The organism is Bacillus sp. 41-22, assembly GCF_025809295.1.
Classification (GTDB): Bacteria; Bacillota; Bacilli; order Bacillales; family Bacillaceae_G; genus Bacillus_A; species Bacillus_A mycoides.
This window is the reverse complement of the sequence record NZ_CP084035.1, coordinates 2,915,200-3,030,542: the sequence shown is the minus strand read 5'-3', so window position 1 is coordinate 3,030,542 and position 115,343 is coordinate 2,915,200. Positions and strand designations below refer to the sequence as shown.

The window sequence follows — 115,343 nt, the reverse complement described above, 5'->3', positions numbered from 1 at the left end:
AGGGAAAATGAAATTAATGCTAATTTATTCCATGGTTCAGTTACGGATATGCCTTTTGATAACAAACTGTATGATGGCATATTTTCTTATGCACTTATTCATTTGTTGAATAAGGATGAGAGAGAGAAGTTTATTAAAGATTGTTATAGTCAGTTAAAACCAAACGGATATATGATTTTTACTACTATTTCTAAAGATGCCCCAATGTTTGGGAAGGGGAAACAACTTGGTAAAGACTACTTCGAGATAATGGAAGGGGTAAAAATGTATTTTTATGATGTTGACTCGGTACAACAAGACTTTGGAAAATATGGACTGATAGAAACTACGGAAATTTTGGAGCCGCATAAAAATATGGAAAGTAAACCTCCATTTAAATTTATAATGATCAAATGTCAAAAAACACTATAATTACAATTGTGTAAAAAATAGTGAAAGGTTACTTAATAAGCTTGATGTGTAAGCTACTCACTAATTATTCTTTAAAGGCGAAGTAAGGGAAGTCAAATGGCATCCCTTACTTCGCTTAATTTAGTTTAAAACATGTTTTAAACTTCCAATGAATTATTTGTTATATAATGGAATTGTTGAAGCGTGAGAGGGGTGATTATATGAGTACAACATTAAGAGGGATCATATACACAATACTCAGTATTTCTATAATATTAATAATTTTTTTAGGTTACGGATTATATTTGTATTTTAAGTGAAATGATAACTGAACCAAAGGAAAGATAAAATAATTGCTGTGTTAAATAGAGTAAAACACAAACCGCTAATATAATTGCTATAACCGCAAAAGTTACTATGAAATATGCGAAAGGAACTACGTAATCTACTCCAACTCTTTCTAAAATAGGGAGAAAGAGATTAATATTTTGTTTGCTTCACTTTTTTTCGGCACTCTACAGCTAGATGGTATTACTGACACGTACAAGTTATCAACAATCTTTATGTTGAAAGAATCTTAGCCTACGAAATTCGCGTTTTGTTGGTGCGACCACATCTCTATTAAGCTAACAGATGCAATCACCTTCAACTATCCCTTATCAGATAGAAGGTAACAGATGTTTTTATAATTTGAAAGACGAGGAAACGAACTTGGAGGGAGTATTGGAAGCATACAATAAATACATTGAGGGGGCATGTTTGAGAAGATTAAATCAATGGAAAAGGAAATGATTCTTAAGTCTGGGCTATGGACCTATCCTCCCGTTCTAATTAACTAAAAGAAGAACTTCCCCATACCGATTAGACTACTAAGCATTCCTATTCCATTCATGGTGCCTTTTCCTACTGTAAGTAAGTTTCCAAGCATTCCTGCCTGACCGTTACCTCCATTATTCCCCCATCCCATGGGACTTACCTGTCCTCCCCACCCTGGAGGGTTTCCAAAAACACCCCAGTTATTGGTATTAAAATTAAAAGGCTTGGCTGGCGGCGATAGTAAAGCGGCAAGATGACCTTGTGCGAACATCCCTGTATGATTGAATGGTTGGGCCCAGGGGAAGGGATGTTTTTGAAAATTAAAACCTGCATGGCCTGGTAATGGAATCCAATTAGCAGGATGTCCTTGGGGCATCATCCCTGCATAATGGATTGGCTGACCCCAAGAGAAGGGAGGGGGTTGGGGATTGAAACCCGTATAATTGGTTGGTGAATCCCAACCAAATGGATAGACTCGACAACTCCAATTCTCAGGAATCTTCAGACCATTCATTTCCTCAGCTTTAGTTATTTGGGGCTGTGAATATAATGATGACATTGAAATTTGGTTATTATATTGCCCACCGTTTCCCTTTGAATCCAAATACCAATATTGGTGCATAAGCTTATTCCCCTCACTTTAAAAATGTAATGTTAGACTTAGCCTATGTAATATTCCTTTTTATGGATGGTTACATAACTAGATTTACAAGCCCGTATTTAAAAGAATGGGTGTGTGGTCTTGTTGATTTATCCCGCTATTTGTGGGCAGTAAGACACCGCCACCTCAAAATTCAGCGAAAGCAAAGAAGTTTGAGGGGGGGGGGACTGCCTGTAAAAGTCCCACTGAGTAAAGTTTCACTTTATTTTAGAAGGGTATTTTCAGTTGCTCCTTTTGTTTATTTCAGCCTAATTTAATTTCGGTTAAAAAACGTGTTTAAATATTCATTCAAAATCTTATTTAAATGTTTATAAAGGTTTAATCAATAAAAAAGATTTTAAAATGTTATGTTGAGCAAGTAGAATTGCTAAAAAGAGAATATCCATTCGAAGAGTTTGGCAAAATACTGCAAGGATAATGTATTCTTGTGCAGATATGCAAACGATTTAAACTAATCAATGAAATTTATAATGAAGGGGCAAATAAATATATGAGTGAAACATTACATAAAAGAAAACCACCATATTTAATGCTTGTAATCCTTTTTATTGGGGCATTTGTTTCATTTCTAAACAACTCGCTTTTAAATGTAGCCTTGCCATCAATAATGAAGGATTTAGACATTAAAGATTATTCAACGATCCAGTGGCTTTCTACAGGGTATATGCTTGTAAGTGGTATATTAATTCCGGCATCAGCATTTTTAATAACCCGCTTCTCCAATAGGAGCTTATTTATTACATCTATGGTGATTTTTATTCTTGGTACGGCCTTAGCGGCTTTAGCACCGAACTTTGGTTTATTACTTACTGGCCGGATGGTTCAAGCAGCAGGTTCTTCAGTCATGGGGCCTTTGTTAATGAATATTATGCTAGTAAGCTTCCCAAGAGAAAAACGGGGAACAGCAATGGGGATTTTTGGATTGGTTATGATTACAGCTCCAGCAATTGGACCGACACTATCAGGTTATATTGTAGAGTATTATGACTGGCGTTTGCTTTTTGAAATGATTTTACCGTTAGCAATCATTAGTTTACTGTTAGGGATTTGGAAATCTGAGAACGTCATGAGACAAAACAAAAATGCAAAACTTGATTATCTCTCATTACTATTATCTTCTGTCGGTTTTGGCGGTTTGTTATATGGATTCAGTGCTGCAAGCTCCGATGGTTGGACGAATAAAGTTGTCTTAACAACCTTAATCATAGGCGCTATTGCCCTAATTACTTTCATTATCCGTCAATTAAAAATGAATGAGCCGTTATTGGATTTACGTGTTTACAAGTACCCAATGTTTGCACTTGCGTCTGTAATTGCAATTGTCAACGCGGTGGCCATGTTTTCGGGTATGATTTTAACACCAGCTTATGTACAAAACGTCCGTGGCATTTCGCCGCTGAACTCTGGGCTGATGATGCTTCCAGGTGCGGTAATAATGGGGGTTATGTCACCAATTACAGGTAAACTATTTGATAAATATGGCCCTCGGATTCTTGGCATAGTAGGACTTTCCATTACAGCTGTTTCAACTTATATGTTGGCAAACCTGCAAATTGACTCTAGTCACACACATATTATTCTTATTTACACACTGCGGATGTTTGGGATGGCAATGGTGATGATGCCACTTATGACAAATGGCCTTAATCAATTGCCAACTCGCTTAAATCCGCACGGTACGGCTGTTAATAATACAGCTCAACAAGTGTCCGGTTCGATTGGTACTGCTATTCTTGTTACGATTATGAATTCTGTAACAACAACAAAAGCTGAAAGTCTAATGTCGGATGTAGATCCAACAACCTTCACAGAAGCTACGAAGGTAGTATTAACTCAGAAGGCTTTATTATCGGGAATTCAATATTCATTCTATGTAGCGCTTGGCATGAATGTTGTTGCACTGCTATTAGTTTTTTTCGTTAAACGTGTAGATACAAGCGCGGAAGCTGTCGAGAGGTTAAATCGATAGAGAAAAATAAAACTCTAGATAATGATTCCTACAAGTTTTTTTGCTGATTAGTTAGACAAGGAAGCTTTTATCTGGTAGTTATCAAATCAAAGAAACTTCCAGTGAAATTTGCATTGGAAAATATTGAAAATAGGAGTAAGTGAAAAACGTAGGGGATTCCTCTACGTTTTTTTATGTGAACATTAATAAGGTGTTCAACACTAGCCAGGATAATGATCTTTTCACCTTATTACGGGTAGTGGCAGCTTCGCTGGTACTACCCGTAATATTGAATTTGAAAATAAAAAGTGAAACAAACTATCTCATAACTTGAATCGGAGCAAACACTCTAACCACGGGTTGCTTTTATTATATACCAAACCTTAACATATGCCCTTTAGATATTTGGAAATTATGTGAATTTTAAAAAAGAGAACAAATAACTGTTTTAAGTCCCTAAAAATTCCAATTGAACATTTTGAACAAAATATTTTAAATCAATATATATTTCATAATAAATTATAAAAAATGTAGATATAGGTAAATAGAGAAGAATGTCCTTTATTGGTAAATCAAAGAGGGAATTTTTATAATCCAAAAACGTTATCAAATCAAGTAACAGACATGATAAAAAAGACAAATCTAGATTTTCTACAGTATCGTGAAAATCCTGTAACGGCACATACATTCCGTCATGCATTTGCAATCATGGCAGTTGAACAAGGAAATGCGGATCTATATCATTTAATGCAAACGCTGGGCCACGAAAATATCCAAACAACAAAAATCTATTTAGAGAAGCATATGAAACGGGAGAATAATGTAGGTACTTCATGCGGATGCGATGCGGATATGTTGATGTGAATTTGAAACACTCCAAACCTTATTTAATTATGTATTTTTTATATAATTAAATAAGGTTTTATTCATGCGGTAATATAAATGGATAATTATTGGTAAAGAAATAAAATTATAATTTCACCTGTTATTGGGTAGATAAGTATAGAGACAGCTAGTGAATTAGGAGACATTTGGATTAGAGGGATTCTCACATGTAAATAGTTCTGTAGGTGGAGAAATTACGAGATATTTATTTTGAATTAGAAAGGAATAATTATCAGATGAAAAGACTTGAAACTGTCTTCTGTATAGTGATAATAAAGACGTGTAATTCCAATATAGACAACAATAGCGTTATTACATATTGAATGTAGTAACGCTATTTAAAGTTTATTAAAACAGAATTTATCTTTCTAAAATTATCTATCAAAAATGATATTCAATAAAATTCGTAGTTTTATCCTTTACGGCATCTTGTAACTACAGCTTACTTAGCTCTAAAGAAACAACAAACATTTTTCTTATTCAATAACTCCAATTTCTAGAGCCTTCTGGACAGCTTCTTCCTTGTTACGCACCCCTAACTTTGTGTAAGCCGAGGAAGCATAGTTCCTGACTGTACCACTCGACAAATATAACCTTGAAGCTATTGTAGTGTATCGGAGTCCTTTTGCTACTAGCTGCAATATTTCTATCTCTCTGGTTGTTAGCTCATAAGCAGTAGCTTTTGATTGTGGTGTCTCGATTTGCTCATCAAACTTCTCAAATATTTTGTGAGACATTCCCTGATCAATTAGTGTCCCACCTCTGTGAATAAGTCGGATCGTATTAGCTAGCTCCAATGTTTCAATAGATTTAAGTAAAAAACCATCCGCACCGTTACGAAGCGAGTCCAGCGCCTGTTCCGTATCCTGAAACGTTGTAAAAATCAATACGCGGATATGTGGCCATTGTTGCTTTATCTTTTTGGTTGCTTCGACTCCATCCATGTGCTGCATATCTAAATCCATAAGTACAACGTGGGGTTGAAGGCGCCCACACAAATCGATGGCTTGATTGCCATCCTCAGCCAAACCGACTACATTTAAATCTTCATATCTATCGAGTAGTGTCCTCAAACTTTCCCGAACAAATGGCTGGTCGTCTACAATTAACAAACGAATAAGTCCATCTCTTATTTCAGTTTGTCGCGGTATGGTACATGTAACAAGCATTCCTTCCTCTGGCTTTGTATATACAGACAATTGACCTTGTAAATTCATTGCCCGCTCTTTCATAGCATTCATACCGAAGCCTTCCTGCCATTCTACATTTCCCTTTCCATTATCTTGAACTTCCAGCCTCGTATATTGTTGTTCAAACTGCAATGAAACTATAATTTCAGTCCCCTGACCATGACGTACTGCATTCGTAAGGGACTCTTGTAAGCAACGAATAAACGCTATCTTCGCTTGCCGAGACAGTTGGTATTCTTCTCCGAATGCTCGAAAGCTTACATTCACCCGAGCGTGCTCCTGAAATTCGGCTCCAAGATTTTGTAGAGATTGAATCAAGGAAGGCGATTGACACGGAGACTCCATTTGATGTAGGTAACCTCTCACGTCCTCGATGCTTTTACGTCCCATTTCAAGCAGAGAATCTAGCCTTTGAATACCCATTTCGGTAGCAAGCTCGGTGCGCAACGTTTCCATCCCCATAATAATAGAAGTATAAGCGTGACCAACTGTATCATGAAGCTCGCTCGACAGCCTGTTTCGTTCCTCTGCCAGTGTAATGCGTTCGATTTGAGACATATATTGCTCAAGTACCGCGTTTTGTTTACGAATCGCTTCATTTTGTTTATGATTGACGATTAATAAATGAAAAGCAAACCCCATTACATAAGAGAGTCCGTAGTAGGTGACCATAATCCAATAGTTATTACTTGGCGCAACTGCACAAAAAATTCCAGTTGTTATAAAAACTGTTGTTGGAGCTGTCCAATAATAGGACGAATGCTTACTATTCGCAGCGATAAGAAATACCGATATAAGAAATGTGTTGTAAGCTTCCGGAAATAAAGAGGTTAAATATATAGACAGTCCACCATATAGCAGTATTTCTGTGAACAAGTAATATTTATAATTGAACAGTAAGGCTACCCATGGAATAGAGAAGGCAACAACCTCCCAAAGAATAATAATCCAAAGTGGCAATGTTAAACCATCCTGAAAATTTAATGTAGCTAGGATGATAGACACACTAGCAATTAGACGGACCCCTAACATAATCCAATCATACCAAAACCAATACTTAACCATATCTAACAAGTTATTTACCCCCTAAGTAGCCTACCTTTTTACTTCTTATATTATAAATTAATCCTTTATGCATTGTTATACTTTTTAATTTTACACTGCGATCCTCTCACAGACTGCCAACTTCTATCGATTTAGTTGCCGAATCATACTACGTGTATAACCACCAAATTTCTTTGTCAAACCATCTACTATTCTAATACTTATGGCGATAGACACTATACCCATAGACATGACAAAGAGTGACTTGGAAAAAGTATCTATCTGTATGAAAATAATATTCATATCGATGTATCGATACAGTAGTGGTGCCAACAGGAACATAAGTGGCATTATATAAAAAATGATTACACTAATGAGACTGAAAATGCCAATCACAAATTTCTGCATTAACCAAAAGACAGCAGACCAGGTGCGACGATCCGTAAGTCCTAATTTCACCTGAGCCCAGTTTGATGTATCCGTTGTTATACTTCTATCGTAAGAGTCAGTCGAAATATCGGTATAAATTTTCGTCTGTATACGCTCGAATTGGATAAAAGGTGTGGTAGTCTGTAGTACTCGTATAACTAATGGAATCCCAACTACCGTAAATGAAAGGGTGAAACTGAATAGCAAAGCAATTAGGTAAAAACAAAAATAAAACAATCCTGTAACGAAAGTTAGCAATAAAAAATAACCATTCTGGATGAATCTTGATTTCATAAAGTTCATCGCTCCTCTCTGTGTAATAACCGCATCATACTGCTTTTTTTGTCAAATTCACCAGTGTAAAAATGTCATATGACATTTTTAAATGATGCTAAAAAGGGGAGAGTAACCTACTTCTGGTTAAAAAAGATGCTTATATTAATCTCCATAAAACAATCCCGTTCTTGCAGATGCAAGAACGGGATTGTTTTGTACTTTTATTTAATATGAGATGGACTTGTTTTTCGAATGTGAAAAATAATATCAAATTGCTCACGCAATGAAGTATCAAAGTATAACGAACCGTTCGGGAGGAGTTGTCCCCCAATACTCAGTAATGGCCTTTTTTCTCTAACCCATTTATCTGCTTGCCCTTTAAGGTGACGGTTATCTAACAAAAACATTTGATACGGGACTTTTCCAAGGGTATAATTGAAACTATTTACATCTTGTGGAATAGTATCCGTTGCAATCTTACCTCCGGTGGAAGGATTATATTCGCTGTATAATGTGAATTTCCCCTCCGTAGTTGTACTACCAATTGTGACATAATTATTCTCTAAACGTTCCTTCAAAAACTGCCCCGCAGCATAAGGATATAATTTCTCATCGATAATTCCTTTAGCTATATGAATATTGTGTCCCCATACCATAGTTTTACCACCCAATGTCTCTTGTGCCCACATTGCTTGATCGGCCATGTATTGCTCATGTAGCTTTATCATACTTGGATAGTCATTAGGAAGCAGCATTGTGGTGAATTTCTCTATTGCATTCGCTGTTGCTTTTACCCAGATGTACTCGGATGAAACTATTTCTGTGTTTGCCTGCCCATTATCATCTTTAAGTAATTGGGCTACTTTCTCAGCGTTTGCCTTGAACTTTTTTTTCATTTCAGGAGCAAGCGTCATGTATTCCTGTACACTTCCAGTGAAAGATGACAGTTCTTTATAATTTTCTTCTACTTCTGCCAGCAAATCTGGTCGATGCAGCTTTACATAATCAATTACTTTATTAAAGACACTTTGGTCCAGTGTCTTTAAGTCTAGTCCAATAAATTGGATCTTTTTTTTATTGGAAGGATTAGCATTATAATCCTTCATCCATTCAATCATGGCAATAATTTCATCAGTAGGATATAACAATTTTAAAAATTCCCTAGGGTTTCCTTTTCCTGTTTGGATATATTCATTTAGTTTTAAGCCGTTTCCCCAATCTTCTTCCATTCCAAAATTCGTAAAACCCATCTCAGTAACCAAATATTTCACAAGGCGAAATTTCATGGTGAAAATTTCAGAGCTTCCATGAGTATTCTCTCCTAATCCTACATATTGTGCGCTCCCAATCATGTTCTTAAGTGGTTTTAAATCCTCAAATGGTTTTGACGGTTCTATCGTTCTTAATGGGTTAGCCTGTGATTGTATTGATTTAACTATATTTTTTTGGATTGATTGGCCTGAATTTTCGACTGCTACTGTTTGAGCCTTTCCTACTTCTCCACATCCTGTGACTAATAAAGCTGTACTAACCATTGCAACCATTCTTTTCTTATTCATTTTTTCCACCTCAATTGAATTATTTTTAAAAGCAAGATTGATCCATGTACTTGCACGAATCAATCGCCTTAATTCAATTTTCATCTATTCCATATCATATTTTCTAGTTACATATTGTCATAAGATTTTTTGACACAGGTCATTGGCTAATCATTACACTTTCGTACTATCGGTTATGACAACTTATGAATAATAATTACATTATTGAATCGCAAGTAAGACGAGATTATGAATTTGAGAGGGGTTTTAAAGATGGATTAATCTATATGCCAAAATATTTTCATTCTAAGTTAAATTTGTTGAAATGACAGGAAGTCGGTTCGATAAACAAATTAATAAAAGGGGAAGGGCGGATTACAATGATATTACATGCAGAATCATGCCGCAATAAAGATAAAGTCCAACGTGCAAAAAGAGGACTTCGACTCTTTTTAACTATCTTGTTCATTACTTCTATTATTCTAAATTTAGTAGTAATGATTACTAAAAGTATGCCGCTTATTGTGGTATATATGTTTACCCCAGCATTTTCTTCTATTTTGACTCGCATAATACTGAAAGAAGGGTTTAAAGATGTATCTTTTAGTCTCGGTAACTTAAAGATATGGAAGGGAATTGGTCTTGCTCTGCTAATACCTATGATTATTTGTGGAATTACTTATTCTATCGCCTGGTTGAGCGGAATTGCGAAGTTTCAGCATCCCGAAGGTGGTATGTTAGAACCAATCTACAATATACTTGGACTTCAGTATCTATCGGCACCATTCAGTTTCATTTATCTAGTAATATTGAGCGGCATTTTAGGAAGTTTGCTTAACTTAATCCCAGTTTTGGGAGAAGAAATGGGCTGGCGAGGTTATATGCTCACAAGGCTAGTCGATGCAGAGTTTTCACGGCCCATCCTTATTAGTGGATTGATTTGGGCAACGTGGCATGTTCCAATTGTTATTGCTGGTCTATATGTAGAGGGACCATCTGTCTTTCTTTCAGTACTTGGCATCTATTTTTGTATTGTGCCATTCAGTTATATTACAGCTTATTTACGACTTATCACAGGTAGCATTTGGCCTTCGGTTATCATCCATACTACTTGGAATGCCATTATTCAAGGACCTTTCGCACGTGCAAGTACAGGATATCAAACTGAGATTTGGATTGGAGAATCTGGATTGATAACCGCCCTTATTATCTTGATTACGGCAATAATTGTGTCTCGGATAATAAGATTTACTAAATATTGATTTTTCACATAAATTTTAAAAAAATGATTGTGAATCAGAAAAACGGACTCTCAGATTGCTTTTTAAGGGTTTTTAGTGGTCATGTGAATGTCGTACGTATCGATAAGGATTAAATTCCACACGATTAAAAACAGGGTGTTTAAACGATATTTTGTTTTTATTCGTAATTTTAAATCTGAAATACTGAAGCCAATGTAATACAATTTCATTGGCTTCAGTATTTTGATTCTTAACTAAAAACAGAGTGGGAAATTAAGGGTGTCATATATATTAATTAAAAGTAGCATACAAAGAATGCTTAAGTGACATTTCTTTTGTTATAGAATAAACAAATCCTGATATTGCAGTAACTATTATTTTGAGGTCAATTTACAGTGAAATAAGTGTCTAATGTCTACTATTACTTTGGATTTATGTTACTGCACCTCTTAATTAGAGGTGTTGTTTTTGTTAATTAATAGCCATTGTACTTAGAAAATAAATAATATGTTTATGTGATGGAGTAATAAAGCTAGGTAGCATAAAGACTGATACTACAAAGATTAACAACATATAAAAAAATTATTTATATGTTGTGTCACCGCTGCTATTCCTAATAATTTTGGAATCTATTTATTTCGTCCGCTTTTGCGGAAACTAAAACTAATGTTGCGACCAGTAATATAGTGCCAATTAGATAAAAATAGTTGGACCTATATCGTCAGTATTTTTAATATTCCATTCGCTTTTTGTGTTTTCTATTTTTATTTTTGTACTGATGATAAGACCTTTCCCTCAATTAGATCTTTAAATAACGTAGACCTATTTGGTGCTTGAATTTCTTCCAACGTGAATTTTCCGAAGCATAGTGGTTCAGAAATAGCTTTATCATTTTCATCTGCTGTTAAATTTTCGACTTCTTTATTATCTTTGTCAAAAATTTGGAATACAGTAGTTTATCAGTTTTATATTCGAATTTGCAGCATCCACTTTTTTAATCTCAGTTTGTCCAAGTGATTGAATTTTTGGCTGTTAGTTCTTACGGTGATACAGTATCTCCTTGGACTTTCACTGTATTTTTAATCTTTTTTCCAGCTTGTCCCTCGCATGGAGTACCATTGTATGCCACTCTGTATGTGTCACATCCCAAAATTCTTCGTTTTCTTTTCCTACATTAAATTTACTTTTGTCTGTATCGAATGTATCTGTCACTGTTTAGCCTACTATTTGTAATGTACCTGGGGCATATTCTAGTTCGTCTGGCAATGTATCCGCAAAGGCTAGATTTTTCGCAGGATTAGCAAGAAGCTATTACTTACTAGAGTTGTATACTCCAATCATCCCTTGTTTCTGTATTTTGTAGGTTCTTCACTGTTTTCTCAAGTTCTATGATTAGATCTTGGAGAATTAAGAAACGACCCCCGCTCATTTCATTGTCGTTTAAAAACTTATAAGAAAAGAATCTATTTCTTTCACACTTTTCCTAACTTCTCCGATATGTAGATGCTAATTACAAATAAATAATATATGATTTTCATAAAAAAAATATAGTAATATTTTGTCGTGAATTGTACTATTTTGATATTTTATAGTAATATTTTGTCGTGAGTTATACCTGACGGAAAATAATTTATGAATTTATACAGTAACGATGTAAAAATTTATCATTTAATCTAATTAAGAGGAGAAGGTAATGAATAATTCTATCGATATACAACACTTGTGTGATCTCGCACATAAAGTCTTTAATGTACCTGTTCACATTTTATCCACAGACAAAAAAATCTTATATCATTCTACTTCTGATGATATTTGTAGTCCTTTTTATTCTTCTAAAGAAGAACATCTTAGTGACATTTATCAAGAAAATGATCCCAATAACTTGCCACTTTTCAGATGTAACAGTTATCTTGAAAATTTCGTCCTAATTCATATAGCAAATCATGATTACATAAAAGGGACTATTATAATCGGTCCCACTATACATCCAAAGGGCTCAGATGATATAACCTTTAAACTTCGGAAAGAATTTAACTTAAATAATAATATTCAAGAAAGACTAGCCTATTATCAGTGCCTACCTGAGATTAAAAAAACTACTTTAATTGATATGGGAGTTTTATTACATTACATGATTTTCAATGAAAAGTTAGATGTAGATATTGTTTTAGAAAAAAATAAAGTGCTAGAGGAAGTTCCCTATAAAATTGTGAAACCTGATCTATATATTTTAAAACGCCAACAAAATAAACCTAAAACTCACAACATGGCATTAGTACATAATTATTTTTCAGCAATCAAAGAAGGAGATAAAAAGAAGTTATTGCAATATATGTATGCAGTTTCGCAGGAAGATACTGAATTAATTTTAACAGCGGATCCACTCAGAAACCAAAAAAACCATGGGATTATTGCGATTACTTTAGCTACTCGATATGCGATAGAAGGTAATCTCCCACCAGACATTGCTTTTGCTCTTAGTATTTTGTATATCCAAACCATGGAACAACTAGATAACGTGGACTCTGTAAGGCGATTGTCGGGAGATGCTTTACGTACTTTTGCAGATCGGGTGAAAGAATTCAATGCGCAAAAATTTTCAAATGCGGTTACTACATGTATGAACCATATTAGTAAAAATGTTTACGATGGAATATCTCTCAATGAACTCGCTAATCATTTGGATATTACGCCTACTTATTTATCTAAATTATTTAAAAAAGAAGTGGGAATTCCTTTAAGTGAATTTATTCAAAGGGAACGAGTGGAAGAAGCAAAAAAATTATTAACACTCACTACATATCCATTATCAGATATTTGTGCTTGGCTTAATTTTAACGACCAAAGTTATTTTACAAGGGTTTTCAAAAAATCAACTAACATGACCCCTAGACAGTATCGTGAAAAATATACCGTAATATAAGCTTAGTATCAGTTTCTTGTGCAAAAACTTTAATATATGCCCAAGTAACTCTAAAACTTGAGCATACTGTTTCTTTTACTCTAGAAAGGGTATGTGATTGATCTAGAAAAGGAATATGTATTCAAATATATCTTGAAGAGTCCATGAAACATATAGCCAAGCTAAAGGACAATGGAAAGATTTATACCGTGTTGTTAATTTTAAAGAGTACACTAACCATCATTTTTCTAAGGAAACAAAAAACAGAAGGCTGCAAAGGTTCTTTTCGAGAAAGCTTTGCGGCTTTTTTTAATTTTAAAACCTATAGTAATAACGATGGATAAGTTTATAGATTAATATCTTCATGTTAAGTATTTATTAATGGTGATATTAGGGGCTATTATATAAAATTTAACAAGATAACATATATCACTTGATATATCTATATTATATGCAATTATACATAACCAAATAAAGGAAATGAAGTATAAAAAAACCTATTAAATTATTCTATAAGTATTTTTAAAAAAATAAAACTGCACGGTTAAGCTAAAATAGTTATTAATTAACCGTATACACTTTAATTTGTAATCATTACAATTACAGAGATAAAACTCCTAATTGATTATATTGGTATAATATTTTCAGCTCGATTTTTTACTTGACAGTTAAATTATCGGGCGCAATCGACAAAATTTTGCTATTTACGCATCGAAAATTTAATGTTTTAATGAACAACATAACTGGTATGACCAGACAGAAAGGAGAAGATTACGCTAATAGGAGTATAGTGAAGTTGCAAGTAACATCATGTTAAGTTTAATTTTCTTAATAATCAGTTAATTTATCAGGAGGTCTAGAGTCTCAAAAGGATCAAGTTTGTAATAAAAGTGTTTTAAGTTACTGCATAACAAAAGTGAATTTATTCCGCAATAAAAGTATAAGCAATGTACAGTATAATTTCATCTTTTGTAGTCTTGTAAGGCTATTGCTGACAAAACTAAAAACCATATTATGAAATTGATATTAAAAAAAGGTCATGACAGGATTAACTCTAGAAGCAATAGTTTATCTATCTTCACGGCTCTGTAAGTTAGCAGCTCTAGGGGAGAAATAATATTTTCCTACTCATTGGGCAGCTAATTCAAATATAGCTGATGAATTTTTATCGTTTCCTATTTGAAAAATAGAGTATCTAAATGAGAGGGAAGTAAAATCTTTAGATCCTATTAGAAGTAAATAATAACGATAACACCCTATCCGAAAGACTTCCCCTTCCTCATGCGTGTGCAAGGAGAGAGCCTAGCGCTAGGGCGTACAAGTTATATGAATCGAGTTATAAAAAACAATGGTAAAGGAGTGTACGGAATGAAAAATAAAATAATGACAGGATTTTTAATAACATCCATTGTAACTGGAGCAACTATTCCTATCAATACTCTCGCAACACCAATCGTTCAAGCAGAAACTCAACAGGAAAGCATGGATATTTCTTCATCATTACGAAAATTAGGTGCGCAATCTAAATTAATCCAAACGTATATTGATCAATCTTTAATGAGTCCTAATGTACAGCTAGAGGAAGTCCCAGCTTTAAATACCAATCAATTCCTAATCAAACAAGATATGAAGGAATGGTCATCAGAACTCTATCCACAGTTAATTCTATTAAATTCAAAAAGTAAAGGATTTGTAACGAAATTTAATAGCTATTACCCGACATTAAAATCGTATGTAGACAATAAAGAAGATAGTGAAGGGTTTTTGGATAGACTTGAAGTTCTTCAAGAAATGGCTATGACGAATCAAGAAAATGCGCAACGACAAATTAATGAATTAACAGAACTTAAATTACAGCTTGATAAAAAATTGAAAGATTTCGATACTGATGTGGCAACAGCACAAGGCATACTAAGTACAGATGGAACAGGGAAAATAGATCAGTTAAAAAATGAATTATTAAATACCAAGAAAGCAATTCAAAATGATTTACAACAAATTGCATTAATACCAGGAGCTTTAAATGAGCAGGGATTTGCTATATTCAAAGAAGTTTATAGTCTTTCAAAAGAAATTATTGAACCGGCTGCTCAAGCAGGGATGGCAGCGTATAACAAAGGAAAAGAAATTAACAACTCTATTCTAGAAGCAGAGAAAAAAGCAGCGCAAGAAGCGAAAGAGCAAGGTAAAACTGCTCTAGAAATTGAATCAGCCAAAAAAGCAGCTCGTGAAGCAATTGAGCGAAGCAAACAAGGTGAAATAGCTGCAGCTGCAGCCACAAAAACGCAAGAATATGACCTGATGAAAGCCATTGATACTGAAAAGATTAAGAAAACACTTGGTGTCTTCGCTGAAGTAAATAAACTAACAGCAGAACAGCGAGCATATTTAGATGATTTAGAGAAACAAAATCAAAAAATATATGATTTAACAACGAAACTATCAATAGCAGATTTACAAAAATCAATGCTTCTTCTTACACAAAATGATGTGCATACGTTTGCAAATCAAGTAGATGTAGAACTTGACCTACTAAAGCGCTATAAAGAAGATTTGGATCTAATAAAAAATAACATTACAAAATTATCTACTAATGTTGATGCAACTAACGAGCAGTCTCAAAAAGATACATTAAGACAATTAAAAAATGTAATAAGTTACCTTGAAGAACAGGTATATAAATTTTGATATTACGTTTTTGAAAAAACTATAAAGATTATAAGAATCTAGCGAAAGAAGGAGAATAGTTATGAAAAAATTCCCATTCAAAGTGCTAACTTTAGCCACTCTGGCAACGGTTATAACTGCTACTACTGGTAACACTATTCATGCATTTGCACAAGAAACGACCGCTCAAGAACAAAAAGTAGGCAATTATGCTTTAGGTCCCGAGGGACTGAAGAAAGCATTGGCTGAAACAGGGTCTCATATTCTTGTAATGGATTTGTACGCAAAAACAATGATTAAGCAACCGAATGTAAATTTATCTAATATCGATTTAGGATCAGAAGGAGGGGAGTTGCTCAAAAATATTCACCTTAATCAAGAACTGTCACGAATCAATGCGAATTATTGGTTAGATAAAGCGAAGCCACAGATTCAAAAAACAGCTCGTAATATTGTAAATTACGATGAACAATTTCAAAATTATTACGACACTTTAGTAGATACTGTACAAAAGAAAGATAAGGCAGGTCTAAAAGAGGGCATAAGTGATTTAATTACTACAATTAATACAAATTCAAAAGAGGTTACAGATGTAATTAAGATGCTACAAGACTTCAAAGGGAAACTATATCAAAATTCTACAGATTTTAAAAATAATGTTGGTGGTCCAGATGGGAAAGGTGGATTAACTGCAATATTAGCAGGTCAACAGGCAACGATTCCGCAACTTCAAGCTGAAATTGAGCAACTTCGTTCTACTCAGAAAAAACATTTTGATGATGTATTAGCATGGTCAATTGGTGGTGGATTGGGAGCAGCTATTTTAGTTATTGCAGCTATTGGAGGAGCAGTTGTAATTGTTGTAACTGGTGGTACAGCAACACCAGCTGTTGTTGGTGGACTTTCAGCTCTTGGAGCAGCTGGTATCGGTCTAGGAACTGCGGCGGGTGTCACGGCATCTAAGCATATGGACTCCTATAACGAAATTTCTAACAAAATCGGAGAATTAAGTATGAAAGCAGATCGTGCTAATCAAGCAGTTCTTTCGCTTACTAACGCGAAAGAAACATTGGCATATCTATATCAAACTGTAGATCAAGCGATATTATCTCTAACAAATATTCAAAAGCAATGGAATACAATGGGCGCAAATTATACAGATTTACTGGATAATATCGATTCTATGCAAGACCACAAATTCTCTTTAATACCGGATGATTTAAAAGCTGCTAAAGAAAGTTGGAATGATATTCATAAAGATGCAGAATTCATTTCAAAAGATATTGCTTTTAAACAGGAATAGAACTGAAAATTAAAACCTAAATTGGAGGAAAATGAAATGATAAAAAAAATCCCTTACAAATTACTCGCTGTATCGACGTTATTAACTATTACAACCGCTAATGTAGTTTCACCAGTAACAACTTTTGCAAGTGAAATTGAACAAACGAACAATGGAGATACGGCTCTTTCTGCAAATGAAGCAAGAATGAAAGAGACCTTGCAAAAAGCCGGGTTATTTGCAAAATCTATGAATGCCTATTCTTATATGTTAATTAAAAATCCAGATGTGAACTTTGAAGGAATTACTATTAATGGATATGTGGATTTACCTGGTAGAATTGTACAAGATCAAAAGAATGCAAGAGCACATGCTGTTACTTGGGATACAAAAGTAAAAAAACAGCTTTTAGATACATTGACTGGTATTGTTGAATATGATACAACATTTGACAATTATTATGAAACAATGGTAGAGGCGATTAATACAGGGGATGGAGAAACTTTAAAAGAAGGGATTACAGATTTACGAGGTGAAATTCAACAAAATCAAAAGGTTGCACAACAACTAATAGAAGAATTAACTAAATTAAGAGACTCTATTGGACAAGATGTTAGAGCATTTGGAAGCAATAAAGATCTCTTGCAGTCGATTTTAAAAAACCAAGGTGCAGATGTTGAAGCCGATCAAAAGCGTCTAGAAGAAGTATTAGGATCAGTAAACTATTATAAACAATTAGAATCTGATGGGTTTAATGTAATGAAGGGTGCTATTTTGGGTCTACCGATAATTGGCGGTATTATAGTGGGAGTAGCAAGAGATAATTTAGGTAAGTTAGAGCCTTTATTAGCAGAATTACGTCAGACCGTGGATTATAAAGTAACATTAAATCGCGTAGTTGGAGTTGCTTATAGTAATATTAATGAAATGCACAAGGCACTTGATGATGCTATTAACGCTCTTACTTATATGTCCACGCAGTGGCATGATTTAGATTCTCAATATTCGGGCGTTCTAGGGCATATTGAGAATGCAGCTCAAAAAGCGGATCAAAATAAATTTAAATTCTTAAAACCTAATTTAAATGCAGCGAAAGACAGTTGGAAAACATTAAGAACAGATGCTGTTACATTAAAAGAAGGGATAAAGGAATTAAAAGTGGAAACTGTTACTCCACAAAAATAGGGAAATATTAATTCTGTTGCAAAGTGAACCATAACATAGAGAGTCTATGATTACACTGTTAAACAGTAAAGCGATAATTAATAAATCCTTATATATTAAAAAGGCGGAGTCTCATTAAAGACTTCGCCTTTCACTTATATATAAGTTTTATCCAAATAAAAAGATAGCCATGTAGTTTACTTGTTTTTAAAAATTTGTAACAGAATCGATTAATAGGGGACAGTTTATATAGATTCGCTTAATAATATCGAATCTATGCAACTACATCGTCTTTTAATAAGAATAGGACTTGAAATCATACTCTATACAGGAGGAATAAGAAAAGATGAAAAAAAAACCTTATAAAATACTGGCTGTATCAGCATTTTTAATTATGACAACTACCTATGCAGTCACACCAGTAGCAACCTTTGCAATTGAAACTGAACAAACGAACACTGGAGATATGTCTCTTTCAGCAAATGAAGAAAAGATGAAAAAAACTGTACAAGATGCTGGGTTATTTGCAAAAGCTATGAATGAATATTCTTATTTGCTAATTAATAATCCGGATGTGAGTTTTGAAGGAATTTCTATTAATGGGTATGCAGATTTACCTAGTAAAATTGTACTGGATCAAAAGAATGCAAGAGCACATGCTGTTACATGGAATACAAAAGTAAAAAAACAGCTTTTAGATACATTGACCGGCATTATTGAATACGATACAAAGTTTGAAAATTATTATGAAACATTAGTAGAGGCGATCAATAATGGAAATGGGGATACTTTAAAAAAGGGGATTACTGATTTAAGGGGGGGAATTCAACGAAACCAAAAGTCTGCAAAAGCATTAATAGAAGAATTAACTAAATTTAAAAACGCTATTGGAGAAGATGTTAGAGTATTTGGAAGCCATAAAGAGACCTTGCAATCGATTTTAAAAAACCAAGGAGCTGATGTGGAGACTGATCAAAAGCGTTTAGATGAAGTTTTAGGACAAGTAAACTATTATAAGAAATTAGAATCTGATGGATTAATAATGGTGAAAATACCTTTTATCCCCACGCTTATTTCTGGTGGCATAATGATAGGTACTGCTAGAGATAATTTAGGTCGATTAGAGCCTGCTTTAGCAGAATTACGTAAAAATGTAGATTATAAAATTACATTAAATCGTGTAGTCGGAGTTGCATTTCATAATATTAGTGATATGCATAGTACGATTGATAGTGCTATTACTGCTCTTACTTATATGTCCACACAATGGGATGATTTAGACTCTCAATATTCGGGCGTACTGGGGCATATTGATAAAGCTGATGAAAAAGCTGATCAAAATAGATATAAATTTTTAAAGCCTAACTTGAATTCAGCTAAAGATAGTTGGAAAACATTAAGAACAGATGTTGTCACATTACTAGAAGGCATAAAAATTGCAGAGAAGAAAGAACAGGATTTTATGAATCTACTTCGTCCATCAAACGTTTTTTACTTTTATAAAAAAATCCATAACGCATACACTTTTGAAATAAAGACTGGAACAAATGCACCAAATGCGTCTTATAAAGTTATGAATTTAACTAAAAACACTGTTCATCATATGTGGAGTGGAGGTGCTAATACAAGCATGTGGGCTGACTGGCTTTCATTCAATCCAAATGATGAATTTGCGGTGGTAGCAGTAGTGGATGGGAAAGAATATGTTGTGTATAAAGACAAAGTAGAAAATATAATGAACTGAACCCAAAAAAATGCATTAATTAGGGATGGTACACATCGCTATCAAGCTAAGAAAAACAAATACCCCCAGAACGAAATTTTGTGCTAACTTTTAACAGAAAAGCTCATTTTTTCGTTTTGGGGTGAATCTATTTTCTTAAGTTGATGGGCATGGGGGGGATCTCAAAATCTTAGCTTGATGGGCATGTGGCGGTACCCCACATCCATCAACTTAAGGATTTACACTATTCTTGAAGTTAAAAGCAGGTTACTATTTTCTTATGTTAATGAGAATTGCAACCTGCCTTTATGAAATATGCACCAAAAACTTTATAGTAATAAGTCTGGCGTTATCTCTCTAATTATTAGGATATTTTTTCTTCATATATGCATACTAAACATACTATAGAAGGTGCATAGAAGGTGAGGAAGCCATGACTAAATTTCTGAAATGGTTAAAATATAGAGAAAATCCTAAATCATGTTCAATACGAGACGATACTCCTGTTCCCCAAAAAAATATAGAAGACTCTCTCTTAGAAGCTAGTTTATCGAAGAATATAGCTGAGCTTCAGAATGTATTTCATCAATCACCTGATCTAGTGATTCGACGGTTTCAAATGACAGAAGCTGGACTAGAAGCCGCTTTAGTATATTTGTCTGGATTAACAGATAAAGAATTGATTCAAAATCATGTTCTAAGTCCTTTGATGAATAGTGATTTTGATACCAATACAGAACTTCCCATTACATTAGGACAAATTAAAATTATTAATACGTGGAGTCAGAGTGAAAATGCTATTTTAGAAGGAGATAGTGTTTTATTAATTCACGGTCGAACTACAGCGTATCAATTGGACACAAAAGGATGGCCGCAAAGAAGTATTGAAGATGCTCATAACGAAATATCTCTAAAAGGTGGGCATCAAGGATTTGTAGAAACCGGAGCTCAAAATATCACAATGATTCGAAGGTATATTCCACATCGCCAATTAATGATAAAAGAGATAACAATTGGTTTACGAAGCAAAACAAAGATTTCTATTTTATATTTAAAAGATGTAACTTCTGAGGATGTGCTAAAGGAATTAGAAACACGGATTCAAAGTATAACAGTTGATGCTGTTACTAGTACAGGTGAACTTATTGAATTCATTGAAGATAACCCGTACTCACCATTTCCACAATTTATGTTAACAGAAAGACCTGATTTAGCCGTATCGCACATTCTACAGGGCAGATTTGTGACTGTAGTGGATCATTCGCCAAATGTATTAATTGCTCCAACAAATTTCATCTCTTTTTTTCAAGGGGTGGATGATTACGGTACAAGATGGCTAGTTGCTTCGTTTATTCGTATACTTCGTTTTATCGCCTTTTTGGTTGCTCTATTTTTGCCAGCGAGTTATGTTGCGTTTATTTCCTTTAATTTCGAAGTTATTCCTGTAGAGCTTTATTTATCTATTGCAGAGTCAAGAACAAGCGTACCTTTTGCTCCAGTAATGGAAGCATTACTTATGGAAATAACGCTGGAAATGATGAGAGAAGGGGCCTTACGCCTGCCTACCCCGATTGGTCAGACAGTTGGAATGGTAGGAGGTATTATCATTGGACAAGCAGCTGTTCAGGCCGGAATTGTAAGTAACATTATGATTATTGTTGTTGCTGTTACAGCCATCTCTTCTTTTATTATCCCTAACTATGATATGGGATCTGCAGTTAGACTTTTACGATTCCCCATGATGATCTTAGCTGCATTATTTGGAATTGTAGGACTGGTTATCGGGTGGATGACATTAATTGGACATCTTATCAGTCTTGAATCACTAGGAACTCCTTATGGAACACCGTTAGCACCGTTTCGTTTTGCAGATATGAAAGATACTTTTATACGCTTTCCTTTATGGGCAATCAGAAGGCGTCCTAAGGGTACAGGAGCTATTCAATCTATTCGACAAGGTAAGAATCATAACAAAAGGTGAAATTATGAAAAAATATGCCTATAATGACATCACTCTTATGCAGTATATTGTTTTAATCAATGGAATGCAGGTCGGCACTGGCGTTCTATCTCTTCCACGTGTGCTTGCAGAAAAAGCTGGAACAGATGGATGGATAGCTATATTCATTGGCTGGATATTCTCCACAATATCAGGTGTTTTTATTGTGAAAACAGCTGCAAAATATCCCGAGGACACACTTTACGAAATTCTTATACGATTTTTCGGGAAAATAATAGGGAAAACACTTGTTGTTATTTACATGATGTACTTCGCTTTTTATTCTTGTACTGTTCTTGTGAACGCTATGCTTTATCTTAAGGGATGGCTTCTTCCAAAAACGCCTGATTATCTAGTTATCTTTTTGTTTTCGATTCCTACCTTTCTTGTCGCACGTAACGGCCCTCGTATTATAGGGCGGTACTCCGAACTTACTTTTTATATGTTGCTTTGGATTCCGTTATTTTTTTTGGTACCTCTTAAAGAGAACGGAAGTTGGATGCCATTCTTTCCGCTCTTAAAAGAGGGGTGGAAGCCTATATTAACGGCTGTGCCGACCACTATCTATGCTTATTTAGGATTTGACATTGCGTTCTTTTTATATCCCTTTTTACGAAAAAAACAGTATGCAGTCCATGGAATGGTTATTGCAAACACTTTAACGATGTTATTTTATTTATTCGCTACTATTGTTTGCTTTGCCTATTTTAGCCCTGATAGCATTACGCAATTTAACCAACCGGTACTAAATTTACTTAAAGTAATTGAATTTCGGTTTTTAGAACGTTTTGACATGATTTTATTGGCTACTTACTTGCCCGTTGTTTCTACATGCTGGATTCCTGCCATATTCTGTTCTGTATTTTGTTCAAGCCGATTACTTGGGAAACAAGATCACAGCTCTCATGTAGTTATTCTCTTATTACTCATTATCGGCTTCGTATTCTGGATTAGTCCTAGTTGGAATCAAGCCGAAACGGGACTACAGGTGTTATCGAATGCTGGGATCGGGTTAACCTATATATTACCTATCATTTTATGGATGTATGGCTGGCTATATCAGAAGTCTCATTGGGGGAAGATACATTGAAAAGAAAAGTACTATGTTGTATTTTGTTATCGGTGTTCATGATGACTGGATGCTTTGATCAAACAAATATTGAAGATGTTTCCCTTACTCTTGTACTTGGTATGGATTTAGATCGTAATAATAATCTATTGGTGTACATGTCAAGTCCTGTTTTTAATAAAGAGGCCAAGGTAAAAGAAGAGGTTACGGGTGTGAAATCTGCTACGATTCGAAATTCTAGAGACAAATTTGATGCTGCTGTTATGGCACTTACCTCGGGAAGTAAAACACAGGTGATTTTAGTTGGAAAACGGCTATTGAAACAAAAAAATTGGATGAAATATCTCGATCCATTTCAACGAGACCCCAAAAATACAGTTACTACAAGGGTTGTTGCTGTTGATGGACCTGTTTCGGACGTCATCTTTTATAACCCAAAAGATAAGCCACGTCTTCCTCTATATTTAACAAAACTAGTTGATACAGCCTCTTTAAGAAATATCACAGTAAAAACAAATCTTCAAGAACTACATGAACAAATAGCAGACAAAGGGGTAACACCGAATATTACTGAAATGAAAAAAACGAATAAAGTATTTGTGGCAGGTACAGCTTTGTTAGATGAAAAAGGAAGGCATAAATTAACGCTAAAACCTGATGAAAACAAACTATTACGCATTTTGCAGCAAGGAACTACAGGTGATTTTTCATTTACAATCCCAATTAAACTAAAGTCGGATAGCCAGGATAAAGATTGGATAAGCTTTGCTGCCTATAACATTAAAGTAAAGACAAAGGCAAGATATGATAATAAATTTATATTTAATACAGATATAAAGATGAAGGTCGGCATTACAGAACGGCTTTTTTCGTTCAATACAAGAAAGGATGCAGTAAAATTACAAAAGGCGATTGAAACTAAGCTGGAAGCTGATTTCAAGCAATTAATAAAGAAAATACAAACTGCCAATATTGATCCTATTGGGCTTGGGAGATATGCAAGAACTTACACATATCCAGAATGGAAAAAAGTCCAAAATAAATGGAATAATGAATTAGCAAAGGGCGATGTAAACGTCAAGGTAAATGTGAAAATTGGTGGGATGGGGACAATTAAGTAACAGGAGTTCAACTGAGATTCGTACTAAATTTACAAGTATCTTCAATTTTAGAATGGGAATTTTCTTTAATAGGAGTACCCCCCCGTACCCATCAACTTAAGGATTTAGACTATTCTTAAACTTAAAAGCACGTTACTATTCTCTTATGTTAATGAGAAAGGGTGACGTGCTTTTTATGAATATGCATCAAAAACAAGAGCGATTAGAATGCCACCTTTATGGACAACTCATTAGTATCCTATTATGTTCTTCTACTATGTTTAAAATGAGAGAACTCCTGTTACGTAAGAAACAGAAAGAACTAAGTGAATATAAAGCGATGTACATAATTAAAGATTATTTCTTACTTTTTCATCAAGCACTACATAAAAACACCCTAAGCAAAAAATACAATAGGGGCTGCCCATATGGACAGCTCATTTACATAATTCTCGTTATTAATAGACAACAATGGATAGAATTTTCGTTTTGGGGTGAATCTATTTTCTTAAGTTGATGGGCATGGGGATGGTACACTAAACTAGACACCAAGTTAAGTGAAAAATTGAACGGCATAAGGCTCCTTATTTCCTAGAACACCTAGCTAAAGCAAAAGAATTTGTACAGTAAAAAAGTGAATATTGAATCAAGGTGCTGGTTGCTTTATGTGTATGGCTTAACCAAAAGATTGCGAATACATTAAAAGAGCAACTTGTAATAAAGATATTGCAATATTTTTAAAGCGAAAAGCCGAAATTGAGGAATTTGAAGAATTGTAATAGTGAAGGAATTGATTAATTTATAAAAAACATAGGAATTAAATATTCCTACGTTTTTTTGTACATAACATTTAAATAAAAAGAGAGAATAAACACCTTATTTTTGGGGTGTTTGAAGGTTCAAATGGAAGATTCCCTGGTTTTCGATTTGAATCAATATGATACTATTTACATGTACTGTCATGTAGGGAATTATATTTTTTACACCTGAACTGTTTGTACTATTTGTAGGATTTTCTGTTTTTTTGTCGAATATATCTTTAATGCAAGGAGGGACATTACATGATTATTAAAGACTATTTCATCAATCTTTCTATTTTTTCTTTATTAGTTAGCGCAGCGATATTTATTCAAGTGTTTTTGATTCATTCCAGGCGATATTTCGAAAAATTCTATGGAGGGATTATTGCAGTTACTTTGATGCTCTTTTCTTTTCCATACATGGGATTTTCCTACGATCTTCGAGTTGTTCCTCTTATTTTATCTTTTATTTACTTTGGTCGCATTGCTGGTTGGATTACATTAATTAGCATTATTATCATGCGTATCTTTTACATTGGAGGTTACTGGGAACCTCCTGTGATTGCTTATTTAGGTTTGGGTATCCTATTTGTTACTTTTAAAACATATTTTAAAAACCTTCATCCTTTTAAAAGTGCATCTTTATATTTTTCTGTTTTTGTTGGAATAAAGTGGTTAGTTGGTGTATTCTTTAATACTAAGTTACTTTACACTGGAGGCTTATTATATATAGCTTTAGGGCTTTTAATTGGGCTATTTCTTATGGAAGCCTACCAGAGATTATATTATTTAACACAGGACTTATCTAAAATGAATCGGGAATTAAAAAAATCCAAGCAAGAACTCACAGATACCGTACATGAGCTTCAAGGAGGGATTTTTAAATTTAAAAAAGTGGGTAAGCACTTTATACACACTTTATGTGATGGACAGTTTTATTATCAAAAAGGATTTTATTCTGAACAGGTGGTAGGGAAAAGCTTACGGACTATTGATGCTTCTATTGTTCCACCACATTTAGTTCCACAATTGATGAAGTATTATCTTCAGGCATGGGAAGGGAAAGAAATTATATTCGAATTACCCTGGCCAGATGATAAAACGATTATTCTTATTGCACTTAGGCCGATTAAACGAAATGGACAAGTTATGGAAGTTGTTGGTTCTATAGTCGATATAACCGAAAGGAAAAAGGTAGAATCAGAATTAAGAGCTACCAAAGAATTACTAGAATCATTTATAAAGCATAATGTAGATGCTATTACCATTTCTGATCGAGAAGGGCATATTTTACAAGCAAATAAAGCTTATGAAAAGATATTTGGATGGTCATTACAAGAAATCATAGGTAAGAGATTACCCTGTGTACCAGATTTCTTAATGGAAGAATCACTTGAAAATATTCAGAAAATTCTAACTAGAGAATCCGTAGTTACTAGATTAGAAACTGTTAGACGACGTAACGATGGAAGTCTTCTTGATGTCAGTCTGACAGTTTCTCCTATACTAGACGTAAGAGGAAATGTGATAGCTTTATCTGCAATATGTAGAGACATCTCTGAAAGAAAACAAGCAGAAAGAGAACGACATCGATTACACCAACAATTAAAAGATAGTGAAATGAAGTACCGTGCACTAATCGAACAAGCAACTGATGCAGTATATGTAGTAGAGCTGAATGAAAATCATGTTCCAAGTCGATTCATTGAGGTAAACCCTGTTGGTTGTAAAAGATTTGGATATAGTAGAGAAGAGCTGCTCTCGTTACCATTTCCAAATGTAGTACCACAAGATTCTAAAATGATTGTAAGGTTGTTAAAAAGAATTAGAGAGGGACAAACTTCCTTCACTTTGCAAGATGAATATGTTTTTCCAACAGGAAAAATAATAACAACTGAGTTTAGTGTCCGTGTTTTTAACTTAAATGGTAAAAAAGTTTTCCTAAGTATTTCTCGTGATATCACTGAACGGCTAAAAACAGAAGAATTACTACGGAAATCTGAAAAACTTGCTGTCGTAGGACAATTAGCGACTGCAATGGCTCATGAAATTAATAATCCATTAACCGCAATGAAAGGGTTTATGCAATTACTAAAATCAACGGAAACTGAGAATAATCGGGGTTATATAAATATAGTATCATCAGAGATTGAGCGTATAGAAAGTATTACTAATGAATTTATGGCGGTAGCCAAACCACAGGTGGTAAAGATACAACCTAATGATATTAGTGTGCTAATGGATCAAGTTTTAATGCTACTGCAACCTCAAGCAATGATGAATAATATAAAAATTAGAATTGATTTTACACCTGGTATTCCACTGATTCCATGTGAAGGAAATCAATTAAAACAAGTATTTGTTAATATTATAAAAAATGCAATTGAATCCATGCCAACAGGAGGAGAAATTTTGATTCAATTTGATAAACTTGATAATAATCAAATAAGGATTCGCTTTATCGATCAAGGATGTGGGATTCCAAAAGAACGTATACCATATTTAGGAGAACCTTTTTACAGTATTAAGGAAGAGGGAATCGGCTTAGGATTAATGGTCTGTTATAAAATTATTGAAACACACCAGGGGAAGGTATTTATTGAGAGTGAAGTGAATAAGGGGACTATAGTTGAAGTCACTCTCCCAATTTGCACACTTCAAAATTAATACATTCTTTTACTGAAATTTTATAAGTTAGTGAGCAGTTAGCTTTGGCTAGCTGCTTTTTTGTATATATTGTAATCGATTCTTCATATTACGGCTTTTTGATGTTTCATATATAGATTTTATGGCTTTTAAAAACTCTGTAAGTGTTTTGTAATATTTACGAGAGACTTTTTTAACAGTTATGAGAGAGAAAAGAAAGATTTGTTATATATGATGAAATTAATCTTACTAGTAGGTGTTCTAATGGACCTAGAAACCAAGGAGGAAAAATAACAATGAAACAATTGAAGCCAGCAATTAGTGTATTAGGTAGTGTATCGATGGCACTGACTTTAGCATCTCCTGCTTTAGCAGATGTAAAACAACCGAATCCAGGAGGTACAGTTGAAATATTCAAAGAGAATGCAAATGTAAAAAAAGAAGATAAGAATTTCACGCTCGGATCTGATGGGGAAATAGGTTCACTCATTACACAAAACATTGAAATGGCAAACAACGATTGGGATAAAGATGGTATTTCCAACGACTTAGAGATTAATGGATATAAAATTGAATTCAATTCACAAACTGGAAAAAATGAAGCGAAAGCATGGGATCCCGAGAAGGATAAAGGGAAACCAAAATTTATATCGAATCCTATGAATGCAAATACGGATGGTGATCCTTTTACTGATATGTATGAGGTTGAGAATTATAACAACGATTCTGATACTAATTTCAATCCGATAGTTGCCAACATGCCGAATTTGCAAATTGGTGTCAAACGAATTGAAGTAATTCCTATTGCAACCATTACGGATAATAATGGTGGATCAGTTAGTAGAGGATGGGAAAAAAGTGTATCTACACAACATTCGTTTAATGTAGGTTTAAGTGGTTCAGGTGGTGTAGAAGGCTCAGCAGCCGGTCCTGTTCCTTCCGGAAGTGTTTCAGCAAATGTGGGATACGGATATTCAAAAACAACTACAGAAACGGAGAGTTATACAAATAATTTTGATTGGTCTACTGCAACAACTGTGGATACAGCGAACGCAGCAAAATTACGGGTACATTTGGAATATAAGAATGTAGGAACAGCATCCGCTGAAAATGTTTCGCCTCATTTTAATATTCGTTTAGGAAACAAAATTATTAATACTGTAAAGGCAACACAAGATCGTTATAAAGCAAACTATTTAAGTACAGAAAAAGGTGGACGGAATAAAACAGAAGTAGTAATTGACAGTTTAGAAGGACAAGCAGATGCGAATATTGTCTTATCTTTGGATGAATTGAAAGCTGTTGAACAAGGGGAACTTCTTTCGATTGAAGTTTTACCTACAAGTACAATGGATTTATCTATTGAAAAAGGTGAAGAAATTATGCATTTGGGGGATTCAGGGAGATATGAGTCTAGAGTAAATGCAGCTACTGAACAATTAGAAACAGATATAGGAAATATACCAAAGTTTAGGGTATATACTCCTAAAGACAAATCTCTTGCTGATAAGCCAGTTTTATCCTATAACGAAGTTTTTCAACAGGTAAATATAGATACGAAAAAAGTAAATCATATTGTAAACAAGGCTAAAAGTACTAATAACGTATCAGTGGTTTCAGCTAATAATGGAACTGATGCATTGAACGATTTAAAAGCGGGACAGGGAGATCGCGGTTATTTACATAAAGACTCTGTACACGGAGCTTTTGCAAAGCTACAGCAACCAACATTAGTAGAAGGTAGTTATGATTCTGTGACGCAAAAGATTAGGGCAACAATTTTACCTGGTTTATTTGGAGTGAGTAAAGATATTCCTACTACTTATAGTAAGAAATGGAATGCTCCGTCACAAACAGTAACACTGGTTAAACGTGAAAATGGATTTACATATGAGTCTAGAGAAAATATACACCCTATTAAATCTGAAATTGCTGCGCACAGAAAAGTTACATTTGAAATCAATGACGCACACAATCTAACGCCTACACAAAAGATTGATACTGAAATTAAAGCTAATAAAGAATTTGAAGATTATGTAGTAGATAATTCAGGTGAATTTGTTACAGAAGGAGTTCCTTATACCGTGGCTTCATATGGAAATACAGCTTATTTGGGAAGTCATCATGCAGGGAATAAATGGGAGTATCTTTGGGCTGAAAAATCTAGCGATGAAAAAGTGAATGTAATTATTGAAAGAGTAGGTCAACCTAAACCTGGAAAACCAATTAAAAAGGATGAAGAGGTATTAATTAAATTTCAAAATCCTATTTATTCAGATTATGCATATTTAAAACTTCAAGATAGTTATATCCATTTAGATCAAAAACAGAACGCAAGTACTTTTAAATTTAATCATGCATATCCAAAGAATTTCACTGGACACCATAAGCAATGGAACATACTATCTAATGGTAATAAGTTAAAGGTAGGATATTTAATCGATTATATGAAATATGGTAATGGAGAGAATGGGACTGATACTATAGCATGGAATCTATCAAGAGTTCAGTAATAGGTAACAGTTCTGTTGCTAAGTTTGGAAAGAGAACTGGAAATGAATTGAATCCGAAAAGTTAGATACAATAATTTAGGTTACTAATAAGGAATGAGTTCGATGTTGAATCGGACTCATTCCTTTTAATTTATATAATTTAGAAACTACTATTTTAAATACTTATCTAGTCATATAAGTAATCAAATGTTAAGATTACTATCTGTATTACATGATTTATTTTCCGAATTTTCATTCGTTTCGAGGGTGAAATGTGGAATTCTGATTTATTTATGTGATTAGTTTTTATATCTTTACCTATAAAGATATTTTTATTGGATAATAGAAAAAATAAATTTTTTGTTATTGGTGAAAAAGAAGTGAGGATAGTATATGAAGAAAAGAATTTTAATCGTAGAAGATGAAGAAAATATTCGAGAAGTATGCAAACGGTATTTAGAAAGAGAAGAATATGAAGTTTATACCGCTGTAAATGGTAAAGAAGGTTGGGATTTATTTCTTACACATCAACCAGATTTAATTATATTAGATTTGATGATGCCAAAAAAAGATGGATGGGAATTATGCGAGGAAATTCGTCAACAATCAAATGTCCCTATTATTATGTTAACTGCTAAGGGAGAGGAAAGGGATCGAATTTTAGGCTTAACAATGGGGGCAGATGATTATTTAACAAAGCCATTTTCCCCTCGTGAATTAGTATTAAGGGTTCAAATTATACTAAGAAGAGGAAGCCATGTACAAATACAAGCGAAAGAATCCTTATTGGAAGTGATAGAGTTTCCAGATTTAAAAATATATCCAAAGACAAGATATGTACTTGTTTGTAATAAGGAAGTGGAGTTAACGGTGAAAGAGTTTGAGGTACTTTATCTCATGGCAAAGCATCCAAAACAAGTATTTTCTCGCTCGCAGCTTCTTGAATTAATTTGGGATTTTGGACATGAAGGAGCATCAAACACAGTTACCGTGTTAGTGAGTCGTTTACGTGAAAAGCTCGAGAAGCATACGATAAAGAATCGTTGGATTCATACGGTTTGGGGTATAGGATATCGCTTTGAGCCAAATGGAGGAAATGAAACATGAGATTACGTATTCAATTGTTACTCATGAATCTATTAAGTACTAGTATTATGGTAATTGCTATATGGTATAGTGATACGAAAATGTTACTTGAACCGGAACAAACGCGGTTATTAACAGTAATTGCATTTGTGGCATTCATTATTTCAACGTTTATTTATTGGTTAATGACACGTCCTATCATGAGATCTATACAAAATTTAATAAAATTGACGAAACAATTTAGTGATAGACACTTTGAAACGATGTATATAATTGGGCAAGAACCACGTGAGTTTAAAGAATTGGCAACAGCCTTTCAACAGATGGCAAAAAAATTAGAAGAAGGGTTTACTAAGTTAGAGGAACAGGAAAACTCTCGTAAGGAGCTAATTACCAATATCTCACACGACTTACGAACACCTATGACTAGCATGCAAATGATGATAGAAGCATTACAAGATAACCTGATTGAAGATCCTGAAATGAAAAAGCAATACTTAGCAACGGTTTTAAAAGAAATAGAAAGATTAAATGGATTAATTAACGACTTATTTGATCTTTCAAAGTTAGAGTTTGAGCAAGTAGATTTTCACCCAAGTTTCACACATTTAGATAAAGTTCTATTAGATGTATTAGAGTCACATTCTGTCTTATTAGGAGACAAACAAATCCATGTGCAATTGGATGTCCCTGATACATTACCTCGACTTTTGATTATGCCTTGTAAAATAGAAAGGGTCATAGGTAATTTATTACATAATGCAATTCGATATTCTCCTATCTCTGGAACAATTGAATTGACTGTAGTGGAAAATAAACCAACTCAACAGGTCCAATTCACTTTGCGGGATGAAGGAATGGGAATTTCTCCAAATGATCAATTACGCGTATTTGAACGTTTTTTTAGAACAGATCGATCAAGAAGTTCACAATCTGGAGGTTCCGGACTTGGATTAGCTATTGCAAAATCATTGATTGAAATGCACAAAGGGGAAATTGGTGTAAGGAATCGCGCAGATGGTAAGCAGGGAAGTGAATTTTGGTTCACTCTTCCCATCACATCAGTAAAAAAATAAGACGGCTGAAAGACTTTTGTAACATTTACGTTAGAAAAATGAAAGACCTTCTTGTTAACATACTACTACACAGTATGTTACAGGAGGTTTTTTACTTTATGAAAAGAAAATATGTATGGCTTATAGGTGGTTTGATAATTGTATTGGGGATTTTATGGTCATTGTTCCGACCAGAGAAATTATTTATTGATAAGCACGTAAATGAATCATTGCCACAAGCAGAGATACAATCAACTGAAGTAAGGCAACAAAGTGATCGAGTAATAAGGGAAGGTCAGTTTCAAAACGGTGTCCATGAAACAACTGGAACGGCAAAAATTTACCAATTAGCGGATGGAAAACGTGTTTTACGACTTTCTGATTTTGCAACATCTAATGGGCCAGATGTACGAGTTGTATTAGTTCCTACAAATCGTTTGAAAAATAATGAAGACGTGAAAAACTATCAGTATATTGAATTAGGAAAATTAAAGGGAAATAAAGGAGACCAAAACTACGAAATTCCTGAAGGGATAGATGTAAGTGAATATGGTTCGGTTTCTGTTTGGTGTAAAAGATTTAATGAAAACTTTGGTGCGGTTTATTTTAATAATTAAATATGAACTTAAAATTTCCTCTTACAGGCAAAATTCATCGGGGTAATGATAATAGTTGCAGCGGACTTAGTTGCTAAGAAGGGCACTCATAAGAGTGTTTTTTTCATATTCTTCAATATTTGTATATTTTAGAGCTATTGGACGTTTACGGAGAGATTTTATTTAGTGTGGAAGCGTACTTTCTGTGAATAGAAGGATGAATAATATGTTACAGGAAAACAGAACTCTTTTATAACTTAATTTTGAAGGAACATATACTTTTTTCATTTATCGGCTTGTAAAGAAGTATGGAAATTAAAGTTTATAATTTAAAAGTCAGCTTAAAGATGCAATAAGCAATTTGAATAGTAATCTTAAGTAAATAAAAAAGAGAGAGGAGCATCGATGAGCTCTTCTCTCTTTTTAAATCTAATTAGGGTTTCCATAACTGTAAAGGGGATGGTGTAAATTGTTGGATATTACCAAAATATTACTTTAAATTAAGATTATAAAAAAAGAAGTTCCTTTTTTCCGAAAAATGAATGTTAATGCAAAATTAATGATTAATATTCAAAAATGATTTTATAGTTCATTAATTTATTACTTGCTATCTATATTAATCATTTATTGCAACAGCTTTCATGTCCAAAATTAAATGTTTCAACAAAGGATAATATAAGTATCATTATAATGATTTTCCAATATAATCAATGTGTTAATGAAAGGAACTCTGTGTTATTTTTGCTTTTCTACTAACTAATACAGCTTCAAACAAAGGACACAATTGCTACATGCTAAGTGTAATCTATTACCCATTCAAGATTCTGTTTATTCAATCTTTCTAAAAATAAAAAAATATTGTACTCATAAATATACAAGCTATAATGAGGGCGTCGAGAAAGAATTTATTACCTCTAGAGAAAGTATCAAACCTAGTTTTTTTGCAAAAATCCTAATGACATTGTAAATAACCTTTTAAATTTGGACATACTGACATGATTACTCTAAGAAAGGTATGTGATCAAAAGGAAAAGTGTATTTGACACGAGAATGAAAGCGTCTTCAATAAGGTCTTGTTTTGAATCAGTCATTTTAGTAACTTAGATTCAACTGCAATTAAAAATAATAAATTATGGGGGTGCTTATATGAACATGAATGTAGCATCTATTAAAGAAAAAAAGGTTGTTAAATACAAAAGTTGTTTTGATGTGATTGGGCCCATAATGATAGGTCCTTCAAGTTCACATACTGCAGGTGCTTTGGCTATTGGAACAGTAGCCAATAAATTATTTCAAGGTCTTCCAAAAAAAGTCGTGGTAAGGTATTATGAATCATTTGCTGAAACCCATAAAGGACATGGAACTGATTTTGCGATTATTGCTGGGATACTAGGATTTGCAGCCGATGACAGCGAAGTGCCAGATGCTATTAAAATAGCAGAATCTAAAGGAATCGACATTACCTTTATTGAAAAAGCGGGTGATAGTCCTGCTGATCATCCAAATACGGCAGATGTATATTTAGAGGATGAAAGTCGAAGTATTAGAACGATGGGTATTTCTGTCGGCGGTGGATTAATTGAAATCAAACATGTTGAAATTGACGGATTTAGTTTAGATCTGCAGGGGCCATTGCCAGTCATTATTGCAATTTCCGAAAGAGCTGACTTTGAATTTGTTTTACGCAGGATCTTTAAACAATATGATGTAGAAATTAATAACTTTCATAGTTTAGAAGGAAATAGGGAATATTTATATGCATTCGCATTGGATTCGCTATTGCCTGGTAATCTCCAGGAGGAATTAGGAAATTTAAGCAATATAGCTAAGCTCATTATTCTTTAGTTACATTAGGGAGTGAAAAAATATGTATATGGCCATAAAAGAAATTGTGGATGCAGCTAATAAAAGCCAAAAGACAATTTATGAATTAGCAATTGAACAGGAAATTGAACAAACTAAATCTACTTATGAAGAAGTTTGGAGTAAAATGGAACGAAATTTAGCGACTATGCAAAATGCTATAAATAAAAGTATCGAGGGCGACGGTGTATTTTCTCCAACTGGTTTAACCGGAGGTGATGCTGTTAAAATTAAAAACTATCGAGAAAATAGGAAAACCCTTTCTGGAGATTTGATGGTGTTAGGGATCCAAAGTGCTATCGGTGTTAATGAAGTAAATGCTGCATTAGGAGCTATTTGTGCAACTCCAACAGCAGGTGCGAGTGGGACGATTCCGGGAGTCCTATTTAGTATTAAAGATACGTTGCAGTTAAGTCATGAAGATATGATTCATTTTCTATTTACTTCAGCGTTATTTGGAACGATAGTCGCAAACAACGCTTGTATTTCAGGAGCGTACGGAGGATGTCAAGCTGAAGTAGGCAGTGCCTCAGCGATGGCGGCTGCAGCTGCGGTAGAAGCTGCAGGTGGAACGCCACAGCAATCTTCTGTAGCTTTTTCGATTGCATTACAAAATTTACTCGGTTTAGTTTGTGATCCGGTCGCTGGTTTGGTAGAAATTCCTTGTGTAAAGAGAAACGCCATTGGAACGGCAAATGCTTTAGCAGCAGCGGACATCGCATTAGCCGGCGTAAACAATATCATCAATGCTGACGAAGTTATTGAAGCGATGTATAGAGTTGGAAGACAGATGCCTCGCGAATTAAGAGAGACAGGTTTAGGTGGAATTGCAGCAACACCTACAGGGATTGCCATTAAAAATAAAATTTTTGGAGAGAAACAATCAAATCAATGAACAATCATCGGGTATATTGTGAAATAGTTAACAATCTATTCTCTATTGTTCGCCTAAGGATGTCTGTATATTGGGGGAATTACTAATAAAATATACTACTATACAATTGGAATATTTTGCAAGTTGTAACAACCCCGTCAGATTGATGCTTCGCTAATTTTTTGATTTTGATTAACTTAGAAGAAGGATATACGATGTGGCGCACTTTATAAGCAATTCATTTTTCAAGAACGGTCTATATTCCGATGCCTTAAATAGAGAAGTAAGAATAGGAAACTAGGAGGAATTATTATATGAATGGGAATACTGCAAAAAACATAGAATTTCAAGCTGATAATACTGCAGTAAAAAATGAGAAATATCCAGACCCTAAAAAGTGGCATAAACAGGATACTACCTGGGCATTGAGTCTTTTTGGAACAGCAATTGGAGCAGGAGTACTCTTCTTACCTATTAATGCAGGTTCAGGTGGTTTATTATCATTACTGTTAATTACCATACTTGCATATCCAGTTATGTATTACTCACATAGGGCGCTTGCTAAAATGATATACGCTTCTAATTCTGCTGATGAGGGGATTACGGGTACTATAAGAGAGTATTTCGGAAATAAGGCAAGTATCATTTTTAACATAGTATATTTCGTCTCAATTTATACGATCGTGCTGATGTATTCGGTTGCACTTACAAATACTGCAAGTAGTTTTATCGTGCATCAATTGCACATGCAGGAGCCTCCAAGGGCCATTTTATCGCTTGTATTAGTACTCGGTCTTATCGCTATACTAAATTTTGGTCAAGATATTACTGTAAAGATAATGAGCATGCTAGTATATCCTTTCATTGTTTCTCTACTTTTTATCGCAATATCTTTAATTCCACAGTGGAATACGTCAATGCTAAGTTTTTCAAGTGTTTCTACTGCTTCAACTGGAACGGGATATTTTGGAACAATATGGATGATACTACCAATCATAGTATTCTCGTTTAATCATTCTCCTATGATTTCGTCATTCGTTATGAAACAGAGAGCTACGTATGGAATAGATGCTACTGATGCCAAGTGTGCTCAAATACAAAAAGTTTGTTATATCATGACATTCGCTGTTGTTATGTTCTTTGTTTGGAGCAGTACTTTAAGTTTGACTCCAGATGATCTTAAGGTGGCAAAAGAACAGAACTTGTCAATCTTATCATATCTTGCTAATGAGCTTAATTCACCAGTAATCACTATTGCGGCTCCTATCATTGCATTTGTGGCTATTACAAAGTCTTTCCTTGGCCATTATATAGGGGCGTATGAGGTAATGCGTGACATGATTATCAAGTCCGGTAAAAAACGTGGGAAAGATATAGGAGAAAAAACAGTTAAGACAATGATTCTTACTTTTGTCGTATTAACATGCTGGTATGTTGCTTATACAAATCCAAGTATTCTTGGAATCATTGATGCCCTTAGCGGTCCGTTAGTTGCTGCTATCTTATGTCTATTACCAATGTATGCAATTCGTAAAGTGCCTGTACTAGCTAAATATAGAGGGAAGATGAGCAATGTATTTGTTATTGTTATAGGTATCCTTACTGTCCTAGCGAGTATTAAGTCGTTATTCTAATTTACTATTGTTAGTTCTGATGCAAAAATAGTGGGATATGAAAAAAGAATGAAAAATTCCTAGCGGAACTGAATTAAATATTATTAAACCAGAGCGATTATGGTATTGGACAAACTTTTCCCCTTGGGGAGTTTGTCCTTTTTTGATTATAAGCATAACTTCTATTCCAGCAATCACTTTCTTAGCTGTTTGTAATGAGTTTAATTCGATCATATTATGGTGCCAATTAATGTACATCAAGCTAGTATTTTGAAAGAAACCTTCTTATTTTTCGTTCTGGAGAATATCCGTTTCTTAAGTTAATGGTTTTGAAGTCACCCTTAAATGAAAATTTTTTGTCTCTACATTTAGTTATTTTGAGAAGTCAGCTCATTTTTTGTTTTGAGGCGTTTCTTTTTCTTAAACTGTTGGATATGAGTACCCTCTAGTATAAATTTTACTATTGAAACAAGTGATTTTAACAACGTTAGGAGTGTTCCAGACAGCACAATGTAATTTGTGTTACATAGCAAGAAAAATAATCAAAATTTAAAGCGAGAAAAAGAAGCACCAAAGCAAATAACATCGGTGTTTCTTTTTTTGCGCTTTCGGGCACAGAGGTTCCTACAGCACTATTATAAAAGCGATTCTGGATGTAAGGGATTTGTAAGGAATAGGTAAGGAAAAAGAGATTTTCATTGTATATGATAAAAATATAAAGTAGCGCGAAGGGGGAAACAGGTACGACTTATATATGAAAAACAAACCAGTAAAAAGAGTGTTTTAAAGAAAAGAAGTAATTTCTAGAGTTAACATACATGTGGAAAAAGAGGGAGAAGGTATTTTATATTAAAGTTTGTTTATAATAGCTTTTTAACCTGTTAGGGGGGATCGTAAAGTAAATTATTAATTACCTTGAAAATTTCTATTTCCTTATAGTACTAGGCATGCTGTATTAAAAATTTTAATTGTGAAGGGAGAATTAATAAATATGAGCACGAAAAAAAGAATAGGGAGTAAGTTATTACTTGTCAGTGCAATTTGTGCGATAACTATTCCTTCGGTTTCATATGCGGAGGAAGTAATTTCACCTAAAAATTTCGAGGATTATTCAAACTTGTTCGAGGGACGGAATAAGGACGTGTTGAAAACAAGTTTATATCCAAATACATATAATACCCCCTTCAGCCACCCATTTAAATCGACATTAAAGGAAACAAACACAAATATAAAAAAAATAGACAATATTGAAGATGAAAATCCTGTTATATCTACTACTCTTTCATTTATCCGTTCTATGCATGCTGAAGATTATAAATCTGCATTTGGTTTAACTTCTCGATCATTACAGAAAATAATATCCGAAAAATGGCTGAAGAACTATTGGGAGGAACTTCCTACGCAATTACAAAAAGGTTCTTTTATAGAAATTGGAGAGGTTACACAAAAAGAGACAAATTCTGTTCATACAAATGTAGAGATTAAATTAGTTTTTGAACAAATTACTGTACCTTTACTAATAAAACTAGATCCATCTGGAAAAATAGATGATTTTCAACTCAGTATGTCGTTTAGTCCTGTTGCAGATCGGCCATCATATAGTAAGCCTGAATCATTTATTGATAAAGAAGTAGTAGTTGGAAGTGGTGCATTTCCATTACCAGGAACATTATCTATTCCAAAGGGAAAGGGTCCTTTTCCAGCGGTTATTCTTGTTCATGGAGCTGGAGCAGTCGATCAGGATTCAGCAACGTATGCTTTAAAACCATTTCGCGATCTAGCTGAAGGTCTTGCTTCGAAAGGAATTGCTGTCCTTCGCTATAATAAACGAACCTATGAACATGGATTGAAAACAGAACTTAGTCCTTTTTATACAGTTGATAAAGAGACAACAGATGATGCTCTTTTGGTGACTCATTTTCTTCAAAATGAACCTATGATAGATAAGAATCAAATTTATATTCTTGGTCATAGTCAAGGTGGAATGATGATTCCGAGGATAATTGAAAAAAATCAAAATCAAAATATTGCTGGGGCAATTGTGATGGGAGGGGCGGCCAAGGCATTCATAGACAATGTTTTAGATCAATTTGAGTATCGTCTTTCTATTGGAGAAATGAAACCAGAAGAATATAAATTTTACAAATCGCAATTTGAATTATTAAAGGATCCTAATTTCTCTAGTCAGAATCCTCCAAAGGATTTTTCTTTAGGACCACCAGTATATTGGGATTCAATCCGTAAAATTAAAGCAGCAGAAATGTCAAAAGAACAAAAAACACCGCTTCTTATTCTTCAAGGAGAAAGAGACTATCGAGTTCCTTCAAAAATTGAAATTCCCTTTTGGAAAGAACAATTAAAAGAGCGAGATAACGTTGATTATCGACTATATCCAAAGTTAAATCACTTCTTTACAGAAGAAGATGGAGAATTAAGTAAATCGGATGAATATTATAGTCCTGCTAATATCCCTGAGTATGTTATAAATGATATTGCTACTTGGGTGCAAGGAAGATTGAAATAAAATTAGCAACTATATTTTTAAATAGCTATTTTCAGTCCTTAAGATAGAAATATATATAATTATATTATGATGTAAATAACTATAACGAACGGAGTAAAGTTTCTTATTCAAATACTTTAGATTCTCATACCTGGGGGCATCATCCATGCTAGCGTCTTAATATTTGGAAGTATATACAAATACTCTAAACGAAAAAACGGTATTCTTTCTATCTAAGATGTAGAAGGATTATCGTTTATTTTTTTGAAATGTAAAAAAAATTAACATTAATAACAGAATTATATAAACTAATAATGTAAAAGTTTTTGGCAAAATTAGGGGTGATGTTCATAAAAATGGAGAACATACTTCGTATTTTACGTAAAGAGAAAAAGCTTTCACAAGAGATTTAGCTAAATCCCTTGGTGTAACAGTTGATTAAAGTTTCAGTTTATTACTTGTAAAGGGTTATTCAATGTATCGTACTATTGAAAAACCCGAATTTAATTAATTAAATGCGATAAAATCTTTTTAAAAATAATGAAATTTTAGGAAAAATAAGGTACACTAGTCAATGGTTTTAGTTTAAAATCGATTGACGTTAATGTATACGGGGGAAAGATTGATGAACAATAATCCAATAAATGAATCAGTTGAAGAAGTTGAGAGAAAACGAGTAAGATCAAGCAAACGTTTTACAAATTGGAAGCTTATTGCAGCGGGTGTTGGTGTAATTGTACTTCTCATTGGAGGAATGAGTTATTATCAGACAACTCACTTCAATTCAAATGTTACGATTAATGACACAAAAGTCGGTGGTCTGAACGCTGATCAGGCAATACAGAAATTAAAAACATCTGGACTAGAAAACAAAGTCTATGTTGATCAACAACAAATTTTAGATGAAAAAGATACAAAAACGGAACTTACGGAAAAAGATTTGCCTCAAGTTAAGAAACTATTAAAAAGCCAGTGGACATTTTTCCCTTCCTCAAAGGAAAAAAAATATTCAGTGCTACCGGAAAAGGCGGATCAGTATCGTAGTGAAACGATGAAAAAACTTGTAGAAGAAAAGCTCATCTCTATGAATGAAAAATTAAAAGCGCCTCAAGATGCTATGGCGAAGCTTGAACAAGGAAAAGTTGTTATTTCGAAGAGCGTTGATGGAAAACAGTATGACGTTACTAGTCTACTGAAAGATTACGACAAGCAGAAGTATAAAAGTGAAATTCATCTGAAGTCTACATACATACAGCCTATTAAAGAAGACGATCCGATTGTCAAAAAAGAGGAGAAAGCACTACAGAATCTTCTTGGGCAGTCTGTTGAGTATAAAGTGCAGAATGAAGTGTATCCTTTAAAAGCGAAAGATTTAATTCAGAATGCCTCTATGTCAAAGGATATGAAAGTTACAATCGATGCGAGCGACATTAAAAATAAGATTGCTGAAATTAATAATGCTAAATCAACATTAAATAAAAATTTCAGCTTTAAAACCCATTCCGGTTCGGTCATATCAGTAAAAGGACAAGGCTACGGCTGGGCACTAGATGTTGAAAAAGAAACAAAACAAGTTCAACAAGCTTTTGAAAAGGGTGAAAAATCGCTATCTGCTTCTAATATCCATGGAAATGGTTGGGAGAAGGAAGGTATCGGTTATGAAACAACATCGAATAATGGCATCGGAGACACGTATGCGGAAGTTTCAATTGCAGATCAACAAATTTGGATTTATAAAGATGGGAAATTAGTCGTCACAACAAATGTAGTAACTGGTAAACATAGCACGAGTGAAGATACATCACCAGGTGTGTGGTACGTCTTATATAAACGAACACCATACACGCTCAAAGGCAGCGCAGTAGGTAAAGCTGATTATGCAGTTAAGGTAGATTACTGGGTTCCATTCACAAATAGCGGCCAAGGATTCCATGATGCAGGCTGGCGAAAAGACTGGGCAAATAATGCTTATTTAACAGGGGGATCAGGCGGGTGTGTAAACCTTCTTCCTAATGTTGCAAAAACTGTATATGATAGTTTGAACACTAATGATCCAGTTATTGTGTACTAGAAAATAGCTACGTATCAAGAAATAAATAAAGCAGGAAATCTTATCTGATGGTACATGAAAAAACACCTCTTGAATTCGCATATTTAGTGTGCAAATTCAATGGAGGTGTTTTTGTTTGAAAACAAGAGTTCATTGCCTATAAGAAACGAAGTAGAAAGAGATTGAGATGATAAATAGATATTCAAATAGTCAATAAAATTGACACTGAATATCATTTTCATTTATTATGAAATCGTCGCATGTAATTGGACATGATTTTTGTGAAAAAGTTTACTTTTTTATTAATATAATAGATTTCTATTAAGGTGTCCCATTTAAGAATTTAAGCGTAGGAAAGGGTAAAATAAAAATGAACTGGAAAAAAGGCGGATTATGGATTATTATTTTTTTCATTGTAAAAGGTACGATTTCTACACTTTTAATAGTTACAGGTGCCAAATATTTTGATTTATCATTTATGCAACTTTTCGTACTAATACTGATCTTATTACTGATTTCTCTCATAAGTCGAAAATTGCTGCATAGACACAAACAAAACAAAAAGCAAAAAGAGCTAAATATATAATGAAGCCCCAGAGACCTTTGGATTTCTGGGGTTTTACTTATTCAATAGTGAGTTTTAGGTCCGCGATACGAATGATACACTCCATCAATTTTATTGGTTGTAAATTAAAAAAACATTAATTTTATTGAATAAATAGAAAACACTTTTCTTTTTCTTTTATTTAATTTAATATCAATAAGGGCACCAAAAAAATAGATAGGGGTGCTAGAATGTACGGTATTATTAATTACGAAGTGTTTTTACTAACAGGGATTTTATTAAATCTAATTCCTGGCGCAGACACCATGTATATTGTGGGAAGAAGTATTTCACAAGGTAGAAAAGCAGGTGTGTATTCTGTTTTTGGTATTATTACTGGTTCTTTAGTTCATACATTATTGGTTGCTTTTGGTTTATCTATTATACTTACAAAATCCATTGTGTTATTTAACACCATTAAGGTTATAGGTGTTATCTATCTTGTATATTTAGGGATTAAAATGATACTTGATAAAACAAATGTAGCTTTCCAAGCCTCATCCAATAAATTGAACATTAGAAAGATATATTTACAAGGACTCTTAACAAGTCTCACGAATCCAAAAGTCTCTTTATTCTTTATTGCGTTTCTTCCGCAATTTATAGATACAAAGGCTTCAGGCCCTATGCCTTTTATCATTTTAGGAATTACTTTTACAGTCACTGGATTATTGTGGTGTTTATTTGTTGCTTATTTCTCTTCATATGTCACAAAAAAATTAAGAGGAAATCAAAAGGTAGGGATGATTCTAAATAAAGTAACTGGAATGATTTTTATTGGTATGGGGTTAAAGTTGCTTCAAACGAAGGCTCCTCAATAAACCTGAATAATATAAAAATGCCCCCTTTTCAAGAAATGTTATCTTTGATTTAAGCTAATTTCTATATACTAAAAAGCCCCTTCAAATTTGAAGGGGCTTTTTGCTTGTTATTTTGGTTTATCTAAAAATTTATTTCATAGTGCAGGATCTATTTTAATTAATTGTCATGAATATATGTGCCCTCCAATGACAAGGTTAAATCTTTTCCAGTATTACATTTAGAAAACTAGAATAGAGGAATCTAGTTATACCAACTAAATGCAGTCTAAGACATTTTTTAACTGAACATTTGGGAAAGAATGTGTTTCTTAACTTAATAGCGATGGAGTAGCACCCCATACCCATCAAGCTGAAAAGGAAAAACACCTTATAACAAAAAAATTCTGCACTATTTAAACTCTGGTAACAATTCATATGATCAAGAATAATTGAGCTAACAGATTTCGTTAAGTTATTATAATATAAAAAAATTAAATTCACCTTCTGCAATCCATTCAAATGGCTCAATTTCCGCATCTTTTGAATTCCCTGAAAGTGCTAAACCTAAGCAAAATAATTAACTATCTCATGCAAGAAAGTTAGGCTAGTTAATCGCATATGTTTTATTGAAGGGATGTGATTGAATTATGGAACGGCCGAATTGGGGAATTGGAGGATTAGTATTCGTTGGCTGCATGTTTCTTGGCGGAGGAGTGGGATCTATATTAGGTGATACTCATGCTGGATGGCTAATAGGGATGGGTGCTGGATTTATTGGGATGGCTTTAACGAGACTGATCAGAAAGTAATATAACGGGGATTATTCTTCCGGTAAATAAGGAAATATGTATGTAAGTAATTCATGGTATAAGAGCTCTATAAGTTATAGTTAGAAGTTTCTCTTTTCTAAATTTCTCCATACATAGATATGATTCTCAAGTCGGAGGATGGCACCTTAGGGTGTCTTTTTTATGCTCTCTAAAAATGTCTTAACATATATAGCCGAGTTAATTCAAATGATCAAGAATAATTGAGCTAACAGTTTTCGTTAGATTGCCATTATCTTTTTTGTAATAGAATAGATTCATTACCGTTTCAGACCTATGTATTCATTCATAACCTAACAGTAAAAGGGGGATGATTGAAGGTATGGCGATTAATGAGGAATCAATTTGTCAACAGTTTGCAAGAATTATCGGCGGCCAAGAAGGATTCGCCGGTGGAAAATGCGTGGCAACAATAAATCGAGATGAAATACAAGCAACAATCTTGGGGAAACGTTTTAGAGTAACAACTTCCTTCTCATTCGAATCACGAGATAATAAAACTGGACGGGCATTATGTCTAGGGCGGGTAGCACTCTTACAAAAGGAAGTCACTGAATTTGTTGCTACAATTATTAAACAAGGAATAATTGTTTCGTCTATACACAATGAGTGGTTATGTGATGATCCAAATTTAATTTACGTTAATATCGAAGACGTTGATGATCCACTAATTTTTGCAAGGAAAGTCAGAAGAGCATTATGCAATTAACCAATTTTTTTAGTTAAATGAGTGATTGTGCTGATTAGAATATTTCAGATTGTTGAATGGTATACTTGGAAAATAGATTTAAGTAGATGGTTTTATAAAATCTCATATATAGCTAAAAAGAGTAACTCCATTTTGATCGCTTTTTTTCAAAATGGAGTTTTTGTATTTACTTTTAAATAAGGACTGAAGAGAGATTTTTAATCAATCTGTATTCTAAAGCTAAAACCGAGCATACATTATGCTCGGTTTTCAATAGGTAGTTTAAATGTAAAAGTACTGCCTTCTCCTAATTCACTTTCAACGGTAATTTCTCCTCCGTGTAGTTCTATAATCCATTTTACCATCGACAATCCTAAACCTGTGTTTCCATTGTTTGAAGAGGTTCGTGCTGCGTCAACTCGATAGAAGCGGTCCCATATTTTCGCAATATGTTGCTCGCTGATGCCTATGCCATTATCGGAGACTTTACCTATTATGTTGGTTTCATCCCGGAACAGTTGCATATTCACAGTGCCGTTCGCTTTGCTATAAGCAATCGCATTCGTTAGTAAATTCATTAATAAACGCATCATCAATGTTTGATCTGCTTTAATAAACAGGTCTTCCTCTATATGTGTTGTTATATTAATCGAAGCTTCTTGAACCATTAATGAAAGCTCTTCTACAACGATTTCCGTTAATTCACTCATATTGATACATTCAAATTGAAAAGTATTATGCTTTTCTTGGTCAACTCGTGCTAATAATAAGAGTTGCGAGATTAACGCGGACATTTTACGCGATTGCCTTAAAATTACTTCTAACGATTCTTCCATTTCTTTCGGATTATTCCTCTGCGATAAAGCGTATTCGCATTGCGAAATAATAACAGATGTTGGTGTTCTTAATTCATGAGATGCGTCAGATGTAAATTGTTTTTCACTTTCAAATGATGTCTCCAATCGCTCAAACATTTTGTCAAAGGTTTGTGCTAAATGATACATTTCGTCTTTCGATGACCCTTGTAAATTAATTCTCTTCGAAAGGTCTTTACCATCACCAATTTCACTGGCTGAATCACTCATTTGTTGCACAGGTCGAAACGCTCTTTGCGTAATAAAATATCCTCCCACTGCTGCAATGAGAATAAGTAATGGAAATGAGATGAGTGTTACCACAATAAGCGTATTCATGGTCGATGATAATTGATTCATGGTCATTATGCCACGAACCCAGACTTGCTCATCGCCGCCTACATTATGGAGAAAATCATATACTATCCATTCCTTATTACCGTCTTTAATGGTTTGTATTTCATCGGATTTAAGCGATACCTTTTTATTAAAGGTTGTTGGATTATGTCCTGCCAGCAGCTCACCTTGTTTACTATAAATGATGATATTTACTCCATCTTCTAAGGCTTCAAATTCATCGTCAATCTTTAACTGTCCATGCTTATATTCGATATCTTCAATGCTTTCTTTTACTGTGCTCTTCAATTGATTTTTCATATTAAAAAGCAAAACTTTATCTGAAGAAGTTAAAATAAAAGCTAACACGAGTGCCATAATAATTACAACTAGCCCCGTATACCATAGGGTCACTCTCATTTTTATTGATAGTCTTTTCATGATTCTACTCGCAATACGTAACCAGTTCCTCGTACTGTATGAATTAACTTCGTTTCAAACTGGCTATCAATTTTCTTGCGAAGATAGCGGACGTAAACATCAATAATATTCGAGCCACCTTCATAGTCGTAATTCCACACATGTTGCTCAATTTTATCTCGTGTCAACACAACTTCTTTATTACGAATCATATATTCTAAAATAGCAAATTCTTTACTGGAAAGATTGATAACTTGATCTCCTCTTGTTACTTTATGCATATTGCAATCCACCACTAGGTCAGCGATTTCAAACACATTAGATGTATTTCCTGTTTTTCTTCGCATCAACACTCGAATTCTTGCTAACAGCTCATCAAAAGCAAAGGGCTTTACTAAATAATCGTCCGCACCTAAGTCGAGTCCTGTTACGCGATCATCAATTGTATCTTTAGCTGTAAGAAGCAAGACAGGAGTTGTATTATTGTCCGCACGTAATCTTTGTAATACTTGTAAACCATCTATTCCGGGAATCATAATGTCAAGCACAATCAAATCGTAGGTAGCCATGCTTATATAATCCAAAGCATCTTCTCCATTCCCACATCCATCGACACTATAATATTCTGCATTTAATCTTTTTACCAATATATTTTGTAAGTCTTTTTCATCTTCGACAATAAGAACTCGCATTAACATTCTCCTTTTCTTCTTATTTATATGTATCACTATAATTCCGAAACATTAAAGAAAGATTAGAAACTATTTAATTATATCATTTTATCCCGCATTAACGGGCAGTAAGACTCCTACCTCAAAATTCGGCGAATGCGAGAGAGTTAGGTGGGAGCCCTGCTGCCCGTAAAAGCACGATTGGTGAGGGCTGATAATCAGTGGGGGATGGACAAAACCCCCACTGATTAAAGTTTCACTTTATTTTTTGGCACATTAATCTTCCTTTAATGTTTGTTCAGTAATATAAGGACATGGATAAGGTGCACATGTAAAGGGAGGAGAACATAATGGGAAAATGGATGATGATTGGAGCAATGTCTTGTTTATTCTTAACAGCTTGTTCTACTCAAGCTGATAACGATACAGAAATACAACAACTGAAAGTAGAAAACGATACATCACAAAAAGAAGGTACGCAACTACAACACGAACCACACAAAAAAGGGCCTGCTATGAATGATACTAAGCAAACACAAGATTTCAAAAACGAAGTCACATCTATTGTAGAAAAGGCAAATAATACGAAACCAGTTGGAGCAAAAGAAGATAACTTAAATACGTACTTAGCAGCAAAAAAAGAAATTGCCCAATTAGATGACAAGATAGATCTATCTGATGATCAGCTAGAAGCAGATTTTCACGCTGGAACGATAACTGTTGAACAATATCAAATACAAGAAAGAGAACAAGATATACTTGAAGATCAATTAGAGCAAGCAGAAAATGTACTTGAAGCAAGATTTGGAATAAATGATTAATTATTAAGGAGTGGATGGAAATGTTAAAACATAAAAAGAAAATAATTATAAGTGTAATTGCTATTTTAGTAATCGGTATCGCTATTGTTGGTGGATATTATGGTATGGGCTACAATTATGCAAAAAAGAATGAAAACTACACAGAGAAACAAGTTCGTGAAATTTCTTTAGCTCATACAAATGGAGAAATTATTAATGTGAAAAAAGAATTTGAATTAGAAGATGACAACTTAGCACAATCTAAATTTGAATATGAAGTGGAAATCAAGACACCTGAGAATCTATTAAATATTTTAAAGGTTAGTGCTAGAACAGGCACGATAGAAATCAATAATGAAGACTGAAGAAATATTGATAAATAAAATATCACGTATTTTAAAAAACTTCTAACAAAATTTGTTAGAAGTTTTTTCACGTTTATACTCTACTATTCTAAAAGGGTCCAGCTACATCGCTATCAAGTTAAGAAATACACTCATCTAAAAAACAAAAATATAGACTGTATTCATCATTTTCTACTCCTCACAAAATGATTGTTTCTTAATCTGGGTGAATTTTTAGGTTGAAGGTTACGGTTCTTCAAACCGTTGCTGCACTTGCGAAAAAAGGGGCCAAAATTCCGGCTCCTTTTTTTCGCTATTTGTGGGCAGTAAAACTTCCACCTCAAAATTCAGCTGGAACAAAGAAGTTAGGTGAGAGCCCTGCTGCCCGTAAACGCCCGATTGGCGAAGGCTAATAATCAGTGGGGATGGACAAAACCTCCCACTGATTAAAGTTTCACTTTATGAAGACCTAGTTAGTTTGGAAGTTTGAAAATGATGAGGTGATACAAGTGCAAACAGGAGTTATTTGTAAACAATGTAATAATGAATACAAACATCTAAAGCAATATGATAAAAGGTTGGTGGTCCTCCATGCCCATCAACCTTTTTATTATGAAGTAACACCTAAACGTATTATATTATTTTTTTTATTAACAGACATAAAAATAATTTGTTTTTATTGATAATTACCAAACACCATTGTAAAATGTTTGTATATATATAAACTAAATCGATTTTCGTTTGATTTTAAGAGGGGAGGTAGGAAGTGTTAATAATAATAAAATAATGGTTATATCACCTACAAAGAGCCGTAAAAAGAATGGAACCAGTACGGAAAAGATACTTTTGTGAAAAGTTCAAAAAATAATAATTATTTACTCTTGAAGAAAATTTACAACCATATGGAGAATAAGGTTATGCAAAAAAAGTCTTAAAAGGGGGACGGAATTATGGAACAAAGAAAGTTTTCAGTAACACCTCAAGATCGAATGAATTATGTATTAGGTCTTTATTCTGCAGATCAACAAATTAATGCAGTTCTTTATTTTCCTGTAGGTATATCAAAGGAAATACTTGAACAATCAGTAAGGATAACGTTACAATTGCAGCCGGTTTTGAACAGCCGGTTTGTAGAAAATGATATCCCTTACTGGGAGGAACATTCATCTGCCACTAACTCACCTATTTGCCTTTTTGCAGAAGGAAATAATCAAGAACTTGAAATAATGGCAATAGATTTTATTAAGGAACCCGGTGATCGTATTCAGGGGCCTATGGTTCAAACAAAATTATTACGAGGCACTACAACAGATATGTTAGTTGTGAAATTATCTCATCTATGTTCAGATGGCGCAGGGGTCAAGGAATATATTAATTTGCTTGGAGCAATTTATACTCAACTTTCCTTGGGACAATCTAAGAATCAAATTATGAAGGAATTTGGTGAGGGAAATGAGAGTTTTCGAGATCAATCACATGTATTCAAATATGCTGGAATATCGGACATAAAAAGCGCGTATCGTCCTAGCCAAGAACAACAAGCATCGTTATGGTCTTTTCCATCTCAACCCAACAAAAATAAATCCCCTCAAATGTCTGTACGGCGGTTGAGCCATGAGCAATCTCTACGTCTAACCCAATGGACAAAAGCACAACAGGCTACCTTGAATGATGTAATCATGACTGCCTACTTCCGAGCTTTATCACATTTCACTGTGTATGCAGAACCTCGCACCGCAGAAAAAATGATCGGTTTAACAATTGATTTACGTCGATATCTGCCTAATTATACAACTGGTGCTATTTGCAACTTATCCGGCATGGAAATGCCAGTGATTAAAATGGAGGATAATGAATCATTTAATCAGACTCTCGTTCGAATTAAACAATCAATGGATAAAATAAAGTCTCAAAATCCAGGTCTGTCTTCAGCAGCAGGAATGGAGCTACTGGCAGGTATGAAGCTATCTGTGGTGAAGGAAATGTATAATCAGCAATACGAGCAGGCTTTACAGATGGGGATGGCGTTGCCGTTACTGACAAATTTCGGGGTGATCGCTGATGAACCTATTCAGTTTGGTGAAGTTCAAGCTGAGGACGGGTATATGACATCACCCATTATGTATGCGCCATTCTTTTCAATGGGTGCAAGCTTTTATAATGGGAGACTTACATTTACGATTGGTTATCATACACCGGATACATCAAAAGAAGAGGTAGACAAATTTTTGGAAAGTGTTGTTAATCAACTATCATAAATAAAAGGGAATATAGAGCGGAAATTTCTAGCGGAATTGTATTTTAGGGGCTCGTCCCCATGTTCATCAAGCTAATATTTTGAAGTATCCCTAAAACGAAAATTTTATATCACTACAACAGTTATTTATGAGAATTCAGGTCATTTTTTTCGTTTTGGGGTATTCGCTTTTCTTAGCTTGATGGTTATGGGCGGTACCCCAGTAAAGAAAGAAATAGGGAAAACACCCTATTTCTTTTTATTTCTATGAAAAAATATAATTATTAAGCCGAAAGTAACGATAATAATTAGAAGTAACAAGTGTATAAGTGCATCAGTTTTTCCATTTAATAAAGACTTTATAAAGAAATCCCATTCTGTTTCATAGGGGGCTCTGCCCAATTTCGTTGCAGTCCTACATACATTCCATTTAAGAAAAAGACGATACTTAATAGAATCCTTCCAATAAATACGGCAACTACTTTTATATTCCAATGCTTTATCATGATTACATACAGGATTGGGAATAGTATAAGTATCCAAAAAACAATAATATAGATTGTATTTATCATTCCTTACTCCTAACAAAATGATTGTTTTTTAATCTAGGTGAGTCTTCAGGTTGAAGGGGTTTTTAATACTGTCTACTTGACAGGGATAAGACCAAATTCCGGCTCTTTTTTATCCCACAAAAGCCCGATTGGTGTGGGATAAAAAAGGAGGAATGGACACCCACCTGATTAAAGTTTCAATTTATCTCTCCGTCTCAAAAAACTCAATCCACTCTCCGTCAGGGCCAGCGAAGAATATGTAACGTGTTCCATCTGGTAATGTTTCAATTTCTTCTCCTAGTAGAAAGGTTACTTTGTGTTTCTTTAGTCTTTCGATTTCATCCTCTAATGAATCCACTTTAAAGCAAATGTGATGTACTTTTCCTTCTGCCGGAAGAGAAGAGTTGTAGCCTTCAATGAGTTCAAGTATTGTTTCCTTCGATTCTTCTACACCTAAAAAAGCGAGTTTTAAGTCTGGATTCGGGTGCCCCATACGTTTAATGAGCTGTAAGCCGACTACTTCTTCATAAAATGAAATAGATGTTTCTAAGTTTGCAACCATAAGTCCAACGTGTTCGATTCTTCTAACTGGCATGTAGATTCCTTCTTTCTGAAAATTATATACAATATATTATTGAAAATTAAGAAAATAAGCAAGATAAAAACCTTACAAATTTTAGCGTGTTATATGGTATAGTGAGAAAGTATGTTTGGGGAGAAGGAAGGAGATTATACGATGAATACAACTACTCAAACTCCTTCATTATCGGAAACAATGAAAGAGTGGCATTATGCGTTAGCATATGAAATTAAACATTGGAAAACGATAGGTGGTAGTAAAATCTCTATCATTAACGGTCGTTTTTTATATACAGATTATGAAAGTACAGTATACGTATTTCAGCTTATTTCGGAAGTAAGCTTACCTGAAGGTTCACCAATTCGAATTGAGTTCGATGGTGAGGAAGCGACAGGGGAAGTATTATCTGTACATGGATTAGAAATCGAATTGAAGTTAAATGATTATATACAAGGCGAAATACGAGAAGCCGTTTTATACAGTGAACCGTGGCAATTGTTAGAGCAACTGCAAGAGAGATTGAAAGAAGCTCATAAAGATAAGCTGAAACGTAATCGTATAAAGCGTCTTGTTGATGGGACGAGCAGTCCGAAACATATTGAAAAGATGAAAAATACGAAAAATGAATTGGCGTATCGTTCTTTTTACAATCCAACAACGTACGTGTGGGGACCACCGGGAACAGGGAAGTCTTACAATTTATCGCGTATTATTTCTGCTCATTATCAAAAAGGAAAATCGGTACTTGTGTTAGCTCATAGTAATGCGGCAGTAGACGTATTAATGAGTGAAGTAACGAAGCAAATTGAGAAGAAGAAGAAATGGACGCCTGGAGAAATTGTTCGTTACGGTTATAGTCAACATGAACATATACGAAATCATGAAACGTTACTTGCATCGAAGTTAGTTGAAACGACGAATGGATCTTGGGGAGAAGAAAGACTCTATTTAGAAGAGACACGACAAGATCTTCGTGAAAAGATTTTATCATATAAAGCGACTTCTGCTGATAAGAAGCGTATACAAGAGATTGAAAGTGATCTTCGAAAGCAAAAAGCGAAAATTAAAGAAGTAGAAAAAGAATACATTGAAAATGCGAAAGTAATCGGTGCGACTTTATCGAAATGTGCAATTGATTCACTTATTTATGAGCGTACATTTGATTTAGTTGTCGTAGATGAAGTAAGTATGGCTTATGTTCCGCAAATCGCATTAGCTGCTTCACTTGGGAAACGTATTGTCGTTTGTGGTGACTTTTTACAGTTACCTCCGATTGCGATGGCGAACCATGAACTCGTTCGCAAATGGCTCGGTGAAGATATGTTTTATCATGCAGGGATTGTTGATTCTGTAAATAAATCAGAAGCACATCCGAACCTTTTTATGCTGCAGGAGCAAAGACGTATGCATACGGATATATCGAAGTTTACGAATTCATTTATTTATAAAAATAGAGTGTACGATCATCCATCTGTTTCAGAGCGTAAAGAACTTGCGAAACTGCAACCGTTCGCAAATGAGGCGAGTGTTTTATTTGATACGAGCTTAATGGGAGCCTTTTCTTTAAAAGACGCTGCTTCCGGTTCTCGTTTTAATATTATGTCTGGTTTAGTAGCGATGCAAATGATGTTAATTGGATTGTTAGACGGTGTTCAATCTATCGGTGTAGTTACGCCTTACAGGGCACAGTCCCGCTTTTTATCAACGTGCATTAGAGAAATGTTGCAGAAAACGAAATATCAAAACATACCAGTTTTAGCGGCGACAGTTCATAAGTTTCAAGGGTCTGAAAGAGATATGATGATTTTTGATACGGTAGATAGTTATCCGCAAGAACGACCTGGCGTGTTATTCTTTGACCATAAAAATCATCGCCTCGTCAACGTTGCAGTTACGAGAGCGAGAGGGAAGTTCATTCAATTATCAGATTGCCACTACATGCGTAAAAATCTTTCGAGAAAACAAGCGTTATCACAATTAACAGCTCATATAGAACGTCACGGAGATGTATATGATCGCACGACATCAAGACAATTGTGGGAGCGGAAAATTTCGAAACGTTTACGCTGGTTTATGGAAATGAATCTTGAAGAGCCGAAAGGGTTATTGAAAGATATTTTAGCCGCAAAACGAAAAATTATTATTTCACTTCCAAGTACAAAGCAAGTAGATAAACGAGTCTGGCAAGCGTTAATGCGTACAAATGCGCAAATAACAGTGTATAGTGATGGACCAGTTCCGTTAAAAAATGTAAAGTTACAAAGACAAAATAAAGCATTCCCGTTTATCGTAATCGATGATGAAATCTTTTGGGCAGGAGCACCTCTTACATCTCAAATGATGTTTGAAGGTAGTATGGAATTTCCGTACATATGTGCAAGATTACAAGCACCTGAAACAATTGGTGTATTAAAAGGATTTTTAGATATTCGGTAAATTCGGATAGGAATTCCTTGACTTTTACTTGGAATAAACTTAGAATAAAAATAATTTAATACAATTTTATGAAAATTCTTATCACGAGAGGTTGAGGGACTGGCCCTATGACACCTCGGCAGCGGATTCTTTATGAATACTGTGCCAATTCCAGCAAGGTAACTTGAAAGATAAGAAAGAAGCTCATTTTGACTGTATATACAGAAGCCTCTTTCTATCTTTTAGAAAGAGGCTTTTTTACGTGAAAATAAAAGGAGGAAGAAAAATGGGAGCGACAGGAGTAACGTCACAAAGAAAAACAATTGAAGAGAGTATAGAAAGAAATAAGGAAAAGTACATAGAAACAAGTCATAATATTCATGCGAATCCGGAGATTGGTAACCAAGAATTTTACGCATCAAGAACGTTAAGTTTGTTGTTAGGAAGCGCAGGATTTCAGTTGCAGCACAATATAGCTGGTCATGAAACAGGATTTATCGCGCGGAAAAGTTCCGGGAAACAAGGACCAGTTATCGCATTTTTAGCTGAGTATGACGCTTTACCAGGACTCGGTCATGCGTGTGGTCACAATTTAATCGGAACAATTAGCGTTGCAGCAGCGATCGCGTTATCAGAAACGCTTGAGGAAATCGGCGGAGAAGTTGTCGTGTTCGGAACACCAGCAGAAGAGGGCGGGCCAAATGGTAGCGCAAAATCGAGTTATGTGAAAGCTGGCTTATTTAAAAACATTGATGCGGCGCTTATGATTCATCCGAGCGGAAAAACAGCTCCAACGAGTCCATCACTAGCGGTCGATCCACTTGATTTTCATTTTTACGGAAAAACAGCTCATGCAGCGGCCTCACCAGAAGAAGGAATTAACGCATTAGATGCGATTATCCAGCTTTATAACGGTATTAATGCACTTCGCCAACAACTTCCGTCAGATGTGAGAATTCATGGTGTTATTACTGAGGGCGGAAAAGCACCTAATATTATTCCTGACTACGCCGCAGCAAGGTTCTTCATCCGCGCAGCAACGAGAAAAAGATGTGCGGAAGTAACAGAGAAAGTAAGAAACATCGCACAAGGAGCAGCGTTAGCAACAGGTACAAAAGTAAAAATTCATCAATTCCAAAATGAAATCGATGAACTACTCGTAACAAAAACATTTAATGACGTTGTAGCGGAAGAGTTAGAACTACTAGGTGAAGATGTAAACCGTAAAGAAAGAGTAGGAATTGGCTCAACAGATGCAGGAAATGTAAGCCAAGTCGTACCGACAATTCATCCGTACATTAAAATCGGTCCAGATGACTTAATTGCACATACGAATGAATTTAGAGAAGCGGCACGTTCAGAATTAGGAGATAAAGCGCTAATTACATCCGCAAAAGCACTAGCAAATACGGCGTATCGATTAATTACAGAAGAAGGTTTGTTAGAAAAGGTGAAGGAGGAGTTTAGGGAGGAGCAGAGGAATCAGGGGTAGGTGGTTAAAATACAGTTGAGTGTTCTCTTTTCGAAGAGAAATCTGATTAATAAGTGAAAATGCAATAAAAAAGAACATTGATTTTTCAATGTTCTTTTTTATTTACTAATCATTTATTTCTTCGTTATTTTGATAACAAATTTCTTCAGCAATTTCTTGGATGCGATCTAGTTTAATACCATCTTTTTGTTCAATAGATAATGGATGGTCTGTTAGTTCGAGTTGAATATAAGGTTTGTAACCGATTTCTCTAGTATGAACCATTGTTTTTAAACTTACTGTATCTGGATAACAAGGAAGTTGGGTAGATAACCAACCAAACATTGGCTCTAATTCGTTTTCTCTTCCTTTCGTTTCCCAGTAATCAAGCGTCTTTTGGAAGTTTGTTTCACTTAAAGATACCCATACATCCCATATAAAAGGTCCCTCTCCATCTAAAACTGGAATTTCAATACAACCTTTCATAAAGAAATATTCATCATCAATTACACATAGATCTTCATCCATTTCAACTCGACTCTCTAGCTCTTCTTCAGGGATATAGTAAAAATAATCGGGAGCCTCATTCCCATAACATATAGGGAGTTCATCGTGAAATACTCCGCAAAATTTACAAACATAGCCTATTTTTTCGTTCATTAATTTTCTCCTAACCATCTATAACAATTGTGTTTGATCATTTGATTTTAAATAGATTATATCATTTGTTTTTTTGATTTCTCTCACAAAGAAGCAACTTTTAATGTTAGCGGAGGTTAATACGTATCCTTTTATCAGAACGACAATTTCTCTTCAAATTCACTCTTTAAAACAATTAAAGGAGATGATAATCCAAATTGCATTAAAGAGTCTAAAAATGCAGCGAGAGAATCCATCGAATCGCTCATGACTTTCATCATATAATTAAATTCCCCGCTAATTCGATATAAATCTGTTACTTCAGGAGCGGCATTACAATATTGGATAAAATCAGAGCATTGACTCGTTTTGAACATAATGAATGCTTGGATGTTTTTATTAATTTTGGAAGGCTCAAATTTCGTTCGGTAAGCAGCTATAACCCCTTGATCTTCAAGCTTGTTAATGCGTTCTTTTACAGCAGGCTGCGTCATGGATATAATACGTCCTATTTCTGAAACAGAAATTCTCGCATTTTCATACAACAAGTTCATAATTTTATGGTCAATTTCATCTAGTTTTACTGCGTTTTGCATTGGATAGCCCCCCTTTTTATTTTCTAAAGTAAATCGTAAATTATAACTATAATATCATAAGTGAAGGAACTAAATTACCTATAAATCTATATTTAAAATTATTAGTATTTGCTTAAAAATATAAGTATAGGATTTATCAAACGAAAATTTAGGAAGGGTGGAAAAAATGAAGAATCTTGATGGGAAAGTAGCGTTAGTAACAGGGGCGAGTCGCGGTATTGGTCGTGCGATTGCGATGAGATTGGCAAACGACGGTGCATTAGTTGCAATTCACTATGGCCGAAATAAAGCAGCTGCAGATGAAACAATTAGTGAGATTGAATCAAATGGAGGAAAGGCATTCTTAATTGAAGCGGATTTCAATTCAATTGATGGTGTCAAAAAGATAGTAGAACAATTGAAGAATGAATTACAAATAAGAGTTGGTACATCAGAGATTGATATTTTAGTAAACAATGCAGGGATAGGTACACAAGGAACAATTGAAAATACGACAGAAGAAGTTTTTGATGAAATTATGTCTGTAAATATTAAAGCACCGTTCTTCTTAATTCAGCAAACATTACCGTTATTACGAGCGGAGGGACGAGTTATTAACATTTCATCAGCTGAAGTAAGACTTGGTTTTGCAGGGTCCATTGCATACGGTTTAAGTAAAGGTGCACTAAATACGATGACACTTCCTCTAGCTAAACATCTTGGAGAAAGAGGTATAACAGTGAATACAATTATGCCTGGATATACGAAGACAGATATAAATGCGAAATTGCTAGATAATCCGGAAATACGAAATTTTGCTACGAATTCATCTGTGTTCGGACGAATAGGGCAAGTTGAAGATATTGCAGATGTAGTAGCATTCCTTGCTTCTTCTGATAGCCGCTGGGTAACAGGGCAAATTTTAGATGTTTCTGGAGGATTTTGTTTATAGGGGCACTACTTCATACCCATCAAGCTAATATTTTCATATCCCCCTAAATTAAAATTTTCTTTCTCTACAGATAGCTATTTTGAGAAGCCGCTCATTTTTTCGTTTTGGGGGCATTTCTTTTTCTTAAGTTGATGGGTATGTATGGTGACCCCTATTAGACGATAGTGAATTAACAATTTCGGGGTTCAGTTCCACTTTATTCAAAATAAGATTTTTTTGCAGTAAAATCAATGTTAGTGGAACTTTTTTAATCAAACTTTTTTCTAAATTAACATAAATCCTTGCAACATTTAAATTAGTACTATATAGTTCTAGTTATGACAAAGGTAAAATTAATGAATCAAAAACGTGTGATTGAAGTAGCTGCAACATTATTTTTAGAAAAAGGGTTTGCTTATACAAGTATGGATGAATTAGTACGTGTAAGCAAAGTTTCAAAGTCTAATGTGTATTATCACTTTTCTAATAAGGAAGTATTATTAGAAGGGGTCGTTGATTATTGGATTGGAATGTATCAATCTGCAATTGATGACGTACTTTCTCAGAACCAATTTTTAGTTGAAGATCGTATCCAACTGTTTTTAAAGCAATTATCACAAGGAGTTCAGTCGAGAGAGTATAAGGGGAGCTGTCCATTTATTACTCTTTATATTCAAAGTCCTACACAGGCCACGCAAATAAAAGAAAAAATAGGTCTTTTTTTTACAGAATTACAAAAGAAAGTTTCTCTATTACTTAAACAAGGGGTAGAGAATGGAGAATTCAGAAATACGATTAATATTGATGAGGTTGCATCACTTTTTATTACAAATCTTGAAGGAGCGTTATTTATTTCAGAAACATTGAAGGATGCAACTGTAATCACGAAAACAGCAGATCATTTATTTAACTTGCTTCGATAAAAGAAGCTTTTTTTTTACATCAAATTAGTACTAAATAGTACTAAAAAGGGGATTTTATATGAGAACAGTATTTTTAATTGGTGGAACAGGCTTTATTGGAAAGCAATTAGTGAAAGAATTAGCTAAAGAGGATGTTAAAATTCTTCTTTTAGTGAGGTCGAAAAGTAAAGCAAAACGCATTTTTCAAGAAAGAGGCATCTTAAAAAAGGCAGTTATGCACTTTATTGAAGGTGATTTGACGGAAATAGATTTAGGTCTAAGTGCTGAAGATAAGGAGAGGATATTGAAAACGGATGTGATTATTCACGCAGGAGGCCCCATGGATATTCAAGTGACAAGTAAAGAGGCAGCTTCCGTATTTTTAAATGGCGCCAAACATATTAGTGAATTAGCTAAAAGTATTCATCAATTGAAGGGCTTGCAACAATTTATTCATGTTGTAGGTTATATGAGTCCCTTTGATGATAAAAATAGCAAGATTGCAATTGATGTGTTTAAAGAAGGACACAATTATTTGAAAATGAAAAATCCATATGAGAGAACAAAATTTTTAGCAGATCTTTATATCCGTCACCAGGCATCAGCAGTAGGTTATCCGCTTTCTGTAATTAATCCGCCAACTGTAGTCGGTAGTAGTAAAACAGGGAGTACAGAGCAGATAGCAGGATTAGGTTTGCTTGTGATGAGTATGCGAAGAGGGCTCATGCCAGTGATTCCTGGAGGTAAGGGATATAGGTTACCATTTATTGCAAACGATGAGCTTGCGAAGTTTATTGTGCAGGTTTTCAGATTGGAGCAACCGACTATTCAAACATATACACTTGTTGAAGACAAACAGCACGATCAGAACATTGCTGAATTATTAAGTATTATGTCGGAAAGTATGAATATGAGGGCACCAAAAATCTCTGTCCCAATGCCACTTATGAAAGCAATTATGAATAGTGGAGTCAGTAAAATAACAAAAATCCCTTCGGATGGACTGAATTTTATTACAAAACGAAAATTTTCAAATGTTTCAGCGAAAAAAATTATGGGAGGAGATTGGTTTAAGAAGACGAGTGTAATGAAATTTTTCCCTGCCGTAGTAGCTGATTTGGATTATCGAATGATGCATCAAAATGGCCAGCATAATCATTTATTTAAACGAACATTATGCGATAACACTACCCTTTACCAATTACAAGGAGAGGGTAAACCGTTTATTTTATTACATGGTTTATTGAGTGATGGAGAGGATTTATTTCCTTTAGCACAAGAGCTTCATGAAAAAACTGGTCAACCTGTATGGATCTTGGATCTTCCAGGTTTGGGACGTTCTCCTTTTAAACAAGAGAAAAATCTTCTAGATATCTATTTGAATGTAGTGAAAAAGTTATTGGAGAAAGCTACTAATGGTGCACATCTAATTGGCCATTCATTCGGTGCGTTTATTCTTCTGGAAGCATTGGTACAAGAGTACATAGATAAGAAGTATTCAATCACTTTACTTCAGCCACCTGTTGCTAAAAAAAATGCTAAATCGCTAAATGTTCCCCAATTTATGAACAAATGGGCATTAAAATTGGCAACTACTAATTTGATAGAGCGTTATTTATTAAGTAATGGTTTGTTTGAAAGTATGGAGAGCATCCCTGAACATTATATCGAAAAAATAAGTAACAGTTTTACTTCTCCTAGAATTTTAAATACTACGGTTCAGCTTAACAGTTTACTACTGAAAAACGATCAAGGTGATTTCAATGAAGTAACAAAGTATAATCTTCACATTATTTGGGGGGATTATGACAGAGGCTATTCTGCTCCATCGCATCTTGGTAAGGTTGATTTTGTTCCATATGGCCATCATTTTCCTCTTAGCCATCCGAGTGAAACGGCAACATTAGTAATAAAAAATAGTAATACTAGCAGATGAGTGTGTGGGATAAACAGTGTGTAGTAAGATCGTTGTGTCTTTGAAATAAAATCGTACTGTTAGGGGTCCCACCCCATACCTATCAAGCTATACTTCTGAAATATCCCCAAAACGAAAATTTCATCCTTTCATAGTTGTCCATAGGATCTTAGGTCGATTTTCATTTTTGAGAAGAATACATTTCTCAAGTTGATGGCAATATGGGGGGGGAATAGTGTTACGATGTTTATAAAAAAGTAGTTAGACTAGTGTGTTTTACTCCGATTCATTTCAAAATATAATTGAAAATCCATCTTTAAATTAAAAAAGAAGGTGTTACCTTTATATATTAATAACTTCGAAATATTGTATAATAGGTAATTTTTATGCATTATTGATTAGCATTGCTTATTGTGCTAACGAATCAGGATAGTGTGGCGACCGACAAACTAAATAGTTGCTTATCCTCAATTATTAGAAGGAAAGTTCTATCATTTCGAGAATTTATTAGACATAGACGAGTGCTATAATTTTCTATATCTACATATAAGAGGTGACTACGCATGAATCAAAGACCGTCAGAAGAAGAATACGCCGGGGACTCCGGCGAATATATCCGTTTGGTGCCGGACGGTAATATCATCGACATTCTGCTCGCCCAGGAAAAGCAAATGATCGAGCTCCTGGCATCGTTGACCGAAAGTCAGTACGCGTATCGGTATGCGGAAGGAAAATGGACGCTGAAAGAAGTCGTGGGCCACATTGCAGACGCGGAACGCGTCATGACCTACCGCCTGCTTCGGTTCGCAAGAGGGGACCAGACGTCTCTGACTGGTTTCGATCAGGAATTGTTCATGCCTCCTTTCGGAAGCTGGACAACCGAGCAATTGGCCGAAGACTACCGGGCCGTACGGCAATCAACGATCACATTGCTGCGCGGGCTACCGGCGGAGGCGTGGACCCGAAAGGGCACAGCCAACAACCTAAGCATTACGGTGCGCGCCCTCGCGTACGGCATCGCAGGACACGAACTTCATCACATGGGGGTCATCCGAAATCAGTACTTGAGTTAATCGTTTGCTGAGGCCTTTGGAATGGAACTAACGGGGGATTTTAACAAAATAAGGAATACAATTAAACACCCTAAGCGGCTTTAGTTCTATATTCCATGGAGCTGAGGCTGTTTAAACATTTTTGGAATCGGTCTAATTTTAAAACTGAATGTACTCGTCTATCGCTTGATTTAGTTCCACAAACGTATCGTATTTATGTAAAAGCAGGCTTATTTAAAGATATTGATGCGGCGCGTTCAGAATTAGGAGATAAAGCGTTACTTGCATCTGCAAAAGCACTAGTAAATACGGTGTATCGATTAATTGTGGAAGAAGGGCTGTTAGAGAGGCACAGAGAAATCAGGGATAGGTGATTAAAAGGAGTGGCTTTAGCCACTCCTTTTTTATGAGTTTTTTAGGAAAGAACATACTGATTAATTTAGGAATTTCAAAATAAAAATATCTTTTTTTCTATTCTATGTATAATGAAAATATGGGATATTTTGTGATTTTAGCAAATATAAAAATGGTATCAATATAAATGGAAGTTTGATCCTACAGTAGAAGGAATGCTTCGAATGCTAGATAAAATTCATAAAGAGTTTTATAAAGTAAAGGATGGGTTATTAGAAGTATTACGTGGAAAAGAATGTCCAATTTTCTTCACATTTAAAGATTTAAATAACATTGGATCAGGTGAAGAATTATATATTAAAATGAATGCCCGTGGCCGAGCTTTAAGCGATTTTGAAAATTTTAAAGCGCAATTTGAACAACTATTAGAAGTACTAGATTATAACGATAAGGCAAAAGAATTTTCTTTTACATTAGATAGAGAATGGACAGATTTCTTATGGCCTTATTTAGATGATTCGAAGACATTAGATAAACCATTTCTGAGATTATTTAATTTCATTTCTTCGAGCAAAATCTCAAGGATAGGTACAGTTGCGCCTAATACGTTTAATAAAGATTATACTAATTTTAAAGAATTGAGAACCATTTACAAAGAGGAAGAAAATGTTACGTTTCTTTTTGACATCTTTACGATATGGAAAGATGCAGAACAGATTGAAAGCGAGTTTTCTTCTATACACGAACAAATTCATTTATTTACAGATGAAAGAAATTACTTTAAAGCATTTAAACGCCAGTTAGGGTAAGTACACCATCGGTTTGGTGTCTCGTGGCAACTGAATCTTCCAAAATAAAATATATGTTTAGAAAAGCGTGGGAAGATTTTCCGCGCTTTAATTATTTGTCATGTAACTCAAATTTTAAAATTGAAAGTCAACTTTTTATCCCGCATTAACGGAAAGCAAACCCCGATTGGTTCAACAAACCATCAGTGTTGAAGAAAGTCGCCACTGACGGAAGCTTCACTTTAGCAGTATGGTCAAGATAGCAACAATTCTTACGAAAACAGCGTATATTTCATATCTAAAATATAGTGACTTTTCCTTTTTTAAATTATATAATTTAAATATTGTTTTATTTTAAATTTAAGATAGGAGAATTTCTTTTATGCAACCCGAACTTACGCAAGACAAAGTGTATTCAGTTTCATGGTGGGGGGGGATTTTGGCTGTACTGTTTGCGGTTTTGGGGACGAATATTATCGTAGGAGTATTTATTGGCATTCCGTCTACGATTTATACAGAGTTTATTACTATGCAAGAACCAACTGCCCTTCACGTATCTGTCGGAGATACGGCGTTTAGATTTGGAAGATTAATTGTATTACTGTTATTCATTTACGCATATGATCCCATTAAAAGATTAGTCATACCAGCTTTTAACTTCCATGTGTTAAAAAAAATCAATATGTATATATATGTACTTCTTTTCCTTGCAGCAAGTTGGATTATATATTTATATGTTCTTGAACCACTATTTCCTCATGCAGGAGAAGAACAATATGTAGCTTTAAAATCAGAAATGCTAGATCAATATCCCATTCTTTTATTTCTCAGTAGTACAATACTTGCACCCATTGTTGAGGAAATAACCTACCGCGGTATCATCTTACGCTTGTTCCAAGAGCGCTTCCCATTTTGGATTGCCGCAATTGGATCAAGTTTTCTTTTCAGTATCGCTCACTCATATTCAGTTGGTGTGATGATAGATACTTTCATTGGTGGGATGTTCATGGCGATATTATGTAAGAAGACGAATTCCATTATTCCAGCTATTTTACTCCACATACTGAATAATGCACTTGGTTAAGCGGTGACTTCCTTTCATATACACCAATAATTTAAATATAAAAAAGGTAAGTGGATACACAAAAAATTGTACATTTTCACCGGGAGATGCCAATATTATCGTTTTGGGGTATTTGCTTTTCTTAGCTTGATTGTGATGTGGTGCTACCCCTGTTAGTAGTAATTTTAATATTACTATAGATAAATTATTTTTAGAACTTTACTTCCGAGAACGAATTGTATGTTTTTGCTTAACGTTGTTTTTTCAAAAATGCTGGCAGTACCCCTTGTTCATCAACCTAAGGTTTTTAATTATCCCCATAACGAAAGTTTCAACTTTTTACAATTATTTATGAGCATTCAGCTCAATTCTTTCGTTATGGACAACCATCAATTTCTTCAGTTGATGGTGATGGGGCACTACTCTATAATGGTCAAATTAAAATTTAAAACAGTTATAGAGACTCCATCCCTCGGAAATATTTTAACTATTAAGTTGTAAAAAGATATGATGCGAGGAAGTTTTTTGTAAATCAAAAAAAATTGATTGATCAGTTGCATAAAGAACTAAACAGCGTATATACTGTAAATATCAAAAAAAGTTGATGAAGGGAGAGTGAACTAAAATGGCACAAGATTTTAAGCTCTATGAGAAAAAATTTAAAGCATTAGCTGATCAGAAACGGTTAGAGATTATGTATGAGCTTTGTCAGCGAGGCCAGACGTGTGTATGTGATTTAACAGAGATTTTTGAAATGACGCAATCTAAGTTGTCATATCATTTAAAGATTTTATTAGATGCAGGTTTAATTGTAAAAGAAACAAAAGGCACGTGGAGTTATTATGATTTAAATGATGCGGAAGTAAATAATTTATTATCAGAAGAATTGTGCTGTATTTTTAGAAAAACAGGAAAAGGTAGCTGTTGTTAAAATTTTATACTATTAATCAAAAAAAATTGATTAATAACATATAAAGAGGAGGAGTAAGCTATGAGATATGTTCACGTTGGTATAAATGTTACGGATTTAGAGGAGTCTATCGAATTCTACGAAAAGGTATTTGGTGTGTCACCAGTTAAGGTGAAAGTAGATTATGCAAAATTTTTATTAGAGATGCCAGGACTTAATTTCACGCTGAACGTACGAGATGAAGTGAAGGGAAATCAGGTAAATCATTTCGGTTTCCAAGTGGATACTGCTGAAGAAATTACATTACATAAAGAAAGATTAGAAAAAGAAGGTTTCTTTGCGCGTGATGAGATGGATACGACTTGTTGCTATGCAATCCAAGATAAGTTTTGGGTAACAGATCCTGATGGGAACGAGTGGGAATTCTTTTATACAAAAGCACAGAGTGATGTTCATAAAATTGAAGAGTCATCTTGTTGCACGACTTCTAACGTAGTAGAAAAAAATTCTTGTTGTTAATAGGAGATGGAAAATAAAATGAAACGTTTATCTTTTCTAGATCGATATTTAACACTATGGATTTTTCTAGCTATGGCTGTTGGGATTGGTTTAGGGTTTGTGTTTCCTAGTGTAGTAGAAGGACTGAATACATTACAAGTTGGAACGACGTCCATCCCGCTCGCTGTCGGTTTAATTGTTATGATGTATCCACCATTAGCGAAAGTTCGTTACGAGGAAATGGGCCGTGTATTTAAAGATGTAAACGTATTGGTTTTATCTTTAGTACAAAACTGGATTATCGGACCTGTACTTATGTTTGTTTTAGCAATTATTTTCCTTCCTGATAAGCCAGAATACATGGTCGGGCTCATTATGATTGGTTTAGCACGTTGTATTGCAATGGTAATTGTTTGGAACGATCTTGCTGATGGGGATAAAGAGTATGCGGCAGGTTTAGTGGCTTTTAACTCAGTATTCCAAATGTTATTCTTCTCCGTTTATGCATACGTGTTTGTAACAGTCATTCCAGAATGGTTAGGAATTGAAGGGGCTATTGTCGATATTACAATGGTAGAAGTAGCGAAATCAGTATTTATCTATTTGGGAATTCCTTTTATAGCAGGTATGTTGACACGCTTTGTACTCGTTAAATTAAAAGGAAGACAGTGGTATGAAAAGGTGTTTATACCTAAGATTAGTCCACTTACATTACTTGCATTATTATTTACAATCGTCGTTATGTTCTCTTTAAAAGGGGAAATGATTGTTAGCGTACCACTAGATGTAGTAAGAATAGCAATTCCGTTATTAATCTATTTTATTGTGATGTTTTTTGTTTCTTTCTTTATGGGAAGAAAAATTGGTGCAAACTATCCGGTGACTACAACGTTAGCATTTACAGCAGGTAGTAATAATTTTGAGTTAGCAATTGCTGTAGCAGTTGGTGTGTTTGGTATTCATTCAGGCGCAGCATTTGCAGCTGTTATCGGGCCGTTAGTTGAAGTACCTGTAATGATTGCACTTGTAAACGTTGCTTTTTGGTTTAAGCGTAAATATTTTAATGATCAACCAGTATAATTTAAAAATAAAGGCGGAAAACAACATGAAAAACAAAAAGACAATCTATTTCTTATGCACAGGAAATTCATGCCGAAGCCAAATGGCAGAAGCATGGGGCAAACAATATTTAGGCGATAAGTGGAATGTATATTCTGCAGGAATCGAAGCACACGGAGTAAATCCAAATGCTATTAAAGCGATGAAAGAAGTAAATATCGATATAACGAATCAAACATCGGATATGATTGATTCAAATATTTTAAATAACGCTGATTTAGTCGTTACGCTTTGTAGTCATGCAGATGCTGTGTGTCCATCTACTCCTTCACATGTGAATCGTGTTCACTGGGGATTTGATGACCCGGCAGGAAAAGAATGGTCTGAATTTCAACGTGTTCGCGATGAAATTGGGGAACGTATAAAACGATTTTCTGAAACAGGGGAGTAAATAAAGGAAAGAGCTAATCTTCTATCGTATAGGGGATTGGCTCTTTTTCTATACATAGTCACTACTGCATTGGTTTACAACAACTATCTCAACGAATGCAGAATATTATGTAAGAATGATATAGTTAGAATGGTAGTCTGTCTCTATTAAATTTATATATAGAAAAAAACACTATTGGTAATTAACAATGAATAAAATTTTGGTTTTTAGAGTAATCGAGATAGTAATCATAAAAAATAGCGTGTAATAAAAATTTTTTCACATGAAAGGAAAAAAGGGTGAAACACATAATAAAAGACGTATTAATAAATTATTTTAAAGAAATTCATTCACTAGCAGTGGAAGAAGAGCTACATAAAAATAGCTGGAATACAGATTTACACTATAAAATTATGGTGAATGGAAAGCGATATTCCGCACGGTTTATCAATAGCAAGCGAACAATCAATCCAGCTTTTGGGGCGTTATCAAACGAACAACTGATAGAGCAAGTACGTTTTACGTATTATTTACGCGAGCATGGAGTCCTTTTTATGCAAATTAATAAAAATAGGTCAGGGGAGTCATTTACATTAGTCGCTTGGAATGATGAACAATACCGATTTATATTGTCTAATTGGATTGAAGGAGAACATATTACACTCTGTACGGAAGCTATCGCAGAAGCATTTGGAAAGGAAGCAAGAAAGGTTCATGATATTTCTAGTGCATTTCAAAGCGCGATTTTTCAGAAGAAATCTCATTTGGATGGGTATGTTGAGTTTATTAATATGTTAGAAAGCAAGACAAGCGCATGTAAGGAATTGCGGGAGTATATAGATCTTGCTAAATATCATATAGACTGCGCATATACGAGTGAATTAGAGTTTATTGTACAAACAGACTTAAATCCTTTGAATGTTTTATGGGGCTCAAGTCAACAGGTAAAAGGAATTGTAGATTTTGAATCTATTAGTTATGTTGACCGTATTGAAGGGTTAGCCTTTTTAATAAAATGGTACTCTCGAACGAAAGGAATACAGTCGCATAAAGTATGTCCGGAAGTTGCTAGAGCATTTTTAGAAGGGTATAAAGCTAATAACATTTTAACTTCAAATGATTATAAAAGACTTTCTTCGTTGCTATGGTTATCCGGTAGTTTAAATTGGAACTTCGTTAAAAAGACGATGAGTCTATTAGGTGACGGGAGAGAATTAGAGGAACATTTGAAAGTTTATAGAGTAAGGGGAGAAAGGTTGTCTTCATTGTTTTAATTTGTAGATAACATTTCTTCTCTTTTGGGATTTATAAAACAAAGCATATGAGGTGTTCTAAAAATGAAAATACAAATTGTAGTGTTTGACGGTTTTGGAGAGCTTGTCTCCTTTGCACCTTTTGAGGTATTGAAAAGAGCGATAGAAGAAGGGGCTCCGTTTACGGTTGAATTAGTTTCTAGTGAACCAAAACAAGAGGTTACTACTTCGTTTGGAGTTACGGTTAAATTACATGATTTTTTACGAATGGATAATCGTCCAGATTTGTTAATTGTACCTGGTGGTGGCTGGAATCATAAAGCTGAACATGGGGCACGAAAGCAAGCAGAGCTTGGTAATTTGACCAAAATGATTAGAGAGATGCACGATGAAGGAACAATTGTTGCTGGAGTTTGTACAGGAGGTATGTTACTAGCTGTATCCGGTATATTGAATGATAAAAAGGCAACAATGCATCATTTGGCGCAAAATGAAATTAGTCAATATGGAGCAGAACTTCTTCATTACAGAATTGTGGATCAAGGCGATATTATTACTGCAAGAGGAGTTACTTCAGGAATTGATTTAGGTCTTTGGATCACGGAAAGGTTTGCAAGTCCAAAAATTGCAGCTGCTGTTGAATATAGAATGGAATACGAGAGGCGAGGTGTTGTTTGGAAGTAATTTGAATTCTTTTTTATTGGCGTAATAATAGGGTGCTTGCTGTAGTGAAGTGAATCCGAATAGTGGTACATGAAAAAACACCTCCTGAATTTGCATATTAAGTATGCGAATTCAGGAGGTGTTTTTCGTTTGAAGACAAGAGTTCATTACTCTGAAGAAATAAAGTGGAAAGTGATTCAAATGAAAAAGAATGGGTATTCAAATCGTACCATTATAGAGACACTTGGAATTAAAAATACTACAATTGTGTGCGAATTCAAGAAAAATCAAACCACCTGTTCCCTATCCCCTAAAGAATATAGGGAACAGGTGGTTTAGGTATTTTGATATGTGTTCCGATTTTGGGGGTCACTTCAAAAAAAGATAAGTGCTTTTTATTTTTTAGCAACCAGGTAAGACAATCTCCACATTAAAATCAAAATATATATAAGAACTATCTCGACGAATGCTTACTAAAGTTGCTGTACCATTTACTTGTGAAAGTCCATTTACACATAATAGAGGTAAAGATCCATCACAGTTATAGCAAAGAACATTGTTTATTTGTACAACATCATTTAAATATGCACTAAATCCTGTTCTTGGACCTGTACATGGAAAAAATTGAGCTGGAAATCCAAAATAGAATGGTAAATTTCCAACTGCAGTAATTTGAGATACAGAAACATTACATTCTATAACACCACAAGGAGTAGTTACAGATGCTTGAGCATCACATTGAGCAACATTAAGTTTTAAATAAAATGGATCTGTAATTACAGGGAAAGTATCACCAACATGTAATGGCTCTGGAAAAATAATTGATGAAGGATTACTCGTACCGGCCGTTAATCTAATTGTCCCAGAAGTATTTATGACGTTTTGACAAGGAGTAGAACAGTCTAATAATTGTTCTACATCTGATGTACTTTCATTATCTATCTGAATTTTTTCAGAAGTGTTTAAAACTTGATTTAATTCCTCCATTTTTTCACACACCTTTAATTCATTTTTAATCTGCCTTAATAAAAAATGAAATTAAATAAGAATTAGTACATGTATCACTTGTTTTTGGATGTGAGGTATTAGTTCCTAAATAAAATTTTTCTTTTTCTGCAGTGGATTTCTTATAAAATGAAATCAATCATAGAGTGCCTTGCTCCGACTTGAACAATCTTAATTTTACATCACATCGCTATCAAGCTAAGAAAATAGAGCTACCTCCAGAATGAGGTTTTGCCCTAACTTGCAATAAAAAAGCTCGTTTTTTCGTTTAAGGTGGATCTGTTTTCTTAAGTTGATGGGCAGGTGACGGTACCACATTTAAAGAAATTTAGTTTTGTTAGCTTAATAGTAATTCAACTTTTAATTTTTCACTTTACTATTATTAGATTTGTTAGGAGGGGTATCATTTATTTGATATAATTAATGGATGTGAATCAAGAAATAGATAGAAAGATACTGCTAGTAATTTATACTTAAAATGTAGGGAGATTGAACAGAGTTATGGGGAATGAAAAAGAAATTAGTTCCGCTAAATTAATATGGAAGATGACGCGCCCACATACATTAACGGCGACGTTTTCTCCTGTAATTTTAGGGACAGTGTCATCACTTTATGTTGCCGAAATTCATTGGCTATTATTTATTGCGATGATGGTTGCATGTTTAGCGTTGCAAATAGCAACGAATTTATTTAACGAGTACTATGATTTCAAACGTGGATTAGATACCGCTGATTCTGTTGGCATCGGTGGTGGAATTGTCCGTCATGGATTGAAGCCAAAAAATGTATTAGCAGTTGCGCTTTTATTGTATGTGGTAGCAGCATTTATTGGCATTTATATTTGTATGAATAGCAGCTGGTGGTTAGTTGTCATTGGTTTAATTGGGATGGCGGTTGGCTATTTATATACAGGTGGTCCATTACCAATTGCGTACACTCCATTTGGAGAATTAGTTTCTGGATTGTTAATGGGGACATGTTTTGTACTCATTGCTTTCTTTATTCAAACGAATACTATAACGATTGAAAGTATATTGATTTCCATTCCAATTGGAATTTTAGTAGGTGCAATTAACATGTCGAATAACATCCGAGATATCGAAGAAGATATTAAAGGTGGAAGAAAGACGTTGGTAATCCTCCTTGGGAGAGAAAAAGCAGTGGTAACACTAGCTGTAGCCTTTTTAATTGCTTATTTATGGATTGCCGTAATTGTGTTGATGGGTTATATAAGCCCTTGGGCATTAGTTATGTTCCTAGGTTTGAAAAAGCCAATCTCTGCTATTCAAAGCTTCCAAAAAGGAGCAAAGGATCCCGGGTATATGCGCATCGCAATGAAATCAACAGCGATGACAAATACGATTTTTGGCTTCTTATTATCAGCAGGACTATTAATTAGTTACTGGTTTTAAATAAAAAATATTTTTAAGTGACTAAACCCCGATTTCTCGATTTTAATATAGAGAAATTGGGGTTTTTATTTTTGTATTTCTTTAATAATGATCAAACTCTATTATAAATCTACATTATTTAATAGATTAGTTGAGATAAAGATCAGGATAGTGAGAGGAATGCTTTTTATATTTGTCTAAGTTATAGAGATTTTCAATAAAAAAATAGTAAAATACAATATTTTTTTATTGAAAAACGATAAATGTTATGTTAATCTTTAAAAAAAGATAGACAAGGATGAAGAAGAATGAAAAAAATAGTTTTAGTTGGACTTTCTACCATAACTTTAATTATTATTGGTTTTGTCTCTTACATTACATTAACAACGAAAGATCCATTAAGTGACAAAGAATTTCCAAAAACTCAAGAAAAAGCAAAGGCAACTGCTATTGAATATTTTCAAAAAGAAAAAAAGTTAGATGTTGTTATAACTAAAGTTGGAGTAGTGGGAGAAATAGGATATAAAGTTTGGATCGAAGGACATGAGCTGAATAATGAACAACAAAAAATTGATGCAATTATAGATGTTGCAAAAGAAGATAAATATAAAGTAATAAGTTCTAATATCGATTATTACGTATAGTTGATATTACTTTATTAATATAATTTATCATAGAATGCGACCTTTAAAATGAAAAAGCGCTATCCTGTTTGTAGAAATATACAGAAAGGATGGCGTTTTTGTATGGATTTTTTGATTCAAGATGAGTTTCATTATTTGTTGAAGAATTACAGTTATCTCTGCATTTTATCTTTATATCAGTATGCTATTATCTTGATATAACTATGTTGCATTTAGTAGTGACAGAAATAGTGAAAGATTTCTAATTGGTTAAAATATAAAATGAACTATTTCTTTATAAAAATAAAATTAATCGTGGGGAAGATGAAATATGCAAAGAACAATTTTAATTGTAGAAGATGAAGATATTTTACGTGAAATCATGAAGGATTACCTACTAAACGAAGGGTATAACGTCTTAGAGGCGATTGATGGGAAAGAAGCGTTATCTATATTTGAAGAACATGAGGTACATTTAATTATTCTAGACATTATGTTACCGGAATTAGATGGTTGGGCGGTTTGCCGGCGAATTCGGAAGAAATCTAATGTACCTATTATTATGCTAACGGCTCGGGTGGATGAAGATGATACCTTACTCGGATTTGAAATGGGAGCGGATGATTATGTTACAAAACCATATAGTCCTCCTATTTTATTGGCAAGGGCAAAACGATTAATTGAAAGCCGATATTCTTCCACTATTAATATATCTACTGAAGACACATTAACTAGTAGTGGTATCCATGTACATTTCCCTTCTCGTACAGTAACTGTAGATGGGGAAGACATAAGTATGACACATACAGAATTTGAAATATTAACGTATTTCATGCAAAATCAAGGGATTGTGATTTCGAGAGAACAACTAATCACTAAAATTTGGGGTTATGAATTCGCTGGGGATGATCGTACTGTTAATAGTCATATCCGTAATTTGCGTCATAAATTAGGACAAAAAGCGACTTGTATTGTAACCGTTGTGCGAACTGGTTATAAATTTGAGGGACAGGTATGAAAAAAGGAATTGTATTAAAGTTATTTATATTAACTACGGTATTATGCACACTTATTTTAGTGACTATTTTTATTGGACAAACCATATTTTTTAAGCAATATTATTCGAATCGAAAAGTTAATGATATTAAAACGAATATTCAATCCTTTGAAAAGGCATATATAAAAGCTGGAGATGACGCGAAAAGGATTCAAGAGTTGGAACAAAATTTCTACCAAGATAATGCGACATGGATTACAACGCTAGATAGGGTAGGGAATATAAAATATGCAAGTGATTTTTCTTTAGAAATTCAGTTAGATCCTAACGGAAATAACACCTTTTCTGAACGTTTAATTCAGATACCGTTGTATAGTTTTGTTAATTTAGAAGATATACAAAGGATAAAAGATAGTTTAGAACAGGGGAGTCATATTATTATCGATGGAGTGCAGGAAGGTGATGCAGTAGTCCCTGCGATGTTAACAATAAAAGAGAAGAATATTGGTTTGGAGAACAAGCAGTTGTCAGAGAAGTTATATGGCCCAAAAGTCGCATCTTCAAAAGAAAATTCACAGTTATATTTAGCAGGAAGTATTAAGAACGTGCAGTTACCGGAGGGTACTGTAGGAAGTAACTCTATTTATGGAAATCGTGTGTTAATAGATAGAATAAAACAATTTCAGGTTGATTTAATATTAAATCAAAAACCAAATAATATTACTTCTACAGAAATAGTCGATTATGAAGAAAATGATATTAAATATAAACTATTAATCAAACCAACAATAGATGCAGATGGTAAGGTAAATTATATATTTGCTATGACATCATTGCAACCAGTTGATGAAGCTGTGCAAATGATAAAGGATTATTATGTATATTTAATTATCTTTGTTTTGATTTTAATCGTTTTGATATCGTTCTATTATTCAAATAAAATCGCCAAACCACTATTACAAATAAATGATACTACAAAAAAAATCGCTGGTTTAGATTTCTCAGAGACGATACCTATTACTACAAAGGATGAAATAGGTGCTTTATCACAAAATATTAATACACTTTCTAAGGCTTTGCATTCGTATATTAATCAATTGCAGCAAGATATAGAGAAAGAAAAGCAATTAGAAAATACACGTAAAGAATTTATCGCGGGTGTTTCACATGAGTTAAAAACACCTTTAAGTATTATGAAGAGCTGTATTTCAATTTTGGAGGATGGTGTTGCTAGTAATAAAAAGGATTATTACTTTAAAGCAATGTCAAAAGAAGTAGATAAAATGGATATGCTCATTATTGATATGCTGGAGTTAGCAAAATTCGAGTCTGGTACGTATAAAATGGAAATGGATGTTTTCCATATTGATGAGATGATTGATTATATATGTGAGCAATTAACCTCGGATATAACAGCTAAGCAATTACATGTGCATAAACAACTTTCTAAAATTGAGGTAGTTGCAAATCCACATCGAATAGAACAGGTGGTTACTAACTTTATTACGAATGCGATTCGTTACACACCAGAACAGGAGAATATTATTATTTCTACAATAGAAGAGAATGAACGTGTAAAAGTATGTGTAGAAAATAAAGGAGCACATATTGAACTAGAACATTTAGAGAAAATATGGGATCGTTTTTATCGAGGAGATACGTCTCGTCAACGCTCCAAAGGTGGAACAGGATTGGGCCTTGCTATTTCAAAAAATATATTAGAGCTGCATGGTGCGGAATATGGTGTTTCGAATACAGAAGATGGAGTGTTATTTTTCTTCTACTTAAATAAAAACGTGTAGAATTTTCATTCTACACGTTTTTATCATTTTTAAACAAAATCGACATTATCTGCATTTTATCTTTATCAGCATTCATTAATATCTTCATTAGAAAGGGAATGAAAAGCTGATAAGGAGATTGTTAAAATGAAAAAAAGAGTGACATTGCTTTTATTTATAATATTAATAATGGGCACAGGAGTTAGTTTCATACATGCTAAGGGGCATAAAAATATATCACAAGAGGATTTACGATTAAGAGGAAAAACAATTGTAATTGATCCAGGGCATGGTGGAGGAGATAGAGGGACGAAAGGAAAGAAATTTGGAACGATTGAAAAAGAGCTTAATTTAAAAGTAGCACAAAATATAAAGAAAGAATTAGAAGAAAGAACGGATGCAAAAGTTATATTGACGCGTGAAAAAGATGCGAGTTTACTTTCAGAAACAAAACAAAAGGAAGAATTGCAAGCGCGTGTCAAAGTAGTGAAAGAACATGCGGGGGATCTTTATATTAGCATTCATCATGATGCTTTTGAGGATACAAATGTAAAAGGAATAACAACTCATTATGGATCTAATAAAAGGAAAGATAAAAAATTAGCTAAGATCGTACAAGAAGCTATTTTTGATCAAAATATAGACAGCCGAGATCGAGGTGTTCATGGCAGTGATTTTCTTGTCTTACGAGAAAATTCTTCTCCGGCTATCCTAATAGAATTAGGGTTTACATCTAATGCGAGTGATGAAAAAAGAATGAATTCAGAAGAATTCCAAGCAAAATCGCAAAAAGGAATTGTGGATGGCATTATTAATTATTTTACGATGTAATAAAATAGAAAAATACTATTCTTTCTAAATCTTAATTAGGAAGAGTAGTATTTTTTATTTTGGGTGTATATCCAGTTTTCAAATTAAAAACAAATATTTTTCTAAAGAGTGGATGCAATACGCTATTCTTTAACTGATTTCGACATTATCTGCATTTTATCTTTATCCATCTCTATTAATCTATTTATTGTAAACACCGGGTGAAACTAATGATTCAGTCGAGTAAAGGCTCAGCCTTATAAATAATGAATATGAAAATTAATAGGGAAAGGATCGAAAAATAATGAAAGAATCACAAAGTAAGAAAAAAACAAGTCGATTAACTAAGGTAATAATATCTCTAGGAGTTGTTTTAGCAACGACCTTTTTCACCTTCTTTTTAATTGGAAAATGGCACTCTATCCCAGCGAAGGGAGTAGCTAATGAAAGTATGAAACAAGTTAATACGCAACAACAAGAAAAGAAAAAGGAAACATCACCAGCAAAACAAAAAAGACCTGATGGAAAACCGGTAGGAAAAGTTGTCTATTTAACATTTGATGACGGTCCTAGCGAATTGACTGGGAAATTTTTAGATGTACTAAAAGAGCAAAATGTTGCTTCGACATTTTTTATGCAAGGTAGTAATTTACAAAATACAGGTTTTCAGGAAAATGTAAAACGAGCAGTAAAAGAAGGACATTATATTGGTGCACATAGTATGACACATAATAGTGATAAGCTATACAAAAAGGGACAATTTGTACCAGAGATGAAAGAAACGTTAGATCTTATCCATAATATTACGGGCACAACTCCTAAACTAGTCCGTCCGCCATATGGATCTGCACCAGGATTAAAGGGTGAGGAAATTCGTAATCAAATTGTAGAAGCAGCAATAAAAGTTTGGGATTGGACAGTAGACTCAAATGATTGGAAATTAAAAGATAATCCAACTCAGATTATCGAAAATGTAAAAAAACAGACAACAGAAGAAGTAGAAGTTGTTTTAATGCATGAAAAAGCACAAACATTACAAGCTCTTCCTGAAATTATTAAATTTTATAAAGAGCAAGGGTATGAATTTGGGGTATATAATGATGAGGAGCATTTTCGTCTAAACTTCCAAAAAGATCAACGTCTATAGTATAAACATAGTTATTTTAAAAGGTGTTTTTATTACTAAATCAATAATTAAGCCAAAAGTCGATTTCCTATACGATAAAGAAATCGGCTTTTTCTTTATGAAATTTTACTTTGTGTATGAAGCCTGTGTTTTAGGATGAATATATTGAACTCATTTTAAAACGGCATTTGAGGGTTCATATTATTTTTTCTAAATTTATTAGTTAAGATTATTCGACAATTATATAAATAATCATTTAAAGTATAAAATATACACATCTTAGGGAGGGCATATATGTGAAGAAGTGGATGAAAATTGTTCTTTACTCTTTACTAGGTATTTTACTTATAGGAAGTATTACGTTTTTGACTTGGTCTCAGTTTACTTATAAACCAACGAAAGAGGCTTTGTCGTTAGTAGATGATAAAAAAGATGAAGGTAATATAGTATTTGGAGAGAAAGATGCTAAAATAGGGGTTATTTTTTATCAAGGAGCTAAAGTAGAAGCTGAGGCTTATAGTTACTTAGGAAAAGCTCTTGCAAAAGAGGGGCATGTTGTAGTAATGCCTAAGTTACCATTAAATTTAGCGATACTTGGAATCAATGCAGTAGACAGTGTAATTGAACAGTATCCTGAAGTTCAAAAATGGTATGTTGCGGGGCATTCAATGGGAGGAGCTATGATTTCTAAGTATGCCTTTCAACATGAAGACAAGGTAGACGGGATCATTTTCTTAGGTTCGTATCCTGCAGATGATTTCTCTACTAAATCGATTCCAATGTTATCAATTTATGGGGAAGTAGATGCTTTAGCAACTGTAGAAAAAATAGAGAACAATAAAAAGTTAATGTCAAAGAATACAGCTATGCACATGATAAAAGGCGGAAACCATGCTCATTTTGGCATGTATGGTGAGCAAAAAGGTGATAATGCGAGCTTAATTACGTCAAAAGCACAACGAGATGAAACAGTGAAAGTAATTGAAGAATGGTTATTAAAACAATGATAGCGAATGTAATAAATTTACCGAAAGGATTCTCCCATCTCAAGCATGTGTAGGAAGATAGCCTAACGGTAGGTAGGAGAGATAATAAAGAGCCAACTCGTACGAATTGGCTCTTTTATTTATTTGCTATCTCCAATTGGCCCCTTATTTTCTCCGGAATGTCCTTTTCAGAAATAATGTCGTAGGAATAGACATACTTACCTTTCACATGAATTTTTAAGTAAGTTTTTCTTATAAAATCATTAGGAGTGTTCGTTCCTACTTTATATTCCTGCTCATTCCTTAATTCATCAACACCTTTTAGCGAGTACATAGCTCTTCCTTTATGATGGTAATCTGGAACGCCATATTCCTCCGTAATAGCGTATACATTTTTTTCTTCAGCAATCGGATTAAATCTGTCTAAATCTCCGCGTAATATGAAAGGTAGTAAGTATATAGGGAGGCCTATTCCTATTATGTAAAGTACAAACTTCTTCATGATTGTTTCTCCTTTTACGTATTTACGTTTTTCAGTATAGAAAAAACTTCTTATGAATATAGCGGGGAATTTCTTAAGTTTTTCTTAAAAAAATTTTTAAAGTAAGGTTATTTTAACCAAAATTTTCATGAAAATACCTTTAAAAAGAACGTTAGTTCGTATATAATAAGAACGGATGTTCTTTTGTTAGGAGTGATAACCTTGTATGATTATTCTCTTTTACCAAATCGCATTATTCTTTGTGTAGATTTACGTAGCTTTTATGCGAGCGTATCATGTATTAAAAAAGGACTTGATCCACGATATACAAAATTGGCTGTCGTAGGAGATGTAAACCGTAGTGGATCAATCGTATTAGCGGCAACACCGCCATTAAAAGCGTTAGGAATTAAGAAAATGGCACGGTTGTACGAAATACCGAAGCGGCCAGATATTATTATTGTGAATCCGATTATGCATACGTATATGAAGTGTTCAACTTACATAACAGGCTTAGCTTTACAGTATGTTGCGCCGGAAGATTTTCATCAATATAGTATCGATGAGTTTTTTATGGATATGACTGCAAGTATTCATTTGTTTGCGAGTAATCCGTGCGAGTTTGCATTAAAGTTCAAGCGAGAAATATATGAACGTACACGGATTGAAAGTACGATTGGTATTGGGCCGAATTTATTATTGAGTAAAGTAGCGATGGATGTGGAAGCGAAAAAGAATAAAGATGGAATAGCGTATTGGACGTATGACGATATACCCGAGAAGTTATGGAGTATTAGACCACTCAGTAAATTTTGGGGTATATCGTATAAAACGGAAATGAAATTAAATCGAAAATGTATACATACGATTGGGGATTTAGCACAGTATCCATTGAAGTATTTAAAACAATCGTTTGGTGTAATAGGAGAAGAATTACACTTGCATAGTAACGGGATTGATTTTAGCAGAATAGCAGAGAAATATGTTCCAGCAACAACATCTATAGCGAAAAGCCAAATATTATTTCGTGATTATTTGATAGAAGAGTTCACCGTTATTTTATTAGAGCATGTAGAAGAAGTTTGTTACAGATTGAGACGAGAAAAGAAATACGCGCAAACGATTCATTTTTCAGTTGGGTATAGTAGGGAATACGGAGGAGGAATAAAAAAAGCACATACGTTAAATAGAGCAACAAATTTAACGATGGATATTTTTAATGTTTGTACATATTTTTTATACGAGCGGCATACAGGGGAGCCGATTCAATCGATAAGTCTTTCCTTAACAAATTTAATACATGAAGGAGAAGAGCAAATTTCGCTTTTCGATAACATTATACAAAGAGAAAAAGAAATGAGATTAACGAAGGTGATGGACGAAATTCGAACACGATTTGGTAAGAACAGTATTTTACGTGGCATTTCCTACACAAGCGTCGCAACAGCAAGATATAGAAACACATTATTAGGAGGGCACAAATCGTGAAGAATGCTAATATGCCAAAAGGAAGAGGAATGGTAAAGTGGCAACCGTTTGCTAGTATGCCAGAACAGTTCGTCTGTATTAAAGAAATGATACAGGAGCAAACAAAAGTCCCGCGTCCAATTTTAACGCAAGATGCAAAAGAAAGGATTGAAAATAAGCTGTTAATTTCATATTTAGGTGAAGAAGAGGTTTTACTTACATATTATAAAGAGGGCTATCTATATAAAAATTACATAACAGTAGCTGATATAAATCCATTAAATAAGACGATTACTTGTACCGATGCTTTTCATAATCAAAGGATGTTTAAGTTTGTTGATGTAATTGAAGTGAATTAGAGGGGGAGAAATAAAAAATCATCTCTTCCTAACTTAATTATATCATGTAAATCAAGTTCGAAATAGACTGTTTATTCTCATTTACTACTGCTACAATCAAGAACACACACATAGTAAGGAGAGATGTTACATGAGTTCTTTCGTTCTCGATTTTCAGGAAATAGAAAAACCGCAGCTTTCGCTCGTTGGCGGAAAAGGATTGAATTTAGGGGCATTATCAAACATTCAAGGTATACAAGTGCCAGAAGGTTTTTGTGTTACAACGGTAGGGTATGAAAAGGCCATCGAGCAAAATGACGAGCTTCAAACTTTGTTGCAGCAGCTAACAAAGTTGAAAATGGAAGAGCGAGCCCAAATTGGTGGAATTAGTAAGAAGATTAGAGAAGTCATTATGGCAGTAGAAATCCCTTCTGAAGTAGTGGAAGCGGTAGCTCATTATCTCTCACGTTTTGGAAATGAACATGCGTATGCCGTGCGTTCTAGTGCTACGGCTGAAGATTTACCGTATGCCTCATTTGCTGGTCAACAAGATACGTATTTAAATATTATCGGAGAAGAAGCGATTTTGCAGCATGTAAGAAAGTGCTGGGCTTCTTTATTTACAGAGCGAGCAGTTATGTACCGCATGCAAAATGATTTTGAACATAATCAAGTTTCTATATGTGTTGTCGTTCAAAAAATGGTTTTCCCTGAGGCTTCGGGAATTTTATTTACTGCTGATCCGGTTACTTCTAACCGAAAGGTAGTATCAATTGATGCCAGTTTTGGACTTGGTGAGGCGTTAGTATCAGGACTGGTCTCTGCCGATAATTATAAAGTAAAAGAAGGCGAAATTACTGGAAAGATGATAGCAACTAAAAAATTAGCTATTTATGCTTTAAAAGATGGCGGAACGGAGACGAAACAGATTGATCCGGCTCAGCAAAAAATTCAAACATTGTCTGAACAACAAATTTTACAACTAGCACAGATCGGAAGACAGATTGAAGCTTATTTTGGTTGTCCGCAAGATATTGAATGGTGTTTAGTGGATGATACATTTTATATTGTCCAAAGTCGCCCAATCACGACTTTATATCCAATACCAGAAGTAAATGATGGGGAAAATCATGTGTATGTATCGGTTGGTCACCAGCAAATGATGACCGACCCCTTGAAGCCATTAGGAATGTCTTTATTCCAGTTAACATCTTTTGGACAGAGGTTTCAAGCTGGAGGAAGGTTGTTTGTTGATGTTGCACAAAGATTGGCTTCGCCTACTAGTAGAGAACTTTTATTAAATATGATAGGGAATTCGGAACCGCTTATTAAAGATGCATTAACAACTGTAGTCGAGCGAGATGATTTTATTACATTGTTACCAGATGATGAAAAAGAAAAGAGTGTTGGTAAAAGTGGACCACCTGCAAGTTCACAACCAAAAATCGAAAACAATCGAGCAATCGTTACGGATTTAATAAAGATGAATCAAGCATCAATCGAAGAGTTAAAACGAAACATGCAAACGAAATCAGGGGTGGATGTACTTGATTTTATTTTGGAAGATATGCAGCAATTAAAGAAAATATTATTTCATCCGCAAAGTATGGCTGTCATTATGGCAGGTATGGATGCTTCAACATGGATCAATGAAAAAATGGAGCAATGGCTAGGCGAAAAGAATGCAGCAGACACACTTTCTCAATCAGTACAAAACAATATTACGTCTGAAATGGGGCTAGCATTACTCGATGTTGCTGATGTGATTCGGCCATATCCAGAAGTTATTGCGTATTTACAACATGTAGAAAATGATAACTTTTTAGATGAATTCGTTCAATTTAAAGGCGGAGAAAAAGCTAGAGATGCCATTCTAACTTTTCTAAATAAATACGGAATGAGATGCAGCGGAGAAATCGACATTACGAAAACGCGCTGGAGTGAAAAGCCAACAACCATTATCCCGATGATTTTAAATAATATAAGAGATTTTGAAGATGGTGCTAGTAAACGGAAATTTGAAGAAGGACTGCAGGAAGCTTTGAAAAAAGAAGAAGAGTTAGTAGATCGATTGCAGCATTTGCCGGATGGTAAACAAAAAGTAGAAGAGACGAAGCGAATGATTCGTAACATCCGGAATTTTATCGGTTATCGTGAATATCCAAAATACGGTATGATTAATCGCTATTTCATATATAAGCAGGCAATATTGAAAGAAGCCGAGCAACTCGTGCAAAATAAAGTTATTGATGAAGTAGAAGATATATACTATCTAACTTTTGAAGAACTTCACGAAGTTGTCCTTACGAATAAACTAGATTACGAGCTTATTCATAAACAAAAAAATGATTACAAATTATATGAAAAACTAACGCCTCCACGTGTAATGACGTCTGATGGAGAAATCATTACTGGGAAGTACAAACGAGAAAATCACCCGGCTGAAGCAATCGTAGGTCTGCCTGTTTCTTCAGGAGTGATTGAGGGGAGAGCACGCGTTATTTTAAATATGGAAGATGCGAATTTAGAAGATGGAGATATATTAGTTACTGCCTTTACTGATCCTGGCTGGACACCATTGTTTGTGTCTATAAAAGGGTTAGTCACTGAAGTTGGCGGACTGATGACACACGGAGCAGTTATTGCACGTGAATATGGATTACCAGCAGTCGTCGGGGTAGAGAATGCTACGAAATTAATAAAAGACGGACAACGAATTCGGGTACATGGAACAGAAGGCTATATTGAAGTGTTGTAATGAAATAAAAGATCATCCGCTATTATAGTGGATGATCTTTTATTATATAGCGGACTTATTTCTTTAAACCAGCCGCATAAAAAGGTCCATGAACTGCGATTGTTGATAAAATACGAGCAATCTCCTCAGGTGTTTCTTTTTGTCCGTTATTTAACCATTGTTGAATGACACCTATATGAGCAGATGCCATATAAGAAGCTAAGTATTGGCTTGGGACAAGTAAATTCTCCTTATTAATGAGAGGACCATTCGTATCTTCAAATAGTGTTTTCCACATAAAGTCTTTCAGTTTCGTTTGGAAAGATAAATCTCCTTTTGGGCTTAGTACAGCTTTCATAAAATCACTATTTTCATTTAGAAATTCAAGAATAGAAGCGATAAGTATAAATGGCATTGTTGGGGAAGGGCTTGATCCAAGATCAGCAATAACTTCCGGTAATCTCTGTTTAGCAATGCTAGAAAATTCATGCATAATTTCTTCTTGGCATTTTGTCATTAAATCAAATTTATCTTGGTAATGTGTATAAAATGTACCACGATTTATGTTTGCTTTCGTAGTAATATCTTTCACTGTTATGGCGTCAAAACCTTTTTCCTCAATTAATTCCACTAATGCATTTCGTATGGCAGTTTTCGTACGAATAACACGTAAATCTAAATTACTATCGCGCAAAGTATGTCCCTCCTTAATTTTAGCCAACACATTTCAAGGATGTGTCTTATAACCGACACATTCACGATTTTTGATTATTGTATAAGGTTCAACTCGAACATATAATTCAAATATAAATAAACAACACGTTGTTGGTTATTATAAATCAAATTAAAGGAGGAGAAAAGAAAATGTTTAAAAACAAACTTTTATTGTTATCTCCAGTTATTGCACTACTTGTTGTTTTTATTTTTTCATTAACATTATTTCCAACCGTTCAACCTAAGCCGAAAAACTTACCAATCGCAATTGTAAATGAGGATCAAGGAGTAGAAATTCCGAATCAACCGAAGATGAATATGGGGCAAACGATTGTTGATAATATGAAAAAGACATCAAAATCAGAGGAAGAACCTGCGGTAAAGTGGGTAGAAGTGCAAAATAAAGAAGCAGTTCAAAAAGGCTTAAATAATCAAGAATATTATGCAGCATTGGTTATTCCGAAAGACTTTAGCACAAAACAAGCATCATTACGAACACCACAGCCATCTTCGCCAGAGGTAGAAATATTCATCAATCAAGGAATGAATACAGCAGCATCAACTATGGCAGGACAAATGTTAAATGCGATCGTTGATAATATGAACAATACTGTTCGTACACAACTATTAGAAGGATTGAAAGCAAAAGGAGCTACATTAACAGCAGACCAAGTTTCAAATGTAGTAACACCTATTACGAAGAAAGTGACAAATGTGAATGAAATCGGCAAAAATAGTGCGAACGGTAACTCGCCAATGTCTTTATTCCAGCCGTTATGGATTGCAAGTTTAGCGAGCGCAGCAATTATCTTTATTGCGATAAGTAAAACGCAAGTGGGTACAAGAAAAGAGAACTTCGTATTGAAACTAAAACAAATAGTAACAGGAGCAATTGCTACACTTGTAATTGGATTTGGTCTTACATGGATTGCGGATGGAATGGTAGGATTAAATATCCCGAATTTCACGGATACGGCTTTGTTCTTATCCATTACTTCTTTTTGTTTCTTCTTAATGATTTCTGCGGTGCTTTCATTAGTTGGACTAAAGGGTATAGGTATATTCGCTCTATTACTTTTCTTTGGGGCACCGCTATTAGCATTAGCGCCTGAAATGATGTCACCATTTTATCAAGATTGGGTGTACGCATGGTTGCCAATGCGATTTATGATTGAAGGGCTTAGAGAAATATTCTTCTTTGGAAAAGGATTAGCTTGGAATACTCCTCTTACTGTACTCGTTTGGATTGGTGTAGTAAGCGTGGTTATTATACTTGGAACAGCTTTCAAACGTAGTGTAGTAAAGGAGCAAAAAACTGAAGTGAATGCATAAAAATAAGTAAAGGAAAAACCGTTTCACTAGTAGTGGAGCGGTTTTTATGTTGAAATATAAGTAAGGGTACAAAAATATATTGATATAATGAAAGGGAGTTAGTTATTTGTGAAACTAACTGTCACTTAGCTAGGCTTGAGATGAAGGGATCCTACTGTAAAATCTGTTGTGCTATATAATTATTATCTCTGATATACTTTATTTTTGTTAGTTTTTCTGCATTTTCTACCATAAAATGTGAAATCGTAGAGGGTGTTGCAAAGTTAACAAAACATAAACATGCAAAAAAAATATAGAAGAAATATAGTACTCGAGATTATCTCTAAAAAGTAAGGATCTCATAATAATGTTCTTTTAAGATGATATAAACAAAATAGACTAGTTTAAAATTGGACGTATGAAAAAGGAATGAGGGGAAGAGCAAAATGAAGCAGATTTCAATTTTAATAGCGGATGATGAGGTGGAAATTGCTGAATTAATTGGGATACATTTAGAAAAAGAAGGTTATCATGTTGTGAAAGCTACTGATGGAGAAGAAGCTGTTCTTATTATTCAATCGCAACCAATTGATTTAGTTATTTTAGATATTATGATGCCAAAAATGGATGGTTATGAAGTAACGCGACAAATTCGTGTGAAGTATAATATGCCAATCATTTTTCTAAGCGCGAAAACATCTGATTTTGATAAGGTGACAGGTCTTGTACTAGGTGCGGATGATTATATGACAAAGCCTTTTGCCCCAATTGAATTAGTTGCGCGTGTAAATGCACAACTACGTCGATTTCTTACGTTAAATCAACCGAAAGTAGAGGAGAACAAATCCGTTTTAGAAGTAGGCGGAGTGGTTATTAATCTTGAGCAACGAAAGCTAAATGTATACGGAGAACAAATTGAATTAACCCCAAAAGAGTTTGATATTTTATATTTATTAGTGAGCCATCCGAAAAAAGTGTACAGTGTGGAAAATATCCTTCAGCAAGTGTGGGCGGATGATTATTATGATGGGGGAAGTACAGTTGCCGTACATATTCGTACTTTACGAAAAAAATTGGGGAGGATACAAGAAAGAATAAGTTAATAAAAACGGTATGGGGGGTAGGTTATACTTTCAATGGCTAACATGATGAGAAGTTTTCGTTTTAAAATGATTGCTTTGTTTGCGCTAAGCATGGTGTTAGCAGCTGGCGGAACATATATAATCTATAAAGTACTACAGCTTTATTATAGAACGATGGTACATTACGAAGATTACTTAGCCCAATTTAGACCAATCGTAGATATTAAATTCTTTTTAATGTGTTTTATCCCACTATCTGTTGTATTCTTTTTCTTTTTAACAAAACCATACTTAAAATATTTTAATGAAATTTCTAACGGTATTCACCATCTTGCTAACGGTGATTTTACAAAGAAAGTTCATATTACTTCAAATGATGAATTTGGCGAGATTGCGCGTGAAATTAATATAGCGAGTGAAAAATTAAAAGAGGCGGTTGAGAGAGGTGATTTTGCAGAAAGTAGTAAAGATCAGCTCATTGTTAACTTAGCACATGATTTAAGAACGCCTTTAACATCAGTTTTAGGTTATTTAGATTTAATTCTTAAAGATGAGAATTTGTCAAAGGAGCAGATTAAACGTTTTTCTATGATTGCATTTGCGAAATCGCAGCGACTTGAAAGTTTAATTGATGAGTTATTTGAAATTACGCGAATGAATTATGGCGTGCTAAAGTTAGATAAAAAAACAATTAATATAAGTGAGTTGCTTATACAGTTAGATGAGGAATTGTATCCATTATTGGAGAAACATCATTTAGAAGCTAGGTTGAATGTTAATCCTCATTTATATATTTACGGTGACGGGAATTTGTTAGCTCGAGTATTTGAAAATCTTGTAACAAATGCAGTTAGATACGGAGATAATGGACAATTTGTTGATATGAATGGATATATTGATAATGGAGAGGTTATCGTACAAATTATTAATTACGGAGATAGCATTCCAGAAGAAGATTTGCCTTATCTTTTTGACATGCTTTATACAGGTGATAAAGCAAGAACAGGGCAGCAGGGCGGTACGGGCCTTGGGTTATTTATTGCTAAAAATATTGTTGAACAGCATAATGGAACGATTTCAGCAGAAAGTAATATAATTAGAACAATATTTGAAGTAAGATTGCCAAAAGAAGAGAGTTCAAGAATTTAATAAAAATTTAATGTTTACCCCACTTTTTATTTAACTAGTTTTTTCTATCCTATACGTATGTTAGGTCAAGGAGGAACTGGTAATGAAAAAGTGGGGCTTTTTATATTGTACATAGTATGTACGGGGCTTTATATATCAAAAACTATTAAAGAAGAGGATATACAGTTTCTAAAAATAAAACACATGAAAAAGTGAGGATATTATGAAGAAAGCAAAAAAACTAGTCATCGTTGGTGTAATTACAATTGGTTTAGGGGTCGGGTCTTATATGACATTTGCAGGAGAATCTGAACCAGTTAAAACTTATAAAATATATGAAGTGACAGAAAAACAAATAGAGAATGAGAAAAAATTAGGTGGCGAAGTTATCCCAAATGGTATAGAAGCAATTTCATTCGATCCAACAAAAGGTACGAATGAATTAGCTGTTAAAAAAGGTGATGAAGTAAAAAAGGACAGCTTCTTTTTAAATATAATGACCCTATTACTAAACAAGGTGTAACATTGCATCAGAAACAAATGGATGCAGCGAAGCAGAAACTAAAAAAAGATAAAAACGCTGGTCTTCCTGAGGAAGCGTTAAAAGCATCAGAAATCGAAGTGCAACAATTAGAATCGCAACTTGAAATGAAAAAGTTTGAAGTAGAAAAAGCTGATGAAATAATTAAATCAGCAAAAGAGAAAGTGAACACACTTTCTGTAACGAGCCCGGCTGATGGTGTAATTGATGACATTGTCAAAAATAATGATGCTGGTATGAGCGGAATTACGCTTCGTCACGCTGGTCCATTTAAAGTAAAAGGCCAACTGTCTGAATATGAGCTTGCGAGTGTGAAGATTGGGCAAGAAGTAACAGTTTCATCAAAAACTGTATCTAGTAAGACGTGGACAGGAAAAGTTACAGAAATCGGATCCACACCATTAAAAAATATGGATGAAAATAAAACAGTTTCCAGCTATCCATTCACTGTTACATTGAACGATAGTGAAGGATTACAAAACGGTTTCCACGTAAACGTGACAAACAAAACAGGTGAAGCAACAGGTACAATCGTTCCGAAAAGCAGTATGGTGAAAAAAGGTGACAAAGATGTTGTCTTCGTTGTAAAAGATGGAAAAGTGAAAGAACAAGTGGTTACGGTTGAATTTGAAACGAATCATGAAGCAAAAGTTTCTGGAGTGAAAAAAGGTGTACAAATTATCTCTGAACCTATGAAAAATGTAAAAGATGGTATGGAGGTTAACACAAAATGATTCATTTAAAAGGCATCACGAAATCTTTTCAAAACGGTACAGAGTCCGTCCAAATATTACATGGAATCGATATAATACTGAACCAGGGGGAATTCACTTCCATTATGGGACCATCTGGTTCTGGTAAGTCAACCTTAATGAACATTATCGGTTGTTTAGATAAACCAACGGCAGGTACGTATGAGCTAGCTGGTCAAAATATTTCAACCATGTCTGAAACAGAACTTGCACACGTTCGTAATAAAGAAATCGGCTTTGTATTTCAAAATTTCATGTTACTACCAAGGCTTACAGCACTTCAAAATGTAGAATTACCTCTTATTTATGCAGGAGTTGATAAAAAAGAAAGACGTGAGCGTTCGTTAGCTGCTTTAACGAAAGTTGGGTTAGCTGACCGTGCTACCCATCTTCCAAGTGAGCTATCAGGTGGTCAAAAACAGCGTGTTGCTGTAGCGCGTGCGATTGTAAATAATCCGAAATTTATTTTAGCCGATGAACCAACTGGTGCACTTGATACGAAAACGAGTGAACAAATTATGGAGCTCTTTTACGAATTAAATAAACAAGGTTCAACGATTATTATGATTACTCACGATCGTGAAATCGGAGAAGCAGCAGTACGTCAAATTGTAATTCGTGACGGCAATATCGTACAAGATTGGAGAGAATAAATTTGAATACGAATGAAAATATACGCATGGCCATATCTTCTATTTTTGCGCATAAAATGCGATCTATATTAACAATGCTAGGCATTATTATTGGAATCAGTGCAATTATTACAATTATTTCAATGGGAGATGGACAGACTGCAAAGATGCAAAAGGAACTTGCAGAGAATCAGCATATGGATGAACTTAAAATAGAATACTTCAACCCGGATTCTCCGACAGAAAAAGCAAAAATTACACCACATATGGTAAAGCAATTGCAAGTGATACGAGGTGTAAAAGATGTGTATCCCAATGTGCATATGGACGTAAAAGTATATACGGGATCAAAAAATGTTTCCTTTAGTTTAAATGGGGGAACAGGAAACTTTATGCAGGACTCTAAAATGAAAATGGTACATGGGCGAGAGTTAACACCGGATGAACTAAAAAAGCCAATTCCTGTTGTAATTGTAGCTGAAGATTTATTTAAAACACTATTTGATAATTGGAAAGATGATTTGTATATAGATATAAAAGGAAAACTATATAAGGTTGTTGGGGTGTACAAATATGAAGACGGTTTTCAACGTCAATTTAAATTGTATGAAGGATATACATCTATCGACAATGCACCTTTAATTGCAGGGATTGAGGAATACGATACAGTGAAAATTAAGTTAACTTCTCCAAGTGAGCGAGAGGCTGTAGAAAAACAAGCTATATCTGTATTGGATGAATTGAAATCCCCAGAATTTGAGCACTCTTTTACAGTCGAGGATACGAAAGCATATGGTCAAAAAATAGAAGAGTCAACACGAACGATGAAAATAGTATTTGCTAGTATTGCTGGAATTTCCTTAATCGTAGGTGGTATTGGTGTGATGAATATCATGCTTGTATCCGTTACAGAGCGTACACGTGAAATAGGTATTCGAAAAGCGCTCGGTGCAACGAGAGGAAAAATATTAACACAATTTCTCATCGAAGCATGTATTTTAACGTCATTAGGCGGGGCGGTTGGTTTTGGATTAGGTATGTTTTTTGCTTGGATCGCTTCGTCAATAGGTGAATGGCCACTAGTTATTTCTGTAAGTCTTGGATTACTCTCAGTTGGAATATCGATGTCAATTGGTATTGTCTTTGGCATACTGCCAGCTAATAAAGCGGCTAAATTGGATCCGATTGAGTGTCTGCGGTATGAATAAGTGAAAAGGGTAATTTTTTAGTAAGGTGTTTTCAAAAAAGAGTAAATACTCCTGCGAGTATTCACTCTTTTTTGAAAACAAATCATTGATGTAATGTCTTCCATTTCTGGAGGGATGGCTGGTGACCTTATCTAGCATTGCCCTTTGTAATATTTTGCATCAATCATTTCCTGGAGGTTAAGATAAATGAATTTATTTAATATAGTTCAACGTAACATACGGCGTAATTTTAAAGAGTATATACTCTATTTTGTATCGTTAGCTTCAAGTATGCTTATCTATTTTATATTTGCATCACTTCGATATAGTACTCAAATAAAAAAAGAAATGGTTAATAATGTGATGATTAATAGTGTTCTTCAATCTTCAAAAGTGATTCTCATTATTTTTATAGCTATATTTATTATTTATTCTACTAATTTTTTTATAAGGAAACGAAAAAAAGAGGTAGGATTATATTCTTTACTAGGAATAACTAAAAAACAAATTGGTACGATGTTATTTTGTGAGACTATGATAATGGGAGGCGTTGCTTTAGTAGTTGGCATACTGATTGGCAGTATGAGTTTTAAGTTATTTTTAGAACTGCTAATGAGTTTAATGAAATTAAATGTACCTATTCATTTCGAGTTATCTATAAAAGCGATAATAGACACGTTCATCGTCTTTTTATCTATTTTATTATATACAGCATGGAAAAACTCTCGCATTATTTATAAATTTCCATTGATTGAAATGTTTCAAGCTAATCATCAAGGAGAACGGATGCCAAAAGGTTCTGTACCTAGGGCGTATATAGGTCTTATTTTAATGGGATTAGGATATATACTAGCAGGCTTCTTCCGTGAAGTAGTAAATATTGTGCGGAATCCCATTGATCCTATGAACCCTATTATAAATCCTATAATGATTCCAGTTTTTATTTTGTTTTTAGTTGTTTTTGGGACATATTTTCTATTCACTTCTTATACAGTTATTGTTTTAAAGAAAATTAGAAGTAAAAGAGAAATATTTTATAGCGGTATAAATATAATAAACATTTCGCAATTACTATACCGAGTAAAAGGAAACGCTAAGTTACTTGCAATAATTGCTATATTAAGTGCTACAGCTTTAACTGCAATTAGTACAGTCGCAGCAGGGTATTATGTAGGGCAATCTGAAACAAATAGAGATTTTATGCAACTGTATGGAGTTGCGTTATTTATTGGAAGTTTTTTAGGGGTTATATTTGTATTGGCGACAGGTTCAATTATATATTATAAACAATTATCTGAAGCGTATGCTAATCAGAGATATTATGAAACTCTTCGTAAAATAGGTGTTACGAAAAAAGAGGTAAGAAAGTCAATTTCGAAGCAAGTTAGCTTTAGTTTTATTTCACCTCTAATAGTCGGACTTGTTCATAGCTTATTTGCGATACCAATAATAAACAACATGCCTATATATAACATCATTATGCCTATTTTAATTAGTAGTGGTGCATATTGTATAATTTATGTTGGATATTATGTGTTAACTATTTATTCGTATTTTAAAATTGTGTATAAATAAAATGGAATGATACGTGTAATAGATAAAAAACGGTTCACTAATAGTGAACCGTTTTTTTTTGTGAACTCATTATTACTCTATAGGAAAATAAAGCAGTGATAGATAGGTTCTTCAATATTTTAAAGGTAATCGAAGAGTTTGGATTTGCGGTTCTTTTTTGTATACATGCTCCTACTATTTCAAAATGCATAAAATGTTATGTGAAATAACGGAGGGGATACGATGTATAATTCGAATTATGATGATTGGTATAGACAGAATGATAAGCTAATTAGTGATATTGAAAAAGCTATAAACGGAGAGTATAGCGCTATAAGCTGCTATGCAAAATTAGCTAACATGGCTCCAAATCAAGTAGAACAAAAACAAATTCTTGAAATCCGTAATGATGAAATAAGGCATTTTCATCATTTTGTACAAATCTATACGAATTTAACTGGCAGACAGCCGAAACCACAGATTACGGAAAATTGCCCTAATACGTACTTACAGGGATTAGAGTTCGCTATACAAGATGAGCAAAAGACCGTAGATTTTTACTTGGAAATTTCAGATGAAGCAGCAGATGCATCTATGAAAGAGTTATTGCGCAGAATAGCTGCAGATGAACAAAATCATGCGGTGTGGTTTTTATATTATTTTGTGAAGTCCAAGTGAGTGTTCAAAATGAATGGCTGATGTGCTGAACATATTAGAAATTATTTTAAAACGCGGTGCAATAATTTAATGAAAAACTTAAATGTAAGTAGAAAGAAACCGTTTCATAAGTAGTGGGACGGTTTTTTCGCGGTGAAATACAAGTTACATAGGTATCGACAAAATATAGTAGTTGAATTTGGTATATAATGTATGGAACGAAAATAAATAAGCTAGGAGCAAACAAATGAAAAGAGGAATTTTTGTAGATATTCCAAATGAAAATGATAATTTACTTTGGAAAGTGTTAAAGCCAATTGATATTACTTCATTTGATTGGCGAGTGGAAAACGAGGAATCTTATTTCATATTGCCTGATGGATTAGGAACAGAATTATTTTCAGAAGATAACAAGGTAATGAGTGGATTAGAATTGAAAAAATTAATAAAAGACAACATATATTATCTCATTTTTGCAGATTTAAAAGCGTATCCAAAAGGAGAGGAAGTAGTAGATATTGAAACATATGAAGAATTTAAAGAGAGTAAGTGTAAAGTAGTCGTATTAGTAGCGGATGGTGATTACATACAGGTTTATGCGAAAAACCAAGAAGAGATTGAAATGATGTATGAAAACGCAATTGATCAAGGGTTTTATGTTGAATATGTTACAGACGAGAATGATGGAAGGACTCGTATGTCAGTATGGTAGTAATTTGAAGGGGGAATGGCAATATGGAGAGAAATATAAGTAAAGAATATACAATTCGAATTGCTGCAGAAGAAGAAAGTAATAGCATTATCACTCTATTAAAAGAAGTAGCACAATGGTTACAACATAAAGAAGTGGATCAGTGGCAGTATCTTTTAGGAGGAGAAGCTACCGCTGAAATATTAGAAGGTATAAGAGAGAAATATACGTACGTTATTGTGAAAGAAGATGAGATTGTCGGTACGATTACCGTATCACCTAAACAAAATGATTGGGATAAATATATTTTTGGTAAAGAGGAAATTCCTAATTCGTTATATATTCATAGATTTGCGGTGAAACGGAAGTATAAGAGGCATGGAATAGGAGAATGGATTTTGCATTGGATAGAAGAGAATGTGCAAAGTGATAAAGAGTATTTGAAGTTAGATTGTGTTGGGCATAACCAAACGTTGAATGGTTTTTATAAGCGATGCGGTTTTGAATATATCGGTAGTACGGATGGACTTAGTAAGTTTCAAAAGAAAAGAGGAGAGTGAATGAATCAAATTAACGTAAGTTTAGTTGAACAGTTAATACAACAACAGTTTCCCGAATGGGCCCATTTAGAAGTGAAACCTGTAAAGCTTAGCGGTCATGATAATAGAACGTTTCACCTAGGGGACGAGATGAGTGTCAGATTACCAAGTGATGCAGCATATGCACCGCAAGTAGAGAAAGAAAATAAGTGGCTTCCAATATTAAGTAAGGAACTTTCTTTACCAATTTCTGCACCAATTGTGAAAGGGAGTCCATCTGAAGAATATCTATGGCCTTGGTCTATTAATAAGTGGATCGAGGGGGAGACCGTTACGAAAGAAAATGTTCGTGACTTAAATGAATTTGCGGCGGACTTAGGCTCGTTTTTAATAGAGTTACAATCAATTGATGCGAGTAACGGGCCAATAGCTGGAGAACATAATTTTTACCGAGGCGGGCTTATATCTGTATACGATGAAGAAGCGAGAGTGGCTATTGAAAATAATAAGGATGTTTTTGATGAGACATTATTAAAGCATCTTTGGAATGTAGCACTTCGTTCAACATGGGACCACAAACCAGTTTGGATTCATGGAGATGTTGCACCAGGAAACTTACTCGTTAAGGATGGAAAACTTTGTGCCGTAATTGATTTTGGTATTTTAGGAGTAGGAGATCCGGCTTGTGATGCAGCGATGGCATGGACGTTTTTTGATAAGAATAGTAGAAACGTATTTAAAGAAGTATTACGCATGGATGAAGAAACGTGGAATAGAGCGAGAGGATGGGCGCTTTGGAAGGCGTTAATTACATATGATGCGAATAAGACTAGTAATAAGATAGTGGCAGAAGAATCTTATCGTGTAATTCAAGTAATTGTGGATGATTATAAGAGGTAATAGAAAAAGCTTATTTTGATTGTATATTTCAAAATAGGCTTTTTTACATGATTAAATATTCGAATTAAAAGAAGGAATCTGACGTTAATATACAGAATATTTAGATAATGGGAGGTGTCTAATTTTGAATGAAATTGAGTTAAAAAGTAATGTAATTAAGACAGGGCGAGAGAAGGGGATTATACTTCGCTTTATACTTGCTAGTCTAGTTGGTGTGTTTATGTTTTTTGTTCCTGTTACGATAAACGGTGCTTCGTCTATTATGATTGATCATATCGTATCATGGATTAGGACTTCGGTTCCGAGCGTAGTACCTTATTACGCACTACTTGTTATGGCAATGGGTGCGATTTATCCGTTTTATACGAAGAAATGGAATGCATCTATTGTAGACATTTGTTTTTCTATTTTAAAAGTAGTAGGTGTTGTTTTCGGCGTATTATATTGTTTGAAAGTAGGACCAGCATGGTTCTTTGCGCCAGATGTTGGACCGTTTTTGTATGAGAAGTTAGTTATATCAGTAAGTTTACTCGTTCCAATTGGCTCAGCATTTTTAGCGTTATTAGTCGGGTACGGATTGCTTGAGTTTATCGGCACGTTTTGTCGTCCAATTATGAGACCGTTATGGAAAACACCTGGGCGATCAGCAATTGATGCGGTTGCTTCCTTTGTAGGAAGCTATTCGTTAGCCTTATTAATTACGAACCGTGTTTACAAAGAAGGAAAGTATACGACGAAAGAAGCAGCAATTATCGCAACAGGTTTTTCAACAGTATCCGCAACATTTATGATCATCATCGCAAAAACATTAGATATTATGCATTTATGGAATGTTTACTTTTGGACTACTCTTGTTGTAACATTCATCGTGACCGCTATCACCGTAAGAATCCCGCCTCTTAGTAGAAAACCAGATACATATATTACGAAAGAAGGGTTCCCAGAGCCCGTTTATAAAGAGAAAATGTTAGAGCGAGCTTGGGAAGATGCATTAGAAGTATCGAAGTCTGCGCCAAGTATTATGAAAAATATCGCAGTGAATTTAAAAGACGGATTTATAATGACGATGGGGATTTTACCATCAATTATGTCAGTAGGATTAATTGGTATCGTCTTAGCAAAGTTTACGCCAATATTTGATTGGGTAAGTTACATTTTCTATCCATTTACGTGGCTATTACAATTACCAGAAGCAGACCTAGCTGCTAAAGCAGTATCAGTTGGTATTGCAGAAATGTTTTTACCTTCTCTTTTAGTTGTAAGTGCACCGCTTGTTACAAAGTTTGTTATTGCGGTTGTGTCCGTTTCATCCATTTTGTTTTTCTCCGCATCAATCCCTTGCATATTATCGACAGATATTCCGTTAAAAGTATCTGAACTTATTATTTTATATGTGCAAAGAACGATTTTAACGTTGCTTATTATTACGCCGATTGCTTATTTGTTGCTTTAAACATGTAGAGTTAAGTTTCTGAAGTTATGCCATTTTCTGATTATTAAAATCAGAAAATGGCATAACGTTAATTATGTTCTAAAGTAACTCTAGATGATTTTTTCATAAATAACGTATGGGCTAAGTATATAATCATACCAATACGTGTGATTAATACTCCTGCGAGTAGAAAAACTCCGCTTACTTTTATCCATAGGGCTAAAAGTGAACCTAATGTAGGTGAAATCACCATAGCGCCGTGCACCATTGTATTTGCGGTACTAGTTACTCTTCCCATTAATCTTGCAGGGGTTTGAAGTAAGTAACTATAGCATACAGAGATAGAAGCGATAAATATACCAATAAAAAACCAAATGATTAACGATAAAAATAAATTACTCGATAAAAAGCCGAACCCTCCAAGTCCAGTAAGGATCAACATTCCTCCAAGTAATATAGCTGAACCGTTTAAGATATTCATTTTGTTTACTGTATTTCCCTATTTTCCAATGGTTATAGCTCTGACTAAAGCGTCTAACCCAACGATACTTATAAAGATTCCAAACAAACTATCACGTATGTCCATTTCTTTTGCCAATAAAACAACTAAACTATCAAATAAAAATATGAAAAAAAATACTGTAGCGTTAAATAGTATTAAAAGTGTTAAAGCTTTCTTGGACCAGATAAAAACAAAGCCTTCGCGGAAATCGTTCCAAAACCCACTGACTAAAGCATCACTTTATCGTAAAACATAGGCTTGTGAAATGTTTTTAATCCATTTTTATTATTAAGTAACGATTTGGTATTACTTTAGTTTTCGAATATTCCTTGATGGGAATATTCCTATTTGGTTATAATCGATTCAACAGGAAAAAAATATTAGTGATGATATTGATGTGTTATAACCGGAGACCATCACTTAACGAGGTGAGTGATATGTCGGGGAAAATTCCGGGCGTGAATATGACGACGTTGAGCGCTTTATCTGAACCGAATCGTATGAATATCGTTGAACTCTTGCGTGACGGTCCCTTAACCGTTGGGGAAATCGCCGAACATTTGGGATTAAGGCAACCACAAACTTCGAAACACCTAAAAGTGTTAAGCGATACAGGGATTGTGGAAGTGCAGGCTGAAGCTAATCGCCGGATTTACAAACTCCGACCTGAGCCTTTCCAAGCACTTGATTGTTGGGTGCAGTCATTTAAGCGTGTGATGGAAGAGAGATTCGATAATTTAGATGAGTATTTGAAGGAATTGCAAAACAAGGAAAAGTCATAAAATCAGTTCATATTTAAGGAGGAATTAACATGTCAAACAATACAATGGTATCAAGAGTAGAGAACGATCGGGTATTAGTACTGGAGCGCGTTTTCGATGCGCCGCGTGATCTTGTATTCAGTATGTTTAAAGAACCAGAGCATTTGAAACATTGGTGGGGACCAAGAGGTTGGGAAATTCCAGCATGCACTGTCGACTTCCGTCCGGGAGGCGTTTGGCACTACTGTATGAAGTGTGTCAATCAGAACTTGGAGCAATTTTTTGGTATGGAATCATGGGGAAAAGCAGTCTATAAAGAGATTATTGAGCCAGAAAAAATCGTCTACACTGATTACTTTTCAGATGCTGAAGGCAATGTAAATGATTCTATGCCGTCAACCGAGATGACATTGGAATTCATCGATTTAGGTGGAAAGACAAAGCTAATAAACCGTGCTGAATATGTTTCCGAAGAAGCCCTTAAGACAGTTATGGACATGGGTATGCTACAAGGTATCACCGAAACTTGGGATCGTTTGAACGAGCGATTAGAGTCGCTGAAATAGATTTTTGTACCGTAATTTTATTTTCGATGATAATAAAGTTTAAAACATTTGGTTTAATAAAAATTTTTGTAAGGGAGAGTTAAAATAGATGATTAATAATGTTGGTCAAATTATGTTGTATGTGAATAACCAAGATGAAGTGAAGGAATTCTGGACAGAAAAAGTAGGATTTATTGTAATTTCAGAGGAAGATAACGGTCAAGGAATGCGATGGATTGAAATTGCTCCAACTAAAGAAGCTGAAACAAGTATTATTCTCCATAATAAGGAGTTAATTGCTAAAATGCAGCCTGAGTTAAATCTTGGTACACCTTCCTTAATGTTCTTCTCAAAAGAATTCGATCGTTTATATAGCGATTTAGTAAACAAAAACGTTACAGTCGGAGAAATTGTAAATATGCCTTCAGGTAGAATATTTAATTTTGCAGATAGCGAAAATAATTATTTTGCAGTAATGGAAAAAAAGTAAATTTCAATTCAATTTATGAGTGCGATGCTTGAATAAAGGCATCGCATTTTTTATTTTAAAGATATATTTTATTCCTTAACATAAATATAATTATGTGTTCTTATATAACGATTTAACGGTAGTAGAGTATGATATAGTTACAACAAAGGGGGCTTAAAAATGGAAGTAATTCACGAAAGAGCAAAGTTACGGTTAATGGATAGCAATGATGTCGAAAAAATGTTTTCAATCGTGGAAGGAAATCGAGATATTTGGGCGTATTTAATCTCTAAAATGGATACTGTTCAAGATATGCAGCAATATGTTCAAAAGGCGATAAAAGCTTATGGAGCAGGGAAGGATTTGCCATTTGTTGTTGTTGATCAAAAGACAAATGAAATAGTAGGGAGTACACGCTTATATAACATTTCAGTTGAAGATAAGACGGTGGAATTAGGGAAAACGTGGTATGACCCAAGTGTGCAACGTACGAGTATGAATACAGAATGTAAGTATATGTTATTACAATATGCTTTTGAAAAGTTGCATATGCGGAGGGTACAAATTAAGACGGATGCACGAAATGAAAAAGCACAAAGAGCAATTGAAAGACTCGGCGCAGTAAAAGAGGGTGTACTTAGAAACGAAAGAAAATTACCGAGTGGGCATGTTAGAGATGCAGTTGTATATAGTGTTATTGCAAATGAATGGCCAGCTGTAAAGGAAAGGTTATTAGAAAAATTAGAGTCATATACAGAAAAACGATAATTCATATTATTAAAGGTGTATTGATCGTCAAGATGAAAAATATACCTTTTTTCTTACAAAACAGTTACTTCTTTTGTTTCATCATTCCATTATGATAAAAAATTCGTTACAATGTAGTTGTATGGTAATAAACTTATAAATTACACAAATGTAATGAAAACCGCAAACGAAAAATGAATTGATAATCCTCAATTTTAAATGAAAACCCTTTAATGCATATATATGATAAGAAAAATTCCTTCTTTTAAACAAATTCAAACAAAATGATTTGATATATACGTTTTTATATAGAAGTATGGATGATGTACGGAGGCAGTTATAAATGAAAGAAAATAAGAAAAGTAAGAAAAGAAAAATCTTGCAAGTATTCTTGCTTATGATTTGTTCTATTATTTTATATGTAAGTTATGCAGCTTACGATATTTGGAGTTATCGCTTTAAAACAGATGATGGTGTGAAGACAGATGCTGGTATCGTGCTGGGAGCAGCTTCATGGAACGGAAAACCATCTCCTGTATTTAAAGAAAGAATTAATCATGCAATTTCCTTATATAAGAACGGTAATATTAAAAAGATTATTTTCACAGGTGGTACAAAGTTTGAGGCAGAGCTTGAGGAAGCGCGTACTGCTAGAGTGTATGCACTGAAACATGGTGTGAAAGAAGAGGATATTCTAATTGAAACAAAATCCCTTTTCACAGAGGACAATTTAAAGAATGCAAAGCAAGTTGGAATAGAGAACGGAATACGCACATATACGATTGTGAGTGATCCACTTCATATGAAACGTGCAATGAAAATTGCAAAACATATTAAAATTGAAGCGTATGCATCACCAACTCCAACGTCAGCGTATAAAACGTTAGATACAGAAATCCCTTTCTTTTTTAAAGAATTATGCTCGTATATTGGATATGTAACCTCTTTGCCATTAAAGGCATTGAAAGGGGATTAATATAAGAAAAGAACCTATCCTTTTTATAGGAACTTTTCTTATTGTTCAAAAGCATTGTATTTTTATCGGAATAGTGAAACAATAGAGAAGTAACTTCATATAATCATAATGACAAAATGAACGGTTTATGAATCGAACATAAAGGAGATTATGTATGGCACTCTCATTTGTTGAAACAGAAGAACAATCTTTAGTTATTGAGAAAATAAATAAATTGATTCCGAAGTTCATGGAAAGGGAGCATCAACTAAGTGAATTAGGATCATTTCCGTATGAAAATATTAATAATTTGAAAGATATCGGATATACGAAATTAACGTTGCCAAAAGAATTGGGAGGCAATGCGATTTCTTTATATGACTTCGTTTTATTTCAAGAGAAAATAGCAGAAGGCTGCGGTGCTACCGCATTATCGATTGGATGGCAACTTGGCATTGTAAAGGAATTAGCTGAAAATCGTTCTTGGAATGAGGAAATGTTCACTTGGTTTTGTGAAGAAGTACGTAATGGTGCGCTTTTTAATCGAGCAGCGACAGAGCCGAATACAGGTAGTCCTACGCGCGGCGGGAAACCAGAGACGTTAGCTGTCAAAAAAGGTGAGAAGTGGATTATAAATGGAAGAAAAACGTTTACGACAATGGCACCAGTACTTGATTATTTTATCATTTCAGCAAGTATTGAAGGCCAGGAAGATATCGGAGAGTTTGTCATTCCAAAGAATACGCAAGGCGTGACAATTGAAGAAACGTGGGATAGCATCGCAATGCGAGGAACTGCGAGCCATGATCTCGTTTTACAAAATGTAGAGATACCAGATCGCTTTTTCACTGATATAAAGGGTTCAAAAGTTAAAGCTAAGGGTATTGGCTGGTTGCTACATATACCAGCATGTTATTTAGGAATTGCACAATCAGCAAGAAATTATGCAGTTCAGTTTGCGGTATCATACAAGCCAAACAGTTTAAATCATTCTATAAGTTTATTACCGAATGTTAGAAGGTTAGTTGGAGAATTAGAACTTGAGCTTATGCAAGCTCGTGTCTTTTTATATCAAATTGCGAAAAAATACGATGAGGCAGAAGATAAATTATCATTGCAAGCAGAACTTGCGGCAGTGAAATACGCGGTAACAAATGCGGCGATATCTATTGTAGATAAAGCAATGCGCATCGTAGGAGCGAAAAGTTTATCAGAAAAAAATCCGCTTCATCACTATTATTTAAACGTCAGAGCAGGACTACACAATCCGCCGATGGATGATGTAACACTGTCTATGCTGGCGGATGCGGCGTTTCGGTCGTAATGAAGAAATATAAAGTCTGTTCCGTTCAGGAACAGGCTTTTCGTTGTCGGTGAATCGTTGATATAATTCCATGTATTATGTCATTGTTCAAAGAAGAGGGAATTCTCGTTTTACAAAATAAAAAGGCTATCCTTTTGATAAGAGGATAGCTTTTTTATTTTGTTCTATTGTGGCTGCACTTCAAGATTCATACTACTTTCAGAACCGTCTTGATTATGTGCAAATAATGAATACTCACCTGGTAAAGGATTGGCGATGAGTGAACGTAAAGGAAAGGATTTACTTTCATTTGGCTGTAACGTGTGTTTTACTAAACGATCTTTTTTGAATTTAATTGAGAAGATGAACGAAAGGTTTGAGTTTCTTCTTTATTGATTGATGAAAGGGTAATCGTTTCTGTTTCTATACTTGAAGGTGAGGAAGCTAGTTTTGTATTTGGTTTTGTTAATAAAGTAATCGCGCAAAGTGATGCAATTACAATAAATGAACTAGAGATAACGAACCGTTTTTTTGTAAGAAGTATATATTTTTCTCCTTTTATAAGAATATAAGAATGTATAATTTTAAGAAAAACATAACATATATGATATTTATTATCAATTCAATAAATCTTTCTTTTCATTCTTCTTTTTGTAGTTTTATAGTGGAATGCTATGTTTCTTATTTCACCTACTGTATAATAAGAAAAAAGTACGAAAAGAGGTTATCTCATGCTAGAGGTTATTGCAACTTGTTTAGAAGATGTGAAGCGAATTGAAAAGGCTGGTGGAAATCGAATTGAACTCATTTCATCATATACAGAAGGTGGTTTAACACCGAGCTATGCTTTTATAAAAAAAGCAGTAGATGCAGTGCAAATACCAGTTCATGTTATGATTCGTCCGCATGCGAAGTCTTTTACATATACGGAAGAAGAAATTGAAATGATGAAAGAAGATATTGTAGTTGCTCAAAATCTTGGAGCTGCTGGTGTTGTATTAGGTGTGTTAAATGAACAAAATGAAGTTGATGAAGAGAAATTAGTAGATTTATTATCTGTTGTAGATGGAATAAATGTAACGTATCACCGTGCGATAGATGATACAGAAAATCCAGTAGAAGCGATGAAAGTTTTGAAGAAATTCAATAAAGTTACTCACGTTTTAACTTCAGGCGGACAAGGAAATGTAGTAGATAATATTCCGGTTCTTGCAGCAATGCAAAAGGAAAGTGAAGGGAATATACAGCTTGTTGTCGGAAGCGGAGTAACGAAAAAGAATGTAAAACAATTGCTAGATGAAACTGGAATTTCTCAAGCTCATGTCGGTACAGCGGTAAGAGAAGGGAAATCATGTTTTTCTGAAATTGATCCTAATTTAGTACAAGAATTAGTTCAAATAATAAAATAAACACTTAAGAAAGAGGAGAAACGATGAAGGAAAATACGAAGAAAGAATTATTCTCATGGGCTAAAACGATAGGATTTACCCTTGTATTAATCGCTATTATTCGCGGTGTTTTATTTACACCTTCATTAGTACAAGGGGAATCGATGATGCCAACTTTAGAAAATAATGAGCGAGTTCTCGTGAATAAGATTGGTTATAGTATAAGCGGGTTAGACCGTTTTGATGTTATCGTCTTCCACGGAAAAGAAGGGTACGATTTAGTAAAACGAGTAATTGGTTTACCAGGTGATACAGTTGAGTATAAAGATGATGTTTTATATGTAAACGGAAAAGCGATGGAAGAACCGTATTTAAAAGAATTTAAAGAAAAGGCGTCAGGTCGTGTATTAACTCCTGATTTTACGTTAGAACAAATCACAGGGAAAACGAAAGTGCCAGAAGGCCAAGTGTTTGTTTTAGGAGATAATCGTGAAGTATCTAAAGACGGTCGTATGTTTGGGTTTATTTCAGAAGATGAAATTGTCGGAAAAGGACAAGCTGTTTTCTGGCCATTGAAACAAGTGAGAGCGTTATAAAGTAAAGCAAAAGTATGGGAGAAATATTCTTCCATACTTTTTTGTTTGTGAAAAATATATTGATAGAATTGAAAGAATATTTTATAATTTTAAATTATAGGTTTGTTTCGAAAAACGGAATTTAAGTTCCGAAATTCGGAACTTAAAGGAGATAGGATGAGTATAAATAAAACGGCAGTTAAGACAATGGATATTTTGGAGTTGTTTTATGAGCATGAGGAGCTAAGTTTAACAGAGATGGTTCAGCTTACGAATATGCCGAAAACATCTGTTTATCGTTTAATTGGCTCGTTAGAAGAAATGGACTTTTTACAAAAAACAGAAAAGGGAAAGTATCGTCTCGGAGTCGTTTTTTTACGATTTGGTCAACTTGTTTCACAAAGGTTATCCGTAAGAAATATTGCGATACCTTATATGAAAGAGCTTAGAGATAGTTTAGGGCAAGCAGTAAATTTAATTATTCAAGATGGTAATGATGCAATTTATGTTGAAAAAATGGAAGGAGCTCAGCCGGTACGTGTTTATACGGCGGTTGGAAGAAGGGCTCCTCTGTATGCGGGTGCATGTCCGAGAATTTTACTATCGTATTTTTCTGAGGAAGAGAAAAGAAAGTACGTAGAGGAAACAGATTTAAAGCAGTTTGCGGATGGAACGATCGTGAATAAGGAGCATTTGTTAGAAGTATTGCATATGGCGAAAAAAGAAGGGTACACAATTAGCTACTCTGAATTAGAAAATCATACAGCAGCTATAGCAGCACCAATTTTTGCAAGTGATGGAACGGTTGTAGCTGGCATTAGTATTTCGGGATTAGCAATTGAGTATAGCGAAAGTAACATTTCATATTTTACTGCGAAAGTGAAAGAAACAGCATACCGTATTTCGAAAGAACTCGGCTTTTGGGTATAGAAAGAGGGAGTGGGATGAAATTTTCTGCGTTAGGGGATCAAGCAATTATTGTTACATTTGGTGAAGAAATTGGGATGGATATATACGAAAAAGTACAACGATTATTTCAAGCGCTGAGGCGGCATCCGTTTGCAGGAATGGTTGAATGCGTTCCATCGTTTACTTCATTAGCGGTGTACTACAATTTGTACGAAGTATGGAAGCAAAACGAGAGAAGTGAAAGGCCATATGATCACGTTTGCCAGTATATACAGGAGCTGTGTGATTCTTATAAAGAAGAAGTGAACCGAGATGTGAAACATATTTCTATACCGGTGTGTTACGGGGGAGAATATGGACCTGATTTAGAAGAGGTTGCATATTATCAAGGATTACAAGTAGAGGATGTTATTCGAATACATAGTGAAACAACATATTTCGTGTATATGTTAGGTTTTACACCTGGGTTCCCATATTTAGGCGGATTACCGAAAGAACTAGAAACACCTAGAAAAGAAACGCCGCGGTTACAAATTGCTCCTGGTTCAGTAGGTATTGGCGGAAATCAAACAGGTATTTATCCGCTTGAAACACCAGGAGGCTGGAATATTATCGGCCGAACACCTATTTCTCTATTTAATCCAAAAGAAGAAACACCAACATATATTCAAAGTGGTATGTATTTACGATTTATACCAATAACAAAGGAAGAGTACGTATCGCTTGAGGGGGCTAAAGAATGGATGTAGAGGTTTTGCATGCAGGAATGTTTACAACAGTCCAAGATTTAGGACGATCTCATTATCAACAATACGGTGTACCTGTTGGCGGGGCTATGGATAAAAATGCGCTCAGGATGATTAATATGTTAGTAGGTAATGAGGAGAATGAGGCTGGACTCGAAATTACAATAATGGGACCTAAATTGTTAATCAAGAAAACGACTTTGCTCGCGATTGGTGGAGCAGATATGGAACCGTTGTTAAATGGAGAACGCATTCCATTATGGCGTCCCATATTAGCTGAAGAAGGAAGCATGCTTTGTCTCGGAAAAGCGAAAAGCGGTTGCAGGGCGTATGTGACTTTTGCGGGTGGTATAAATATTAATCGTACGATGGGAAGTAAAAGTACTTACATACGTGCTGCTCTTGGCGGTATTGAAGGGAGAATGCTGAAAAAAGGAGATTATTTTCAAATTGGTACAGGGGCAGAAGTTGGGAGTCGTTTCATTCGGAATTTACAAGAAGAAGAGCGTATAAAAACGAAGTGGGCAATTTGTAACAATACTTTACCAAAATATAAGAAGCAGCCTATTCTTCGCGTCATAACAGACTTTGAATATGATCAATTTACAGAAGAAAGTATAAAGTCGTTTTTTTCGAAAGAGTATAAAGTATCCAATTATGCTGATCGCATGGGATATAGGCTTGACGGAGATGTTTTAAATAGAGTTGAAGAGATAGAAATTTTATCGAGCCCAGTTACATTCGGAACAATTCAAGTACCGAATGGTGGACAGCCTATTATATTAATGGCGGATAGACAAACGACAGGTGGTTATCCGAGAATTGGAAATGTAGTTTCAGTAGATTTACCTCTTCTAGCGCAGCTGAAACCAGGAGACTATGTAACTTTTGAAAAAATAACTATGGAAGAAGCTGCACACTTATATATAGAACAGGAAACAAGTATGAGTCTATTAAAGAAATTCATCGCTTTACGAAGCTGAGATTAGGAGGAAAACATCGTGACTACAATCGATTTGAACTGTGATTTAGGAGAAAGTTTTGGAGCTTATAAAATGGGGAATGATGATGAAATTCTTCCGTTCGTTTCCTCTATAAACGTTGCTTGTGGTTTTCATGCGGGTGATCCGGCCGTTATGAGGCAAACGGTTGAAAAAGCTCTGCAGCATAACGTAGCAATAGGAGCGCATCCTGGATTTCCTGATTTAATTGGATTTGGAAGAAGGAATATGCACGTTTCAGCAAGTGAAGTGTACGATTATGTTTTATATCAAATTGGCGCATTAGAAGGATTTGTTAGAGCTGCCGGAGGGAAAATGCAACATGTAAAACCGCACGGTGCCTTATATAATATGGCGGCAACTGATTCGGAAATTGCGGATGCAATCGCAAAAGCAATTTATCATATTAACCCTGGATTATTACTTTACGGATTAGCGAATAGTGAGGCATTTATAAAGGCAACAGAAAAATATAATATAACTCTCGTACAAGAAGCTTTTGCTGATCGTACGTATAAGCAGGATGGAACTTTAACGAGCCGTACAGAAGAAAATGCTCTTATAAAAAATGAAGATGAAGCAATAAAACAAGTACTTCAAATGGTGAAGGAAGGGTATGTAGAATCGGTTAATGGGGAGAAAGTAGCAGTTCAGGCGCAAACGATATGTTTACACGGGGACGGAGAGAAAGCAGTACAATTTGCGGAAAAAATATACAGAACATTCGAACTTAACGGTGTTTCTATAAGTGCACCGAAATAATAAATGAGGGGAAGTGCTGGAAATGATTAAATTAATTGGGATACTACTTGTTGCAGTTGGGTTTTTATTTAGATTAAATACACTGTTAGTAGTAATGGTTGCGGGTATTGTTACTGGTATGGTTTCAGGCTTAAGCTTTTATGATGTGATTAGCATGTTCGGTAAATTTTTCATAGAAAACAGATATATGTCTATGCCAATCATATTAACTTTACCGGTAATCGGAATTTTAGAGCGTTACGGTTTAAAAGAAAGAGCAGAAGCACTTATAACGAAATCAAAAGGAGCAACAACTGGAAGAGTATTAATGTCATATTTTACGATAAGAGAATCATCAGCAGCACTTGGACTGAATATTGGTGGTCATGCGCAAACGGTAAGACCACTTGTTGCGCCAATGGCAGAAGGAGCTGCGCAAGGTAAATATGGTAAACTCCCTGAAAAATTGAGAGAAAAGATTAAAGCAAACGCAGCAGCTGCGGAAAACACAGCTTGGTTTTTCGGAGAAGATATTTTTATCGCAACTGGTGCCATTTTATTAATGAAAGGATTCTTCGATTCAGTAGGTATGCATGTCGGTGTATGGGATATGGCGCTTTGGGGTATTCCAACCGCGATATCTGCCCTTATTGTGAGCTGGATTAGGTTTAGAAGGTTTGATAAGTATATAGAGAAAACAATGAAGGCAGAAGAAAAACAAGAGAAGGAGGCTATATAAGATGAACATCATAACAATGGATACAATTTATTATGTATTAGGTATAATTGTTGCATTTATCGCTGTTCGTATTGCATTTGATCGTGAGCATCCAAACCGATTCGGTTCTAGCTTATTTTGGGCATTGTTTGCAGTTACATTTTTATTTGGAAATGTAATACCTTCGTTTTACGTTGGCTGTATCGTACTCGCTATGGTCGTGTTAGCTTCATTAAATAAAGTAACAAAATCCGAGGAGAAAGAAGTACCAGTGCAAGAACGTGTGAAACATGCTGAGAAATTAAAGAATAAAATTTTTATGCCTGCACTGTTAATACCTATTTTTACAATTATCGGTACACTGACATTAGGGAAAATCAAATGGGGAAATGTCTCTCTTGTTGATCCTGATAAAGTAACGTTAGTTGCATTAGCGTTAGGTGCATTACTCGCATTCGTTGCAGCGATGCGTATTACAAAAGCGAAAATAACAACGCCTGTTCAAGAAGGAAGCAGATTACTACAGGCTGTCGGCTGGGCTGTTATTTTACCACAAATGTTAGCAGCGCTTGGCGGTATTTTCGCAAAATCTGGCGTTGGCCAGGTCGTTTCTGATTTAGTCGGACAAGTGTTACCAACAGAGTATCCATTCGTTGCTGTTATGGCGTACTGTTTAGGAATGATGCTATTCACAGTTGTAATGGGAAATGCTTTCGCTGCGTTTGCGGTTATTACTGGCGGAATTGGCTTGCCTTTAATTGTTCAAATGCACGGCGGGAACCCAGCAATTATGGCAGCACTCGGTATGTTTGCTGGATATTGCGGAACACTGATTACTCCAATGGCGGCAAACTTTAACATCGTTCCGGCAATGCTCTTAGAATTGAAAGATAAGAATGCTGTCATTAAGGCGCAAGTACCAATTGCTCTGTCCATTTTCATTATAAATATGTTTATAATGTACGGCCTTGTATATCGTTTCTAATTAGGAGAGTGAAACTATGAAAACAGTATTAGTAACAGGATTTGATCCGTTTGGCGGAGAAAGCATCAACCCAGCTTGGGAAGTCGCAAAAAGTTTACATGAAAAAACAATTGGAGAATACAAGATTATAAGTAAACAAGTTCCAACGGTATTTCATAAATCGATACAAGTATTAAAAGCGTATATAGAAGAGTTGTCGCCTGACATTATTATATGTATTGGACAAGCTGGGGGCAGACCAGATGTTACGATAGAGCGAATAGCAATTAATGTTGATGATGCAAGAATTGCTGATAATGAAGGGAACAAGCCAGTAGATGTACCGGTTGTAGAAGAAGGACCTGCTGCATATTGGTCCACACTTCCGATGAAAGCAATCGTGAAAAAACTTCGCGAAGAAGGTATACCGTCATCCGTTTCACAAACGGCAGGTACATTCGTTTGTAATCATTTATTCTATGGTCTCATGCACGAACTAGAGAAACATGATAAGAAAATAAAAGGTGGATTTGTTCATATTCCGTTCTTACCAGAGCAAGCGAGCAATTATCCAGGTCAACCGAGTATGTCACTTTCAACGATTAGTAAAGGAATAGAATTGGCAATTGAGGTAACGATGGAAGTGGAAGTAGATATTGTTGAATGCGGGGGTGCGACGCATTAAGTAAAAAGCATGTTAATTAAAGAGGGCTGATGCGGCCCTCTTTGTGTGTTTGTATTTTGTAATTGAAGATGCAGTATAGAATATAAAGGGAAAGGTTGCAATGGGAGTATTCTAACAAATATGGAATTGTTCCAAATAAAAGGCAACTTTTTAAATAGTTTCTTAATGATGTAGAATTTTCGTCTATATGAATGGATAAAAAGTTAAGTTCTGATAAACTCAAAGATATACAAAGTAATGATTTTAAAATGGTGTGATAAAAATATCACACCATTTTTATGTAAAACAAACAGAGTGAATTTTTTCCATTAGTAAAGTATAACTGGGTAAGAGATAATCATCAGAATTGTTAATTGTACTATGATTTTTCAAAACTGATAAATTTAAATATAAGTACGGTAAGAATGCAATATTTATCTAACCTTTACAAAAAAGAGTAACCCGTTTGGCTACTCTTCACATAGAAACTTGTATTTGTTTATTTCAATAAGAGACCGTTATTGAAGTCCCTTCATGAAACTTTGGATTTTTGATGATAATGCAAACAGCAGGATGCTAACTAAAATGGAGATAGCACCAATAACACCAAAGTAAATTGATTCTGTTGCAGGATTATACAGTTTAACAACTTGGGCATTTATTGCTTGCGCAGACGCAGTTGATAAGAACCATAAGCTCATGGTTTGCGAAGAGAAAGCAGCTGGAGCCAGCTTCGTCGTTATTGATAACCCTGAAGGAGATAAACAAACTTCTCCAATTACAATTAAAAAGAAGCTAAGGACTAACCACATAGGGTTCACTAAAGAGTGAGTACCGTTGATTAAAGCCGGAATAATCATAACTAAGAATGATAAACCTGCAAATAGCAATCCAATAGCGAATTTTTTTGCCGTTGAAGGCTGCTTCTTGCCTAACTTTATCCAAATCCATGCAAAAATCGGTGCAAGCGTTACGATAAAGATTGGACTTAATGATTGGAACCAAGCGGAATGCAATGTAATTCCATTGAACTGTAATTGAGTTCGTTGATCCGCGTATGTCGCTAAGATAATAGCACCTTGTTCTTGTATAGACCAAAATATTGTAGCTGCAATAAAGAGTGGTATATACGCAAGAAGACGAGATTGCTCTATTTTTGTTGTTTTAGGACTACGATACATATAAATGAAATAATAGGCTGGAATAACAATCCCTAAGATACTAATCAGGAATGTAAAACGATTTATAGTTAACAACCCAGTTGGAATTGTAACCACACCTAGCAATATTAATACAACCAGACCAACACTGAAATACTTAATAGTCTTTTTTCTTTCCGAATCTGATAATGGATTAGGTACTTGTGTACCGATTAGACCAAGGTTTTTCTTTTTTGTTCCAACAAATACCCCTAACCCAATTGCCATACCAATTGCCGCAACTCCAAAACCAAGGTGGAAATTATATTGCTGACCTAATGTTCCGACAACTAAAGGTGCAAGTAAGGCACCTAAGTTAATACCCATGTAGAATATACTGAACCCTGAGTCACGACGCGCATCTGTTTCACTGTATAAACTTCCTACGATGTTCGATATGTTAGGCTTTAACAACCCTGTTCCTAGAACTAAGAAGACCATAGAGATAAATAACGCACTTTTACTACCCGGTAAAGCTAAAATAAGATGGCCAATCATAATTAAAACGCCACCAAAGAATACGGTTTTACTTGGACCAAATAAACGATCCGATATCCATCCACCGATAATACTAGACATGAACAGTAAGGAACCGTAAATTGCCATTATCGAGGTTGCGGTAGATTGATCAATTCCTAATCCACCTTTTGAGACCGAATAGTACATATAATACAGTAAAATAGCTCTCATCCCGTAATGAGAAAACCTTTCCCAAAACTCAGTGAAGAATAAAGAGAATAATCCTTTTGGATGCCCAAAAAATCCTGTTTGAGGAATACTTTGAACAAGTTCGTTTTTTTCTTTCATAATGTTAATATTACCCCTTATTAATTTTTTATATTATACAAGTATAACTTAAGAGGCTCCCAGTAGTCCATAACTATCTAAGCCCGTCGATGAAGAAAAGCAGCCTTCTGGCTGCTTTCTAAATGAATTGAAAAATCGTCATTTACTCATTAGACACACCTTTCACTGAATCTACCTCTAAACAATCCAGAATTGATTGTGAGAGTGCTTTAGCTATTAAGACTGCTACGCCATTACTAAAATAAGTGTATATTGTTGATTTAATGGTATATGAGGCGGAATAACGTATGTATCTGGAACACTCATTAATCTTAAGCATTCTCGAACGGTTAACCTTCTATTTTCTTGTGGATGAATAAACTCTCTACCATCCTTTGCAATATGAGAAGTGATAGTGTAGGATGGTTGATCCCAAGATAACTTTCTTACACCATTAAATTGGTTTGGATTTAGATAATGCAACGTAGTAAGTAAACCGAATTGTACAACACCTACTGTAAACAACTGGTATAATAAGTATAGGAAAATACATAGAGGTGATTTTTGTGCAGCAATATGAGGAAGTACGTTCGATATTAGAAAAAGCAAAGAAAATTACAGTGTTAACAGGGGCTGGTGCAAGTACGGAAAGTGGAATCCCTGATTTTCGTTCAGCAAATGGATTATATGCTGATGCGAATATAGAGATGTATTTGTCGAGAGGCTATTATAATAGAAATCCGAAAGAGTTTTGGAAGCATTATAAAGAAATCTTTCAAATTAATACGTTTCATCAATATAAACCAAATCTTGGGCATCGCTTTTTAGCAGAGATAGAAGAACAAGGAAAAGACATAACGATTTTAACGCAAAATATTGATGGTTTACATCAAGTAGGTGGTAGTAAACATGTAATTGATTTACATGGAACACTGCAAACAGCGCATTGTCCAAAGTGTAAAACGGGGTATGATTTACAATATATGATTGATCATGAAGTGCCGCGTTGTGAGAAGTGTAATTTCATACTAAATCCAGATGTTGTTTTATACGGAGATACGTTACCTCAGTATCAAAATGCGATCAAACGTTTATATGAAACAGATGTACTTCTTGTAATGGGGACGTCACTCAAAGTACAGCCTGTCGCGTCATTCCCAGAAATCGCAAAGAGGGAAGTAGGCGCAACAACAATTTTAGTAAATGAAGAATTAACGGGACAAGAATACAATTTTGATTTTATTTTTCAAAATAAGATTGGTGAATTTGCCAAAGGGTTATCTTCGATTAAATAAGTTTTTGTTTTCGTAAAGAAACTGAGGTGGATGATGTCCACCTCAGTTTTTTTGTATGAATTATATTCATGTTATTGCGTATTAAGGGGAATGGTAATAAATAGGATATAAAATACAAAAACTGAAAATTAAATCTTTTATTTCTTTTGTAATTAATATAAAATTCTATATATATCATAAAATTAAATTTGATACATAATGATGTATTTGATTGCACTGTAGTGAACGTATGTTTTATGTAGAGAAATGTTAATAGAATGAAGCGAGGGAGCAAAATGAGACAGAAAAAGGAGAAACAGAAACAGTCGAAAAAGAAAAAGACTCATATTCCATTTCGGTTAAATGTACTATTTTTTATCGTTTTTCTTTTATTTTCAGCTATTATTATTCAATTAGGTAAAGTACAAATCATCGACGGAGAAACGTATCGAAATGAAGTGAATAAAAAGGAAGATGTAACGGTGAGTACTCCAGTTCCGAGAGGGAAGATGTTTGACCGGGAAGGGAAAGTTATTGTAAATAATAAACCGTTACGAACTGTTACATATACGAAGATGAAAGGAGTGGACTCAAAAGAGGTTTTAATAGTGGCAAGAAATTTAGCAAAGCTAATTGAAATGCCGCAAGAAGATATGGACAAGTTAACAGAGACAGATAAAAAAGACTTTTGGATGCAGTTAAATGAAAAACGTGCAGCAACAAAAGTAACGAAAGAAGATGAGAGTAAATTTAGGAAACAGGAAATAGAAGGGAAAGACTTAGATAAGAAAGTAGAAGAGTTGAGACGAGAAAGAATTACACAAGAAGAATTAAACGAGCTTTCGAAAGAGGATATAGAAGTACTAGCAATTAAAAGCAAAATGAATGCGGGATATAAAATGACGCCACAAATCGTCAAAAAAGATGTAAGTCAAAATGAATATGCAGTAGTGAGTGAAGGATTATCGAGCTTGCCAGGCGTAGATACGACTGTGGATTGGGAGCGCGAATATCCAAATGACAAAATACTACGTTCTGTACTTGGTAGTGTTTCTACTGAGAATGAGGGATTACCAAGGGAGCAATTAGACTATTATTTAGTGCGAGATTATAACCGAAATGATCGTATTGGTAAGAGTTACATCGAAAAACAATACGAAGATGTGTTACATGGAACGAAAGAACAGTCTAAAAATATTACGGATAAAGCTGGAAATATTATTCGGACTGAAAAAGTGACAAAAGGAAAAAGTGGAAATAATTTAATGTTAACAGTTGATATGGATTTACAGAAAAAGGTGGAGGAAAGTCTTGAAAGGAATTTAAGGACATTTCATTCTTCTGAACCGATGATGGATCGTGCATTCGTCGTTATGATGAATCCGAAAAATGGTCAAATTCTATCATTAGCAGGAAAGAAAATTGTAAATAAAGATGGCGGGATGCAAATAGAAGACTACGCTTTAGGAACGATGATAAGTTCTTACGAGTTAGGATCAACGGTGAAAGGAGCTACGGTATTAGCGGGATATCAAACAGAAGCGATTAAGCCATATACGCATTTCTTTGATGCACCAATGTACTTTAAAGGAAGTTCGAAGCCGAAGAAATCGTGGAAAGACTTTGGAGATATTGATGATTTAAGAGCATTGCAAGTTTCATCCAATGTCTACATGTTTAATACGGCGTTAAAGATTGCGGGGATTGATTATGTACCAAACAATCCGTTAGATATTAGGCAAGAAACATTCAATAAAATGCGCTATTACTTTAGACAATTTGGTTTAGGTGTACCAACCGGTATTGACCTTCCAAATGAATCGATTGGTCAAATGGGTAGAACCGATAATATACCTGGTTTTTTACTTGACTATGCCATTGGACAATATGATACATATACGCCGCTTCAGCTTGCGCAATATATGTCAACGATTGCAAATGGTGGTTACCGAATGAAACCACAAATTGTACAAGAAATTAGAGAGCAACCGAATAGACCAGAGGAAGTCGGGAAAGTTATGCAATCGATGGAACCAGTCGTGTTAAATCGAGTGGATATGGATCTTTCATATATAAATCATGTGAAAGAAGGGTTTAGAAGAGTTTTCCAAGAGGTAGATGGGACCGGTGCTGGAACTTTTAAAGGTTTACCGTATAAACCGGCTGGGAAAACAGGAACAGCAGAAACAGTGTACGGTGGAGAAAGTGATATTGGAAGAGATGAAAACAACTATCGAAAAAAATGTTATAATTTAACTCTCGCCGGGTATGCGCCATATGATGCTGATCCGGAAGTTGCTTTTTCTGTTGTTGTGCCATGGGTAAATAATGATAAATCAGGTATTAATTCTGCAATTGGTAAAGAGGTTTTGGATGCATATTTTGACTTGAAAACGCAGAGATCGGGTGCAAGTCCAGTCCCAGTAGCACAATAGCCGAGTAAGGCACAATAAAAACTTCAAATTGTAGCATATCACTGCGCAAATGAACAGGTGCAGTGATATATTTTTGAGTTGAAAAGTGTTTTGATAAGGTGGGAATGGATATGAAAGAGGAGATTAAGAGAGGTTGGAGAAAGTACATACTATTTATATTTGTCCTAGTAGGAGCGTACCAGTCTTTTACTTTATGTAAGGTGGAAGGAAAATCAATGCAGCCAACTTTACATGAAGAAGACTACGTATTTGTAAATAAAGCCGCTGTACACTTTTCTAGCTTACAGCATGGAGAAATCGTCATTATTAAGGAAGAGGATGAGTCGAAATATTATGTGAAACGTGTAATAGGGCTTCCTGGTGACATAATTAACATAACGAATGGAACTGTATACGTAAATGACAAAAAGCAAGATGAACCTTATATAAATAAAGATTTATATAACAATACACAAGTGTTTTATAATTTTCAAAAGACAAAGATTCCGCCAAATAAGTTATTTGTAATGGGAGACAATCGTGAACAAAGTAAGGATAGTCGAAATGGTTTAGGATATATTGAAGAAGATAATATAATAGGAAAAGTGGAATTTGTGTACTATCCTTTTTCGAAAATGAAAATCATAAAATAAGTGGGGATTCACAAAACCCCACTTATTAAAGTTTCACTTTATCTTCTTTAAAAAACCTTTTGGATTAAATGATATGAAAAACTTATGTTTAGATTCATCGATTATGAAATTGCTATTTTTAGTTAAAAACTCTTCCACAGCTTCCATTGGGCCAGGGCCCCAATCAGGAAGGAGAGGATTTCCGTTAATACTTGTATCTTCTACAATAATGTAACTGCCAGTGGTTACAATAGATTTATAAAGTAAGAGTTCTTTCGATACATGTTCTTTACTATGATCAGAATCTAAAATAACTAAAATCACATCATCAGGTTTGCGCATACTTAATATTGATTGGACGGCCTGTACAGAAACAGATGAAGCTGTTAAATACGTAATTCGATTATGGGATGGCCGATTTGGTTGCGGAGTTATATCGATAGTAAGTACGTGACCTTTTCCAATTAAATCTAACATAGAAGCTAAAAACAGTGCACTACCACCGTAAAAAGTTCCGCATTCAATAATTAAATCAGGCTTTAATTCGTATAATATTTCTTGATACAAAAAGAGATCAGAAGGAAGTTTGCAGATTGGAACCCCGAACCAGTGTGTACCATGTAACCAAACGTTGCTGTCGTAATATTGTTTTAGAA

At 34.5% G+C, this 115,343-nt stretch carries 99 protein-coding genes, 8 pseudogenes and 1 riboswitch (2 of these 108 only partly in view); of the genes and pseudogenes, 87 read left to right on the top strand and 20 right to left on the bottom strand.

Going from position 1 to position 115,343, the window contains the following annotated elements:
• Positions 1-411 carry the 3' portion of a class I SAM-dependent methyltransferase gene (locus LCF45_RS15465; protein WP_002142425.1) on the top strand. Its footprint begins 219 nt before the window's first position, so the window shows 411 of its 630 coding nt (coding positions 220-630); the start codon falls outside the window, past its left edge; it ends in the stop codon at positions 409-411.
• 814 nt (positions 412-1,225) lie between these two features.
• On the opposite strand, the gene LCF45_RS15460 is transcribed toward LCF45_RS15465, so the two are convergent.
• Entirely contained in the window at positions 1,226-1,828 is a 603-nt protein-coding gene (locus LCF45_RS15460) for a hypothetical protein (RefSeq protein WP_078203563.1), read from the bottom strand.
• 529 nt (positions 1,829-2,357) lie between these two features.
• Here LCF45_RS15460 and LCF45_RS15455 point away from each other — a divergent pair.
• On the top strand, positions 2,358-3,836 hold the full coding sequence (locus tag LCF45_RS15455) for an MDR family MFS transporter (protein WP_033713237.1): 1,479 nt from the start codon (positions 2,358-2,360) through the stop codon (positions 3,834-3,836).
• A gap of 528 nt (positions 3,837-4,364) precedes the next feature.
• Positions 4,365-4,679 (top strand): annotated as a pseudogene (locus LCF45_RS15450) (tyrosine-type recombinase/integrase); the annotation flags it as partial.
• Between the two features lie 497 nt (positions 4,680-5,176).
• Here LCF45_RS15450 and LCF45_RS15445 read toward each other — a convergent pair.
• From LCF45_RS15445 to LCF45_RS15435, 3 genes are all read right to left on the bottom strand, one after another.
• Complete coding sequence (locus LCF45_RS15445) at positions 5,177-6,964, bottom strand: helix-turn-helix transcriptional regulator (RefSeq protein ID WP_263892937.1); 1,788 nt, start codon at positions 6,962-6,964, stop codon at positions 5,177-5,179.
• 114 nt (positions 6,965-7,078) lie between these two features.
• Entirely contained in the window at positions 7,079-7,657 is a 579-nt protein-coding gene (locus tag LCF45_RS15440) for a sensor domain-containing protein (RefSeq protein ID WP_002168043.1), read from the bottom strand.
• 203 nt (positions 7,658-7,860) lie between these two features.
• Positions 7,861-9,198 (bottom strand): erythromycin esterase family protein, encoded by a 1,338-nt coding sequence (locus LCF45_RS15435; protein WP_078203561.1) that lies wholly within the window; start codon positions 9,196-9,198, stop codon positions 7,861-7,863.
• A gap of 359 nt (positions 9,199-9,557) precedes the next feature.
• On the opposite strand from LCF45_RS15435, the gene LCF45_RS15430 reads away from it, so the two are divergent.
• Complete coding sequence (locus tag LCF45_RS15430) at positions 9,558-10,439, top strand: CPBP family intramembrane glutamic endopeptidase (protein WP_002128073.1); 882 nt, start codon at positions 9,558-9,560, stop codon at positions 10,437-10,439.
• 743 nt (positions 10,440-11,182) lie between these two features.
• Here the strand turns inward: LCF45_RS15430 and LCF45_RS27170 are convergent.
• The gene (locus tag LCF45_RS27170) at positions 11,183-11,359 is read right to left on the bottom strand and encodes a SpaA isopeptide-forming pilin-related protein (protein WP_157835323.1); all 177 of its coding nucleotides are present in this window, start codon (positions 11,357-11,359) and stop codon (positions 11,183-11,185) included.
• A 127-nt stretch (positions 11,360-11,486) separates the two neighbouring features.
• Positions 11,487-11,630 carry a hypothetical protein gene (locus LCF45_RS15425; protein ID WP_000132592.1) on the bottom strand — a complete coding sequence of 48 codons (144 nt, stop codon included), beginning with the start codon at positions 11,628-11,630 and terminating at the stop codon, positions 11,487-11,489.
• A gap of 481 nt (positions 11,631-12,111) precedes the next feature.
• Between LCF45_RS15425 and LCF45_RS15420 the strand changes: the two genes are divergently transcribed.
• The 17 genes and pseudogenes from LCF45_RS15420 to LCF45_RS15340 all read left to right on the top strand — a co-directional run bounded on the left by LCF45_RS15420 (position 12,112) and on the right by LCF45_RS15340 (position 37,370).
• Positions 12,112-13,341, top strand: a complete 1,230-nt coding sequence (locus tag LCF45_RS15420; protein ID WP_002017151.1) for a helix-turn-helix domain-containing protein — start codon at positions 12,112-12,114, stop codon at positions 13,339-13,341.
• A 1,347-nt stretch (positions 13,342-14,688) separates the two neighbouring features.
• On the top strand, positions 14,689-16,008 hold the full coding sequence (hblC, locus tag LCF45_RS15415; protein WP_002185457.1) for a hemolysin BL lytic component L2: 1,320 nt from the start codon (positions 14,689-14,691) through the stop codon (positions 16,006-16,008).
• 61 nt (positions 16,009-16,069) lie between these two features.
• Positions 16,070-17,290 (top strand): hemolytic enterotoxin HBL lytic component L1, encoded by a 1,221-nt coding sequence (gene hblD / locus LCF45_RS15410; protein ID WP_002128070.1) that lies wholly within the window; start codon positions 16,070-16,072, stop codon positions 17,288-17,290.
• Positions 17,291-17,326: 36 nt separating this feature from the next.
• The gene (gene hblB, locus LCF45_RS15405; RefSeq protein ID WP_000591974.1) at positions 17,327-18,454 is read left to right on the top strand and encodes a hemolysin BL binding component B; all 1,128 of its coding nucleotides are present in this window, start codon (positions 17,327-17,329) and stop codon (positions 18,452-18,454) included.
• 325 nt (positions 18,455-18,779) lie between these two features.
• Entirely contained in the window at positions 18,780-20,177 is a 1,398-nt protein-coding gene (locus tag LCF45_RS15400; protein WP_000730119.1) for a hemolysin BL regulatory component HblB, read from the top strand.
• Between the two features lie 412 nt (positions 20,178-20,589).
• Positions 20,590-22,137 (top strand): spore germination protein, encoded by a 1,548-nt coding sequence (locus LCF45_RS15395; protein ID WP_044444144.1) that lies wholly within the window; start codon positions 20,590-20,592, stop codon positions 22,135-22,137.
• 4 nt (positions 22,138-22,141) lie between these two features.
• Entirely contained in the window at positions 22,142-23,245 is a 1,104-nt protein-coding gene (locus tag LCF45_RS15390) for a GerAB/ArcD/ProY family transporter (protein WP_078203559.1), read from the top strand.
• Positions 23,242-24,345, top strand: coding sequence for a Ger(x)C family spore germination protein (locus tag LCF45_RS15385; protein ID WP_078203558.1), 1,104 nt, complete (start codon positions 23,242-23,244; stop codon positions 24,343-24,345). The genes LCF45_RS15390 and LCF45_RS15385 overlap by 4 nt, the downstream gene beginning before the upstream one ends.
• Positions 24,346-24,535: 190 nt before the next feature.
• A pseudogene (locus LCF45_RS15380) lies at positions 24,536-24,721 on the top strand (IS4 family transposase); the annotation flags it as partial.
• Between the two features lie 664 nt (positions 24,722-25,385).
• Positions 25,386-27,791, top strand: a complete 2,406-nt coding sequence (locus LCF45_RS15375) for a PAS domain S-box protein (RefSeq protein WP_078206914.1) — start codon at positions 25,386-25,388, stop codon at positions 27,789-27,791.
• Between the two features lie 275 nt (positions 27,792-28,066).
• Complete coding sequence (locus tag LCF45_RS15370) at positions 28,067-30,283, top strand: binary toxin-like calcium binding domain-containing protein (RefSeq protein ID WP_002128067.1); 2,217 nt, start codon at positions 28,067-28,069, stop codon at positions 30,281-30,283.
• Positions 30,284-30,655: 372 nt separating this feature from the next.
• Positions 30,656-31,369, top strand: a complete 714-nt coding sequence (locus LCF45_RS15365) for a response regulator transcription factor (RefSeq protein ID WP_002017159.1) — start codon at positions 30,656-30,658, stop codon at positions 31,367-31,369.
• Positions 31,366-32,424 (top strand): sensor histidine kinase, encoded by a 1,059-nt coding sequence (locus LCF45_RS15360; RefSeq protein ID WP_002128066.1) that lies wholly within the window; start codon positions 31,366-31,368, stop codon positions 32,422-32,424. Before LCF45_RS15365 ends, LCF45_RS15360 begins: the two co-directional genes overlap by 4 nt.
• Before the next feature lie 98 nt (positions 32,425-32,522).
• On the top strand, positions 32,523-33,020 hold the full coding sequence (locus LCF45_RS15355) for a DM13 domain-containing protein (RefSeq protein ID WP_002017161.1): 498 nt from the start codon (positions 32,523-32,525) through the stop codon (positions 33,018-33,020).
• A gap of 1,125 nt (positions 33,021-34,145) precedes the next feature.
• On the top strand, positions 34,146-34,844 hold the full coding sequence (gene sdaAB, locus LCF45_RS15350; protein ID WP_078203556.1) for an L-serine ammonia-lyase, iron-sulfur-dependent subunit beta: 699 nt from the start codon (positions 34,146-34,148) through the stop codon (positions 34,842-34,844).
• Between the two features lie 22 nt (positions 34,845-34,866).
• Complete coding sequence (gene sdaAA / locus LCF45_RS15345) at positions 34,867-35,757, top strand: L-serine ammonia-lyase, iron-sulfur-dependent, subunit alpha (RefSeq protein WP_002128063.1); 891 nt, start codon at positions 34,867-34,869, stop codon at positions 35,755-35,757.
• 293 nt (positions 35,758-36,050) lie between these two features.
• Positions 36,051-37,370, top strand: a complete 1,320-nt coding sequence (locus LCF45_RS15340; RefSeq protein WP_002128061.1) for an aromatic amino acid transport family protein — start codon at positions 36,051-36,053, stop codon at positions 37,368-37,370.
• A 105-nt stretch (positions 37,371-37,475) separates the two neighbouring features.
• Here LCF45_RS15340 and LCF45_RS15335 read toward each other — a convergent pair.
• A pseudogene (locus tag LCF45_RS15335) lies at positions 37,476-37,586 on the bottom strand (IS6 family transposase); the annotation flags it as partial.
• Positions 37,587-38,340: 754 nt separating this feature from the next.
• On the opposite strand from LCF45_RS15335, the gene LCF45_RS15330 reads away from it, so the two are divergent.
• The 6 genes from LCF45_RS15330 (at position 38,341) to LCF45_RS15305 (ending at position 44,842) form a co-directional block, all read left to right on the top strand.
• Positions 38,341-39,873, top strand: a complete 1,533-nt coding sequence (locus tag LCF45_RS15330) for an alpha/beta hydrolase (RefSeq protein WP_263892932.1) — start codon at positions 38,341-38,343, stop codon at positions 39,871-39,873.
• Positions 39,874-40,477: 604 nt separating this feature from the next.
• A complete protein-coding gene (locus tag LCF45_RS15325; protein ID WP_002128059.1) occupies positions 40,478-41,923 on the top strand; it encodes a L,D-transpeptidase family protein in 1,446 nt (481 codons plus the stop codon).
• 349 nt (positions 41,924-42,272) lie between these two features.
• The gene (locus LCF45_RS15320) at positions 42,273-42,488 is read left to right on the top strand and encodes a hypothetical protein (RefSeq protein WP_002017170.1); all 216 of its coding nucleotides are present in this window, start codon (positions 42,273-42,275) and stop codon (positions 42,486-42,488) included.
• A gap of 209 nt (positions 42,489-42,697) precedes the next feature.
• Positions 42,698-43,327, top strand: a complete 630-nt coding sequence (locus LCF45_RS15315) for a LysE family translocator (RefSeq protein ID WP_000274249.1) — start codon at positions 42,698-42,700, stop codon at positions 43,325-43,327.
• 626 nt (positions 43,328-43,953) lie between these two features.
• Positions 43,954-44,115: a hypothetical protein gene (locus LCF45_RS15310; protein ID WP_000441003.1), complete on the top strand. Its 162-nt coding sequence runs from the start codon at positions 43,954-43,956 to the stop codon at positions 44,113-44,115.
• Positions 44,116-44,443: 328 nt separating this feature from the next.
• The gene (locus LCF45_RS15305) at positions 44,444-44,842 is read left to right on the top strand and encodes a DUF1259 domain-containing protein (protein WP_003190280.1); all 399 of its coding nucleotides are present in this window, start codon (positions 44,444-44,446) and stop codon (positions 44,840-44,842) included.
• Positions 44,843-45,078: 236 nt separating this feature from the next.
• On the opposite strand, the gene LCF45_RS15300 is transcribed toward LCF45_RS15305, so the two are convergent.
• Together LCF45_RS15300 and LCF45_RS15295 are read right to left on the bottom strand one after the other, a co-directional pair.
• Entirely contained in the window at positions 45,079-46,452 is a 1,374-nt protein-coding gene (locus tag LCF45_RS15300; RefSeq protein WP_016127240.1) for a sensor histidine kinase, read from the bottom strand.
• Positions 46,449-47,123, bottom strand: coding sequence for a response regulator transcription factor (locus LCF45_RS15295; RefSeq protein ID WP_002128055.1), 675 nt, complete (start codon positions 47,121-47,123; stop codon positions 46,449-46,451). Before LCF45_RS15295 ends, LCF45_RS15300 begins: the two co-directional genes overlap by 4 nt.
• A gap of 329 nt (positions 47,124-47,452) precedes the next feature.
• On the opposite strand from LCF45_RS15295, the gene LCF45_RS15290 reads away from it, so the two are divergent.
• The 4 genes from LCF45_RS15290 (at position 47,453) to LCF45_RS15275 (ending at position 50,504) form a co-directional block, all read left to right on the top strand.
• The gene (locus tag LCF45_RS15290) at positions 47,453-47,923 is read left to right on the top strand and encodes a hypothetical protein (RefSeq protein ID WP_263892930.1); all 471 of its coding nucleotides are present in this window, start codon (positions 47,453-47,455) and stop codon (positions 47,921-47,923) included.
• Between the two features lie 20 nt (positions 47,924-47,943).
• Entirely contained in the window at positions 47,944-48,267 is a 324-nt protein-coding gene (locus LCF45_RS15285; RefSeq protein WP_016127237.1) for a PepSY domain-containing protein, read from the top strand.
• 218 nt (positions 48,268-48,485) lie between these two features.
• Positions 48,486-48,659: an S-layer homology domain-containing protein gene (locus LCF45_RS15280; RefSeq protein WP_155727862.1), complete on the top strand. Its 174-nt coding sequence runs from the start codon at positions 48,486-48,488 to the stop codon at positions 48,657-48,659.
• A 537-nt stretch (positions 48,660-49,196) separates the two neighbouring features.
• Entirely contained in the window at positions 49,197-50,504 is a 1,308-nt protein-coding gene (locus LCF45_RS15275; RefSeq protein ID WP_002165467.1) for a condensation domain-containing protein, read from the top strand.
• A 227-nt stretch (positions 50,505-50,731) separates the two neighbouring features.
• Here the strand turns inward: LCF45_RS15275 and LCF45_RS15270 are convergent.
• Positions 50,732-51,054: pseudogene (locus LCF45_RS15270) on the bottom strand (hypothetical protein).
• A 181-nt stretch (positions 51,055-51,235) separates the two neighbouring features.
• On the bottom strand, positions 51,236-51,628 hold the full coding sequence (locus LCF45_RS15265) for a VOC family protein (RefSeq protein ID WP_002185477.1): 393 nt from the start codon (positions 51,626-51,628) through the stop codon (positions 51,236-51,238).
• A gap of 111 nt (positions 51,629-51,739) precedes the next feature.
• Between LCF45_RS15265 and LCF45_RS15260 the strand changes: the two genes are divergently transcribed.
• A complete protein-coding gene (locus LCF45_RS15260; RefSeq protein WP_002128050.1) occupies positions 51,740-54,049 on the top strand; it encodes an AAA domain-containing protein in 2,310 nt (769 codons plus the stop codon).
• Between the two features lie 75 nt (positions 54,050-54,124).
• A riboswitch (SAM riboswitch) is annotated at positions 54,125-54,226 on the top strand.
• Between the two features lie 88 nt (positions 54,227-54,314).
• Positions 54,315-55,520, top strand: coding sequence for a M20 family metallopeptidase (locus LCF45_RS15255; RefSeq protein ID WP_199626819.1), 1,206 nt, complete (start codon positions 54,315-54,317; stop codon positions 55,518-55,520).
• 105 nt (positions 55,521-55,625) lie between these two features.
• On the opposite strand, the gene LCF45_RS15250 is transcribed toward LCF45_RS15255, so the two are convergent.
• Together LCF45_RS15250 and LCF45_RS15245 are read right to left on the bottom strand one after the other, a co-directional pair.
• Complete coding sequence (locus LCF45_RS15250) at positions 55,626-56,159, bottom strand: DUF2199 domain-containing protein (protein ID WP_002128048.1); 534 nt, start codon at positions 56,157-56,159, stop codon at positions 55,626-55,628.
• A 134-nt stretch (positions 56,160-56,293) separates the two neighbouring features.
• Positions 56,294-56,734, bottom strand: a complete 441-nt coding sequence (locus tag LCF45_RS15245) for an Lrp/AsnC family transcriptional regulator (protein WP_001178569.1) — start codon at positions 56,732-56,734, stop codon at positions 56,294-56,296.
• 166 nt (positions 56,735-56,900) lie between these two features.
• On the opposite strand from LCF45_RS15245, the gene LCF45_RS15240 reads away from it, so the two are divergent.
• From LCF45_RS15240 to LCF45_RS15175, 14 genes and pseudogenes are all read left to right on the top strand, one after another.
• The gene (locus LCF45_RS15240) at positions 56,901-57,665 is read left to right on the top strand and encodes an SDR family oxidoreductase (RefSeq protein ID WP_002168061.1); all 765 of its coding nucleotides are present in this window, start codon (positions 56,901-56,903) and stop codon (positions 57,663-57,665) included.
• Between the two features lie 335 nt (positions 57,666-58,000).
• Positions 58,001-58,567 (top strand): TetR/AcrR family transcriptional regulator, encoded by a 567-nt coding sequence (locus tag LCF45_RS15235; RefSeq protein WP_002128043.1) that lies wholly within the window; start codon positions 58,001-58,003, stop codon positions 58,565-58,567.
• A gap of 58 nt (positions 58,568-58,625) precedes the next feature.
• Positions 58,626-60,482 (top strand): alpha/beta fold hydrolase, encoded by a 1,857-nt coding sequence (locus tag LCF45_RS15230; RefSeq protein WP_263892920.1) that lies wholly within the window; start codon positions 58,626-58,628, stop codon positions 60,480-60,482.
• Between the two features lie 542 nt (positions 60,483-61,024).
• A complete protein-coding gene (locus tag LCF45_RS15225; RefSeq protein ID WP_003190006.1) occupies positions 61,025-61,534 on the top strand; it encodes a DinB family protein in 510 nt (169 codons plus the stop codon).
• A gap of 224 nt (positions 61,535-61,758) precedes the next feature.
• Positions 61,759-61,887, top strand: a pseudogene (locus tag LCF45_RS27165) (amidohydrolase); the annotation flags it as partial.
• Positions 61,888-62,091: 204 nt separating this feature from the next.
• Positions 62,092-62,676, top strand: coding sequence for a hypothetical protein (locus LCF45_RS15215; protein WP_050000579.1), 585 nt, complete (start codon positions 62,092-62,094; stop codon positions 62,674-62,676).
• Between the two features lie 361 nt (positions 62,677-63,037).
• Positions 63,038-63,739 (top strand): CPBP family intramembrane glutamic endopeptidase, encoded by a 702-nt coding sequence (locus LCF45_RS15210; protein ID WP_050000580.1) that lies wholly within the window; start codon positions 63,038-63,040, stop codon positions 63,737-63,739.
• Positions 63,740-64,343: 604 nt separating this feature from the next.
• Positions 64,344-64,649, top strand: coding sequence for an arsenical resistance operon transcriptional regulator ArsR (arsR, locus tag LCF45_RS15205; RefSeq protein WP_000046006.1), 306 nt, complete (start codon positions 64,344-64,346; stop codon positions 64,647-64,649).
• 60 nt (positions 64,650-64,709) lie between these two features.
• The gene (locus LCF45_RS15200; RefSeq protein WP_003190012.1) at positions 64,710-65,147 is read left to right on the top strand and encodes an ArsI/CadI family heavy metal resistance metalloenzyme; all 438 of its coding nucleotides are present in this window, start codon (positions 64,710-64,712) and stop codon (positions 65,145-65,147) included.
• Positions 65,148-65,165: 18 nt separating this feature from the next.
• The gene (gene arsB, locus LCF45_RS15195; protein ID WP_016127231.1) at positions 65,166-66,206 is read left to right on the top strand and encodes an ACR3 family arsenite efflux transporter; all 1,041 of its coding nucleotides are present in this window, start codon (positions 65,166-65,168) and stop codon (positions 66,204-66,206) included.
• 25 nt (positions 66,207-66,231) lie between these two features.
• Entirely contained in the window at positions 66,232-66,636 is a 405-nt protein-coding gene (gene arsC / locus LCF45_RS15190; RefSeq protein WP_000791428.1) for an arsenate reductase (thioredoxin), read from the top strand.
• A gap of 278 nt (positions 66,637-66,914) precedes the next feature.
• Complete coding sequence (locus tag LCF45_RS15185; RefSeq protein WP_002013620.1) at positions 66,915-67,889, top strand: phosphotransferase enzyme family protein; 975 nt, start codon at positions 66,915-66,917, stop codon at positions 67,887-67,889.
• A gap of 63 nt (positions 67,890-67,952) precedes the next feature.
• Positions 67,953-68,552: a DJ-1/PfpI family protein gene (locus tag LCF45_RS15180; protein ID WP_000701587.1), complete on the top strand. Its 600-nt coding sequence runs from the start codon at positions 67,953-67,955 to the stop codon at positions 68,550-68,552.
• 129 nt (positions 68,553-68,681) lie between these two features.
• Positions 68,682-68,816 (top strand): annotated as a pseudogene (locus LCF45_RS15175) (IS3 family transposase); the annotation flags it as partial.
• Between the two features lie 117 nt (positions 68,817-68,933).
• Here the strand turns inward: LCF45_RS15175 and LCF45_RS15170 are convergent.
• Positions 68,934-69,518 (bottom strand): hypothetical protein, encoded by a 585-nt coding sequence (locus LCF45_RS15170; protein ID WP_003190019.1) that lies wholly within the window; start codon positions 69,516-69,518, stop codon positions 68,934-68,936.
• Between the two features lie 519 nt (positions 69,519-70,037).
• Here LCF45_RS15170 and menA point away from each other — a divergent pair.
• The 7 genes from menA (at position 70,038) to LCF45_RS15135 (ending at position 77,272) form a co-directional block, all read left to right on the top strand.
• The gene (menA, locus tag LCF45_RS15165) at positions 70,038-70,949 is read left to right on the top strand and encodes a 1,4-dihydroxy-2-naphthoate polyprenyltransferase (protein ID WP_002128034.1); all 912 of its coding nucleotides are present in this window, start codon (positions 70,038-70,040) and stop codon (positions 70,947-70,949) included.
• A gap of 287 nt (positions 70,950-71,236) precedes the next feature.
• Positions 71,237-71,572 (top strand): hypothetical protein, encoded by a 336-nt coding sequence (locus LCF45_RS15160; RefSeq protein ID WP_263892906.1) that lies wholly within the window; start codon positions 71,237-71,239, stop codon positions 71,570-71,572.
• Positions 71,573-71,882: 310 nt separating this feature from the next.
• Complete coding sequence (locus tag LCF45_RS15155; protein ID WP_078203546.1) at positions 71,883-72,569, top strand: response regulator transcription factor; 687 nt, start codon at positions 71,883-71,885, stop codon at positions 72,567-72,569.
• Positions 72,566-74,350: a sensor histidine kinase gene (locus tag LCF45_RS15150; protein WP_078203545.1), complete on the top strand. Its 1,785-nt coding sequence runs from the start codon at positions 72,566-72,568 to the stop codon at positions 74,348-74,350. The genes LCF45_RS15155 and LCF45_RS15150 overlap by 4 nt, the downstream gene beginning before the upstream one ends.
• Before the next feature lie 126 nt (positions 74,351-74,476).
• Positions 74,477-75,160, top strand: a complete 684-nt coding sequence (locus LCF45_RS15145) for an N-acetylmuramoyl-L-alanine amidase family protein (RefSeq protein ID WP_002128029.1) — start codon at positions 74,477-74,479, stop codon at positions 75,158-75,160.
• Between the two features lie 283 nt (positions 75,161-75,443).
• The gene (locus LCF45_RS15140) at positions 75,444-76,286 is read left to right on the top strand and encodes a polysaccharide deacetylase family protein (RefSeq protein WP_002128028.1); all 843 of its coding nucleotides are present in this window, start codon (positions 75,444-75,446) and stop codon (positions 76,284-76,286) included.
• A 275-nt stretch (positions 76,287-76,561) separates the two neighbouring features.
• A complete protein-coding gene (locus tag LCF45_RS15135; protein ID WP_078203543.1) occupies positions 76,562-77,272 on the top strand; it encodes an alpha/beta hydrolase in 711 nt (236 codons plus the stop codon).
• Positions 77,273-77,387: 115 nt separating this feature from the next.
• On the opposite strand, the gene LCF45_RS15130 is transcribed toward LCF45_RS15135, so the two are convergent.
• Positions 77,388-77,753, bottom strand: coding sequence for a YxeA family protein (locus LCF45_RS15130; protein ID WP_002128024.1), 366 nt, complete (start codon positions 77,751-77,753; stop codon positions 77,388-77,390).
• Between the two features lie 201 nt (positions 77,754-77,954).
• Here LCF45_RS15130 and LCF45_RS15125 point away from each other — a divergent pair, with 201 nt between their 5' ends.
• From LCF45_RS15125 to ppsA, 3 genes are all read left to right on the top strand, one after another.
• Complete coding sequence (locus LCF45_RS15125) at positions 77,955-79,220, top strand: Y-family DNA polymerase (protein WP_078206967.1); 1,266 nt, start codon at positions 77,955-77,957, stop codon at positions 79,218-79,220.
• Positions 79,217-79,558, top strand: a complete 342-nt coding sequence (locus tag LCF45_RS15120; protein WP_002165494.1) for a YolD-like family protein — start codon at positions 79,217-79,219, stop codon at positions 79,556-79,558. Before LCF45_RS15125 ends, LCF45_RS15120 begins: the two co-directional genes overlap by 4 nt.
• A gap of 130 nt (positions 79,559-79,688) precedes the next feature.
• Positions 79,689-82,295 carry a phosphoenolpyruvate synthase gene (gene ppsA, locus LCF45_RS15115; protein WP_263892905.1) on the top strand — a complete coding sequence of 869 codons (2,607 nt, stop codon included), beginning with the start codon at positions 79,689-79,691 and terminating at the stop codon, positions 82,293-82,295.
• A 55-nt stretch (positions 82,296-82,350) separates the two neighbouring features.
• Here the strand turns inward: ppsA and LCF45_RS15110 are convergent, their stop codons facing one another.
• A complete protein-coding gene (locus tag LCF45_RS15110; protein WP_016127224.1) occupies positions 82,351-82,968 on the bottom strand; it encodes a TetR/AcrR family transcriptional regulator in 618 nt (205 codons plus the stop codon).
• A gap of 170 nt (positions 82,969-83,138) precedes the next feature.
• Here LCF45_RS15110 and LCF45_RS15105 point away from each other — a divergent pair, with 170 nt between their 5' ends.
• The 12 genes and pseudogenes from LCF45_RS15105 to LCF45_RS15050 all read left to right on the top strand — a co-directional run bounded on the left by LCF45_RS15105 (position 83,139) and on the right by LCF45_RS15050 (position 95,415).
• On the top strand, positions 83,139-84,320 hold the full coding sequence (locus tag LCF45_RS15105; RefSeq protein ID WP_016127223.1) for a YhgE/Pip domain-containing protein: 1,182 nt from the start codon (positions 83,139-83,141) through the stop codon (positions 84,318-84,320).
• 425 nt (positions 84,321-84,745) lie between these two features.
• A pseudogene (locus LCF45_RS15100) lies at positions 84,746-85,443 on the top strand (response regulator transcription factor).
• A complete protein-coding gene (locus tag LCF45_RS15095; RefSeq protein WP_002165502.1) occupies positions 85,436-86,530 on the top strand; it encodes a HAMP domain-containing sensor histidine kinase in 1,095 nt (364 codons plus the stop codon). Before LCF45_RS15100 ends, LCF45_RS15095 begins: the two are co-directional and overlap by 8 nt.
• Before the next feature lie 202 nt (positions 86,531-86,732).
• Positions 86,733-87,784 (top strand): annotated as a pseudogene (locus LCF45_RS15090) (efflux RND transporter periplasmic adaptor subunit).
• Positions 87,781-88,455 carry an ABC transporter ATP-binding protein gene (locus tag LCF45_RS15085; protein ID WP_078214170.1) on the top strand — a complete coding sequence of 225 codons (675 nt, stop codon included), beginning with the start codon at positions 87,781-87,783 and terminating at the stop codon, positions 88,453-88,455. The pseudogene LCF45_RS15090 and the gene LCF45_RS15085 overlap by 4 nt, the downstream one beginning before the upstream one ends.
• Before the next feature lie 2 nt (positions 88,456-88,457).
• Complete coding sequence (locus tag LCF45_RS15080; protein WP_033734100.1) at positions 88,458-89,642, top strand: ABC transporter permease; 1,185 nt, start codon at positions 88,458-88,460, stop codon at positions 89,640-89,642.
• A gap of 186 nt (positions 89,643-89,828) precedes the next feature.
• Positions 89,829-91,196 (top strand): FtsX-like permease family protein, encoded by a 1,368-nt coding sequence (locus tag LCF45_RS15075; protein WP_263892903.1) that lies wholly within the window; start codon positions 89,829-89,831, stop codon positions 91,194-91,196.
• A 222-nt stretch (positions 91,197-91,418) separates the two neighbouring features.
• Complete coding sequence (locus LCF45_RS15070; RefSeq protein WP_002142369.1) at positions 91,419-91,853, top strand: ferritin-like domain-containing protein; 435 nt, start codon at positions 91,419-91,421, stop codon at positions 91,851-91,853.
• A gap of 226 nt (positions 91,854-92,079) precedes the next feature.
• The gene (locus tag LCF45_RS15065; RefSeq protein ID WP_003190057.1) at positions 92,080-92,544 is read left to right on the top strand and encodes a DUF2691 family protein; all 465 of its coding nucleotides are present in this window, start codon (positions 92,080-92,082) and stop codon (positions 92,542-92,544) included.
• A 23-nt stretch (positions 92,545-92,567) separates the two neighbouring features.
• Entirely contained in the window at positions 92,568-93,083 is a 516-nt protein-coding gene (locus LCF45_RS15060) for a GNAT family N-acetyltransferase (protein WP_078206971.1), read from the top strand.
• Positions 93,084-93,962 (top strand): aminoglycoside phosphotransferase family protein, encoded by an 879-nt coding sequence (locus LCF45_RS15055; protein WP_003190061.1) that lies wholly within the window; start codon positions 93,084-93,086, stop codon positions 93,960-93,962.
• Between the two features lie 124 nt (positions 93,963-94,086).
• Positions 94,087-95,415, top strand: coding sequence for a YjiH family protein (locus LCF45_RS15050; RefSeq protein WP_002128010.1), 1,329 nt, complete (start codon positions 94,087-94,089; stop codon positions 95,413-95,415).
• 67 nt (positions 95,416-95,482) lie between these two features.
• Here the strand turns inward: LCF45_RS15050 and LCF45_RS15045 are convergent, their stop codons facing one another.
• A complete protein-coding gene (locus LCF45_RS15045) occupies positions 95,483-95,875 on the bottom strand; it encodes an MFS transporter (protein WP_002128009.1) in 393 nt (130 codons plus the stop codon).
• A 458-nt stretch (positions 95,876-96,333) separates the two neighbouring features.
• Between LCF45_RS15045 and LCF45_RS15040 the strand changes: the two genes are divergently transcribed.
• The 15 genes from LCF45_RS15040 (at position 96,334) to pcp (ending at position 108,403) form a co-directional block, all read left to right on the top strand.
• Entirely contained in the window at positions 96,334-96,678 is a 345-nt protein-coding gene (locus LCF45_RS15040) for an ArsR/SmtB family transcription factor (RefSeq protein WP_000014568.1), read from the top strand.
• Between the two features lie 29 nt (positions 96,679-96,707).
• Positions 96,708-97,223, top strand: coding sequence for an SRPBCC domain-containing protein (locus LCF45_RS15035; RefSeq protein WP_002013656.1), 516 nt, complete (start codon positions 96,708-96,710; stop codon positions 97,221-97,223).
• An 88-nt stretch (positions 97,224-97,311) separates the two neighbouring features.
• On the top strand, positions 97,312-97,692 hold the full coding sequence (locus LCF45_RS15030; RefSeq protein WP_002033018.1) for a VOC family protein: 381 nt from the start codon (positions 97,312-97,314) through the stop codon (positions 97,690-97,692).
• Positions 97,693-97,851: 159 nt separating this feature from the next.
• Complete coding sequence (locus LCF45_RS15025; RefSeq protein WP_078203534.1) at positions 97,852-98,439, top strand: GNAT family N-acetyltransferase; 588 nt, start codon at positions 97,852-97,854, stop codon at positions 98,437-98,439.
• 322 nt (positions 98,440-98,761) lie between these two features.
• The gene (locus tag LCF45_RS15020; RefSeq protein ID WP_002128006.1) at positions 98,762-99,394 is read left to right on the top strand and encodes a YdcF family protein; all 633 of its coding nucleotides are present in this window, start codon (positions 98,762-98,764) and stop codon (positions 99,392-99,394) included.
• Positions 99,395-99,548: 154 nt separating this feature from the next.
• Positions 99,549-100,697, top strand: a complete 1,149-nt coding sequence (locus tag LCF45_RS15015; RefSeq protein ID WP_263892899.1) for an acyl-CoA dehydrogenase family protein — start codon at positions 99,549-99,551, stop codon at positions 100,695-100,697.
• Between the two features lie 710 nt (positions 100,698-101,407).
• Positions 101,408-102,085, top strand: a complete 678-nt coding sequence (locus LCF45_RS15010; RefSeq protein WP_002033012.1) for a copper homeostasis protein CutC — start codon at positions 101,408-101,410, stop codon at positions 102,083-102,085.
• A 23-nt stretch (positions 102,086-102,108) separates the two neighbouring features.
• Positions 102,109-102,660 (top strand): signal peptidase I, encoded by a 552-nt coding sequence (lepB, locus tag LCF45_RS15005; protein ID WP_002013664.1) that lies wholly within the window; start codon positions 102,109-102,111, stop codon positions 102,658-102,660.
• A gap of 156 nt (positions 102,661-102,816) precedes the next feature.
• Positions 102,817-103,569, top strand: coding sequence for an IclR family transcriptional regulator (locus LCF45_RS15000; RefSeq protein ID WP_002165511.1), 753 nt, complete (start codon positions 102,817-102,819; stop codon positions 103,567-103,569).
• Positions 103,570-103,583: 14 nt separating this feature from the next.
• Positions 103,584-104,297 (top strand): 5-oxoprolinase subunit PxpB, encoded by a 714-nt coding sequence (gene pxpB, locus LCF45_RS14995; RefSeq protein WP_002127997.1) that lies wholly within the window; start codon positions 103,584-103,586, stop codon positions 104,295-104,297.
• The gene (locus LCF45_RS14990; protein WP_078422141.1) at positions 104,288-105,277 is read left to right on the top strand and encodes a 5-oxoprolinase subunit C family protein; all 990 of its coding nucleotides are present in this window, start codon (positions 104,288-104,290) and stop codon (positions 105,275-105,277) included. The genes pxpB and LCF45_RS14990 overlap by 10 nt, the downstream gene beginning before the upstream one ends.
• 18 nt (positions 105,278-105,295) lie before the next feature.
• Positions 105,296-106,057, top strand: coding sequence for a 5-oxoprolinase subunit PxpA (pxpA, locus tag LCF45_RS14985; protein ID WP_050000596.1), 762 nt, complete (start codon positions 105,296-105,298; stop codon positions 106,055-106,057).
• Positions 106,058-106,079: 22 nt separating this feature from the next.
• Positions 106,080-106,775, top strand: a complete 696-nt coding sequence (locus LCF45_RS14980) for a DUF969 domain-containing protein (protein WP_000593391.1) — start codon at positions 106,080-106,082, stop codon at positions 106,773-106,775.
• Between the two features lies 1 nt (position 106,776).
• A complete protein-coding gene (locus tag LCF45_RS14975; RefSeq protein WP_001021656.1) occupies positions 106,777-107,739 on the top strand; it encodes a DUF979 domain-containing protein in 963 nt (320 codons plus the stop codon).
• 16 nt (positions 107,740-107,755) lie between these two features.
• Positions 107,756-108,403, top strand: a complete 648-nt coding sequence (gene pcp, locus LCF45_RS14970) for a pyroglutamyl-peptidase I (RefSeq protein WP_078206993.1) — start codon at positions 107,756-107,758, stop codon at positions 108,401-108,403.
• A gap of 497 nt (positions 108,404-108,900) precedes the next feature.
• On the opposite strand, the gene LCF45_RS14965 is transcribed toward pcp, so the two are convergent.
• Both LCF45_RS14965 and LCF45_RS14960 read right to left on the bottom strand, forming a co-directional pair.
• Positions 108,901-110,388, bottom strand: coding sequence for a peptide MFS transporter (locus LCF45_RS14965; protein ID WP_002127991.1), 1,488 nt, complete (start codon positions 110,386-110,388; stop codon positions 108,901-108,903).
• 225 nt (positions 110,389-110,613) lie between these two features.
• Positions 110,614-110,850: a DNA cytosine methyltransferase gene (locus LCF45_RS14960; RefSeq protein WP_078203533.1), complete on the bottom strand. Its 237-nt coding sequence runs from the start codon at positions 110,848-110,850 to the stop codon at positions 110,614-110,616.
• Positions 110,851-110,933: 83 nt separating this feature from the next.
• Between LCF45_RS14960 and LCF45_RS14955 the strand changes: the two genes are divergently transcribed.
• The 3 genes from LCF45_RS14955 to lepB (LCF45_RS14945) all read left to right on the top strand — a co-directional run bounded on the left by LCF45_RS14955 (position 110,934) and on the right by lepB (LCF45_RS14945) (position 114,708).
• The gene (locus LCF45_RS14955; protein ID WP_002127990.1) at positions 110,934-111,662 is read left to right on the top strand and encodes an NAD-dependent protein deacylase; all 729 of its coding nucleotides are present in this window, start codon (positions 110,934-110,936) and stop codon (positions 111,660-111,662) included.
• Between the two features lie 257 nt (positions 111,663-111,919).
• Complete coding sequence (locus LCF45_RS14950; protein ID WP_176112601.1) at positions 111,920-114,076, top strand: peptidoglycan D,D-transpeptidase FtsI family protein; 2,157 nt, start codon at positions 111,920-111,922, stop codon at positions 114,074-114,076.
• A 110-nt stretch (positions 114,077-114,186) separates the two neighbouring features.
• The gene (gene lepB / locus LCF45_RS14945; RefSeq protein WP_078203532.1) at positions 114,187-114,708 is read left to right on the top strand and encodes a signal peptidase I; all 522 of its coding nucleotides are present in this window, start codon (positions 114,187-114,189) and stop codon (positions 114,706-114,708) included.
• Between the two features lie 33 nt (positions 114,709-114,741).
• On the opposite strand, the gene LCF45_RS14940 is transcribed toward lepB (LCF45_RS14945), so the two are convergent.
• Positions 114,742-115,343 carry the 3' portion of a cephalosporin hydroxylase family protein gene (locus LCF45_RS14940; protein ID WP_078178857.1) on the bottom strand. 22 nt of this gene lie beyond the right edge of the window, so only the last 602 of its 624 coding nucleotides appear in the window; its start codon lies beyond the right edge, outside the window — the gene reads right to left on this strand; the stop codon is at positions 114,742-114,744.

Coding starts and splice junctions, on each gene's coding strand:
- LCF45_RS15155 (WP_078203546.1), top strand. CDS start 71,883: ATGCAAAGAACAATTTTAATTGTAGAAGATGAAGATATTTTACGTGAA.
- hblC (WP_002185457.1), top strand. CDS start 14,689: ATGAAAAATAAAATAATGACAGGATTTTTAATAACATCCATTGTAACT.
- LCF45_RS15255 (WP_199626819.1), top strand. CDS start 54,315: ATGGGAGCGACAGGAGTAACGTCACAAAGAAAAACAATTGAAGAGAGT.
- menA (WP_002128034.1), top strand. CDS start 70,038: ATGGGGAATGAAAAAGAAATTAGTTCCGCTAAATTAATATGGAAGATG.
- LCF45_RS15375 (WP_078206914.1), top strand. CDS start 25,386: ATGATTATTAAAGACTATTTCATCAATCTTTCTATTTTTTCTTTATTA.
- LCF45_RS15230 (WP_263892920.1), top strand. CDS start 58,626: ATGAGAACAGTATTTTTAATTGGTGGAACAGGCTTTATTGGAAAGCAA.
- arsC (WP_000791428.1), top strand. CDS start 66,232: ATGAAAAACAAAAAGACAATCTATTTCTTATGCACAGGAAATTCATGC.
- LCF45_RS15045 (WP_002128009.1), bottom strand. CDS start 95,875: ATGAATATCTTAAACGGTTCAGCTATATTACTTGGAGGAATGTTGATC.
- LCF45_RS15010 (WP_002033012.1), top strand. CDS start 101,408: ATGCTAGAGGTTATTGCAACTTGTTTAGAAGATGTGAAGCGAATTGAA.
- LCF45_RS15455 (WP_033713237.1), top strand. CDS start 2,358: ATGAGTGAAACATTACATAAAAGAAAACCACCATATTTAATGCTTGTA.
- LCF45_RS15095 (WP_002165502.1), top strand. CDS start 85,436: ATGGCTAACATGATGAGAAGTTTTCGTTTTAAAATGATTGCTTTGTTT.
- LCF45_RS15265 (WP_002185477.1), bottom strand. CDS start 51,628: ATGCCAGTTAGAAGAATCGAACACGTTGGACTTATGGTTGCAAACTTA.
- LCF45_RS15070 (WP_002142369.1), top strand. CDS start 91,419: ATGTATAATTCGAATTATGATGATTGGTATAGACAGAATGATAAGCTA.
- LCF45_RS15140 (WP_002128028.1), top strand. CDS start 75,444: ATGAAAGAATCACAAAGTAAGAAAAAAACAAGTCGATTAACTAAGGTA.
- LCF45_RS15250 (WP_002128048.1), bottom strand. CDS start 56,159: ATGAACGAAAAAATAGGCTATGTTTGTAAATTTTGCGGAGTATTTCAC.
- lepB (WP_078203532.1), top strand. CDS start 114,187: ATGAAAGAGGAGATTAAGAGAGGTTGGAGAAAGTACATACTATTTATA.
- LCF45_RS15020 (WP_002128006.1), top strand. CDS start 98,762: ATGAAAGAAAATAAGAAAAGTAAGAAAAGAAAAATCTTGCAAGTATTC.
- LCF45_RS15360 (WP_002128066.1), top strand. CDS start 31,366: ATGAGATTACGTATTCAATTGTTACTCATGAATCTATTAAGTACTAGT.
- LCF45_RS15325 (WP_002128059.1), top strand. CDS start 40,478: ATGAACAATAATCCAATAAATGAATCAGTTGAAGAAGTTGAGAGAAAA.
- LCF45_RS14980 (WP_000593391.1), top strand. CDS start 106,080: ATGATTAAATTAATTGGGATACTACTTGTTGCAGTTGGGTTTTTATTT.
- LCF45_RS15180 (WP_000701587.1), top strand. CDS start 67,953: ATGAAAATACAAATTGTAGTGTTTGACGGTTTTGGAGAGCTTGTCTCC.
- LCF45_RS15365 (WP_002017159.1), top strand. CDS start 30,656: ATGAAGAAAAGAATTTTAATCGTAGAAGATGAAGAAAATATTCGAGAA.
- LCF45_RS15015 (WP_263892899.1), top strand. CDS start 99,549: ATGGCACTCTCATTTGTTGAAACAGAAGAACAATCTTTAGTTATTGAG.
- sdaAB (WP_078203556.1), top strand. CDS start 34,146: ATGAACATGAATGTAGCATCTATTAAAGAAAAAAAGGTTGTTAAATAC.
- LCF45_RS15150 (WP_078203545.1), top strand. CDS start 72,566: ATGAAAAAAGGAATTGTATTAAAGTTATTTATATTAACTACGGTATTA.
- LCF45_RS14975 (WP_001021656.1), top strand. CDS start 106,777: ATGAACATCATAACAATGGATACAATTTATTATGTATTAGGTATAATT.
- LCF45_RS15400 (WP_000730119.1), top strand. CDS start 18,780: ATGAAAAAAAAACCTTATAAAATACTGGCTGTATCAGCATTTTTAATT.
- LCF45_RS15320 (WP_002017170.1), top strand. CDS start 42,273: ATGAACTGGAAAAAAGGCGGATTATGGATTATTATTTTTTTCATTGTA.
- LCF45_RS15060 (WP_078206971.1), top strand. CDS start 92,568: ATGGAGAGAAATATAAGTAAAGAATATACAATTCGAATTGCTGCAGAA.
- LCF45_RS15295 (WP_002128055.1), bottom strand. CDS start 47,123: ATGCGAGTTCTTATTGTCGAAGATGAAAAAGACTTACAAAATATATTG.
- LCF45_RS15055 (WP_003190061.1), top strand. CDS start 93,084: ATGAATCAAATTAACGTAAGTTTAGTTGAACAGTTAATACAACAACAG.
- LCF45_RS15085 (WP_078214170.1), top strand. CDS start 87,781: ATGATTCATTTAAAAGGCATCACGAAATCTTTTCAAAACGGTACAGAG.
- LCF45_RS15330 (WP_263892932.1), top strand. CDS start 38,341: ATGAGCACGAAAAAAAGAATAGGGAGTAAGTTATTACTTGTCAGTGCA.
- LCF45_RS15430 (WP_002128073.1), top strand. CDS start 9,558: ATGATATTACATGCAGAATCATGCCGCAATAAAGATAAAGTCCAACGT.
- LCF45_RS15390 (WP_078203559.1), top strand. CDS start 22,142: ATGAAAAAATATGCCTATAATGACATCACTCTTATGCAGTATATTGTT.
- LCF45_RS15275 (WP_002165467.1), top strand. CDS start 49,197: ATGGAACAAAGAAAGTTTTCAGTAACACCTCAAGATCGAATGAATTAT.
- LCF45_RS15290 (WP_263892930.1), top strand. CDS start 47,453: ATGGGAAAATGGATGATGATTGGAGCAATGTCTTGTTTATTCTTAACA.
- ppsA (WP_263892905.1), top strand. CDS start 79,689: ATGAGTTCTTTCGTTCTCGATTTTCAGGAAATAGAAAAACCGCAGCTT.
- LCF45_RS15285 (WP_016127237.1), top strand. CDS start 47,944: ATGTTAAAACATAAAAAGAAAATAATTATAAGTGTAATTGCTATTTTA.
- LCF45_RS15305 (WP_003190280.1), top strand. CDS start 44,444: ATGATTGAAGGTATGGCGATTAATGAGGAATCAATTTGTCAACAGTTT.
- LCF45_RS15030 (WP_002033018.1), top strand. CDS start 97,312: ATGATTAATAATGTTGGTCAAATTATGTTGTATGTGAATAACCAAGAT.
- LCF45_RS15025 (WP_078203534.1), top strand. CDS start 97,852: ATGGAAGTAATTCACGAAAGAGCAAAGTTACGGTTAATGGATAGCAAT.
- LCF45_RS14965 (WP_002127991.1), bottom strand. CDS start 110,388: ATGAAAGAAAAAAACGAACTTGTTCAAAGTATTCCTCAAACAGGATTT.
- LCF45_RS15170 (WP_003190019.1), bottom strand. CDS start 69,518: ATGGAGGAATTAAATCAAGTTTTAAACACTTCTGAAAAAATTCAGATA.
- LCF45_RS15310 (WP_000441003.1), top strand. CDS start 43,954: ATGGAACGGCCGAATTGGGGAATTGGAGGATTAGTATTCGTTGGCTGC.
- LCF45_RS15260 (WP_002128050.1), top strand. CDS start 51,740: ATGTTTGGGGAGAAGGAAGGAGATTATACGATGAATACAACTACTCAA.
- LCF45_RS15395 (WP_044444144.1), top strand. CDS start 20,590: ATGACTAAATTTCTGAAATGGTTAAAATATAGAGAAAATCCTAAATCA.
- LCF45_RS15240 (WP_002168061.1), top strand. CDS start 56,901: ATGAAGAATCTTGATGGGAAAGTAGCGTTAGTAACAGGGGCGAGTCGC.
- arsR (WP_000046006.1), top strand. CDS start 64,344: ATGGCACAAGATTTTAAGCTCTATGAGAAAAAATTTAAAGCATTAGCT.
- LCF45_RS15160 (WP_263892906.1), top strand. CDS start 71,237: ATGAAAAAAATAGTTTTAGTTGGACTTTCTACCATAACTTTAATTATT.
- LCF45_RS15145 (WP_002128029.1), top strand. CDS start 74,477: ATGAAAAAAAGAGTGACATTGCTTTTATTTATAATATTAATAATGGGC.
- LCF45_RS15040 (WP_000014568.1), top strand. CDS start 96,334: ATGTCGGGGAAAATTCCGGGCGTGAATATGACGACGTTGAGCGCTTTA.
- LCF45_RS15300 (WP_016127240.1), bottom strand. CDS start 46,452: ATGAAAAGACTATCAATAAAAATGAGAGTGACCCTATGGTATACGGGG.
- LCF45_RS14950 (WP_176112601.1), top strand. CDS start 111,920: ATGAAGCGAGGGAGCAAAATGAGACAGAAAAAGGAGAAACAGAAACAG.
- LCF45_RS15000 (WP_002165511.1), top strand. CDS start 102,817: ATGAGTATAAATAAAACGGCAGTTAAGACAATGGATATTTTGGAGTTG.
- LCF45_RS15105 (WP_016127223.1), top strand. CDS start 83,139: ATGTTTAAAAACAAACTTTTATTGTTATCTCCAGTTATTGCACTACTT.
- LCF45_RS15035 (WP_002013656.1), top strand. CDS start 96,708: ATGTCAAACAATACAATGGTATCAAGAGTAGAGAACGATCGGGTATTA.
- LCF45_RS15315 (WP_000274249.1), top strand. CDS start 42,698: ATGTACGGTATTATTAATTACGAAGTGTTTTTACTAACAGGGATTTTA.
- LCF45_RS15440 (WP_002168043.1), bottom strand. CDS start 7,657: ATGAAATCAAGATTCATCCAGAATGGTTATTTTTTATTGCTAACTTTC.
- LCF45_RS15225 (WP_003190006.1), top strand. CDS start 61,025: ATGAATCAAAGACCGTCAGAAGAAGAATACGCCGGGGACTCCGGCGAA.
- LCF45_RS15435 (WP_078203561.1), bottom strand. CDS start 9,198: ATGAATAAGAAAAGAATGGTTGCAATGGTTAGTACAGCTTTATTAGTC.
- LCF45_RS15210 (WP_050000580.1), top strand. CDS start 63,038: ATGCAACCCGAACTTACGCAAGACAAAGTGTATTCAGTTTCATGGTGG.
- LCF45_RS15235 (WP_002128043.1), top strand. CDS start 58,001: ATGAATCAAAAACGTGTGATTGAAGTAGCTGCAACATTATTTTTAGAA.
- LCF45_RS15130 (WP_002128024.1), bottom strand. CDS start 77,753: ATGAAGAAGTTTGTACTTTACATAATAGGAATAGGCCTCCCTATATAC.
- hblB (WP_000591974.1), top strand. CDS start 17,327: ATGATAAAAAAAATCCCTTACAAATTACTCGCTGTATCGACGTTATTA.
- sdaAA (WP_002128063.1), top strand. CDS start 34,867: ATGTATATGGCCATAAAAGAAATTGTGGATGCAGCTAATAAAAGCCAA.
- LCF45_RS15065 (WP_003190057.1), top strand. CDS start 92,080: ATGAAAAGAGGAATTTTTGTAGATATTCCAAATGAAAATGATAATTTA.
- LCF45_RS15355 (WP_002017161.1), top strand. CDS start 32,523: ATGAAAAGAAAATATGTATGGCTTATAGGTGGTTTGATAATTGTATTG.
- LCF45_RS14990 (WP_078422141.1), top strand. CDS start 104,288: ATGGATGTAGAGGTTTTGCATGCAGGAATGTTTACAACAGTCCAAGAT.
- LCF45_RS15075 (WP_263892903.1), top strand. CDS start 89,829: ATGAATTTATTTAATATAGTTCAACGTAACATACGGCGTAATTTTAAA.
- hblD (WP_002128070.1), top strand. CDS start 16,070: ATGAAAAAATTCCCATTCAAAGTGCTAACTTTAGCCACTCTGGCAACG.
- LCF45_RS15215 (WP_050000579.1), top strand. CDS start 62,092: ATGCTAGATAAAATTCATAAAGAGTTTTATAAAGTAAAGGATGGGTTA.
- lepB (WP_002013664.1), top strand. CDS start 102,109: ATGAAGGAAAATACGAAGAAAGAATTATTCTCATGGGCTAAAACGATA.
- LCF45_RS15370 (WP_002128067.1), top strand. CDS start 28,067: ATGAAACAATTGAAGCCAGCAATTAGTGTATTAGGTAGTGTATCGATG.
- LCF45_RS15420 (WP_002017151.1), top strand. CDS start 12,112: ATGAATAATTCTATCGATATACAACACTTGTGTGATCTCGCACATAAA.
- LCF45_RS15200 (WP_003190012.1), top strand. CDS start 64,710: ATGAGATATGTTCACGTTGGTATAAATGTTACGGATTTAGAGGAGTCT.
- arsB (WP_016127231.1), top strand. CDS start 65,166: ATGAAACGTTTATCTTTTCTAGATCGATATTTAACACTATGGATTTTT.
- pxpB (WP_002127997.1), top strand. CDS start 103,584: ATGAAATTTTCTGCGTTAGGGGATCAAGCAATTATTGTTACATTTGGT.
- pcp (WP_078206993.1), top strand. CDS start 107,756: ATGAAAACAGTATTAGTAACAGGATTTGATCCGTTTGGCGGAGAAAGC.
- LCF45_RS15460 (WP_078203563.1), bottom strand. CDS start 1,828: ATGCACCAATATTGGTATTTGGATTCAAAGGGAAACGGTGGGCAATAT.
- LCF45_RS15245 (WP_001178569.1), bottom strand. CDS start 56,734: ATGCAAAACGCAGTAAAACTAGATGAAATTGACCATAAAATTATGAAC.
- LCF45_RS15340 (WP_002128061.1), top strand. CDS start 36,051: ATGAATGGGAATACTGCAAAAAACATAGAATTTCAAGCTGATAATACT.